The sequence below is a fragment of the Nonomuraea sp. NPDC003727 genome (assembly GCF_053586935.1).
Genome location: NZ_JBSFNE010000003.1, coordinates 399,419 through 512,699 on the forward strand (window position 1 = coordinate 399,419; position 113,281 = coordinate 512,699).

Sequence of the window (113,281 nt, forward strand, 5' to 3'; positions counted from 1 at the left end):
ACTCTCGTCCATGAACGGGTCGGCGCCCGTGGACGCGTACAGGATCACGCCGCCCCACGCGAAGACGTCCGCCGGTGTACCGGCCCGCTGCCCCGTGAACACCTCAGGAGGCATGTACGTCGGAGTCCCAGCGACGAACCCCGTCGACGTCAGCGACATCTCCTCCGTCCGCGCCACACCGAAGTCGATCACGCGGGGCCCGTCGGGGCCGAGGAGCACGTTGTCCGGCTTGAGGTCGCGATGGATCACCCCCGCCTCGTGGATCGCGACCAGCGCGGTCGCCACGGCCGTCGCCAGGCGGTGCAGCGGATCCCCCGCGAAAGGCCCGGACTGCTCGACGGCCGTGCGCAGGCTCGGGCCGGGGACGTACTCGCTGACGATGTACGGCTCGGGCGCGTCGACGTCCACGGCGAGGATCCTGGCCGTGCAGAAGGAAGCGACACGGCGGGCGGCCGTGACCTCCTTGACGAAGCGAGCCCGGTCGGAGGTGTGCAACACCTTGATCGCCACTCTGGCACCGGCGGCGTCGTAAGCCTCGTAGACGACTCCCTGCCCGCCCGCGCCGAGCCGTCCCGCGAGCCAGTAGTCGCCCAACCGCTGGGGGTCGCTGGGAAGGAGCGCCTCCAGGTTCATCGACGGCCTCCGAAGGGTCATGGGGTGCGGAGGATTTGACGAGCTCAGCCGCCGATTGGTTCTACCCGCCCCACCCACACCTGCAGCTCATCGCCGGGCTTCTACCCCACCGCCGCTGCCACCCCTCCGCCTCCGCAGCCCCTCGGCCACGCCATGCACAGCGACCACCTCCGCCCGCGCCACTCAAGACCACCTCTCTGCCCACAGTTATGGGCAGCACCTCACCGCTTGCCCAGCCACCCCCGCCCAGCCACTGCTGCCCGTCCGCCCGGGACCACTCACGACCACCACCTACGCCCCGCATCAGCGGCACCACCCCTCCGCCAGCCCTGCCGCTGTTGCCCTCCGTCCGGACCACTCACGATCGCCACCATTCCGCCCACGTCACTCACGCTCCGCTGGCGCCACATCGTCTGGGGCACCACCCCTCCGCCTGCACCGTCCACAGCCGCACCTCCGCCAGCCCAGCCACTGCCGCCCCTGCGCCCGTGGCGCTCACCACCTCCGCCCGCGGCGCTCAGGGGCACTACCCCTCCACCTGCACCGCCCACGGCCGCACCTCGCGTTGCGCTCCCCAACCCGTCCGTGAGACAGACCAGGCCCGGACTGGTTATCCACACCCCACCCAGCCGTTATCCACAGAACCCGATTCCGCCCGTCCCCCCACCCACCCACTCCCGCTACTCTCTCGCCCATGGTCACTCGCGCAGACATCGGCGTCATCGGCGGATCAGGCTTCTACTCCCTCCTCGACGACGCACAGGAAGTCGAGGTCACGACCCCCTACGGCCCGCCCAGCGACGTGGTCACGGTCGGGCGCATCGGCACGCGCTCGGTGGCCTTCATCCCCCGTCACGGTCGCGACCACCGTTACCCGCCCCATCGCATCCCCTACCGCGCCAACCTGTGGGCGCTCCGCTCGCTAGGCGTCCGCCAGGTCCTCGCGCCCAACGCCGTCGGCTCCCTCCAGGCCGAACACGGCCCGGGCACCATCGTGGTCCCCGACCAGCTCGTCGACCGCACGTCGGGCCGCGTGCAGACCTACTACGACGCCGGCGGCGCCGTCCACGTCTCCTTCTCCGACCCCTACTGCCCCGACGGCCGCGCAGTCGCCGTCAACGCAGCCCGAACTGGCGGCTGGAACACCGTCGACGGCGGCACACTCGTCATCATCGAGGGTCCCCGCTTCTCCACCCGCGCCGAGTCGAAATGGTTCGCCGGCAACGGCTGGACGATCATCGGCATGACCGGCCACCCCGAGGCCGTCCTGGCAAGGGAGCTCGCCCTCTGCTACACCTCGCTGTCCCTCGTCACCGACCATGACGCCGGCGTGGAGGCCGGCGAAGGGGTGACCCACGACGAGGTGCTCCGCTTCTTCGCCACGAACGTCGCCAAGATGCGCACCCTCGTCTCCGACGCCGTCCAGGCCCTTCCCGAGGAGCGCACCTGTTCCTGCGGCTCGGCCCTCGACGGCATCAAGCTGCCCTTCGACCTGCCCTAACGAGCACCGCCCAAGGCATCACCGGTACGCCACGGCGCTCCGTGCCGCCCACACGGAGCCCACCCTTCCTCCACGAAAACGACCCAGCCGAAGACATCCCCAGCACCCCTCCAGACATCCCCGGCGCCCTCCCACGCCCCTGTCCGAACCTCGCGACCCTCACGGCGGTAGCCGTCCAGACCTCTCGAACTCCCGGCGGCCGCGGTAGGCCTCCCGATCTTCCCGCGGTCAGCGCCTCTCCGTCAGCACCAACGCAGCGCCGGCCCCACAGCGCCACAACGCTCTTCATGCGCCGCGACGCGCCCTCGCATCATGCCCATCGCCGCCTTAGACCCCCCATCACGCCATCCGACCGCATCGCGCCATCCTGACGACACCACGCCATCTCGACCGCATCGCGGCGCTGGCCCACATCGCGCCACTCCAACCGCCTCGGAGCAGCCTCGCTCGCCGCCGCTTCCCTGGCCAACTGCACCATCACGATGCCTGACCAGCCATCGAACGGACTTCCCAGACCCGCTATCGGGCCAGCGTCGGTCGCCGCCGCTTTCTCAGCTCATGCCGCCACCACACCACGACGCCGCTTGCCCCGACCACCGCCTCATGTCCTCCCTCGAACCTGCCCTCGCGCCATGCACTGTCCGCCATACCCTTCCCCGTCCACCGCCAGAGCCCATGTCAAACGCCCGCCCCCACCAGGCACCGCCCAAAGGCACGCCGCCTCCACAAGGCAGCGTCCAAAGGGCACGCCGCCTCCGTGAGCCAGCGCCCACAAGACACACCGCTCCACAAGCAGCCGCCCGAACCGCCGTGTCGCCACGCGAACGGCCTCATCTCGATGACACCAGCCGCTCATCCCGCGCCGCCGCACGCCCGCCCGCGACCCCACCAGAACCCGAACCGCCCCCTGAACCCTGAACCTGAACGAACACCACCACCGACCCGGCATCCGCCCCAGCAACACCCCCTTGGAGTCGCCCATGCGCGCCTGGACCCGCGTCTTCGAACGCCGACGCCGGCTCATCGCGGCCGCACTGGCCGCCCTCTCCCTCGCATGCGCGCTCACCGTCCTCCGCCCAGGCCCCGGCCCGACCACCACCGTCCTCGTCGCCGCCAAAGACCTCAAACCCGGCACCCTCCACCAGGGCGACCTCCAGCCGGCCCACCTCCCCGCGGCAGCCGTACCCGACGGCGCCCTCAGCACCGGCGCCGTCGGCCGCACGCTCGCGGCCCCGATGCGCCGCGGCGAGCCCCTCACCGACGTACGGCTCGTCAACCCCGCGCTCCTGGCCACGCTCCCTCCGGGTACGGTCGCCATGCCGGTGCGCATCGCCGACCCCGACGCCGTACGCCTGCTCTCCCCCGGCGACGCCATCGGCGTGCTCGCGGCCTGGGACTCCGGCCAGGTCGCCCAGACCGTGGCCGAACGGGTTCCGGTCATCACCATCCCCGCGGCGGAGTCTGACAGCGGCGCGCTCGTCGTGCTGGCCGCCACTCCCGACCAGGCGAGAATGCTCGCCGCCGCCCAAGCCGGTGGACGCCTCTCCGTGACCATCAACCCGCACTTACCGTAAGCGATTCGCTACTATTTGTAGCTATGAGCGGTTTCAAGAAGTTCCTCATGCAGGGCAACGTCATCGACCTGGCCGTCGCGGTCGTCATCGGCGCGGCGTTCGGCGCCATCGTCACGTCCTTCGTCGCGGATCTGCTGACCCCGCTGATCTCGGCGTTCGGTGGCCTGCCCGACTTCAGTTCGCTGACGCTCACGGTGGGCCAGGCCCAGTTCAAGTACGGCAACTTCATCAACGCGCTGCTGTCGTTCCTACTGATCGCCCTGGTCGTGTACTTCCTGGTCGTCAGGCCGTACACCCGCTACAAGGAACGCGCCGCCGGACGCCAGGAGACCACGCACCGCGAATGCCCGGAATGCCTGTCCGAGATCCCCAAGGCAGCCGCCCGCTGCGCGCACTGCTGCGCCGAGGTCAGCCCGGTCTGACCAGATCGGCGCCAAGCCCTGCCCGACATCCACTCCACGCCCAAACAGTCACCCAGAACCCTGAGCCGGAGCGTGCGGTCAGCGCTGGGAATCGATCTGCGGGTCGTACTCCCAGTGCCACGGCTCATAAGGGCTGCTGTAGGCCCAGTCTGGATGGAACCACCCGTACCTCTTCGAGTTGGCCTCCATCCACCTGAACTGTGGCGTTCCCGCGCTCTGCACCCCTCCGCACAGGTCAACCGCCATGCCCAGCCCGTGGTTGCTCCGCCCAGGAACGGCGGCGAAACCCGGCCGGCGGTAGTAGACCGACTGCTGCTCGGCCAGCGTCCGGTAGGCGTCTGTGACGCATATCTGCTGCCCGAAGTGCCGCTTGTACGCCTCGTTGAGCGAGACGAAGGCGATGGCCGCGTCCGCCCGCAACAGGTGCCCGCGCTGTTGGAGCGGGCAGAGGATGTTCTCAGGAATGAGCCCGTTGGGATACTCGGTCGTCGCGTTGATCCGCAGGGGATTGCACGCGAAGGCCGCGCGCCCCACCTTGTCGATCTTGATGCCCATCTTGACGAGGGCCTTCGTGAGCGACTGCACGACCTTGTCCGAACGCTTCGTCAGCATGGAGACCTCCGCCTCCACCTGCGCGGCGGCGAGCAGGTTCGTGGCGCGCAACTCCTGCGCCTCGGCGGCCAGCCGCTGCTTGTCCGCGTACGCCTTCGCGACCTGCTCCATCTGCAACTGCTGGGCCTGCGCCAGCACGCTCGCGTCGCTCTGCGAGCGCAGCATCGCCGTGTTCGCGTCCGCGTCCCCGGCGAGGAACGGCGCGATGCCATCGCCCATGGGCTGCTGGTACACCAGCTCGACCAGGTCCGCGATCGGCCGCCGCATCTGCGTCAGCGCCGCCTCCGCCTTCGCCAGGTCCTCGAGCTTCTTGTCGAGCTGGGCGTTGGCCGCCTTGAGATCACTGGTCCGCTTGTCGAGCACCTTCTGCGCCGCGGCCAGCTCGTTCGCCGACTTCTCGGCCTCCTTACGCAGCGCCGTAAGATCCCCAGGCCCCTGCGCCACCGCCGCACTGTCCCCGGCAGACCCCTCCACCACCCCGCCACCGACGACGGCCTCGAGAACGGAGTCCGGCAGCGGATCGACAGCGTGCGCAGGTACGGCCGGAATGCCCAGAAGCACCGAAGAGATCGCCGTGACGACCGCGATCAGACCCACTGATCGAGGGGCTGACACGTTCGATTCCTCCGTTTGCGAACTCGTTACCTGGGTCAGGCACGCACGTTACTACAGCCGTCTCGGTGCCCGGACCGAACTCCCGGCAGCCGTTATGTTCCGAACACGCCATTAGCGCCGCTCCACCGCCAGATCCCTACGCCTGCTTCCGCTGGTACTCCTGACACAACTCCCACAGCCAGGTGTCCACCCACTCGTCAGGACAGCCGCCCGACCGCGCCGGCTGCTGCCGTACGGGCCGCTCCGGCACCGCCTGCCGCGCCTCCGCCGGCTCCTCACCCCGCTCCTGACGCCTCGGTACGGCAAGCGCCACCGTCTCCGGCGCCTCCACCCCCAGCGGCGCCGGCAACAGCCTCTCGAACGCCCGCTCAGCATGCGGCGGCGCGGGCGCCGGCACCGGCGCGAAGGCCATGCGCCCGACCTCTCGACCAGCCACCACCGGCCGCTCCCCCGGCGCCGCACCCACCGCCCGGCGACCGCCCCCTTGCTCACCCGCCACCCGGCCACCGGCCTGCCGATCGTCCACAGTGCGGCGACTCGCCCGCCCCTCACCCGAGCCCTCCATCGCCGCGGCCGTGACGGCCGCGTCGTACCCGACGAGCTCCCCCGCCAGCAGCCCCCCAGCGAGAATCGCGGGCGCGAGCAACGCCGCGAACAGCACCACCGGCCGCCCCGCGCCCCGCCTACCACGTCGACTACTGGTCACGAGCGCGACGTTAGCCACGCACCGGATCTGATCACGGGACCGCTTGCCATGCCTTTACCGCCGACCAGAGCACCCGTGACCGATCCCGCGAAAGTTCCCTCGGGTCGATGTCACACGCAGTGCTCTGCTTTCGCTAGGCTAGGTGCGTCCGCCTCCGTAGCTCAGGGGATAGAGCACCGCTCTCCTAAAGCGGGTGTCGCATGTTCGAATCATGCCGGGGGCACACAGTTGATCAGCCATTTCGGCACCTGACCTGCGACCTCTCAGTCGCAGGTCTTTTGCTTGCTAGGCAGCCGTATGCCACCGTAGGCAGCCGTAGGACAGTGATCGCGGGATATATGCGGGATGATCTTGAGGGTGTTTCGGCAGCTCGCGCCCCTGATTGTGAGGCGCCTGTGCAGCGCCTAGCCCTCTTCGATCTCGACAACATGCTCATTGATCTCGACGCGGCGTTCGCGCGGTGGGCTACGGAGTTCGTCGCAGAACGCGGCCTCGACGCGGAAGCTGTCGACTGGCTGATAGCTCTGGACCAGGATGGCTTGCCGCATCGAGAGGCCTTCTTCGCGCGGACACGGGAACGCTTTGGGCTGCCCGATCCCGTCGAGGAGCTCTGGGCCGCCTACCGCGCTCGTATGCCGTTCCTCGTCCACTGCCGCCCTGAAGTACTGACCGGGCTGACGGAGCTACGTGAGGCTGGTTGGCGGGTGGCCATCGTCACCAACGGAACGGCCGACAACCAGCTCGGGAAGATTGAGCGCACCGGGTTGGCCGATGTAGTAGACGGCTATGCGCTGTCCGGCGCCGAGGGTGTTCGTAAGCCGGAGACGGCATTGTTCGATGTCGCGGCGCGGCGTTGCGGGCTGACACTCGTCGCCGGCGGATGGATGGTCGGCGACCGCCTTGGGGCGGACATCGCGGGCGGGCGTGCAGCAGGCTTGCGAACCATCTGGGTCAACCGCGACGGACATCCGGGACCAGACCACGGAGCGGATCACGTCGTCTCCGACGTCGTCGAGGCCATGGGCGTTCTTCGCACACAGGAAGGGCCCCGGTGAGACACCGAGGCCCTGTGTCCGCTGACGCTGATCACTCTTCCAGAGCGTTGTCGATCTTTCCGTTGATGGTCTCCCGCTGGCCGTCCAGGCACTTGGCGTAGACCCTGTTGAGGATCTCAACGCTGTTGCCCGCGCGAAGGGCGACCTCCGCGGCTGGCACGCCCGCATTGAGCCATAGGGACAGGGCAGCGTGCCGAAGGTCGTACGGCCGGGCGGCCAACGGGGAGCTCACCTGCGCTTCGGTAAATACGAGGGCACGAGCTTCCTGCCAGACGTAGGAGTATGCCGAGCTGGAGTAGGAGCCTCCCTTGGATGTGCGGAACAGGCGGCCGTCCTCCGCTGTGCCGTACGCCTTGATGTGGTCGCAGAGGATGGCGACCAACGCCGGTGGGATCGGGATCTCTCGCGTTTCCTTCTTGGCCCGGTGCTTGAGGCTGCGGGACTCGTGTGTCTGACCCGAGTTCGTCCATCGCTTGGTGCCCTGCGGTCTCGCCTTCTCCAGCACGATCAGTCCCCACCCCGACTCCGGCAGGGTGCAGTTCTTCAACCGCAGATCCGCCGCCTCCTCAGGTCGGAGACCCGCGTAGTAGATGCAGGCGAACATTGCCTTGAGCCGGACACCGCGAGTGCGACCGACCCGAGGCACAGCGTTTAGCAGTTCCTTCGCTTGCGTGGGATTGACGACGGTCCGAGGGTCGACGGCAGTAACCGCCTTCGGCGGCTTCCACTTGATCGTGTCCAGAGGGTTCGACGCGAAGGCCTTCTGTTCCACGGCTCGTTCCAGTAAGTGATGAAAGATCGCTCGCTTGCGCCGTACCGTGTTGGCCGCCGCCTCCTCCCCCGCGAACGTGACCGAGATGGCATCGAGGGCGCGGCGGAGTACGGACGGGTCTTGAAGCTCCTCCAACGGGAGAGACGCCTTCTGGAGCCAACCGAGAGCGAGTGTGCCCGCACGGTTCAACTCGTTGCGCCTGCCCTCGGGCAGGAGTGCATGGGACCGCAGAACCTTGCGAAGCTCGTCATCCTCCGGAAGACTGACACATCGTCGACGAGGGCGGGAACGAGCGACAGCAGCGCGTAGACCTCCGTCTCCCTTGTCCGCGGCGCCGTCCCTTGCCATCTACTGATCACATACTTTTGCGCGAACTCTAGAAAAGAGGGCCCTGCGGGTTCTGGCTCAGCGTTGAGCATCGAGACCGGCAGACCTGTCGCGATGTCGAAGAGCTCGCCGGCCTTTGCCGCCTGCCTGAGGTCGGACAGGAAGCTGTCAGCCAATCCCTTTGTGCGGAAGCTCTTCGACTTGGACTTTCGGGCCACGGTCCAGCGCACTACGAAGGAGATCGCCTTACCTTGGGTCTTGCGCTGGGTCTCCCAGAACTTCACGTCATAGCTGGTCGTCATGACGCCTCCCGAAGTCCGTCGAGCCAGGCGTCCAGGTCGCTTCTCCAGACACGCAGTTCCTCGTTGGGGTACTGGACGCAGACAGGCGCCTTGCCCAGCTCTCTCCACCGGTAGAAGGTCCGGCGCGAGACGCCGTTCAGCTCCTCCAAGACTTCGGGGAGGGTCAGAAGCTTGTCCCTATCACGCATCCGGACTCACCTCCAGCCGGAGGGAGGCCAGGAGCGCGTCCTCCGGCGAGAGACCCTTGCCGACGTACTCCCAATGGGAGATGACAAGGACGGTGTCTTCATCGAAGAGGGGCAGGCGGCCGGTGGTGACCGCCTCGGCTCGGGCGTGCTCGGTGCGGTAAGCGCGGATGTCGCCCATGGTGGTGGAGTAGTGGCGGGACTTGGTGGAGAAGTGGCCGCGGAAGCCGAGCATGTGGGCCCACTGGATCAACCGCAGGTCGGCCAGCTCGTCGAGGGCTCCCAGGCGCAGGCAGGCGGCGATGAGGCGGCGGGCGTGGTCGCGGATCGGGAGGGTGTCGAGGTCGGTCAGTGGGTTGATGCGCTGGTCGAGGGCGCCGACGCATTCAGCGGCCTTGGTGGCGTACTTGGCGACGTAGGAGGCGACCGCCTGCTCGGTGAGGTCGCCGTCCATGGCGATGCGCCGGATGTCGAGCTGGGTGCCCCATCGCAGGACCCTCGCCGGCTCGCCGCCCGCGGCCGGGATGGGGACGGTCACGGCGGAGGCCGCGTGCCGTACGGCGTCCGCCAGGGCCTCGGCGCTCGCCCAGGGCGGTGGTGGGGATTCGGGGCCGTCCGGGCCGTCGAGGCGGATGACGGCGTGGAGGTGGACGACGCCGCGTCGCTGGTATTCGGCCACCTTGGCGAAGGAGATCGTCACCTTCTCCTTCAGCGCCTTGAGGGTCAGGCCGGACAGTTTGGCGAAGCGCCGGCGCAGGGCTTCGGTGAAGCGACGCCACAGCTCGGGGGCTATGGCGTTGAACAGGACCGAGCCGGAGTGGTCGTAGCAGTCGGGGCACAAGGGTTCGCCGAGGCGGGGGTCGTCGGCGCTGTGCGTGGCCGTACAGGACAGGACGCGCCCGTGCGGGCAGGTGCGGGTGTTGCGGCGCGGGTGGCACGGCAGGGGCTTGGCGCCGCGCTGGCGGCGGGTGTGGACGAGGCCGAAGGAGGGGGCGGTGAGGGTGACGAACAGGCACGGGTGCGTGGCCACCGTGGGAGGCACCCCTTTGCCGCCGACGAGTCCGGCGCGGATCAGATGGTAGGTGTCGGTGCGGTAGGTCTCGGCACAGGACGGGCAGCGGGAGGCGCGGCGGGTCTTGCAGGGGACGCGCAGGATGCCGCCGGGTTCGGTGGCGGTGGTGTAGGTGTGCAGGCGGCGTCCGGTGGCGGGGTCGATGTGCAGGACGTGGCCGCGCAGGTGGATGGGCTGTCGGCAGCCGCCGGTACGGCGGATCTGGGCGGCCCAGCGCTCGTGGTCGGGATCGTCGAGCCGGGCGATGAGCTCGGCAAGGGTGTGGGGGCTTGCCATGATGGGGCTGTCCCTTCCGGGCTTGGTGGTTCGGTTCGGGATGGCCCCCGACGTGACGGACGTCTTGGCGGATGTGTGGTCACGCCGGGGGCGCCGAAGGCGTCAGCAGTAGCCGTGGCCTTCGCAGTGCGGGCAGTTGTCGCCGTAGCTGTCGATGCCGGTCCCGCCGCAGGTGCAGCACTGGTGTCGGGGCGGGGCTGCGGGCGGGATGGGCTCTTCGCTCATGTGATCCACCTCCTTTCCGCCGAGCGGTCGGGGGCGGTGTTGATGAACACGCGCCAGGTGTACGGCCGGCCGGTCGTCAGCAGGCGCGAGACGGAGCCGACCGGCAGGACTGCGCGGATCTGGCGGACGGCGTGGGCGAGTTCGGCGTGGGTGCCGTCGATGCGGATGCGCATGGAATCTCCTTGGGGGTGTCAGGCGGCGGGGCGGGTGCGGGCGGAGGCGAGGATGGCCACTGCGCGGTAGGCCGCGGGGCCGAAGGCCCGGACCGCCCGGTAGTGGCCGCTGTGCTCCGAGGGGACGGTCTCGAGGACGATCGCGGCCCGGTTGACGAAGTGGCGCATCTCCTCGTCGGTGCCGTCGTCGTCGGGGAAGGCGTAGGCGTCGACGGAGTCGGGGACGGGCAGGCTGGGGTTGGCTTCCAGGAAGGCTGCGAGGTCGATCAGGCCGTTGATGAGGTCGTCGCGGGTGGTCATCGTCTTCTCCTTCAAGTCAGGCAGGGCTGTCGCGCAGGGTGCGCAGCAGGTCTGAGGCGAGTTGGCTGGAGACGCCCAGCCGGGCGCGCAGGGTGTCGCGGGTGATGGGCTTGCCGTGGCGTGCCTGGTGTTCGTGAGCGACGCGGCGGGCGTAGTCGAGCAGTTCGGACACCGGCCCGTTCTCGTGCGGTACGGCAGGCGGGGTCGGCTCCGGTACTGCGGACGGAACGAGAACGAGGTCCGAGGACGGTTCGGGACGGCGTTCGGAGGCGCGGCGCTCCAGCATCGAGACCGCGACCAGAAAGGCGCCGGCCGGTGTGGCGGCGGTGATCCACCCCCACGGGGAGGGTTCGGCTTGGGCGAGGTTGGCGGCCAACGAGAGGACGATCCCGCTCGTCAGGACGAGGGTCGGCCAGGAGACCCAGCCGGTCCGTTCCCGTCCGGTCTTGCGGTCCCGCTGCCGTTCCCGCGCGGCCATGACGCAGGTGAGATCGACGCAAACCGCGACCGCCCAAGCCATCCAGCCCGTCTGGCCGTGCTCGGTGGCGGTGTCGCGGATGTGGGTGAAGCTGCCCGCTCCGGCGATCACGGCGAGGATCAGCACGGGGGCGGTGTCTGCCAGGCGAGCGGCGTTGAGGGTCATCGGTTCCTCCTTTCAGGCGGCCAGTTCTGGGTTGCCGCTGCCGGGCAGCTCGTGGCCGAGGCCGCTTGCGGCGACCTGGGCCCAGGACGGGGTGAGGTCGGCGAAGGTGTGGGCGGCTTGTTCGGCGGCTTCGGTGGAGACGTAGCCGGACCGGGCCCGGTACCAGCGGCCGTCCGAGCCGGTGATCACGGCGACGCCGGGCATCTCGGGAGCGATGGACCGGGCGGCGACCAGAGCGTCGGGGTCGAGATCGCCGAGGGTCATCACCGCGGTTTCGGGGTCGTTGACGCGGTGGCAGACACGTCCGCCGATCTGAGCCCGCAGCGCGGTCACTCCAGGGCCGAGGTCGGAGCCGATGCGCTGACCGGACAGGAGAAGGTGAATGCCGAAGGCGCGGCCGAGCTGAGCGATGCGCAGCAGGGCGGTTGCCGTACGGGTGACCTGGTCCTTTTCGGCCTTGTCAGCGGTCAGGAACAGTTCGGCCAGCTCGTCGACCAGGACCACGACCGGGATGGGGCGCAGCGCGTCGGGGAGCTGCCAGATGTCGCGCACTCCGTGCCGGCGGCAGGCCAGCATTCGCGAGCCCATGACGGTGATGAGGTCGGCCAGCAGGTCGAGGCACTGTTCGCGGGTGGTGGCCAGCGCGGACAGCCGAGGGCCGTAGACCGACAGTTCGACGCCGCCTTTGAGGTCGAAGCCGACCATGGCGACCGGTTGCGGGGACAGCCCGACGATGAGGGCGTTGAGCAGGTTCGACTTGCCTGATTGGGTGGCGCCCGCGTTGATCCAGTGCGGGATGAGCCGGAAGTCCATCCGCCAGGCGGCGCCGGTCTCCAGCACACCGACGATCGGCCGCAGCAGGTCATCAGCGCACCAGCCACCTGACGGCTCGGTCGGGGGTACGGCCGGAGCGACGTGGGTCAGCGGATCCTGGGTGATGCCTTGCAGGGTGACGCGGCCAGGCCGGGAGCCGACGACGCGGACCGCCTCGATGCGCCAGGCGTGGGCGAGCCGTTCGCAGACCTTCGCGTAGTCGTCGGGGACCTGGCCGTCGAGGAGGTGGAAGGTGATGCGGAAGCCGTTCCGTGTTGGCTTGGGCAGGCCCATCCATGGCTTGGTGTCGACGGCGACCCGCTGGAAGCGGCGCTTGACGCGGACGACGCCGGTGGAGGCGACCAGGCCGGGGATGGTGGTGAACCACCAGCGCTGCCGCTTCTTGGTCAGCCCGCATCCGGAGGCGACGTGCCGCCAGGACCAGCGCAGCCACACGGCCTTGCGGGGGAAGACGAACAGGTACCAGTAGGAGACCGGCGCCCAGCGCCGCCACAGGATCAGGACAAGCAGCGCGGCGTGGGCCTTGACGGCGGGATGGTGAATGTCGATGTCGATCACTGGCCCACCGCCGTTCTTCCGGCACCGGCCGGGATGAACGTCTGCGCTCGGTAGGAGATGCCCCATCGGCCGCCGGCCTCCCAGACGTAGCCGAGCAGGCCCACGGGGACGACTTCGTCACCGACGTTGATCTGTGGTTCGGGAGTCGTGCTGACCTTGACGAGCTCCATGCGGCTGGACTCGTCCTCGAACAGCAGCGTCAGTTCGTACATGACGTTGCCGTCCTTGTCGCGCTTGATCTCGCCGGTGTCCTTGCTGACCAGGCGCGGCTTGGGGGCCTTGACGCAGGTGATCTGGAGCTTGGTGACGTCGACGGGGATGGGGATGGCTCGCATGATCTTCCCTTTAATCGGGGGGATGCTTAGAAGACATGGAACACTTGGAATTCTAAGTTGTCAAGGCGTTCTTTGACCGCTTGGTTGCGGTGTGCTCAACTTGGGAGGAACAGAGGAGGGCGCAGATGGTGGAGAAGTCCGGCCGACCGGCCTACTTGCAGATCGTCGACGACCTGAGCGAGCAGATCCGCCGCGGGACGTTGGCGCCTGGCGCGGCGCTGCCCTCCATCGCCCAGCTCGGCGAGCGCTACGACGTGTCGGCCAGCGTGATCAAGTCGGCCATCAGCGTGCTCCGCACTCAAGGTCTGGTCGTCGGCCAGCAGGGCAAGGGCGTATTCGTCAGCGAAGCCCAACCCGCGGCCGGCCCCGCCGAAGACCTCGACGGCGAAGTCCTGGCCCAGTTGGCCGAGATGCGCCGCACCCTCAAGGAATTGGGGGATCGGCTTGCGGCTCTTGAGTCGGCCGTGTTCCCAAAGCCGAAGCGATCTCGCTGACTCGGCAGGTCAACTCCTCCAGCTCCACCCTGATCTCAGCCAGTTCCCCGATGATGCGGTACCGGTGCGACTCCATCGCCATCTCCTTGTGTTTCGCTCTTTCGGAGTGGCTTAAGTTCACCGTGACCAGCGGATTTCCGGTATCACGCGGATCTAGTTAAGCTTCTTCAGTTCGGCTCAACGGCATTTACACGTCTGTTTTCACATGCACGACCCGCACACCGCGCACCGCCCCCAGTGTGAAGGCGAAGGTATGCAATGAAGACGACCCAGCGAACCGGCTGGACCCCTTCTCGCCTGCGCGAACACCGCGAGGCGCACGGCCTCACCCTCGAAGCCGCAGGCGAGCGGCTACGCCAGGCCGCCGCTCGGCACGGCTTGACCGTCCCGGCGGCCAACTTCCAAACCTTGTGGGGACACGAGCAGGGAACGGTGTTTCCCGGCCCGCACTACCGACGCGCTTACTGCCTGCTTTACCAGGCCAGCGAACCTGAACTGGGTTTTCGTCCAGCTTTGCCCGGTGAATCACAGAAAGCGGAAATTGTGATTTCTGAATTGCCTCCACCGGCAGACCCCGCCGCGGACAATGCCGCCGCCCAGGTCATCGAGGAAGCGTTCACCAAGGTCTCCATCGGCGGCATCGAACCGGGCGACTCACCACAGGCCCTCCTGCGCAACCGCGTGGTCGACGCCTGGCGCCGTCGACACGGCGGAGGCAGTCCCAAGCCGATCCTCGTCCTGGTCGGCGGATACGCCGGATCAGGCAAGACCGAGTTCTCCCGCTTCCTGTCGGACATCACCGGATGGGCGTTCCTGGACAAGGACTCCCTCACGCGGCGCATCGTCGAGCGGCTCCTGATCTCGCTCGGCGGCGATCCCAACGACCGGCATACGGACCTGTACCTCAAGGAAGTCCGGCCGCTGGAGTACCGGTGCCTGATGGAGACCGCCTGGGACAACCTCAACATCGGCACCTCCACCATCCTGTCGGCGCCGTTCATCGCGGAACTAAAGGACGAAGCCTGGTTCACCCGCCTGGAGAACCGGTGCGCGGCCAAGGGCATCGACGTCGCGGCGATCTGGGTGCGGTGCGATCCCGAGTCCATGCGCGAGTACATCGAGTTCCGCGGCGCCGCGCGCGACGCCTGGAAGCTGGACAACTGGGACCAGTACGCCGAAGGGCTGGCCGTCGACAGCAGCCCGCCCACCGCGCACGTCACCGTCGACAACCGGCTCGGCGCCGCCATCAGCCTCGCCGACCAGACCCGCGAAGCGCTCAAGCGGATCCTCGCGTGAGCCTGCAAGGGATCGTCCTGTACGGGCCGCCCGCCAGCGGCAAGGACACCGTCACCGCCGCCCTGCGTCGCCTCGACCCGCGGTTCGTCCTGCTGCCCAAGCTCAAGGTCGGCACCCGGACGAGCCGCAGGGTACGAGGGCGGTGTTCGGTGCCCCGGCTGTGGGAGAAGCCGCTTTTGCGCTGCGGCTGGCCGATCGGCTGCGCCCTGACATGCTGGTGCTGGCCGACCGGGCGTTCGACGCCGATGCGTTCCTGCAGCAGGTCGCCGTGACCGGCGCCGCCCTGCTGGTGCGTATCCGCACCTGCCGCAGGCCGCCGGTGCTGGCCCAACTGCCCGACGGGTCATTCCTGTCGATGCTGGCCGGTCTCCAGGTCCGCATCATCGACGCGGAAGTGATCGTGACGTTAGCCGACGGCCGCCGTGTCCAGGGCCGCTACCGACTTATCACCACCCTGACCGACCACCGCGTTGACCCCGCCGAGCGGCTGATCCGGCTCTACCACGAGCGCTGGGAGATCGAATCGGCGTACCTGGCACTGCGGCACACCCTGCTCACCGGCACCGTCCTGCGCTCGGGCGACCCGGCCGGCGTCGAACAGGAGATGTGGGCCACCCTCACCCTCTACCAGGTGCTGCGCCGCGCCATGACCGACGCCGTGGAGACCAGCCCGGGGACCGACCCCGACCGGGCCTGCTTCACCACCGCCCTGGACACCGCCCGCGAGCAGGTCATCACCGCCCACGCCATCGTGCCCGGCACCGATGACATCGACCTCCTGGGAACAATCGGCCGGGCCGTCCTGGCGGGCCTGCTGCCAGCACGCCGCCCGCGGCTGGGCATCCGCAAGGTCAAATCCCGATCTCCCGCTACCACACTCACCGCAGCGACGACCGGCCACCAGGCAGCATCGCCATCACCGACCTGCAGTTCCTCATCCACCAAGGCCGCACTGCACCACCACCCTCGGTCCCCACCCCGCCAAGATCATGGGCCCTGGACCGCCACCTGGCCGACGCCACCCGTCCTGCACCTCGCACCGCGAAGACCACCACACCCTTGCGCGCGGGCCGCAAAGAACGTGTCCTGGCCCTGTTCAAGGCTGAACCGGACCGCTCTTGGCACTCAAGAGAAGTCGGACAGCTCATTGACGCCCCCGATCTGCATAGCTTCGGCGTTCAGATGAGCCAATGGGCACGTGAAGGCATCATCCGCAAGGTCGGCCGCGGCACTTACACGCTGCCTTGACACGACAGCACCACCGCTAACTACGCGGCCTTGCCTCAAGGGCTCCTCAAGGGCGGACCGCTGCGCGGTCCGCCGGGCGCGCTGGCCTGTCTGCGTGCCCGGCTGCGGCTCTTCGGCCGGTCCGGGCACGCACCGCCCAGCGCGCCCACAGATGTCAGACGTCACCAGTTAACGCCGTGACGATCGCTCACTTCGGCGATCTCCGAACCGGCGGGGCGATCGGCTGCCGCGCGGCTTCCGGTGCTCGGGCCTGGCGGCCCTGCGCTCCGGGTCCGCTTGCCACCGGATAACGGGGTTCTCCGACTGTCGACGGACGGCCCCACGTGCCGGGCTAGGTACAAGCAGCGGGGCCCTAGCTAGGCAGGACCATTGGAAACTTGCACCTCATACTTCTTGAAGTGCACACTAGATGAAATGCTATAAGCGACAGAGCGTAGGGCCAGGACATATTTCACATATTCTTCCCCACCCAGACTCTGCCCTTCCTTGCCTGAAATAGCAGATCTAGCATCTGACGCCTCATGCACTAGAATGTTTCTTCGTTCCTTAATGTCGATAAGCGTGCTGTAGGTTGCTTCATGACGCTTACCTTTATAAACATACCAAGCCTTGTAGGGATCGCGCTTGAAGCGGAAAGCACTCTTGAGAAAGTTGATCATTCCATGGATTGAGCGACCATTTGAGCGGAGCCTCTCGATCTCCATGTCGATCAGTTCTTGGCGTAGACTCTCTATCGAAGAGAGCTTGTGAGACATCGAAAATAGCTGCTCATAGGACAGGCTCTCCTTCTTTCCTGCCGACTCGAGTATTACCTGAGGATGTCTTGCCAAGAGTTCCTCAATCGTCTCTCGAAGAAACACTTCGAAGCTGGTCCACTGAAGCAGGAAGGCTGCGCGAAATAGGAGAAATTCGGCCCGTTTTACTACTTCGCCGACCTTCCCTAGCGAACTGGCCAACTTTAGGAAATGCTTTTGAGCCGCCTTGGCCTGCACCGGGTCGGATGGATCAAATGTTAAATCGGCCGCAACCTTGGCCCTAACCATAGCATTCAACTTGATACGGCGAAAACCGATCTCGGGCGCCTTAAAATCTGCTTCTCTCTCGCTTTCAGGCGGCCAAAGAATGACCGGGGCGCCATCGGAAAGGCGGATCCGAACCGGACCAAGCAGGCCAGCCTCCGCCTGATTGGCTACATCCTGAAGATTTCGACCCGTTTTCTGCGCGTATTCTTCATATAAAAGCCAGCCGGCCGACATTTCAAGAATGTCTCCAATGGCGACATCGGCCATTGAAAACGACCGACGCCCAGACGTCGAATTGTCAAACGTAGTACCGGCGAGCTGTTCTGGCGGAGTGGAAAGAAGGAGTTGCTGGGAAAGCGCGTATGATATCGAGGTGAGTGAGATAAGTTCCTCGATTTCCTCAGTCCTGGCGACATAGGCAGCGTAAGGTGAGAACCCTTCCAGGTTGCGAGGAGGAGCCGAGGAATCATCATTGGTTATCTCGATATTGTTGATGTTCGCGCCTTCCGGCAACCCAGACATGTCCATAGGAGCATCTTAGCCTGGTTCCACGGCGTGAAGCCTGAAGTTCGAGCCTGAAAGTCACATGAGGTGCCATTTGAGCTGGGAGAATGAGTGCTCTTTATGCTGCCGTCGGCCCACTGCGAAGGACACCTCGTAAGTTAGAAGCCTTTTCGGGGGTGTGAGCTGGGGTGACATGGTGGTGGCTGCAAGCCCCCATGAACACGAGGGAGGAACTGTGAGGGGATACCTCAAGATCCCGAGCAAGGCGGATCTGCCCCATTGTCGATCGCGGCCTCGTAGAACGCGTCGGCGAGCGCCACGATGATTCCCTTGATCGTAGGCCCGTCGGGTTCAAGCGGATCGATCCATCGCAGATCAGAGGGGCCTGGAAGCCGGGCAAGTACGGGAGCGCTGACGACGTCTGGATTCCGAACCCCCACTACGTGCCGAGGTGAGCATGCACGACCTCGAGTTGGTCAACTTGGCGGACGAATCCCTTCTGCCATGCCAGGTGACAACGCAGACCGATGACGAGACGTACGAGCTCCGGCTGAACTGCGCTGGCGCTTCACCGATCAAGGTTCGCTCGTCGATCGACTTCGAAGACGCCTTGCGCCAGCTGAGAGCGGAGCTGGAACAGCAGAACCTGCTGTTGCTCTGTAACCGGTTCCGCCGCGATGCGTTCGTCTCCTCGATGTCGCGTCAGATGAGTGAGGGCCTGTCGTGCTACCTGGTCGTCACGGGGGAGCCCGTATCACCGGAATTGCTCGTCGAGAGCCTCGGCCCCGCGCCCAGGAGCGATGTCGTCACCGCTGACGAGGCGTCGAAGTTCATCAACGAATGGATCGCCAGCTTCGACGACTAACGAGTCTCCCCGAGCAGGCCATCGGTCCTCGGTCAGTCCCATGCCGCGCCGGCAAGAGGTCGCTAGCCACGATGATCTTGCTAACGCCGATGCTAACAACGTCCCTGGACAGCGGTAGACGCCCGTGGACGATCTCGAACTGGCTACGGATCAGAAGGCGGCACGGTGGCTGAGGCCGTGACGATCGCAGACTTCGGTGCCCGCCATACGGGCTGGGGTGATCGCCGGCAAGGCCCTCCTACATCGGGCCCTGCCACCGGGGTAACCATGGCTGAGGTGACAGCAGCGCTGACAGCAACGTCCCCACACGCCCACGCACTCGCGCCACCGTCCACATGCGCCTGACCACGGTCTCGATCAGCTGAGCAAGGCGATTGGTCCGCCTGAAAAGCGGACGGTCAGACTGCCTCGCCGCTTCCGATGCTTGGGCCTCGAGCCAGATGGCAAAAGCGCGTGGCCAACCCCCGCTCCTGCCTTTTCACCCAGGTTGAACGCTTCCAGGAGCCCCTCTAATGTGAATTTGTTGAAGGTGCTGTTCTGGTTGGCGAACATCCGCGTGTCCATCTGGCTCGCTCACAGGGAACATCCTGAATCCAGATACTCGGACAGAGTTTTGTTCTGGTCGTCGCCCTCGTTCCGGTAGGTCGCCTTCAGATCCAGGTCCGCAAACCGTCGGGCTTCCCTCTGACAGGTAATGAACCCTGACCTTTCAACCTCTATACGCAAACTAGTACTCCAGCCGCAGATTGGGATCTTGCTGGGTGGGCCGCTCAGCGGGTGAGGCCAAGGTGCGTACGTAGGTACGTCACAGAGGAACGACCACCGCTGTGATCATTCAGGTGTGTTGGAACTGAAGATCATGCGGTGGCCGCGATGGCCAGATTAGAACACCTGGACCCCGCTCGTCTGCATGCTGGGCTGGACGACGCATTCGCGCTGGTAGCAGGCCGGTTCAAACGGCGCGAGCCGCGACTGCGAGCGCGTCGATGCATCGAGGGACTTCTGTCCGGGCTGGAGCGCAAGACCAGTTGGTCACTGGCCGAATACGCCGGTGAAGCCACACCGGATGGCATGCAACGCTTGTTCACCACGGCTCGGTGGGACGTCGACGGCGTGCGCGACGATATACGCAACTACGTGGTCAACCACCTCAGCCAAGCCGATGGGGTGCTGGTCGGCGATGACACCGGTTTCGAGAAGAAGGGCGCATGCTCAGCCGGGGTGCAACGACAGTACACCGGCACCGCAGGAAAGATCACCAACTGTCAGATCGGCGTCTTCCTCGGCTACGCCACCCTTCGTGGCCGGGCCATCGTTGACCGCGAACTCTACCTCCCGCGCGACTCCTGGATCGCCGATCCAAGGCGATGTGCGGCGGCTAAGGTACCTGATGAGGTCACCTTCGCGACCAAGCCGCAACTCCTGCAAACCATGATCGAGCGAGCCATCACCCACGGCGTGCCGTTCGGCTGGATCACCGCCGACGAGGCCTACGGCGACAACGGGCCGCTACGCCGCTTCCTTGAACAACGCCACCTTAACTACGTCCTAGCCGTCGCTCGCGTCCATCACATCACCACCCGGGTGGGCACCATCCGCGCCGACGTCATGGCCGCGAAGATCCCCAGATCAGGATGGCAGCGTCTGTCCTGCGGCCCGGGCGTCAAGGGTGAGCGACGCTATGACTGGGCCCTGATCGCCACCACCAGCCCGATCCATCACCTGTTGATCCGGCGCTCCATCAGCAAGCCATCCGAGCTGGCCTTCTACCTATGCCACACCCCTGCCCCAGCGCCTCTACACCGACTGGTGACGGTGGCCGGCACCCGCTGGAGCATCGAAGAATGCTTCCAAACCGGCAAGAACGAGACCGGCCTCGACCACTACCAAGTCCGGCTCTATTCCGCCTGGTACAGGCACATCACCCTGGTCATGTTCGCCTTGGCTTTCCTGGCCGTCACCCGCGCGTCCCTATGCGACCAGCCCACCAGCGCGCCCACCGACCCCGCCCACGACCTGATCACGATCTCCGCCAACGAAATCCGACGCATGTTCGCCTTGTTGACCCGACCGACGCCGAACCAGGACCGTGCCTGGCACTGGTCGCGATGGCGGCGACGCCATCAGACCCAAGCTCGCCGGTCCCACTACCAGCGACAACGCATCAAAGAGCCCAATCTGCGGCTGGAGTACTAGGTCATGCACCAACCCGAGTCGCAGGTGCCGTCCGGTTCATCCGCCGAGTCGGACATCGTGTTCGCGGGGATAGCGGCAGCGAGAGGGCGCCCATAGCGCGTGAGGTACACCGCGTCGCGTCCGAGAACCTTCCTGCGCTGGTTAATTATGTCTTCCAAGTGAGCGGCTTCTGAGAACAGTGCGGGCTCCTCCTGTCGTAGCTGACGCCAGCCTTGCGCAGTCTTGAAAGGGCAGAAGAAGCAGGCGCTCTTGGGCGGGACGGGCAAGCCCGCCTCTCTGATGATCGCCTCGCAGTCTGCTCTGTGCAATCCGAGGTCCAGCAGGGGGTATGCGACGTTCTCATGCCGTTCCGCTCGGCGCCGGTTTGCGCGATGGATCTCATCCACCGAGATTCCGATTCCGACCGTGGCAGGGGCGTCTGCAGTGGCGCCGTGGTCTCGTAGCCACCGCCCAATGACTTTGATCTTGAAGTCGGCGGTGCAGGAGCGACGTCCAGGTGCTCCATTGGCCATCCGCACCGGAATAGGAATCGATCGGCTCTCGGGGCGCTTCAACTGTTGCATGAGCGTCTCGGTGGAACCGTCACGTCGTTTGCGGTCGAGCTGTTTGAGTTCGAGCCCGTGCCGCGTTGCGTAGGGGGTGGCGACCTCGCGTAGGTAGGCGAGAGTGGCGGGATGTTCGCTGTCATCGCCGACGTTGGCGAACAGAAACATGCGGTAGGGGAGGCGGTCTTGAGCGGCAAGGACTAACAGGGCAGTCGACTGGACTCCGCCTCCGTACGAAACGACTTTCAGGCAAGGCTCTTCGGCGTGCTCCGACAGAGCTGTCGGATAGCTCTCGATGCTGGACATGCCTTGGCTCCCTCTGCGGTGATACGGCTGCAGCATGAGATGCTATATTGACACGTGACCCTCATCAACTGTTTATCTCAGCCGGAAGGTCGGCGCCCAGAGAGTCGCTGTCAGAGAGTGGCAGAACTCGCGCCGGTCAGACGCCTCTGCGCTGCGGTCGGATGACGACGGTGAAGCCCTCGGACAGGAGCTCGTGGAGAAACGCCGCAGCTTCGACCTGTTGCTCGGAGGTGAATGCCCTGCCTGCGACAAGCGGGTTGGAAGCCATGCGAGTTGTCTGCGTCCTCGGAGGACGACCGCGAGGTTGTTGTTCCGGTCGCCGGCCTGCGAGAAGGAGCTGGAGTCGCTGGTCATCGATGTCCCGACCCCGCGTGCGCGCGTCGGCGAGGAGGCTGTCCAGCAGCCAGAGAGGGGAGCGCGACAAGACCAGATCAGCTGGAGCGATTTGCCCCCTATCGCGCCACCGAGCGATGGTCTGGGCGTTCCGACCGAGGATAAGGCCAGCTTCCTTGATGCCGACAATAGGGGGCAGTTCGTCGCCCGCCTGGAGTTCGTAACCGTGAGGGAGACTGCGACGATACGCCTCCAGGCGGTCCGCGGTTATCCTCCGACCGCCTGTGCCTTCGAGCCGCAGGACCGTGGGCAGCCGCCAGTACGGGTTACCGGAGGCGACGAGATCCGGCTCGGGGAGTGTGCCGTCAGTCCGCCACTTGCGAGAGGTCTGCCGTTCAACTCCCAAGAGGCTGGCGATCTCGGCGTGGCCGAGCAGATACGGCACGCGCGCCGCTGCCATACCGTCTACCTATTCTCGTCGCCGGGCTGCTGGAAGGCCTACCGCTTTGTATGGACTGCTTCAAGATATCGTGCGCGTAGGTGGCCACGGGAACCGCCCAGGTTGCGGGCTCGGCGTACAGATCCCTGCGGAGGATGCCGCTCCTCCCACTGTCAGGTGATCTGCTTTCCCTGCCTTATTTCCCATGGCCCGGTCGGCACAAATTGGACCTCGTCGAAGTACCGCAACCACTCGCCGAGGGTCTCAAGGGCACGCTGGGCCTGCTCTTCTGTCCAGGAGCCGCTTGCTACCCGCTTCTCCTTCGCTTCGCCCAAGCTCAGGCGGCCTATCTCGCTGAGTCTGCGGACTTCCGGCAGCTCACGAAGACGCGCGCGGACAGTGGCCCCGAATTGCTCCTCGACAAGCCCAGGAGGGATGTCAAGCTCGGCGAGATCGCGGAGCACACCGGCGAGCACCTCGCGCCCGACGTCGCGGTAGCGCCCGCGGTACACCCGGTACAGACGCTCCGGACGCCGTGTCTCCGGCAGCCAACTCGTAGCTCGGGTCTGCTGTCCTGGGATCGCTATTCGCGGTGCCTCTTCGTCAGCTCGCAAGAGCTCGGCTTGCTCACGTAGGAGCCTGCCCAGCTCTGGCGTTGCCGGGACGGCGCTATTGTCGATGGCGCTGAGTACCCGTTGCACCTCTGGGTGTCTCGTGTCCCCCTCGAGGAGTAGTTCGAGGTTGGCTCCGGGGACGCGCCCGGTCGCCTTGCCCGTCAGGTTGGCTGATCCGACTAAGCAGCGCGTGTCGGCGACGTACAACTTGGCATGCAGGTTGTGGCACAGACGGACAAGGACTCGACCGTCAGCAGCAGCGAGCTCGGCGATCTCGGGATCAGAGACGCCGGCAGCGATCTCGGCAACGGACCACCGCGTCACGCAGTTGATGTCGGTGACACTGCTGGGGATAGTGTCGAGCACCGCTTGGAAGAGGTCCTTCTTGATGAAGGGAGCGACGAGGACGACGCGGCGGCTCGCGCCCAGTAACAGTTGCTTGAGCTGTTGCCAGACGTGATCGTCCGTCACTCGTCGTCCTCATCGTCATCGCCAGGAGCGAGGAACTCACGGGCGATGCGCCCCCAGTCCTGCCGCATCTGCTTGGCCCGTGCTCGGGGCTTCTCGGGCTGCTCATCCTCGTAGCGGGCCCACGACAGCAGGATCAGCTTGAAGGCGTTGGCAGCGACGACCAGGCGGTCAGCCAGCTCCTCCTTGCTCGCATCTTCGATGTCCTGGTCGAGCACCGCGATGAGGTCGCTGTAGGCCGGGTGGTCCATGTTAAGCGAAACCTGCAGCACGCCCGGGATGAACTCGACGTTGAAGAACGCCGGCGAGTCCGGGTTCCGGCTCGTGAGGAGCTGGACGTGGCGGTTGTTCGCCTTCGTCTCCGCGATGATGCGCTCCGCATCGGCGGGGCTGTACTTGTGGATCTTGACCAGGCTTTCGAGCTGTTGCTTCTGGCTCTCCTCCTCGGTCACCTGCTCCGCGAGCTGGTCGGTGAGACTTGGCTGAGTCTCCTCCTTGCGGCGGCGCAGGGCGTGCTCCGCTTTCGCCTCGACATCTTCGTGCCGCTTCCGGTTGGACCGGCTCCCCCGGGTCTGATCGTGCAGATGGCTACGCAGGTTACCAAGAAGCTTCTCGCGGATGTAGTAGACGATCTCGATCAGAGGCAGGCGGCGGTCCCCCTCTTGGCGGAGCTGTTCGCGGAACTCCTCGAACGACAGACCCGCCGCTTCTTGCCGCCACTTGAAGCTGGACAGGCCGGAGAAGATGGTGGCGGCTTGCTTGTTGTTGGTTACGCCGAACACCTCGTCAAGCTGCGGAGGGAAGTCGATCTCGATCCCCCAGAACCGCTCGACGGGGTCGTAGGAGTTGGTCCAGCCCGTGTCAAGATCGAGCTCGCGGTCGGCTCGGATCAGAGAAATTCCCAGGTTCTTGTCAGCGTGCTTGCCCCAGGGGGTATCCCCCGGGTGCATGGTGGGAGAGATTTCCTTGGGCCACTCTTCACCTGGGATGTCAGGGCGTCGGGCAGCGTCCACGGCGACGGAGGCCCGTACCAGGACCGGGTACTCCATGTCGTCCATGCCCTTGACCATGAACCGCTCGACGCCGATTTCACCGGTGTTGCCGCCTCCATAGGGGCGGAACATAGGCTTGCTATCGAAGGGGGCTGGCGTGGCACTAGGCGCCGTCAAGTGCAGCGGGTCGTTGGGGAGCGCATCGCGTGCGCTGCCGAGTTCGAACAACCCGCGGACAGGGACGAGTCGGATACGCGTGCCCTTAGTGATCAGGCGTCGGTAGACCCGACCGATCAGCTTCTCCGTGTTGGCGAGCGTGGTCTCCGCTCCACGCCACTGCACGCGTTCGAGCCGAGTCCACCGCACCAGCGTGCCCGTCTGGCCGAGAGCCTGGGACAGGCGTTGCCACTCCTCGGGGACTGGGTCGAGCTTGGGCTCGGGTACCTCTTCCAGGCCGTCGCGCAGCTCATCGAGGTCGAGGTAGGTGCGTAGGGCGTTCTCCGGACCGTTCGTCCAGGACCACACATCGACCCGATCGCATTGAGAGATGCTGGAGTTGGGCAGGCCGACGCCGAAGCGCCCGATGCCCTTGCGATGCTGCCGAGTTCCGGCGCCGAAGCGCAGGGACTGCCTGAGCGTTTCCCCGTCCATCCCGTGGCCGTTGTCAAGGACGGCGATCGTTTCGACACGGCGCCGAGCACGCCCTGCTGGCGTATGCGTTCCTTCGACGACGAAGAGCTCGACCATATCTGCGTTGGCTTCGATGCCGTTGTCGATCAGCTCAGCAATCGCATACGCGGTCGACTTGTACCCGCTGTCCTGCAGAGCCTTAACCGTCAGGTCGGAGGTGACGATCGAGTACTTGGATGTCATCGAGTGCTCCATACGTCTTCCCAGTTGGTGAACGCGTCCGCGACGTCTCCGAAGCCAGGCAGCTCCGGATCGACGACAGTGATGATCTCGCACGTGGACGTACCGCCGGCCTTCGGTCCGCGGATGACGCGGCCGACCATCTGGCTGTAGAGAACCAAGGAGCGGGTTGGTCGGGCGATGACCGCGGCGCTCGCTCTCGGCGCATCGAAACCGGTCGTCAGGACCCCAAAGTTGGACAAGACCATGGGCCGCGTGCCCGGGCCTTTGAACCTGCTGATCACCCTGTCGCGGTGACGGGCAGACGACTCGGCAGTGACCTGGTCAGCATCTATCCCCAGCATGGGCAATATCGCCGTGATCAGCCGACTGTGCTCCACAGATGCGGCGAACAGAAGGATGCGCCGGTGGCGGTTACTCAAGTCAAGGACTGTGCGCACAACCTGCAGATTCCATTGGACGCTCTCAGCTAGCCGGTCAACGATCGCGTCAGGGATGTCGAAGGATGCCGCCAAACCGCGCAGGTCGTGCGTGCTAAGTTTCATACCGGACTTGGCCGCCACGGTACGAAACGTGGGCCTAGCTAGGTACCCCTGCTCAATGAGAGCCGTGACCGGATTGTCGTACCCCTCGATCTCCAGCATGACTTTTTGCCGGGCGAAGAGCTCCGCGAGCCTCTCATCCTCTGCGACATCCGCCCAAGTACGCCCCGGCGTAGCGGTGAGGCCAAGCAAACTGGAATCGCTGCGCAGCGTCAGTGCGTCCAGAACTCTCCGGTAAGTAGGAGCGATCGCCTGATGCGTCTCGTCGAAGACAGTCAGGGTTGTCCGCAGCGCCAGGCGGTCCAGAAACGTCTGGTCAGACTTGGCCGCTGCACTGGCCTTGTCGAGGCCAAGGACCACGACGCCGTCGTTGATGTGGTCGAGGCCGGCCGGGTGGTCACCCCACATCCGCACGACCGAGAGCTCCCGGTTGCCCAAAGCAATCCAGGCACGCTCGAACTCAAGCGCGGCCTGCTCAAGAAGCTCCTTGCCTCTGGCCAGCCAGACCACCACCGTTGGCTCGTTTTGCCGCAAATGATCGCAGACCAGATTCATGCTCGTACGGGTCTTGCCGCCGCCGGTAGGTAGATGGAGCACGGTACGGCGCTCCCCGGAGTACAGGAAACGGCGTACTTTGTTCGCCGCAGTTCGCTGGTACGGAAACAAACCGTACGTTGGCGCTACTGAGCGGAGCTCGGAGACGGGGACCTCAGGCGCGCGGTCGACTACCAGTCCCAGGAAACCGAGAAGGATGCGGCGCTGCTCAGGCGACCAGTTCAGATCAGCCAGTAATGTGGTTCCCGAAGTGGCGCTGGTGTGCCCTAGGCGCCCCGCTAGTTCCTCCTGCTTGTTCGGAGGCAGCAGCTGCAGCAACTGTGCGCGTTCGTCCGGATCGGCTACAAGCCGCTCAGCGGAGACTGCTGAGGCTGCCAATGTGCGGAGAGCGTCATCGTCCGCATTGCTACCTCGGAGTAGCTTTAGCAGCTCACATACGTGCTCGCCCAGCAGCCGCCGCACGTAGGGGGCTGGAGCAGAGGCAAGGACGGCTTGGAACGCGAGGCCTGGGGAATCGATCACACTTCTCCCTCGCGTGCGACCCGACGGGGTAGGCGCTTCCCCTGCGCGAAGTGCAACCGTCCCCCTTTCTATGCGTGCCGCCCCACTTCAAGATCTTCACCTGCAGGCGGCGAGCTCACCCTAGAACTTCGCGCCGAAAGCAGAGGTCGTTACGGGCGATTATCTCGACCGGCGAAGGATTGCCTGCTCTCATAGCGTTCTGGCGCGGCAGAACTAGCCCTTCATATCGAACATGTGTTCATATAGCGGTTGAGGTGGCTCACCTAAGGAAGTGCAGCGGCTTAACTTTGGCTCTTTTGTCGTTGGGTGCAGCTAGGATCTCACTGCACTCCTGGCGGAACGCCAAGCTCCAACGAGGGAGGGCACCAGGAATGAACGCAGGTCCGTTGCATGAAGGGGCGAGTATGGCGGAGGAGCCCACGGGAGGTGGCACGGTCTACCTCGACTACAACGCCACTGCACCGCTGCGTCCGGAGGCGCTCGAAGCTACTTTTACGGCACTCCGGACTGTCGGCAACGCCTCAAGCATGCACCACGCTGGGCGGGAGGCCTCCACTCGGGTGGATCTAGCACGCCGTCAACTTGCCGCCCTGCTTAACTGCTCCGCGAATGAGATCATCTTTACCTCCGGGGCAACGGAGGCGAACAACCTCGCCCTACGCACGGCGTACGAGCGGGGCGGGGCTCTTGTGACCACGGCGGTGGAGCACCCGGCTGTGCTGGAGACCGCCCGTGCGATCACACAAGACACCCCCGATGCGCTCATGCTCCTTCCGGTGGATGCGGAGGGCGTCGTCGACCTGGCGAAGCTGGATGAGGCACTAGAGGATCCCGCTGGACGAGGCGTGGCTCTGATCTCGGTGATGCTCGCGAACAACGAGACAGGAGTACTCACCGACCTACAGCCCATTGTGAAAGTCGCACACGCGGCGGGTGCTTTGGTGCACACCGACGCCACGCAGTATGTCGGCCGCCTACCTCTCGACCTGCAGGCGCTGGAGGTCGACCTACTGTCGCTGTCCGCGCACAAATTCGGCGGCCCGCAGGGCGTGGGCGCCCTCTTCCTGCGCCGCGGCATCTCGCTGCCATATCACCCCTTCCTCATCGGCGGGGGTCAGGAACGCGGCTGGCGCGCCGGCACACTCAACGTCGCCGGCATCGTCGGACTTGGCGCAGCCGCCGAAGCCGCCCGCCTCAAGATGCAGGAGGAAGCTGCCAGGATTGCCGCGCTCCGCGACGATCTCGAAGCCCGCTTGCTGGCGCGCGTGCCGGATTGCCAGATCAACGGAGCTACGGTTCCGCGCCTTCCCGGCGTGACAAGTGTTACCTTTCCTGGGCTGCCTGCCGATGCCGTATTGGCAGCCATGCCTCAAGTAGCGGCCTCTGATGGCAGCGCTTGTTCCTCGGGGGCGCCGAGCCCGAGTCATGTCCTGCTCGCGATGGGACGCAGTCGGGACGACGCGGACTCCACGGTCCGGTTCTCACTTGGCTTCGCCACCACGCCTCGCGACATCGAATGCGGCATAGAGGCCATTACGGCAGCAGTGGCGCATGTCCGCTCGGTGACCGCTACCGACAGCGAACCGTGACCACACGCACGGACCGCCCTCGCCCTCTTCGCTCTCGCTCTCGCTCTCGAAAGGCCTACGCATGTCAGGTAGCCAGCTAGCCGACGCCGTCGAACTTCAATTCAGCCGGCATGAGACCTTCGCCCCTCGGTTCGGCTGGTTGCACAAGGCGTACATGCAGGTCAAAGAGGTACCCGAAATCTTCTACCAGGAAGATGCGCCTGTCCGACTCGGGGTCGGCAAGAACATGGTGAACGCCATGCGCTATTGGTCGCGGGCTTTCAAGCTGACCAAGGAGTACTCCCACAGCGATCCTTCCGCACGCGCACTGCTGGCTGCGCCGACCTGGCGAGCGCGATGGTTGCTCGACGAAGACGGCGCCGACCCCTACCTTGAGGACACCGGCAGTCTGTGGCTGCTGCACTGGTGGCTGCTGTCATCCGAGCCCGAGGCCAAGTGCCTGGCGCCGAGCTGGTACATCATGTTCAACCTCGCGCCGCGTTCTCGTACCAGCGCCGAGGAGATGGAGAGCGTCATCACGCGCTTCGTCCACGAGAACTTCGCCGAGAAGGACTGCCCGGCTGCCGAGTCCATCAGGCGCGACGTGGACTGCATGATCAAGATGTACGCACAAGACCAGGAGTTCAACCCTTTGTCTCCAGGTAGCTTCGAAGACCTGCTGATGTCTCCCTTCCGAGAACTCGGCCTAATCGAGGGACAGGGCAAGGGCCGGGAACGCACCTGGCGCTTCACCAGCGGCGCACGATCGAACCTCCCGGCTGCTGTCCTCATGTACGCCTGCCTGGACTACGCCTCGCGTCTGTCGTCGCATGCGGGTTCCATCTCCCTTGCACGGCTCGCAAGCGAATCGGGCTCCCCCGGCCGTACCTTCCGCATGAGGGAGCCTGAGCTGACCAAGGCCATCGAAGATCTGGTCGGCGCGCACCCGAGTCTGCAGATCGTCGAAGCCCTCGGCCAACGCAGCCTCGCCTACTCCGAACAACCCGAGAAGTTGGCCTGGGACCTCTTGGACGATTACTACGGGCGCATCCAAGAACGGGACGGCTTCCCCACCCCACAGGACTGGCTCCGGAAATACCCAGGATTGACTGGTGCCGCATCCAAGAAGCGGCGCAAGACATCTCCTCGCCAGGCCGAGGAGATTGAACTGAGCGAGGAGAACGTCGGATCATGACCGCAAAGAATGCCCAGTTCCCCGAAGGCATTACACTGGTCGGTTCCGAACTCCGGTCCACCAACCTCGAGCGTGACGTCCACGAGCGCCACCTCAACTCCCCCTACGTCGGGGCACGTGCCGGTGATGTTCTTGAGCGACTCACCAACGCCCTGAACGACCTCGGGCGCACCCGCGCCTGGTCGTTCACCGGACCCTACGGTTCGGGCAAATCCACCCTGTCGAACCTCATTGATGCGCTCCTCGGACACGACAACGCCCGCCGGGCCGAGGCCGAGAAGGCAGTCGCTGCCACTAACCCACACATCGCGGCCCGACTAAGCCGAGCCCGGGACCAGCTTGCAGCGGGTGGATTCCTCGGCGCGGTCGCCACCGCCAACCGCGAGCCTCTCGTCGAAACGGTTCACCGAGCGCTTCGCACCGCTGCTGAACGACGGTGGAAGACACGCCTTCCCAAGGCGGTCGCCCAAGCTTTCGCGGTGTGCGCTGAGCGCGAGACGCCACGAGCAGACGATCTTGTGGCGGTGGTCACCACCCTGTGTGAGACTGCCCCGCTGCTGCTCATTATCGACGAGTTCGGCAAGACCCTCGAATACGCCGCCGGCTCCGCCAATTCGGGCGACGAGGCCAGCGATGTGTACCTGCTCCAAAGGCTAGCGGAGAAAGGCGCTGGCCCGTCGGGCCTGCCTCTGTTCATGTTCACCCTTCAGCACCTGGCCTTCACGGACTACGCCGCCCGCTCCAGCAGCGTCCAGACCCAGGAATGGGCCAAGATCCAAGGCCGGTTCGAAGACGTCACCTTCACCCCGAACCTCGGTGACGCCGTTCACCTGATGCGGCGCCGCCTCGACCTCACAGGCGTCGCCGAGCCCGGGCGCACCCTCATTCAAGCCCAGGCACAGGCCGGCGCAATGATATGGCGGGAACGTGGTCTCAACGCCGTCGTCGAGATCTCCGAGGAGATATTCGCCGGCCTGTATCCGCTTCACCCCCTCACCGCCATCGCGGCCCCACTCCTTGCCTCCCAGATTGGGCAGCACGACCGCAGCCTCACTGGCTTCCTCGCCAGCGATGAACCAAACACGGTGCGCCGTTCCCTGGAAAGCCTCGCTTCCAAGAAGCCGGACCAGGTAGCCACCATCCGGCTGCCGCAGCTGTACGACTATTTCTTCGCCTCCGGCCGCACCACCATCCTCGCCTCCTCCAACGCGAGCCGATGGCTGGAAGTCGACATGCGTATCAGCGAGGCCCACGGACTCGCCGCTGAGGACCAAGAGGTCCTGAAGGTGATCGGCATCCTCAATCTCATTGACGTCGACGGCCTGCTCCGCGCGACGCCCTCAATGATCCACTTCGCGCTGCAAGACCCACTCGATATCGCCGCCCCCGAGCGCTTCACCGCCCTGCAAGCACGGCTCGGCAAGCTGGTGGAGGACGGGTTCGTCGTCCATCGGGCCTACAGCAACGAATACCGCGTCTGGCACGGAACGAACGTCGACGTCGATGCCCGGGTAAAGGAGGTCGCCGCCCGCATCCAGACGGCCGACGTCGTCGATTATTTCAGCAAGCACCTCGGCACCGTCCTTCCCGCTGCCGTAGTCGCAGGCAAGCACAGCCAGCAGACTGGCATGCTCCGATATTTCGTCACCGCCGTTAGTCGTGGCGGCGAGAAGATCGATGGTCCCGAGGTCGTCAAAGACGCGGCAGACGGTCTCATCGTCTACCATCTCGGCTCCCTCGACTCCCGTCCTATGGTCAATTCCCCGCTGCCTGTGCTGATCGGCACCACCGATGAGCCTAGTCGGGTGCTGCAAGCTGGCATTGACCTTGTTGCGCTTGAAGAGCTGCTCGACGATGACACCATCGATCGCGTTGCCGCACGCGAGATCGCCGAACGCGCCGCGGAGATCTCGCACAGCATCGGCGCCCTTCTGGACGGGGCATTCAACCCGCGAAGCCCGCGCTCCACATGGCATCTGTGGAACGCAGGAAGCGATACCAGCAACCCGCCCGCCGCAATCATCGAGACACGCAGCTATGCCAGCCTCGCCTCTCAGGCATGCGACCGCGTCTACTCCTTCACACCGTATGTCCGCAACGAGATGGCCGGCCGTCACCAGCTCACCAGCAACGGCGCCCGCGCCCGCCGAGAGCTCCTCACCGCGATGATCCAGCGCTCTGGCGTCCACCTCCTCGGATTCGACGAGAAGGGCTACTCAGCCGAACGCGCCATGTACCACGGCGTCACTGAATATCTCGGACTGCACCGCATCGCCGGAGAAGCGAGCAGCGCCACAGACGCCGACAGCATCCTCACTCATGGGATCTCGCGACCCAGCCCTGAGAAGAACCCCAGCGCCGTCCCCGTCTGGGATGCCCTCGAACAGGCGCTCACTAGCGCCAAGCGACCCACGCCCATCGTCGACATCTATCACCAGCTCATGGCACCCCCCTACGGCGTCAAAGCCGGAGTCGTGCCTATCCTCGTCGTCGCCGCCCTCATCCTGCGCGCCGAGGACACAGCTTTGTTCGAAGAGGGCAACTACTGCCCGAGACTGACCCCGGAGCTCGTCGAGCGCCTCAACGTCTCCTACCCGGACCGATTCACCGTCAAGGCCACGCCCGTCGGGCGTGGACAACGCCGAGTCATCGTCGATGGCCTCGCTAAAGTTCTCAACGTTGACGTTCCACGCTCCCGCTCGGCGCGCAACCCACTGCTCCTGGCCGTCACACGCACGATCCTGGAGCGGATGATGGTCCTTACTCCCTACGCCCGCCAGACCAGGCGCCTCAGTTCTGAGGCCCTGGCGATCCGGAGCACCCTTTCAGCAGCCACTGACCCAGATGAGCTGATCTTCGCCTCGCTCCCCAAAGCGCTCGGGTTCCCCTCAGTCAACTCCGAAACACCCATAGACGACCATGCCGCCCAGGCTTTCGTCTCCGCGCTTACCAAGGCGCTTGACGAGTTGTCCGGTGCCAGCACGGCTTTGCGCCAGGAGGTAGTGGCGACTCTCGGCAAGGAGTTCCACCTTCCGGCAAACATCCAGCAGCTCCGGGCTGGCCTGACCCAGCGGCTACGGGGCTTCGCCGATGCCCAGCTCGAAGTCAACTTGCAAGGCTTCGTCTCTCGGGCACTCAACGAAACCTTGCCCGATGAGGACTGGCTTGATCCGATCATCATCCGCCTGACCAACAAGGCCCTCGGAGACTGGACGGATGCTGACGCGGAGACCTTCCCCCGCAAGGGCCGAGAAGTAGCACGCTCTCTCGACCGCGTCGGTCACCTCTACGAGCTGCACCAAAGCTCGGAAAACGACTCCAACCTGGCGTCTGCAGCTCAGCAGATCGAGACCCGTCTACTAACGGTCACCACCCCCAAGGGGACTGAGGAACGCGCCCTCATCCACGTATCCAAACAGTCCCGCCAGGCAGCTGACGATCTCGTTGTCAGTGTCATCAGGCAAGCTGAAAAAGCACTAGGGCCTGACGGAGCCCGCATCCTGCTCGCCGCCCTGGCCGAACGCCTGGCTGCGGGGGATGGCGACACGTTCGCCAAGAAGGAAGGAATGCTGTGACCACCACCGGCAGCAAGACACGCCATGTCCTCGGCCTGTCCGGCGGCAAAGACTCCTCCGCTCTCGCGATCCACATGCGGGACCGCGTCCTGGACATGGAGTACTTCTTCTGCGACACCGGCGCCGAGCTACCCGAGACCTACGAGTACCTCAACCGGCTCGAAGCCGCCGTCGGCAAGCCGATCGTACGCCTCAACGCCAGCCGAGACTTTGACCACTGGCTCGAGGTCTACCAAGGCACACTCCCCAGCCCCCAGATGCGCTGGTGCACCAAGAACCTCAAGATCAAGCCGCTGGAGGAATGGGTCGGTGACGACGAGGTGATCTCCTACGTCGCCATCCGCGCCGACGAGAACCGCCTTGGCTACGTCAGCACCAAACCCAACATCAAGGCTGTCTTCCCCTTCCGCGAAGACGGCATCGACCGAGCTGGCGTCGACCGCATCCTGGATGAAGCCGGCATCGGGCTGCCCGCCTACTACGAGTGGCGCACCCGCTCCGGCTGCTACTTCTGCTTCTTCCAGCGTAAGCACGAATGGGTCGGCCTCCGCGACCGCCACCCGGACCTTTTCGAGAAGGCCATAGCGTACGAAGAGAAGGTCAACTACCGGCACACCGCCATGCAGGGCCGGCAGTTCACCTGGTCCCAAGGAGAGTCCCTCGAGGAGCTCATAGCACGCCGCAACGACATCGAAGCCAAGCACCAAGCTGCGCTCGAACGCGCGGCGAAGCGCACCAAGCCGAACCGCCCCCTGCTTGAGATCCTAGCCGACGCCCACGACGAGGACGACGATCAACTGGGGTGCGCAGTCTGCCACCTGTAGCACCAGGAGCAAATCGTGAAGGCGCTTGGGCGTGACATATCGTCACGAACCGGGCGCCTTCCTCATCTCAGGCCTCATGCGTCATAAGCACATGTAAAGATGCGCCTATGATCCTGACACGCAGCGGGAGCAGCTCGCGGCATGACGACACCTGAGCCCCTCTTACGCTCCGTCATCCGCCACAGCATCGAGAGCAGCCCGGCTCTAGAGATCCAGTTAGGGATCGCGCCGATGCTGGACGTCCCTGCGCACAGGGTGCTGCAGGACGACTTGAGGGTGGAAGCGTCACCGTGGGAAGTCCATGTTGCTGTCCCTAGCCTCACGGACATCCTGCCGGAGCAGCCCGGGCTGTACATGTTCGTGTGGCGCCCCTCCATTCGGCTGGCCATGGCGGACTGCTCCCAAGCCAGCTTCCACCAGGTCCTCTATATCGGGCAGGCTGGCGGGTCGGGCCAGGGCGGTAACACAATCAGGAACCGGTTCAAGGACTACTGCAAGCACCTACGCGGAGACCCTGAAGTCTTGTGGACCCAGGAACCGCCCACGACCAGGTCTGCGCGGCTTACCCACTACCTCGCCCTGCGTCCGCTGGAGTTCTGGTTCGCCACGGTAGAAGACCGACCCAAGATCAAGAACTTGGAAAGTCGCTTGATCAATCTGTACAACCCACCGCTCAACAGCCAGAACGGCCCGCGGCTGCGGGCTCGGGTCAGCACTACCCCCCGCCCTGCCCTTCGTCCCTGACCGGGACCGTTCCAATCGATCGAGGATTCCATGCCCTCTAAAACCTTCGTGCCGGCCTTCGAAGCCAAGGTAGGCAACTGGACCTACTACTCATGTCTCATGAGCTACGCCCAAGTAGCGCGAGAGATCAACTTTGCCCACGAGCTCGGTGGCAACCGCGACCTCGGCACAATGATCCAGCGCGGCGTCGGGGACCGCACCGCGCAGATCACTGACTATCTGCTCACTAACGAAAACCGCTTCCTCGGCGCCATCATCGTCGCTGTGTGGGGAGGCAACGCCAACTACATTCAGCTCGAGATGGATGCCGACGCCGAAAACCAGGCCATCCTCTCCGGCATCGACCGCAACTTCGGCGTTCTCACGTTCGACGGCACCCAAAGTTTCTTCGCGCTTGACGGCCAGCACCGTCTCAAGGCCATCAAGGACGCCGTGAAGCGGAACCCCGACCTCGGCTCCGAGGACATCAACGTGATCGTCGTTCCCCATTTCAACACGCCTGAAGGTCGCCAGCGCACCCGCCGCCTATTCACCAACATCAACCGCAACGCAAAGGCCACAAGTACTCAAGAGAACATCGCTCTCGATGAGGACGACAGCTTCGCCATCCTCACCCGCCGCCTGCTGGACGAGCACCCCTTCCTGAACAGAGACAAGGTTGTGCTCGTGTTCAGCAAGGTCGGCGACGAGGGAAAGATCGTTCTCGCACAGCGCTCCATTAGCCCAAGCAGCCCCGCCTGGAGCACCATCGGCGTGCTCTACGACATCGTCAAGGAGATCGGGTACGACCTCCCCTGCGCAGCCGACCAGTCCAAGCAACGCGTCGCCGACGAGATCCTTGACCAGAGCTATGAGATTCTGGCGCCTAGGATCGACAATCTCCTCGACGCTTGTGGAAACCTCCGCCAACGCTACTCCGCAGCGCAATCGCCGAAGGATGTGCGCTCCCCCAAGGGCCGCGAGGGATCAGGGCATCCGCTTATGCGCCCTGCCGTTCAGGCGACCGTCGCCAAAGCGATCCGGCACGTGCTCGAGCAGGAATCGCTCGGGTGGGACGACATCATAAAGCGGCTCGCCAGCCTGGACTGGCGGATGGTGGCGGCGCCCTTCTCCGCAATGTGGATCGATACTCCAGACGGCCGCGCCAAGGGCAAGATGGCCAGTGGCAAGGACCACCTTCAACTCTTGTATAACCTTCTCATCGCCCACATCGCCCCTCGCACCAAGGCCCAGGTGACCAGGGCCCTTCGGGCATACTACGACCTCAAGAAGGAAAGGTATCCGGTCGCGCAAGAGGACCTATTCGCCCTCATTCCTGCCGACACCGACGTGGCTGAGAGCTGAAGCACCACCTCGCCTGGACGAAGCAAGGCACGAGGGACGGACCACGGCCTCGCAGCATTGTTGGACCGTTCGCCGCCTCGGCAGCGGTCCAAACGGGTGCAGCCGCCCTCCGTTCGGCATAGGCTTTCCCATCGTTGCACCGCCAGGGGGTACTTAATGATTCGTTCGGGAGAGCATGTCGCCGGTTTGCCATCGGGCGCGTTGGCTCTCTTCAGCGAGGCACTGGTTACAGTGCTGGGGCACTACGCGAGCGACGCGCCCGCGGTAGTCACAGTAGGCAGCGGAGATTCTCTCAGCCTGCCTCTGTCGACTCCTGCTAACTGGCCCGTCCACGACCACGACACGTGGGAGACTCTCCCGAGTCGAATCAACGGACTTCTGCATTTAGCGCCGGTCCTTGTCTTTCCATCCTTCGCAGACTTGTGCGACCCTGTCCAAAATGTCCAGGACTCGGGCACCAGTTCGGCCACTGTCCGGTTCGAAACCGCAGTCGCAGGTTTAGACCCTCCCGGAGATCCAGCACTGCTAGCGATGCTGCTGCCGGCAAAGTACCTGACTTCCAAAACCAAGAGGTGGACGCACTTTCGCCGCCTGCTCGAGCGGCGATGGCGGCCCATGTTCATCCTCTACTCAACTGGAGCGCTTCCAGAGATACACCGAGCAAGTGAAGCAGCCATCGTCGTCTTGCGCCCGACAACCACCGAGGCGGTAAAGAGCTGCTTCTTCCGAGTACCCAGAAGCTGCGACAGCGAATCAGTCAAGGTGGACCTGGAGAAGCTTCTGCAGCTGCCCAAGGGCCGAACCGCCTACGGTTATGTCACGAAAATGGAAGCGTCGCCAGACGAGGGGTGGCCCTACGCTAGCGAAGACTCGCAATCGCCCGACGATCTCACCGTGGCATCGGTCTTCGACATCGAGCGCGGCTTCGTTCATCGGCCGACAGATCTCTGTGAAGCCCACGCGCTAGACGGCGCGCGCCTTCTGCGCGGACGGGACATCCAAGAGGACGGAACGCTTGCCGAATCGGACCCCGACAGCGACCTTTGGTACTCCGACATCGACGAGCGCTACCACCTGCAAGCCGGGGACGTGCTTATGCGGTCCGACTTCCTACCGGGCCGAGCCGGAGCAGCTTTGGTTAGAGAGCAGGACCTGCCCGCGGCGGCGGGAAATCACACCATAGTTCTGCGCCCGATCAGCTCCATCACGACGGAGCACATGCGCCTCATCCTAGCTCTCTTACGCTCATCCGCAGTCGAGCGACATGCGACGCGTCACAGCGCAGCTGGCCTCGTGCATATACGCAAGCAGGATTTGGAGTCGCTTGCATTGCCGAGCCCAGATGAGGCACTGGCGACCGCCCTGCATGACTTGGACACGGCAGGGCAGCAGCTCGGTGACTGGAGCGCACAGGCCGCGGCGCTGGCTCGGGCCGTCTTCACCAACGCCCGGGACACTGGTCAGGCTCGCCAACGCATCATCGAGGCAGGGCAGATCTTGCGCCTCCGGGCCGAGACCGCCGCCCAACTCGACGACTTCGGACACATCGTCCGGACCCGCTTCCCTTACCCCATTGCGTTGCGTTGGCGAGAGACCGAGGCAAAGAAGAGCGCTGGCGACCCGGGCCCCGCCTACGATGCAGTACTCGACGCGACCGAGATTCTCTTGTGCTACACCGCCCTCCTCACTGCCGCCTTCACCCGTGCCGCCGGCATCGACCTCTCGTCTGTGACCGCGCTGCGCGACAAACTCACCAGCAACCAGGGCGGCCCCGGACTCGGTGACTGGACTGCGGTGCTCCAGGAGATCTCCGGCAGGAGAAAGCGCCGTAGCCTCGGCGCAGACCACCCTCTACACGAGCTCGGCGCGGTGCTCGCTGACGAACAGCTCAGGGCCGCGCGCCAGCGGCATTCCGCTCGCCGAAACAACCAGGCGCACCTCCGCCGCGCTGATTCGGTCGAGCTTCCCCAAGCTTTGGAGGAGTCCTTTGTAGATCTCTCCTTGCTGCTCAGCCGCACCCGCTTCCTGGCCGACTGGCCACTGATCGAGATCACTGCCGTAACCTGGGATGCCTTCCGCAGCCAAGCCACTGTGGGCTTCAGGCGCCTCATGGGCGACCACCCCGTCGTACCCACCGAAACAATGAAGCACCCGAGTAGCGCGCTGGAGACCGGCAGTCTCTACGTGATCGATCGCAGTCATCAGCTCCACCTTTTGCGCCCCTTCCTCACCGGCCGGATCTGCCCCACCTGCCGCAACTGGTCCACTTTCCACGTCGACAAGGTGAACAACGAACTCGTCCTAAAGAGCCTGGAACACGGCCACTGCTTCGCCGATCCCACAACCACGGAGCCGCTACGCCACGTCGGCTTGCTGTAGGACTCGGCACCGGGTACGGCCGTCGGCCCCGACGTTCCCTGTCCACCGAAGACGAGGCCCGTAGATGCTCTTGTCAAGGGCACATTAACTGCCCTCTTCGAGGGTTTGCAGGACCTACATAATCAGGGATTGACCGCTCGCGGGCGACGGAACAGTGGTGTCGGTGCCGGTGGCGCTTGAACGGGGCGCGGAGGCTGTACCCGCGCCCTGATAGCCATGTCGACGAAGGCCTTGACGTCGGCTGAGGCCGTCATCAGGCCGTCGGTGCGCGCGCTCCGGTGTTGTGGGGGCGGCTGAGCAGGGCGGGAGAGGCCCACCCCAGCCGGTTGGCCGGGTCGGCCAGTCGATTGACGAATATCAGCGTGCCGTCCACGATAATCGATCGTACGACATCACAAATAGGGCCCACTACTGGAAGGGCACCATCTGCGATGGACAAAGAGTGGCTGGTCACATATTCCCAAGCACCTCGAGGGCCACAAGCGATGCAGGATACGCCAGTCCATCTTCAAGGATTCTAAATTCGTGAGAGGGAGGAGTAGCATCTCTATAGACTTTATCGCCTACCCTCACTTCTATCAGTCCAAGTCGCTGAAGCATTACATGCGCTTCATATGCATCCCGCCCGAGCCGGAATCCCCATACGCGCAAGGTGCTATCCAGCCTCATCCATTCGCTTGATGAAGACTGCACTGTCCGCACGAGATATACCATCATCGCCGCGAGCTGCGCGGCGGCCGTCAGCACATTTCTGATCAACTGCCTAGCGGATACACTCAGTCGCACATCGGCTCACCTTCGTTGACCGCTCAAGCTCCGCCGCGACAACCCACGTCTTGCATGGCTCTGCTGCGAGGGAAGCGCGGTAGGCGCGGTGAGGCACGCATCCCCTCTGAGGTAGTCAAAAGAGCTGTATCCCAAGAAATAGAACCATAAGCTGTCGCCGTGGGACTGTCAGATCTTCGTCGTGAAATGATCTTCGCTGCTATCGCAGAGTTCGACAGGATGGGCCGAGACGTCTTCCTTGACACGTACGGATACAGGCCGGCTCGGGGCTACTTCATCGTCCATCAAGGCCGGCGCTACGAATCGAAGGCCATCGCGGGAGTAGCCGGCCAACCACTCCTTGCGAACGCCTTCTCCGGCGGTTGGGACACCGTGGCACGCCAACTCATTCGCCTTGGGTTCGAAGTCACCGCCCCCGGCCTGATGATTGGCCAGCGCACGATTGAGCAGCTACTCCTAAAGATCACTTCGCTCCGCACAGACAGGTCAAGGCTGACTGCCCAGCCCCGCCGACACCAGCCGCTAACGCTGTTGTGGGCACTCGGACGAGCCGGGCAGGCCGAGCCGCGCCTTGAGAACTGGCCACGGACAAGCGCAGAGATCTCCTCACTCATCGACAAGTTCGGCCATGCCGACGACCGACCGAATCCTGAGTTTCCTATCCTCAGGCTGTTTCACGACGGCCTTTGGGATCTAGACAAACCCGACGTCCCATCGGCCAGCACCAGTTCCGCTCAGCGATGGATGCGTAACCACTCACCTACAGGCGGCCTTCGACCTTGGGTCCACACGATCGTGGCCGAGCACGCGGACGTGCGCGCGCAGATCGTGTTACAACTCCTCCAGAAGTACTTCCAGGGCGCGGATCACAACGCACTGCTCACCGCAGTAGGCCTGTCGAGCACCTCTCATGCCGAAGCGCCCTTGACCGACAGCTCTCCCACCCTGCTGCGCCGTCAGTTCACCACCATGCGAGTGATACGCGATTCCGCCCTGGCGCAGCAGATCAAGGACGTGCACGGACATCACTGCCAGATTTGCGGCCTACGACTACAACTTCCCAACGGCTCGTACGCCGAAGGCGCCCACATCCGGCCCGTGGGCAAGCCGCATAACGGCCCCGACGAGCCAGGAAACATCCTCTGCCTCTGCCCCAACGATCACGTGCTCTTCGACCGCGGCAGTCTCACCCTCACGAACGATCTCCGCGTCTTCGACGAAGTCGCCGGATGCACCAGAGGCAGTCTCCGCCTCGCCCCGCAACACACGATCAAGATCGCACATGTCGCCTACCACCGCGAGGCGGCCCGCCGCTGCTAGGCCGCTCCGCACGATACGTGTCAGGTGCGTGGCAGGCGGTGATCCCACTGCTGAAGAGCGTCCAATAGCCGCAGTGTGAACTGCTGCCTTCCGGGGAAGAGCGGGCCGACCAGCAGCGCCGGGCACAGGACGATGATCAGCAGCAGCAGCGGTAGCGTCTCGACGACAACGGCGATCGCCATCTGCCATGACGGGAAGTTGCGTCGGTTGTGCGGAACGAGGAGAAACATAGAGGTAGCTCCGTTTCGAATCAGGCCGCTTCTCAGTTCGCGACGCCAGGCATCAAGTGGAGCACCAGCCGCTTCCCACGTTCCCGTCGAGCTCGGGGGGTTCAATATTTACTCTGGCGACATGCCACGCACTCCGCCATCCCCTGCCGACCGTGAGCTCGTCAACTACGCCGCTGCTCAGGGGGTCACCTCCTCAACCCGCCAACTCGAACGCTGGCGGGCCCAAGGCCTCCTACAGCCGAATGAGCGGCAGACGCTCGGCCGGCCTCGTGGAAGAACTTCCACCCCCTCACCGGGGGCGCATGAGATGGTGCTGTGGCTCGGCCGCCATGCGGGCCCGGGCAAACGGCCCGGTGATCTGGCGCTCATGGCCTTCGGTGAGGGATTGCCGGTGCCAGAGGCAACTGTCCGGAAGGCGTTCGCTGAAGCCGTCGAGCTTCCGTCGCGAGATGAAATCCCGCCTGGAGGGTCCGCGGTGGACGTCGCGGATGCCAATGCCGCTAAGCATGGGCGTAGCGATCCTGTGCAAGCACGAATACGGCGCATCGATGCCGCTTTTGCCGACTTACTGGAGACTTCAGGAACCAGCATCGCCGACGTGACACAGGCGGTTTTCGCCGAGTTCGAGCGCGAGACCCTGCCCGCACAGGTGGAGCCCGCGACCCGGCGGGATTGGGTCCACGGCGGCACGATGGTGGCGATTGATGGAGCCGCCACCCTGGACGTGGGCCACATGGGGATGTTGGCTCGGGGCCTAGCCCCCCTGGGGGTGCCAGCACCGGCAGCAGAAGACTTGGAGCTTCGCTGGTTGGGCAGCGAGCAGGAAGTGGAACGGCTGTTGACCCCTGAGGATGGTCTCTCCTTCGTACCTGACGGCAGCTTGACCGACATCCTCCTCGAACTCGCACAGGCGACGTCTCTTCCTGATCTTCGCCAAGCATGGCGGATCGCCGCTCATCTGCCCGTATGGGCGGTCAATTTGTGCGACCGCGTCGAGGCTGCTCTGGCCGGACGCGACTCCGCGGAGGCGCTGAGCGAGTGGGCACAGACCATGTGTGGACCGATCCGAGGTTTGCTAGTCACATCGGTCGACAGCGCGGGACAGAGCCTCCGAAAAACTGCGATCGACGCCCTGATATTGCTGTTCCAGCGGGAAGCATTGCGGCGGGTCTTGGCAGAGATCCCCGACGCTGCGGTGGAGAACCTGGAGCAGCCATGGGCTTTCCCCGCGTTCATGACCGCCTTCATGACGGCCCGCATCCCAGAGTAGGAGCGTCATCCGCAAGTACAGCGCAAGTGCGGTCATGGTCCACGATCAGAAGTTCGCCGCCAATCGGCCGATAGGCGAGCTCTTTTTCTTGATAGTCGCTGGGAAGACCACATCCATGTCGAGGATCGATTGGCCGCCGTCCATGAAGACGTTGGCCAGGACACCACCGACCGGGCGCCGTTGAGGGCCAGAAACGTCTCCTCGACGGCCTACGAGTTCCGGGCAGAAGCGCTCCGCGTCGTGGTTGAGCTGGAGCCTCGCAAGGGCGCTGCCGGATGCTCGCCCCAACACCTCACGGCCTGGGCGACATGCACGAGCAGATCGAGGCGTACGCGGCCTGGGTTACGACCATGAGCACGAGGAAGACAGATTCAGTGGTTGATCTACGCGAGGCTGGATCTTGATGAGCTGCCTCTGAGAAAGACGGATCAGCTAACGTCGCTGCCTAACGTTGAACCGTCAAGAACAATGTCGATCAGCCGGACTCTATCCCGAAGCCAGACTAGTGGCGCGGGACATACGCGGGATGATCAAGCCTCGAACACTTACCGCATAAAGCGTTTATGCAGTTAGGCCTCCCGCGTCAAGGTCAGAACGACCGCTCTCCTAAAGAGGGTGTCGCATGTTCGATTCATGCCGGGGCACCCAGCCGATCAGGCGATTCGCCATCTGACCTGCTACTTCTCGGTCGCAAGTCTTTTGTTTTCTGGGCAGCCGTATGCCGCTCGACGCCGCCGCATGTCGGTTCTCGCACGCTATTCACGGGATGGTCTTGCCAACGTTTTCTCAGGTGAGCGTTGGTTTGGGGCCATCCCGGGTGCGGCCGATGCCTCAGCCGCGGACGGGCGTGCGGAAGACTTGGCGGCCGTGCCAGTCGATGTGGTCCGGATCGACCGCGTCCAGGCCCGGCTGGGGCTGGCGGGCCGGGCGTCCGGCCAGGGAGAGGACCATGTCGCGGGAAGCCTCCGACCGGCCTACGAACTTGGCTGAGACGGCGATTGTCCGCTCCGCGGTCAGTCCGAGGACGCCCTTGTCGAACAGTTTGTGGTGGATCGAGCACAAGCACAGCCCGTTGGCCAAGTCATCGGGGCCGGCAAAGGCCCACCAGCGCACGTGCGCCGCGTCGAGGCCGACCGCCGTGCCGTCCAGCCAGCCGTCGTAGGAGCAGAACGCGCAGCAGTATTCGTATGCCATGAGTACCCGGTCGTGAAAGCCAGGGTCACGACGTACGGCCAGCGGTTTTCTGAGCTCCCCGCCGGTTTCCAGCGTTTCCAGGTCCAGGCCGGCCAGCATGCACAGGTCCGTATGCAGGGAGGAGGCGAAGTTCGCGTCGAGGAGGTAGCGGGCGATTCGGCCCAGCAGGCCGGGCTCCTCCGACAGCGCGCGGGCCAGGTCGGGGTGGAGGCGGCCGCTGGCTTGGCTGTCGCGCAACCGGCCCAACTCCGGGCCTGGGCTGCCCGGGCCGTGGCGAGTGTCGACAAGCCATAGCCCGTCGCTCGTCAAGTGGTGGAACGGGTAGCCCGGGCTGGTGTCGCGGGGCGGGCCGTACTCCTTGAGCAGTTTCTTGAGCTCGGCCTCGGCGGCGCTGAACGGGATGGGCCGGTTACCGTGCCGCTGGAAGTGGCCCAGGACGTACAGGAGGAGGAGCGGCTTATGCGGTGCCCGCTCGCCGCCTCTGGTCCAGCGCCGGATCTCCGCCACCCGCTCAATCCAGTCCACGGTCGGCCAGTGTAGGACGATCTTCCCGCCGCGTCAGGGCAGACAGTCGTTGTCTTTCGCATATCGCCGTAGCCGGCCGCAGCCTATAGTCGCCGGGGTGAGCGATCTTCGGCCGGGCGTCTATCAACACCTGATCACCCGTGAGCTCGACGCCCTCCTACAAGCGGTATCTGATCCCGGGCTGATCGATCGGCGGTCGTTGGACCTTGCCGACTCACACGAGATCTTGGCCAGGCATCTTGCCGCGCTCACTCGTCGTGCGCTGCGTTCCGTACGGGGTGACAGCGATGCGGTGCGGCTGGCCCGGCAGGTAGAGGTCGTCAACCGGATCGCTGACCTCATCGGTGACCTGGTGCCCGAGGCTGCCTCCCCCGAGGAACTCGTGGAGAGCGCTGAGGAGCTACTGGGCCTGGCCAGCAGCCGGGACGCGGCCGGCCAGGTACGGTTTCCCGCGCGTCCGGTGATCCCTCTCACTGGTAGTGCGTTGTTGGTCAACGGCAGGGGGCAGCCGGAGATCGGCCATGAGCTCAAGCGCGAGCTGGCCACCGCCGATCACGTGGACCTGCTTTGCGCGTTTGTGAAGTGGAACGGCGTACGGGTACTGGCGGAGGCGATCGAAGAATTTCTGACGCGTGGCGGCCGGCTGAGGGTGGTGACCACCACGTACATCGGCGCTACCGACCGCCTCGCGCTGGATCGGCTGGCGGATCTGGGCGCCGAGATCCGCGTCTCCTTCGACACGCGGATGACCAGACTGCATGCGAAGGCATGGCTGTTCTATCGGGGCCACGGCTTGTCCACCGCCTATGTGGGCTCCTCCAACCTGTCGCAAACCGCCCTCAGCCATGGACTCGAGTGGAACGTACGGCTCGCTCAAGCCGAACAGCCCCACTTGATCGACACGTTCACCGCGACGTTCGACGACTATTGGGGCGATCCGTCTTTCGAGCCCTATGATCCGGCGCAGGATGCCGAGCGGCTCGACCGTGCCCTGTCCGCCGAGCGAGCCGGCGGCCGGGCGATCGTGCTCGATTTCGCGCACGTCGACGTTCGGCCCTACTCCTACCAGCGTGAGATCCTCGACGAGCTCGACGCCGAAAGACAGATTCACGATCAGTGGCGAAACCTGGTCGTCATGGCCACGGGCACCGGCAAGACCGTGGTCGCCGCGCTGGACTACCGGCGACTGCGTGCTGCAGGGCAGGCCGATTCGCTGCTGTTCGTCGCCCATCGCGCGGAGATCCTGCGGCAGAGCATGCTCACCTTCCGGCAGGTGATGCGGGATGAGACTTTCGGCGAGCTGTACGTCGATGGCGCTCGGCCTGAGCGATGGCGGCATGTGTTCGCCTCTATCCAGTCGTTGCACGCCAACCCGCTGCCGGAGCCCGACAGGTTCGACATGGTGATCGTGGACGAGTTCCACCATGCCGAGGCCGCGACGTACCGGCGTCTGCTGTCGGCGGTGCAGCCGAAGGTGCTCCTGGGTCTGACCGCGACGCCGGAGCGAGCCGACGGCCAGGACATCAAGCACTGGTTCGGCGGCCGGATTGCTGCCGAGCTGCGTTTGTGGGAGGCGCTGGAGCGTGGACTCCTGGCGCCGTTCCAGTATTTCGGCGTCCACGATGGCACTGATCTGCGCCACGTTGGCTGGCGCCGAGGCCAGGGGTATGACGTTGGCCAGCTCTCGAATGTCTACACCGGCAATGATCGCCGCGTCGCCGTAGTGTTGGAGACGCTGCAGCGCCAGATCGGCGACGTGGGGCGGATGCGGGCCATCGGTTTCTGCGTGAGCATCGATCACGCCCGGTTCATGGCCGACCAGTTCACCCGGGTCGGACTTCCCGCGGTAGCTGTTACCGCGCAGAGTCCGGCGGGCGAACGTTCCCAAGCGCTACGAGATCTCAAAGAGCGGCGGATCAATGCCGTCTTCACCGTTGACCTCTTCAATGAGGGCGTCGACGTTCCGGAGATCGACACTGTGCTCTTTCTACGCCCCACCGACAGCGCCACCATCTTCCTCCAGCAACTCGGGCGAGGCCTGCGGCTGGCCCCCGACAAACCGTGCTTGACCGTGCTCGACTTCGTCGGCCATCAACACAAGCAATTCCGCTTCGACCGTCGTTATCGGGCACTCACCGGCGCCAGCCGTACCGGAATCGCACGAGAGATCGAACAGGGATTCCCGACCCTGCCCGCCGGCTGCGTGATCGACCTGGATCGTGATGTGCACCGGCTGGTCCTTGAGAACGTCCGGCAAGCGCTCAGCCTGAATTGGCGTGATCTGGCGCGCGAGCTCCGCGACCTCGGGGATGTCAGTATGTCCACGTTCCTGCAGGAGACGGGGCTGGACGTGGAGGATCTCTACCGGCGCCGGCAGGGCTGGGCCTCCCTGCGGCATACCGCGGGTCTCGATGCTGTATCCCCTGACGAAGGGCTCGGACGAGCTTTCAGCAGAATGCTGCATATCGACGATGTCGAGCGTCTCGCTTTCCTGACCGAGATGCTGGCCGGCCGGACTCCGCAGTCCCCGCGCGAGCTCCGCCTCATGGCCATGCTGGATGCGATGTTGTGGGGTGGCACCGCGCCCATCTCCGGGATGGAAGCCCGGCTCGCGCGGCTCACGGGTGCTCGCGCCGCAGAGCTCAAAGAGTTGGTGGACGTCCTACGCTCGGGAATCCGTCACGTGGCTCCGCCACTGGACCCTGTCGTGCCGTTGCACGTCCATGCGCGATACAGCAAGAACGAAGTGCTGGCCGCCTTCGGCATCGACAAGCCCGCGCATATGCGAGAAGGGGTCAAGTACGTCCAGGAGCACCGGGCGGACCTGTTCTTCGTCACCATCGACAAGTCCGAGGACCACTACTCTCCCACCACGCTCTACCATGACCGGGCGATCAGCGAAGAGCTGTTCCAGTGGGAGTCGCAGAGCACGCTGCGGTCCTCTACCGCCACTGCTCGCCGTTACCTGACAGGTGCGTCCACGGTTCATCTCCTGGTCCGGCAGTCCAAGCGCGACGAAGGGCTGGGGGCGCCGCCGTACACCTACGCAGGTCCTATGCGCTACGTGAGCCACGATGGTGAACGGCCCATCAGGTTCGTTTGGCGCTTGGACCACCCACTTCCGCCCGAGGTATTCCACTACGCCAAGGTCACCGCGGGCTGAGCCGACAGCAAGGTTCACCGCGCCGCCGTCGGCGGTCATCCAGAGGAAGCCACAAGTTCGACGATTCGCATCGAGGATGCCCACTACGCAGGAGCCATTCCCTACCGCCAATTACTCCTTACAGCGCTCGCCTAATTGAACGATCGTGCCGACTCTATGGGAGGTCTCCCGGAGGCGCGTTTCCGCTCCTGGCCGAACTTGAGGCGGTCCTCGTCCTGACGGGCGCCGTGGGTCTTGAGGGCCTTGACATGCTCTGGTCGAGGGAGAGGACCCGGGAGCGTCCGCTCACCTCTGACCGACTCGCGAGGACCGGCGCCGGAGGTCAGCCCGATCCTCCGGGGCACCGGTCTCGGCGCCACTCTCGGCGTTTTGCCCGGCGGTGCCACGTGCTGGCCTCGTTCCCCACGTACGCCGTCGAAGCGGCAGCAGGAGTTGTGGCGCGGCGCGATCGGGGGCGCCGCGGGCCCGCCCGCAACGCCGCCGCACAGACGTCGTTCATCCCGCTGCTCACCCGCGATCTGCCCACCCACCCGGTCATGGCACTGATGGTCAGCGCATTCATCGTCCACGGCATAGCCCCCGGCTCGAACGTCATCACCGACGAAACGGCGCTGTTCTGGGGGCCTGATCGCGTCGATGTGGATCGGCAACATGCTGCTCGTGCTGCTAAACCTGCCGCGGATCGGCATGTGGGTACGCATTTCAGTAATTCGGATCTCGCGCGCTCCTGCACCCGCTCACACAAGTTGAACGGCCAGCTCTGGCGGCACGCCGCCACTGTCGTGACGCTTATCTGAGCGCATCCATGGCCTTACCAGCATTTATACGGAATCGGATATCGGTTTTCTCCTGATACCGCTATTGGACATCAACTGGGCTAGTCTGCTTTGCTCCTGCCCTCCGGCGGGGCGACAGACAAGGACAATGACATGCGAAATATCAGCGTCCGCCGTCTCGGGGCTGGGCATGCGCGCCACTGCGCCGACAAGCTGCCTCCTGGTGGGCGGCACCCTTGCCTCGGGTACGGCGGCGGCGCCTGCCGACGCCGTTCCGGCCCGTGAACGCGGCCCGTTTCGAGCGCTGTTTGCAAGAGTGCAGTCCCGCACCGACGTTCGCCGCTCTGCTCGGCACGCCACTGGGGTTGTACGGCACACGAGGCGAGGCCCAGCATCGTGCAGATTCGACCAGCGCCTCGATCTGTACCAAGAAGTGGCGGCTGCGGCTTTCGTAGGCACAGCCAGGTGCTCTTCCTGCACCCATCTGTCAGGTCAGTACGTCGTCGACCGGATATCAAGACAGTCGAAAGTGAGAACATCAATGCGGATGACCCTCCCTGCCGTGGTGACGGCGGCGCTCCTTGTCGCGGCGAGCGGCGGGTGCAGCGACGGCGGCGAGCAGGCGAGGGGACGCCAGACGTCTCCGACCGGCAGCCCCTCGCCTTCGGCGTCGCCGGCCCCGGCCATCGCCGCCTCGGCAGCCGCGAATGTGCTCAAGCGGTACATGTCGGCGATCAACAGCGCCAACGGCCGGTTGGACAGCGAGCTGGCCGGCAAGGTCAAGACGGGATCCGCGCTGCAGATCCACACCGCGCAATACGCGGTGTACAAGCGGAATGGCCTGAAGTTCGGACGGGTGAAGTACACCGCCGGGCTGGCGGCCGCGCCCAGGTTCTCGGGTTACCCCAGATGGTTCTTCGCCGCGGCCACCGACCGCGGGACGCAGCCGGCCTCGCGGGACATCCCGGTGTTCGTGCAGGAGCGGGAGGGCGGGCCGTGGCGGGTGGCGTACACGCCGTTCTCGGCCACGACCAAGGGGCCCCTCGCGCCGGGGGTCGACGTCGAAGACTTCCCTGAGGTGGTGGCCGGCGACGATGCCAGCCTGGCCCTGCCGCCCGGCGAGATCGCCGCCGCACTCGCCGACGTCATCTCTCGCGGCACCCGAAGCCCGTCGGCCAAGCCGTTCGCCTTCGGCCGGCTGATCAGGTCCCCGTATCGCTCGCTGATCGACAACAGGAACGCCTACCAGGGCAACGGCTGGGCGGGCCAGAGCCGGGCCAAGGACGCGGGCACGGCCGTGTACGCCGTACGCACGAAATCCGGTGGGGCTCTGGTCTGGTTCGGTGTCGACATCGAGCACTCCTACCGCAGTAAGACCCGCAACGAGATCTGGGAGAGCTCCAACTTCGGAGACTGGCACAAGGGCTTCGGCATGCCGTCCACGGTGCGATCCTCGATGAGGCGCACGGAGCGCAACGAGCTGCTCGCCTACATCCCGGCCAAGGGCAAGGGGAAGGTCCAGATCATCGCGAACCGATGGTTCCCGGTGTCGGTCCGCGGCCGCTGACCACCATGACCCAGCGTCCATCGTGAGCCCTGCGGGCCGCACCGACGTTATGGCCAGCGCCACGGGTCCCGTCCGCTCTGCCGCCGGCGCATCGGACACCTCAACCGAGACCGTGCCAACGAAGGGTCACGCCTGGTGTCAGCAACGCGGGAGGTCATACCTTCTTGACGACGATCGAGTCCGGGACCAGCTTCTCAAGGTCGTCCACGTCTGATGTGAAGACGGTGACGTGCCCCTTCTGCTGTCGTGCGATGACAGCGAGGACGGCGTCGATCGCGTACTTGTGCCCGTGCAGCTTGGCATCAGCCAGGAGCCGGCGGGCCTGGCGGGTCTGATCCTTCCCGATGTCGGCGATGTTGAGCCGGGAGAGCACCCAGTCCCAGCGTTGCTCGGTGATCCTGCCGTCGTACGCCTCGACCACCGTCATCGGAGACGTCACCACCTCCGCCTCGGCCCCGGGCGGCGAGGTCGAGCCATGCGATCATCTTCCGGTCGCCCCGTACAGCCAGGGACATGCCCACGTTCACTGCTCCGCTTGCTCACGCAGCCTCTCCTGCGTTGCGCTTTCCGCGGGTGCGGCGGTGCTCGTGCTCGGCGTCGAGGTCTTCCAGTTCCTCCATTGCCGCTGCGCGCTCGTCATCGGTGACCGGCCCATATTCTTCCTCCAGCCAGTTCACCAGCTCCAGCAGCCGGTCTCGGTCACGCTTGAAGCGCAACGCCTCGGCGACGTACGCCGACAGGCCCCGTTCAGCCGCATCCGCGCGGATCTCCTCAAGAAGTTCCTCGGGGATCGTCACCGTCACTTTTTGGGTCGCCAAACCAGTGACCATACTCCTGGTATTCGCCTCCTTACTAGCACGTCAGCGCGCTTCACAGTCGCCCACGTGGTTGCCGAAAGCCGACCCGCCCGGACTCGATCTGGTGCCGCACCGGATAGGCGCTCGGGTGATTCGTTGGTCGTTCGATGTTCGCTACAAGGAAGGGGATCCGCTCGCTCTCCCATGAGCGGGGTTCGACTACGGGCACCGAGACAGGGGCTGCACGTCGCTCTGTCCAGCGTCTTGGCGTGCGAACTCCGTGCGATCAGTTGGGGGCTGACAGCGCTTCAGTCGATCGTCTTTTAGAGACATGCGCACCACTGGCGAATCGGTGGGGCCCGAACAAGGACTCTCGGCCGAATTGTCCGACCTTCGGGCTTGGCTTTGTCGAGGCTCGGGCAGCGTCAGCAGTATGAGTGACAGAAAACGGGCAACCAGCATTATTCGCTCCGTCTTCGCCGGCTCGGCCCTGCTCGCGGTCGCAGCCTGTGGGAGCGCTGCCACCCAGTCCAGGGCCGTCGAGGCTGCGCCCGCGGGCGGTGCCATCGCCGGCCTCGCGTCACCATCGGAGATTCCGGGCGACCCCAGCCAGGAACCCGGCGGCATGGCGGGCCTCGAGAAGGCGGGCGCCGCGGCCGTCGCCGCCGTCCAGGGCTCCACGATCCTCTCGGTCCAGGCGGAGAACGACGGTCAGCTCTGGGAGATCCAGCTGGCGGGGCCCGACGGCACGGAACGCGTGATGGAGGTGGACGCGTCAGGAAAGGTGGTCTCGGAACCTCGGGTCAAGGACACCGGCGAGGCAGAGAAGGGCAGGGTCATGAGCATCGCCAAGGACGCCAAGGTCACCTTCAAGGAGGCGGTGGAGAAGGTGTCCTCGGCAGTGCCAGAGGGCAAGATCACCCACCTGAGCCTGGACAGGTACAACGAGAACACTCTCGTCTGGGACGCCGATGTCGTCACCCCGGACGGCACCTGGCACGGGGTCAAGGTCGACGCCACGACCGGCGACGTGACCAAGGAGGGTGGCTGAACCCTCGCTCGCTGCCGCAGACCTGTCGTTGTACGAACACGCTCACGATCATCCCGCCTGTGCATCGCGGCTTGGGGCGAGTCGTGCGATACGTGTCAGCCTCCGCCAAGGGCTGGTGACCGCATGAGGTTCTGCAGGAGTTCGGCCTGTTCGATGGCATCGTCCAGAGCGTTGTGCGTGTGAGGTCTGGCGGACAGCAGGTGGGGCGGCATGGTGCGCTTCGTCGAACGCACGATGGGCGTGGACGCCTTGGCCGCGTAGAGGGTCTTCATGTCCAGGCATCGGGAGTGGCCGAAGGGTGAGCCCTCGTCCGCGAACGTCATGAAGTACCAGTACATCCACATCCAGTCGTAGCCCAGCGGGTAGGCGGCGAACACCGGCGACGCCTGGGCCTCGTCGGCGCAGCGGGCGATCCAGGCGGCGGCCGCGTTCATCGCGTCGCGCGGCGCCTGCCCGTCGACGATCAACCGGGTTCTGTCCAGCCCGCTTACGGCGAGCGCCTCCGGGTTGTAGGTCTCGCTGATCGGCTGGAGTTCTGCGTAGAAGGTGTCCTTGGCCGGGTCCATCGCCTGGAAGGAGGCGCCGTCGAACGCTCCGGCGACGGCCAGTCCGAAGCTCAGCATGGAGTACGGCCCCGGGATCGGCCCGTCGGCCTCCACGTCGACGGAGAAGTACAGGTCAGGCTTGGCCATGGTCGCCTACGCGCTCGCGGCTCGAGTCTGCGCCGTCACGGTGACTCCGACAGCCGCTGCGGCGTCGAGGATCTGGCGCCGCGATTCCTCGACCTCGTCGGCGGGAAGGGCTCCCGCTCGCAGGCGAGGCGGATGCACCGTTTGTCGTTCGCTGCTCAGCTGCACATGCGCTCCCGTGCCCAGTGGTGATCCGGTCCGTCTCGCGGAAGTGGGTGGAGATGCCGTTGCCTTCCGCCCTCTTGTCGGGCGGACCGGCCGAGGTGAAGAGCCCGAATCGACCTTTCGCCAGAGAGCAGCCTCCCAGCATTTCGGGAAGGTGTCACGGGCTACGCGGTCCTGCTGGCGGAGGTGGCGGCCGGGCAGGGGGTGCGGGTCACGCCTGCCGATTGCAACCCGGCGATCGTCACGTTGCCACGGGTCAGCACCGAGCCGCTGCCTGTCATTACTTAGGGTGATTTTTCGGGATCTTCACATCTCGTTCACGTAGATACATAACATGTATGCATTCAGGCGATCGACCCCATCGCAGTGGAGGCACCCCCATGCCACCAGACCCTCCAGGTCCGTCGAAGCCGTGGTACGCGTGGAGCGAGGATCCCGAGCTGTCAGCCGACTGGCCGGCTCCCCGGGCGGACGTCGAGGTGGACCACACCCGGCTCAAGACGATCGGCACCGCGATGTGGACCGACCTCGGCGCCGGACGGAACCCCGACCCCGGAGCGGACACGTGGGAGGGGCTCCCTTCCCGCTTCAGCGGGCTCCTGCTGGACGACTTCACCGACTGGGCCTGGTGGGGTTCGATGCAGGCCGTCAGAACGGTCCTCATCACCGTCGACGACGCGCTCAAGCGGGGTGCCGTGGCCGTTCACCGCAGCTACGCCGACCTCGGCGGCCTGCTGTACGCCTCCGGCGACAACTACGACCGGGCCGTGGAGCAGCGCCCGCTGCTGGACAACTCGATCAACGGTATGGGGCTCCGGCACGACGTGGTCGACACCAAGCAGCCTTGGGAGGACGAGGACGTCTCGCCGTACAACGCGTCCAGCGTCAAGGAGTGTCTTGATTCCGTCGATCCGCTACGGCTGGCCGCGCAGGGCACGCTCTGCTCGGACCTGGCGATGTGGTTCGCCGAGCTCCAGGGCGACCTCGAGGGGCGGGCCCGCGAGCTGGCCAACGCGTGGCGCGGTCACACCTCCGAGCTCGCGCTCGAAGGGATGCGCAAGGTGCACGCGACCTGCCGGGCGCTGGCCCATGTGAGCGGGCAGACCGGCGAGACGATGAGCTGGCTGGCCGGGGTGCTCCTGCAGTACCAGTTGAACTTCGAGAGCGTCCTCGATCCCGACGGGCAGGAGGACGGCGACGAGCAGGGGGACCAGGGGGACGGCGACGGCTGGGCTCGGTCGCTAGGAGCCGGGGCGCACGAGCGGGCGCGTGACTACCTGCGGGATCTGAACGTCCAGCTGGCCGTCGCGCACGGCATGCTGCCCGACCAGGTCGAGACCCTGCTGCCAGGGGTCGTCGTCTCCGCCGGTGCGAGGGCACCGCGCAGGCAGCGGGAGCGCGGGGGCGAGCACGTCCTGGGGAGCGGGGGTGGCGGGCGGGAGGCGGGCGGCTTCCCCGGCTACCCCGGCTACCTGGTGCCGCCGATCGCGCCCATGGCGGGTGGCGGTGGTGGAAGCGCGGGCACGGGAGGATCCCCGTCGCGTGGCCAGAGGCGGCTGCCGCCGAGCTCGTTCGCCGGCGAGACGAGGGTGCACGCGTATGAGCCGGAGCGGGACCGGGTGCGGCGGGCGCGGCCCCTGCCGGAGCCGCGCGAACAACGGCAGGCGGAAGATCGTCGGCCCGGCGCGGATCGGTCCGGCACGACCCGGCCCGGCGTGGACCGGCCCGGCACGACCCGGCCCGGCGTGGACCGGCCCGGCGCGGATCGGCCCGACGGGGATCGGTCCGGCGGCGCCGACCAGGCGGGGAAGGGCGACCGTGAGGGTGCCGACCGCCTCAAGAGGGCGTCCAGCCAACCGGAGGGCGACTCGGCCGAGCAGTTCGTCGACACCGCGGAGGAGCCGCGCCCAGACCAGGTCGTCGACGTGAGGGAGGAGCCCTGGCCGGGCCGGAGTCTCGACGCGATGGAGGAGCCCTGGCCGGGCCGGAGTCTCGACACGATGGAAGAGCCCTGGCCGGGCCGGAGTCTCGGCGCGACGGAAGAGCCCCGTCCAGGCCGGAGTCTGGACACGACGCAAGAATCCGGCCCGGGCCAGAGTCTCGACATGATGCACGAGTCCCGGCCAGGCCAGGGTCTGGACACGACGCAAGAGTCCCGTCCAGGCCAGGAGAGCATGGCGAACGGGCCGCACGACACCCGACCGGGCCAGGAAACCGACGTGGCCCACTCGCCGGACGGCCGCGGGCCGGGTCAGGGGGATGACAGGGGAAACTCGCCGTGGGACCCCCGCCCAGGCGGCCGGGAGGACGATCCGGCGGACGCACCAGGTGGGAGGTCCTACCCGGCCCCGGAGGCTCGCGTGGGCGGGGACGGGGCTGCCGGTCCGCGCCCGGATCTGAACGACGAGGACCGGCCAGACGACGTGATCAGGGGTGGGCGGTGAAGCGGCCGAAGCTGCCCTGGTGGTACAGGAGCGGACGGCCCCGGTGGTGGATGTCCGCCTCCGCCACCAGGCCGACGACCAGGATGTGGTCGCCCACGTCCACCCTCTCGTACGGCAGGCAGATCAGGTGCGCGGACACGTCCGCGAGCAAGGGCGCGCCGAGTTCGCCCGGCCGCCATCGGGTGGGTTCGGCGAACCGGTCGATGCCTTTGCGGGCGAACCGGGTGGCCAGTTCGGCCTGGTCGCTGGTGAGCACGTTGACCGCGAAGTGGTCGGCGGTGGCCAGCCACGGCCAGGTGGCGGAGGCTCGGTCGACGTAGAAGGAGACCAGGGGCGGGTCGAGGCTCACCGACGTGAAGGAGGTGGCCGTCAGCCCGACCGGCACTCCCCCGTTCTGCGCGGTGATCACGACGACACCGGAGGCGTGGACGGCCAGGGCCCTCCTGAACCGGTCGGCGTCCACGGCGCGCTCGGGCATCGTGTCGGTCATGAGCCCACCACCCCATCGAGCTCGTGGTCGGGCACCGCGCGGGCCACGAAACCGTCGCCGTGGTCGAACAGGGTCTCGGTCATGAGGTCACCACCACGTCCAGTTCGCGTTCGGGTGCTGCCGCGTACCGGGACGGCGGTCTGGCAAGCCCGTAGTTCTCCCGCAGTGTCCGCCCCTCGTACTCGGTCCTGAACAGCCCGCGGTCCCTGAGCTCGGGCACCACGTGGTCGACGAAGTCCTCGAGTCCTCCGGGCAGGATCGGCGGCATGATGTTGAAGCCGTCCGCGGCGCCGTACTCGAACCATTCCTGCAGTTCGTCGGCGATCTGCTCGGGTGTGCCCGCGATCACGCGGTGGCCGCGCCCGCCGGCGAGGCGGGACAGCAGCGCGCGTACGGTGAGCTGCTCGCGCCTGGCCAGGTCGACGACGAGTTTGCGGCGACTCTGCGCTCCTTCGGTGTCGACGCCGACGTCGGGGAGCGGCTTGTCGAGGGCGTCCTCGTCGAGGTCGACGCCGATGAGGGTGGACAGCTGGACGAGCCCGTAGGCGGGGATGAGCAGGTCGTCGAGTTCTTTCTCCAGGCGCCGCGCCTCCTCCTCGGTGGAGCCGATGATCGGGGAGATGCCGGGCAGGATCAGCAGTTCCTCCTGGCGTCTGCCGTGGGCACGCAGGCGGTTCCTGAGGTCGATGGAGAACGCGCGCGCCTCGCCCAGGGTCTGCTGGGCGGTGAAGACGGCTTCGGCGTGGCAGGCGGCGAAGTCCTTGCCGTCCTCGGACGAGCCTGCCTGGACCAGCAGCGGCCGGCCCTGGGGGGCGCGGGAGGTGTTGAGCGGTCCGCGGACGTTGAAGTGGGGGCCGGCGTGCTCGATCGGGTGGATCTTCCCGAGGTCGGCGTAGGTGCCGCCGGCGCGGTCGCCGAGGACGGCGTCGTCCTCCCAGCTGTCCCAGAGCTTGCCGACGACCTCGAGGAACTCGGTGGCCCTGGCGTAGCGTTCGGCGTGCGGCGGCCGTTCGACGCCGAAGTTGTGCGCTTCTGCCTCGCCGGCGGAGGTGACGATGTTCCAGCCGGCCCGGCCGCCGCTGATGTGGTCGAGTGAGGCGAACTTGCGGGCCACGTGGAAGGGTTCGTTGTACGTCGTGGACACGGTGGCGATCAGCCCGATGTGCTCGGTGACGACGGCCAGCGCCGACAGCAGCGTCAGCGGTTCGAGGCCGCCGAGCGCGTTGTGCTTCACGTTGCCCCACAGAGCCAGGCCGTCGGCGAGGAAGACCGAGTCGAGGGTGCCGCGCTCGGCGGTCCTGGCCAGGTTCTGGTAGTGGCGGACGTCGGTCAGCCTGGACGGCTCGGCGCTCGGGTGCCGCCATGCGGCCTCGTGATGGCCGACGCCCATGAGGAAGGCGTTGAGGTGCAGCTTTCTCGTCGTGTGGGTTCTCGTCATGTGGTCCTCCAGGTCGAGAAGCGGCGCTCCACGCTGACCAGGAGCTGGTTGAACAGCAGGCCGATGGCGGAGATCGTGATGATGCCGGCGTACATGTCGTGGATGCGGAAGCTGGATTGGGAGGCCTGGATGAGGTAGCCGAGCCCGGCCTTGGCGCCGACCATCTCGGCGAAGAGCAGGACGAGGATGGAGTACGCGCCCGCCAGCCGTACGCCGGTGAAGACGGTGGGGACGGCGGCGGGCAGGATCACCTTCTGGAACAGCCGGAACGGGCCGAGGCCCATGGATCGCGCGGACTTGACGAGCAGGGGTTCGACGGTCTTCACGCCGCTGATCGTGTTGAGCAGGATGGGCCAGGAGCAGGCGTAGAGGACGAATGTGATCTTGGTGGTCTCGCCGATGCCGAGGATCAGCGTGAACACCGGCAGCAGGGCGACGGCCGAGGTGTTGCGGAACAGTTCGAGCAGGGGGCTGAGGAAGGCCGCCACGGGCCGGTACCAGCCGATGGCCAGGCCGAGCGGGATGGCCAGGGCGATGGCGAGGGCGAATCCGGCGAAGGAGCGCAGCAGCGAGGCGCCGAGGTGCTCGCCGAGCTGGCCGGAGAGCAGCAGCTCGTACCAGGCCACCAGGTTCTCCGACAGCGGTGGCACGAACACCCGGTCGACGACGCCTGTCCTCGGCAGCGCCTCCCAGAGGGCCAGCAGCAGGACGATCGCGGCCGAGCGCTCGACGGCCGTCGACAGCCGCCCGGTCCTGGGCTTCCTCTGGACGCCGGCGTCGGAAGGGCCGTGCCACCGCGCCTGGGCGGGCCGGCCGGACAGGGCGACCGGCGAGGTCAGCTCAGCCAACGGAGCCCACCTCCTCGCGGCGTGCGGCGGCGACCTCGTCGCGCAGCAGGGCCCAGATGTGGTGGCGGTAGTCGCCGAAGCGCGCCTCGGCGCGCAGGTCGCCCTCGCGGGAGCCGAACTCGACGGCGAGCGTCTCCTTGATGCGGCCGGGCCGGGAAGTCATCACGGCCACGCGCTGGCCGAGGTAGACGGCCTCGTCGATCCCGTGCGTGATGAAGACGATCGTCTTACCGGTCTTCTGCCAGATGTGCAGCAGCTCCTCCTGGAGCGACTCGCGGGTCTGGGCGTCGAGCGCGGCGAACGGCTCGTCCATCAGCAGGACGTCGGGGTCGAAGGCGAGGCTGCGGGCGATGGCGACGCGCTGGCGCATGCCGCCGGACAGTTCGTGCGGGTAGCGGTCCTCGAACCCGGCCAGCCCGACCAGGTCCAGGTAGTGCCTGGCCCGCTCGGCGCGCTCCTTCTTCGGCACGGCCTTGGCCTCCAGGCCGAACTCGACGTTGCCGGTGGCCGTGCACCAGGGGAAGAGCGCGTACTGCTGGAAGACGATGCCCCTGTCGAGCCCGGGGCCGGTGACGGGGACGCCGTCGATGAGGATCTGTCCCGAGGTCGGCGGGGTCAGGCCGGCGATGAGGTCGAGCAGCGTGGACTTGCCGCAGCCGCTCGGCCCCACGAGCGTGAGGAACTCGCCGGCGCGGATGTCGAGGTCGATGCTCTCCAGCGCGGTGAACGGCCGGTCGGCGCCTCTGACGTCGAACACCTTGCCCACGTCGCGGATGACGATCTTCATGAGGCGCTCCCGCCGGCGTAGGGGTTGTAGGCGTTGGTGAACAGCTCGGACAGCTTGACCTGGCCGGGCTGGATCTCGCCCTCGCGCTCCAGCCAGTCGATCCAGGTCTGGAACTCCTTGTCGGCGATCACGCCGCCGGCGCCCGCGATGCCGGCGCTCTTCCAGAACGTCACGGCGGTGGCGTCCTCGCTGCGCCCGCGCCTGGCGATGATCTTCTGGAAGGTGGCGACCACCTCCTGACGGGGGTGGGTCTGCGTCCAGCGCACGGCCTTGGCGAACGCCTCGACGAAGGTCCTGGTGGTGCGGGGGTTGGCGGCGATGAAGTCCTCGCGCAGGACGACGGCGCCTGCGGTGAACGGGCCGAACAGGCCGACGTCGGTGAACAGCGGGCGCAGCCCGCCGCGCTGCAGCGCCTTGTCCTTGAGGATCCCGCCGAGGGTGCCGACGTCGAGCTGACCCTGGCGGATGGCCTGCTCGGTGTTGACGGGCGGGATGACGACGAGCTCGACCTGCTTGATCTCCTCGAAGGTCAGCCCCTCGCGCTTGAGGTACTCCTTGATGACCGCTTCGTGGTGCGCCCCGAGGGTGTTGACGCCGATCTTCCTGCCGATCAGGTCGCGGGCGGTCCTGATGGGGCTGTCGTCCTTCACGTAGTAGCCGTTGAAGCTCCGCTCGTCGGAGCCGTAGTAGCCGATGACCGCCTTGATCGGCGCCTTGGCCGCCTTGAGCTTGATGATCGCGCCGTTGAAGGCGCCGCCGATGTCGGTCTGGCCGGTCGCGACCGACTGGATGTCCTGGGGTCCGCTGGTGGTGTTGCCGACCCAGGTGAGCTTGATGTCGCCGAGGTAGCCGAGTTCCTGGGCGAGTTCGGGGAAGGTGACGGCGCCGGCGCTGCCCTGGTAGCGCAGTTCGGTCGTCTCGGCGCCGCTGCCGGTGGCCGAGCCTTCGGCCGTCGCGCAGGCGGCCAGCGTCGCCAGGGCCAGCGCGTACGGCAGGGCGTGTCTGATCTTGATCAAGGGAGTGTCCTCACGAGAGCACGGCGGCCCGCGGCGGGGCGGGCACGCCAGGGGAGTGTTCGTCGGTGGGTCGCGCGGGCGCCTTCGGCCACGCGGGAGGGAACGGCGCGCGATCAGCACGCGTGATGAGCTCCGTGATCAGCGACACTGCGCGCTGGCGACGTGGCCGTGGTCCACGTGCGGGCGCGTGGTCAGGTAGGGACCCTGCCTCATACCGGCGAACCTACGCGCTCGCGGCCGCAAAGTAAATATTTCCTACTGGTTTTACATAGATAATTACCTATTGACCTTGTAGGGATATCGGAGATGCTGGGACCATGGCACTCTGGACCCCCGACCCCACCTTCTACCCCTCGCCCCGAGACGCCGCCGCCGCGCCGGCCGAACGCCTGGCCTACGTCGCCGCCTTCGACCGCAGCGCCGAACGGCCCGACGCGATCGCCGTGCTCGACACCGACCCCTCCTCCTCGCGCTACGGGCGCGTGGTGGGCTGGACCGACCTGCCGTACACGGGTGACGAACTGCACCACTTCGGGTGGAACGCCTGCAGCAGCGCGCTGTGCCCCTACGCGCCGCACCCGCACGTGGAGCGGCGCTACCTGGTCGTGCCGGGGCTGCGTTCCTCACGCATCTACATCCTGGACACCAAGGACCGGATCAGCCCCGAGATCGTCAAGGTCATCGAGCCGGAGGAACTGGCCGCACGGGCGGGCTACTCCCGCCCGCACACCGTGCACTGCGGGCCCGAGGGCCTCTACGTCTCCGCGCTCGGCGGGGCGAACGGCGAGGAGGGCCCCGGCGGCATCGCCATCCTCGACCACCAGTCCTTCGAGGTACTCGGCCGCTGGGAGGTCGACAGGGGGCCGCAGTACCTCGCCTACGACTTCTGGTGGCACATCAACCACGACGTGCTGGTCACCTCGGAGTGGGGCACGCCGTCGATGATCGAGGGCGGGGTCGTCGGCGAGCTGCTGCTCGGCCGGAAGTACGGTCACCGGCTGCACTTCTGGGACCTGCGCAGACGCCGGCACGTACAGGAGGTCGACCTCGGCGACCAGTACCAGATGCCGCTGGAGCTGCGGCCCGCCCACGACCCGACCAGGACCTACGGCTTCGTCGGCGTCGTCACCAGCGTCGAGGACCTGTCGGCCTCGGTCTGGACGTGGTTCCACGAGGACGGCCGCTGGCAGGTGCGCAAGGTCATCGACATCCCCGCCGAGCCGGCCGACCCCGCCCTGCTGCCCGACGTGCTCAAGCCGTTCGGGGCGGTGCCGCCGCTGGTCACCGACATCGACCTGGCGGTCGACGACCAGCGGCTCTACGTCTCCTGCTGGGGGACGGGCGAGATCAAGCAGTACGACGTCGCCGATCCGTTCAAGCCGGTCGAGCTGGGCTCGCTGCGCATCGGCGGGATCGTCGGCAACCGCGCCCACCCGGCCGCGCCCGGCGAGCCGCTGCGCGGCGGCCCGCAGATGGTGGAGGTCAGCAGGGACGGCAGCCGCCTCTACGTGACCAACTCCCTGTACGGCGCGTGGGACGACCAGTTCTACCCCGAGGGCGTGGGCGCCTGGCTGGCGAAGATCGACACGGGGTCCTTCACCTTCGACGAGCGCTTCTTCCCGCACGGCGACGACTTCCGCGGCCTGCGCCCGCACCAGGTCAGGCTGCAGGGCGGCGACGCCTCCTCCGACTCCTACTGCTATCCGTGACGGTCACGGCGGCGCTCCTGCTGGGCGCCTTCCACGGTCTGAACCCCGCGATGGGCTGGCTGTTCGCCGTCGCCCGCGGGCTGCAGGAGCGCAGCAGGAGCCGGCTGCTGGCCGCGCTTCCCGCGATCGCGGCGGGCCACCTGGCCGCGGTGGCGCTGGTCGGCCTGGTCGTCGCGGTCACGGGTTCGCTGGTCACCGGAACGGTGCTGTCGGTGGCGGGTGGCGTGGTGCTCGTCGGCTACGGCCTGTGGCTGCTGCTGTCCAGGCGGCACTTCCGCTGGGTGGGGATGCGCCTGTCGCTCCTCCAGCTGGCGGGCTGGTCGTTCCTGATGTCCTCGGCCCACGGCGCCGGGCTGATGCTGATCCCGGTCTTCACCGGCCTCCAGGGCGAGCACGCGGGACACGGCTCTCACGCGCTCGCCGGGGGCCTGGGCGTGGCCGCGCTCCACACGCTGGCGATGTTCGCCGTCGCGGGAGCGGTCGCGCTGCTCGTCTTCGAGGTGGTCGGGCTGACCGTGCTGCGCAGGGCCTGGTTCAACGTCGACAAGGTGTGGGCCGTCGCCCTGGTGGGCGCCGGGGTGCTCACCCTGGCGCAGGCGTAGGGAGGATCCGTCGTGAGCCTGCCGGACTTCCTCGTCGTCGGCGGCCCCGAGGTGGGGCCGCGTCGCCGTCCCGCACGCCAGGCTCATCGTGGGCCTGCGCGACCCCGTCGAGCGGGCCCGCTCAGCGCAGCTCGGTGAGCAGTTCGTGGGAGCCGTCGGGCCTGGTGAACTCGTAGTACACGCGGGTGCGCCCGTCCGGCAGGTCGACCAGGTCGAGGTAACGCAGGCCGCCGCCCGCGTGCGGGGAGGCGGCGACCGGCAGGGTGCCGACGGGGCGCAGGTCGGCCGGGTCGCCGCCCTCGGCGATGCCCGTCCGCTCCTCGTGGTTCTCCGCCGCGCTCGCCCGCCCGTCGTAGAAGGCCTGGACGAGGCCGCCGGTGAAGCGCACGGCGCTGAAGCCCGTCACCGGCCGCCGCGCTGGGCGCGCCCGCCCAGTGCCCCTCCCCTGCGACGGGGGGCGTCGCCACGACCACCGCGCGGTCGGGAGCGGGAACCAGCGCCCCGATACGGCGCGCGTCCTCATTGATCGACATGTGCTCGACGGTAGGCCCCGACACGGGGTTCGGCATGGCCTTTCACCTTCTCTTGGCTGGTGAGCAAGGTTTCATGTATTCCCTATTGACTTCATGGGGAATATCGCCGAGTGTCAAGGGTGTGATCCACCGCGAGCCTCTCGTCGCTCGCCTCACGAGAAGGGTCCTCCACGGGCGGGGCGTTGGGAGGCGCCCCGCCCCCTTCCCCCCGGCGTACCCCGCCCCCCCCTGGCACCCGCCTTCCCGGCGCGCGCCTGCCCTCCCCGGCACACCCCCACAGAAAGGCGCATCCCATGAGCGAGCACGAGACGCGGACCGACGGCGACAGCCGTGCCGCCCTCAACGAGGACTGGGCCGCCACGATCGTCGGCCTCGCCCTCCTCCTGCTGGTCATCACCGGAGTGATCCCGGCAGGGCTGATCCCGTGATGAGCACCACCCGCCTCCCCTCCCCGGCCACCGCCACCTGGGTGTGGCCCGCCGCGGGCGTGCTGACCGTGCTGGTCCTCGCCGCCGCGACCAGGTTCCTGGAGCGGAACGTCCCCGTGTGGTGGTCGGGCTCCGACCTGGCCAAGGCCGTCGAGTACCCCGTCTACGCCATCGCCCTCGGCCTGCTCGGCAACGTGGTCCTGACCGCCACCGGGCTCAGGGACCGTCTGGCGGGCGGCTTCCGCACCGAGTTCTTCATCAAGACGGGCCTCGTCCTGCTCGGCGCCTCGATCAACCTGAAGGTGGTCGTCACCGCCGCCGGGCCCGCCGTCGTCCAGGGGATCGTGCTCATCGGCACGGTGTTCCTGTTCACCTGGTGGCTGGGCGGCAGGCTGGGCCTGGACGACAAGCTGCGCGCCCTGCTGTCGGCCGCCGTGTCGATCTGCGGTGTCAGCGCCGCCATCGCCGCGGCGGGAGCCGTCCAGGCCAGGCGGGAGCAGCTGGCCTACAGCGCGAGCCTGGTGATCGCCTTCGCGCTGCCGTCGATCTTCATCCTGCCCGGACTGGCCACGGCGCTCGGGCTGAGCCCCGCGGTGGCGGGGGCCTGGATCGGCGGCAACATCGACACCACCGCGGCGGTGACGGCCGCGGGCGCCCTCGTCGGCGAGGACGCCCTGGCGGTCGCCACCATCGTGAAGGTCACGCAGAACGCCCTCATCGGCGTGGTGGTCGTGGCCCTGACCGCGTGGTTCGCCTTCCGCGTCGAACGCCGGCCCGACGCCGAGCGCCCCGGCGCCATCGAGTTGTGGCGCCGCTTCCCCAAGTTCGTGCTGGGGTTCGTGGCCGCCTCCGTCATCGCCACCTGGTACCTCGCCGCCGTCCCCGCCGCCGCGGGCAAGGAGGTCGTCGGGGTGGCCAACGACCTGCGGGTGTGGTTCCTCATCCTCGCCTTCGTGAGCATCGGGCTGGAGTTCCGCGTGGCCTCGCTGCGGGAGGCGGGCTGGCGTCCGGTCGGCGTGTTCGCCGCGGCCACCGTGGTGAACGTACTGGTCGCACTGGGACTCGCGGTCCTGCTGTTCAGCGGCTTCCACGCCGGCGCGTAGGAGGGCGGACCCCGGGGCGCGTAGGAGGGCATCGCCGGAGGCGCGTTGACAAATACGAGCGAAGACTTGTATTAATCCAAACACGAGTAATTCGTCGTGTTTGGAGTGAGTCGTGGGTGCATTCCTCGTCCGCCGGCGCCGCCTCGTCATGCTGCTGTCCCTGCTGGCCACGCTGGCCATGGGCGCGCTGGGGGCGGGGACGGTGAACGCGCTGTCGCTCGCCAGGTTCGAGGCGCCGGGATCGGAGTCCGACCGGGCGGCGGCCGAGCTGGCCGAGCGGTTCGGCACCGGCAGCGTCGACCTGATCCTGCTCGTCACGGCCGCGACCGGCACCGTGGACGACCCGGCCGTGGCGGCGGCGGGACGGGAGCTGACCAGGCGGGTGGACGCCTTCGACGGGGTGGCGGAGGCGGCCTCCTACTGGACCAGAGGCAACCCCGCCACACTGCGCAGCGAGGACGGCACGCGGGCGCTGGTCGTGGCGCGCATCCCCGGCGACGCGGACGTGGTCCGCTCGCGGATCCTGCCCGCGCTGGTGCCCGAGGTCACCAAGGGCGACGCGGTCGTCTCGGTGCGCGCGGGCGGCGGCGAGGAGGTGTTCAGGCAGACGGTCCCGCAGGCCAGGCAGGACTTCCTGCGCGCCGAGATGATCATTTTTCCGCTGGTCTTCGCGCTGCTCTGGCTCTACTCCCGCAGGGTGCTCGGGGCGGTGCTGCCGATCATGGTCGGCGTCTTCGCGATGGTGACGACGCTGGCGCTGCTGCGCGTCGTGCTGCTCTTCGCCGACGTCTCGACGTTCGCGCTGAACATCACGCTGGCCATGGGCCTGGCGCTGGGCATCGACTACTCGCTGTTCGTCATGGCCCGCTTCCGCGAGGAGGTACGGCAGGGCCGCGCCCCGCACGACGCCGTCGTGGCCGCCGTCGCCCGTGCGGGCCGTACGGTGGTCTTCAGCGGGACGACGGTCGCCGCCTCGCTGGCGGTGCTGCTGGCGCTGCCGTTCGGCTTCCTGCGCTCCTTCGCCTACGCGGGGATCGCCGTGGTGATCGGCGGCGTCGTGGGCGCCGTGGTGGTGCTGCCGGCCGTCCTGGCGGCCGTGGGACCGCGGGTGATCCCGCGGCGCGACCGGGGCGAGCGGGCCGTGGGCTTCTGGCACGCGGTCGCGACGCGGGTGATGCGCAGGCCCCTCCGGTACGGCGGCGCCGCCACGCTGGCGCTGCTCGTGCTCGGCACGCCGTTCCTGGGGCTGGACTTCGGCGTGGCCGACGACCGGATCCTGCCGCCGAGCGCGCCCGCCCGGCAGACGCAGGAGATCATCAGGGCCGAGTTCCCCGCCGAGGAGACCGACGCGCTCCAGGTGGTGTCCACCGGCCCGGCCACGGGCGTCGCGGCGTACGCCGCCGCGCTGTCGCGCCTCGACGGCGTCGCGCAGGTCGACTCCGCGGCCGGCTCCTACGTCAGGGGCGCGCGGGCCGGCGACGGCGACCCTGCCAGGTTCCGCGGCGGAGAGGGGACCTGGCTGTCGGTCGTGCCCACCGCCGGCCAGATGGAGGGCGATCCGATCGAGCTGGTCTCGCGGGTACGCGCGGCGCCCGCGCCGTTCGAGGTGCTGGTCGGCGGCTACACGGCCGAACTCGCCGACTACCGGGCCTCGGTGGTGGACCGGCTGCCGCCGCTGATCGGGCTGATGTTCGCGGTCACCTTCGTGATCCTGTTCCTCATGACGGGCAGCGTGCTGATCCCGCTGAAGGCGACCGTGCTGAACCTGCTGAGCATGGCGGTGATGTTCGGCGCGCTCGTCTGGGTCTACCAGGACGGCCACCTGTCGGGGCTGCTCGGGTTCACCCCGACGGGAAGCATCGACCCGAGCATCCCGATCCTGATGTTCTGCATCGCCTACGGGCTGTCCATGGACTACGAGGTCTTCCTGATCGAGCGGATCAGGGAGGAGTACGCCAGGACCGGCGACACCGTCACCGCGGTCGCCCATGGCCTGCAGCGCGGCGCGCCCCTCATCACCGCCGCCGGGGCCATCCTCGCACTGTCGTTCGCCGCCTACGCGACGGCCAGGGTGGTGTTCGTGCAGATGCTGGGGGTCGGCATGGCGGTGGCGATCCTCGTGGACGCCACCGTCATCAGGGCCGTCATGGTGCCCGCGTTCATGCGGCTGGCCGGGGCGGCCAACTGGTGGGCGCCCCGGCCGTTGCGCCGCCTGCACGCTCGGGTCACGCGGCCTCGAGCCAGATCGGACGCCAGTCGGGCAGCTCGTGGTAGCGGCGCAGCTCCGCCAGACCCGACAGCCAGCCGCCCCACGCCGCGTGCGGCGGACGGGCCGCGTCGAAGCCCGACTGGACGAACGTGAGCCTGGTCCTGCCGTCCGACTCCGCCAGCTCCCAGCTGGAGATGCCGGCCGATCCCCAGTCGACCGACATCGCGCGGCCCTCGACCAGGTCGACGACCTTGGCGGGGTCGGGGTTGTCGAAGCCGCCCATGGCCCAGCGGCCGCCGACGAACGGCTCGATCTCGATGGGGTAGCCGAACCAGCGGGTCGCCTCCGCGCCGTCGGTCAGCGAGCGGTAGACGTCGGACATGGGCGCGTCGATGACGACCTCCTCCCGCATGACGGCCGAGGTGTAGTCGACCTTGGGGGTGAGCTCGCGGCCCTCCACGTGGTCGACGAGGTTGGCCAGCGACAGCGCCCAGTACGTCTGCAGGGCGCCCCTGATGCTGGCTCCCGTGATCACGTCCTGGAAGTCGAAGTGGCTCTGCCTGAGAGTGACGATCGTCGTGTCGTCACCCTCCTCCTCGAGGGAGATCTCGGTGGTGGTGGCCTCGCCGTCGAGCGTCCACTCCAGGGTCAGGGAGCGGTCGTCGGCGCGCAGCACCCGCTGGTGCGGCGCGTCGCCCTCGGGGGTGTGGCGGCCCCAGAACTCGAAGCGGTGGGGCAGGTCGGCCTCGGCGTGCTCGGCCAGCCACGTGCGCAGCGACGCGGGGTCGGTCAGCGCGTGCCACACCTGCTTGGCCGGGGCGGCGACGCGGACGCGGAGGGTCATCGGCTCAGTCATGTGTCTCTCCCTTGGGGTAGCAGGCCACGGCCAGCTTGAAGGCGTCGCCCTCGGCGCCGCCGTATCGGGTGAAGAGGTCCTGCAGGGCGTCGCGCAGGTCGTTCATGAACTCCTGGCGCCGCTCGGGCGGCACCCTGATCTCCCCCGAGACGCCGATGGACGGCAGCTCGGAGGCCGTGCGATCCAGGGCCGCGATGTCGGCTTGGACCTCCTCCATCAGGTCGAGGAGGTAGCCGAGCGACAGCTCGTCCTGCGCCTTCCTCAGGCCGCCGATGCGCCCGACGAGACGGGGCGAGAGCCAGTAGGAGCGGGCGGTGGCCTGGTAGATGCCTTCGCTGATGCCGCGCACCTTGCGCTCGGACACCTGCTCGACCAGCCCGGCCTCCACCAGCCGTTTGACGTGGTAGTAGACGCGTTGCGGGGTCTGGGAGAGCCGGGCGCCGACCTCGGTGCAGGTGCGCGGCTCGGCCAGCTGCCGCAGCACCTCGATGCGCTGCGGCTTGAGCAGGGCCTCGGCCTGCTCGATCTGTTCCAGGTACAGGACGTCTCTCATCGCAAAAACAATGTTGTACGTAAAAACTTTGTTTGTCAATGAGCGTGACAGACTCCGGCGCATGGCTATGGACACCGTGGTACTGACAGGAGCCGCCGGGCTGGTGGGGACCGCGATCCGCAGGGCGCTGCGCGAGGTGGCCACCCGGCTGGTGCTCGTCGACCGCAGGCCGCTGACCCCCGAGGCCCCCGGCGAGGAGGTACGGCAGGCCGTCCTCGACAGCCCCGAGACGGTGGCCGGCATCGTCGCGGGCGCCGACGCGATCGTGCACCTGGCGGGTGTGCCCGACGAGGCCCCGCTGCCCGAGCTGCTGGAAGGCAACGTGCTGGGCACCCACCACGTCCTCGAAGCGGCAAGGCGCGCGGGCGTGCCCCGGGTCGTGCTCGCCAGCAGCAACCGGCTGACCGGGTGCTACCCCTCCGCCGTGACCGTCTCCCCCGACATGCCGCCCCGCCCCGACGGCCTGTACGGCGTGAGCAAGGTGGCCGTCGAAGCCCTCGGCAGGCTGTACGCCGACAAGTTCGGCCTGGAGGTCGTGTGCCTGCGCATCGGCAGCCTCGAACCCGAACCCGCCGACGCGCGCCAGCTGTCGACCTGGCTGAGCCCCGGGGACTGCGCCGGCTTCTTCGTCGACGCGCTCACGCGGAAGGACGCGGGCTTCCGCACGCTCTACGCGGTCTCGGCCAACACGCGGCGCTTCTGGGAGCTGAGCAAGGGCTACCAGCCGCAGGACGACGCCGAGGCGTACGCCGGCACGCTCGGCGGCACGGAAGGTCCGGCACTCCAGGGCGGCGCCTACGCCGACCCGGCGTACACCCTGCGGCACCTGACCTGAGGCCGCGCGGAATCACCCCGGGGCGGCCCGACCCCCCGCCCCGGAGCCGCGGCTCGACTCCCACCCCCGAGCTACCGAAACGACCGACCCGTCCCCTGTGCCCGGATCCACGGGAAGACCGCGGCATCCGCCTCCCGCTGACTCGCTGCAACGCCCGCTTCCCAGGACTCCCTCCTCTCGCGAGGACCCAGAGGCCGGGCTTCAGGGACCTGGCGCCCGGGCGTGGAGCGGCGGGCGGGTCACGGCAGGAGGGGCAGGATCTGGTTGACCGTGCTCGCGTCCGCGAGGGAGAAGCGGGTCTTCGTCAGCGCGAACGCCAGCCCGGCCGCGGTGTCGCCGAAGGCCGCGCTCCCGTTGATGCCGACCATGCCGAACGAGGTCTCGGGGCGCGAGCCGCCGGGACGGCCCGCCGCGTAGCCCAGCGCCCACGTGACCGGGTTGCCCATGAGCTGGTCGGTGCCGGTGAAGGCGGGCGCGGTCACCTCGCGCAGGTGCTCGGGCGACAGCAGGCGCACGCCGTCCACCTCGCCGAGCAGGGCGGCGTACATCCGGGCGATCGCGCGGGCGGAGAAGGTGCCGCCCGCGGGGATGTCGGCGGTGAGCACGTCGGCCCTGTTGGCGTAGTCCGCGCCGGGCATGAGGGCGCGGGGCGTGCCGGGGAAGTCGCCCATGGCGGCGAGCATCGCGGCGTTGCCAGGCGCGTCGTCGAGGCGGGCCACCCTGCCCAGCGCGGCGGCCGGGACTCCAAGGAACAGCTCGTCGGCGATGCCGAGCGGCTCGGCGATCTCCTCGCGGAGCACCTGCGAGACGGGCCTGCCCGTCGCCCTGCGGACGACCTCGCCGAGGATCCAGCCGAACGTGTGAGCGTGGTAGCCGGTCTTCGTGCCGGGCTCCCACCACGGCACCGAGCCGGCGATGCCGCGGCACATCGTGTCCCAGTCACTCAGGTCCTCGACCGTGGTGCCCTCCGGTACGGCGGGCACGCCGACGGTGTGAGTGAGCGCGTGCCGTACGGTGGCCGCCGCCTTGCCGTGCGCGCCGAACTCGGGCCACAGCGCGGCGATCGGCGTGTCGTAGGACAGCACTCCGCGCGCCACGAGCACGTGGACGACGGTGGCGGTGACGGCCTTGCCGGTGGAGGCGCTGTAGACGAGAGCGGACGGCGCGAGGCCGCCGGCCGTGGCGTCGACGACGAGCTCGCCGTGCCGGTAGACGGCGACCTGGACCCCGCTCTCGGCACCCGAGGCGACCAGTTCGTCGATGGTCTTCTGGATGGTGTTCACGCCGGGCACACCTCCTGCCCCGCCTGACCGGTCAGCTCGACGAGCATGTCGCGCTGCTCGTCGGACAGCGTGCCCGCGGCTTCCGGGTTCATGGAGATCGTCAGTAGGTAGTTCATGCCCCTTGGTCGGACACCGCCGGGCGTTCTCGACACGCCGCGGAGAAAATCTTTGCGTGTTCGCGACGTGACACACCGTAGTCACTAGAGTCTGGGTCATGCTTGCCCTGATTGCCGCCGTGGCGGCCGCCGTCGCCGTGGTCGCGCTCACCGCCTTCCTGTTCAGGAAGCTTGGCACCGAGGACCGCGACCCGGGTGGCCCGTCCACCGGCCACGCGGGCGCGATGCTGTCGGCGCTCTTCCTCCTGGTGTTCGCGATCGCCATCATCGTGCCGTGGACCACGGCCGACGCCGCCCGCCAGAACACCTTCGCCGAAGGCCAGGCGGCGGTGGAGACCTACTGGGCCGCCGGCGACCTGCCCGAGGCCGACAAGATGTGGATACGGCAGAGCCTGAACGACTACGTCAGGTTCGTCGTGCGCGACGAATGGCCGCTGATGGCGGAGGGCCGGATGTCGCCCGAGGGCGGAGCGCGCCTCGACGCGCTGCGCAACAGGATCGACGCGGCCGAGCTCGACGCGAACGCCAAGGCGCAGGTGCTCGACAAGGTCGAGGAGCTGTCGGCGTCGCGCAGCCGCAGGGCCGCCGACGCGGGCACCACGCCGCCCGCGGGACTGCTGTGGCTGACCGTGCTGACCGGGATCGTGGTGATCGTCTTCCCGTTCCTCGCGGGGGCGCGGCCGCGCGGACTCACCCTGGTGCCGCTGATGGCGATGGCAGGGATGCTGGGCGTCGGCATCTACCTGACCTGGGACATCTCGCACGCGTTCGCGGGGGCGCTGGCGGTGGGGCCTGAGGCGTTGCAGGCCGCGCTGCAGGAGTTCCAGCGGATCGCGGGGAGCGCGTGAGGGCGGCGGCACTGGTGGCGGGCGCGCTCTGCCTGGGCCCCGCCCTGCCCACCATGCCCCAGCCGTCCGCCACCCCCGACCCCGCCCTCCCGACCTCCGCCGCCCTCTCCCTTCGCACGTCCGCCGCCCCCGGCTCCGCCCTTCCCACCTCCACCGCCGTCTCCCCTCGCACGCCCGCCGCCCCCGGCTCCGCCCTTCCCACCTCCACCGCCGTCTCCCCTCGCACGCCCGCCACCACCGGCTCCGCCCTTCCCACCTCCACCGCCGTCTCCCCTCGCACGCCCGCCACCACCGGCTCCGCCCTCCTCAACCCGCGGAAGAGCACCACCACGTCCCACCCCGTGACCGCAGCCCGAGAGATCGCCCCCTCCCACCCCGTGACCGCTTCCCGCAAGACCGCTACCTCCCCCGCCGCGGTCGGCACCCGCGGTACCGCCGCCTCCGCCCCAGCGGTGGCGGCGCGGAAGAACCTCACCCCCGACGCGACAGGCACGACCCCGAAGAACATCACCCCCGGCCCGGCGACCACCGCCCAGAGGAACGTCACCACCGACGCGACAGGCACGACCCCGAAGAACGTCACCCCTGAGCTGGCAGCGACGGCGCAGAAGAACATCACGCCCGGCCGGGCAACCACGGCCCAAAGGGACGTCACCACCGACGTGACAGGCGCGGCCTCGAAGAACGTCACCGCATACCCGGCGAGCATGGCGCACGACAGCGCCGTCTCCGGCCCGGCGGTCGCGGCGCGGAAGAAGGTCACCGCCTACCCGGCGATCGGGGCCCGCGGAGGCGCCGCAGGGAGCGGCTACGGTCCGCGCCTCGCGCGCCGGGCGGGCGCCCGCCCGGTGGCGGTGCACCAGAAGGACGTCACGCCCGAGGACGAGGCGGACGAGCAGGGGTGGGTGAGCGTGACGGCACCGGGCCCCGGTGACAACGCGGTCGAGGTGAGCGTCGGCGTCGCGGTGTGCATCAGCGTGGCGAACGTGGTGGTCCAGGTCGGGCCGGACGCCTGCCAGCCCCCTCCGCCGCCCCCCGCGCCCCCCACGCCGCCCTCCCCCACCCCCCAGCCCCCGGAGCCCGAGCCCGAGCCGAAGCCGCAGCCGCCGCCGCCGCCCGAGCCGACCCCCGCCCCCACCCGGCCGAGAAGCAAGCCGCCCAGGCCCACGCCCCGTCCTGAGCCGGTCCTGCCCGTGCGCGCCCGTCCACCGGTCAAGACGCCGGAGGCCACGCCGACACCCTCGAAGCCGCCCGTGCCGCAACATGTCCACGCCAAGCCGGAGGAACCGAAGCCTCAGCGGCGCAATCCGATGCGTTCGGTGCTGTTCCTGGTCGTGCTGACCACGGTGATCGCCTCGACCACCGCGGTCGCGTTCGGCGCGATCAGATAGGGGGACCCGCGACCGCCCGGCGTGACCGAGGAGGGGACCGGCGACCGCCCGGCGTGACCGGTTCGGCGCGATCGGGGAGGGAAACCCCGGCCGCCGGGCGGGATCACATAGGGAAGCCGGGCGGGATCACATAGGGAAACCGTGCCGCCCGGCGCGGCCGGCGAGAGGAACCCCGGCGGGTCGGGTGTGCCGGGGTCAGATGACCAGCAGGGTCTTGCCCGTGGTCTGGCGGGTCTCGATCGCGCGGTGTGCCGCGGCCGCCTCCTCCAGCGGGTAGGTCTGCCCGATCGTCGGCACCAGCTGCCCCTCGGCGGCCAGTTCCAGCGCCCTGGCGACCAGCCGGCGAAGTTCGTCCTGGCTGGGCGGTCCGCCGCGCTCGATGACGGTGATCGGCAGGCCGTCCGTCCTCGACCACGATCCGCTCGCCATGCCGTACAGGCTGGCTCGGCCGCCGGGGCGGAGGGCGGTCAGCGCCTCGGTGCCCACGTTGCCGCCGACCCCGTCGAAGACCACGTCGACCTCGAGGGAGCGGGCCCATCCTTCGGCCGAGTAGTCGACGTAGGAGCCGAAGCGCTCCACGAGTTCGCGCTTGCCGCGCGCGGCCCCGGTCACGACGGCCCCGGCGGCCTTGGCCAGTTGCAGGAGCAGGCCGCCGACGCCGCCGCCGGCGGCCAGCACCAGGACGCGCTCGCCGGGCTTGATCTCCGCCTGCTCGTGGAGCATCACCGCGGTACGCCCGTCGGCGAGCAACGCCACCGCGTCGCGCAGCGGCACGCCGTCCGGCACGGGTACGGCATCGGCGGCGGCGGCCACGGCCAGCGAGGCGTAACCGCCCGCGCCGCCGGTGGTCGTCACCACTGTCGTTCCGACCAGCCCCTGGTCGACGCCTGGACCGACGGCGACGATCCTGCCGCCGACGCCGTTGCCGGGCGTGCGGGGCAGCGCGGGCGGCGCGAAGGGCCCGGTTCCCGCCCTCACCTGGGTCTCGACGAAGGTGATGCTCGCGAACGCCACCTCCACCAGCACCTGGCCCTCGCCGGGGGCAGGGTCGTCAACCGTGCGTGGCCGCAACACCTCGGGCCCGCCGAACTCGTCCATCACGATCGCTCTCATGCACCCACTCTATCGGAGCGATTCGCTCCGCATGAATAGCGGAACGAATCGTGCCGCAATGGCTCCTACGCTGAGACCATGAACTGGAACGCCCGTCGTCTCGCGCGCCACTTCCCCCAGCAGGGCGGCCCCGCCGACGTCGTCGCCGCGATGTGCGGGGCGCACGCGCAGATCCTGTCCGCCGCCGAGCTGTCGGTCAGCCTCCGGCTGCCCGGCACCACCAGGGTGGACGTCCGCGAGGCGCTGTGGACCGAGCGCAGCCTGACCAAGACGTACGGCCCGCGCGGCACCGTGCACCTGCTCCCCACCGCCGACCTGGCCATGTGGACGGGCGCCCTCTCGTCCATCCCCGCGGGGCGCGTCGACCTGCTCACCCCCGACCAGATCGAGAAGGTCGTCGAGGCGATCGGCAGCGCGCTCAAGGACCGGGCACTCACGATCGACGAGCTGGACGAGGCGGTCGTCGACATCGCGGGCCCCTGGGCGGGCGACCGCGTCATGGACGCCTTCCAGACGAAGTGGTCGCGCTGGCGCCAGGCGACCCACCTGGCGGCGCACCGGGGCGTGCTCGCGTTCGGGCCCAACCAGGGCCGCAAGGTGACCTACACCAGCCCGGACGTACGGCCCGCCGACCCCGGGACCGCGCAGGCCGAGCTGCTCAGGGCCTACCTCCACTCCTACGGCCCGGCCACGCCCCAGCACTTCGCCCGATGGCTGGCGGCGCCCGTCACCTGGGCGGCCAGGGTGTTCGAGCGGGCGGCGCTCGACGAGGTCGAAGGCGGCTGGGTGAACGCGGGCGACACCGAGGCGGCCAGCGAGCCGGCGAGAGGCGTGCGGCTGCTGCCGTACTTCGACGCCTTCGTGGTCGGCTCGCATCCGCGCGAGCAGCTGTTCCCCGGCAGGGCGTGGGACCGCGCGCTGGGCGGCGGACAGGCGGGCAACTATCCGGTGCTGCTGGTCGACGGGATCGTGGCGGGGGTGTGGCACCAGCGCCGGTCCGGCAGGCGCCTGGACGTCACCGTGGAACCGCTCGACGAGCTGAGCGCCGCGCAGCTGAAGGAGCTGGACGAGCAGGTCGGCAGGGTGGGCGAGATCCTGGAGGCCACCCCTCGGCTGACGATCGGCACGATCACCGTGGGGCCGCACGCGTAGCCGATCGGCGCGCTCCGTCCGGTGGCGGTGTTCAGAGGTGGGCACCAGGTCAGGTGACGTGGTTCGCGGGTGGACAGCGGGTCAGGTGACGAGGCCGGCGGCAGGGTGTGCGGGTGGGCAGCGGGTCAGGTGACGGGGTCGGTGACGGTGTCCGGAAGGGGCACGCTTGGATGTGGGCATGCGCATCGGGATACTCGGCCCCCTCCACGTGCCAGGCGCGACGGTTCGCGGCGCCCTGCCGCGCGCGCTGCTGGTCAGGCTGGCGCTCGACCCCGGCAGGGTGGTGGCGGCCGAACGCCTCGTCGACGACCTCTGGCAGGACGACCCGCCCGCGCACCCGGCCGCCGCGCTCCAGTCGCTCGTCTCGCGCGCACGCAGGGAGGTTCCTGGCCTGATCGTCACGCATCCGTCCGGCTACCTGCTCGACGTGCGGGCCGACGACGTCGACGCGTGGCGGTTCGAGCGGCTGGCGCGCGAGGGCGCGGCCGAGGAGGCGCTGTCTCTGTGGCGCGGTACGGCTCTCGCGGACGCCTCCGGCCTGCTCTTCGCCGTCGCGCCCGCCGCCCACCTCGAGGAGCTGCGCCTGGCGACGCTCGCGACGCGGATCGGGGCCGACCTGGCGCGGGGTGTCGACGCGACGGCCGAGCTCGAGGGGCTGGTCGCCGCGCATCCGCTGCGGGAGCCGTACCACGCGCTGCTGGTGCGGGCGCTGCTGTCGGCAGGGCGGCGGGCGGAGGCGCTGGAGGTGTTCGAGCGGATCAGGCGGCGGCTGGCCGACGAGCTCGGCACCGACCCCGGTCGCGAGCTGCTCGACGCCTACGAGGCGGCGCTGCGGGAGGATCCGGGCTCGACGCTGCCCGCCCAGCTGACCAGCTTCGTCGGGCGTGCCGCCGACGTGGCCAGGGTGCGCGAGCTGCTCGGCGTCGCCAGGCTGGTCACGCTGACCGGTCCGGGCGGCGCGGGCAAGACGCGGCTGGCGATCGAGACCGCCGCCACTCTCAGGGTTCCCGACGGTGTGTGGCTGATCCCGCTCGCGCCCGCGTCGGACGTGCTGACCGCGCTGTCCAGCGCGGTGAAGGCCGCCGATCCCGTGGCGGCGCTGCGCGGCACCTCCCCGGTGATCGTGCTGGACAACTGCGAGCACGTGATCGACCAGGCGGCCGACGTGGCGGCGCGGCTGCTGGCCGAGATCCCGGGGCTGCGCGTCATCGCCACCAGCAGGGAGCCGCTGGACATCACCGGCGAGCACCTGCACGCCGTGCCGCCGCTGGACGAGGTGGCGGCCGTCGAGCTGTTCCGCGACCGCGCGGCCGCCGCCAGGTCGGGGCTCGACCTGTCCGGTGTGGCGGACATCTGCCGCGAGCTCGACGGCATCCCGCTGGCGATCGAGCTGGCCGCCGCGCGGCTACGGACCCTGTCGCCCGCGCAGCTGGCCGCCCAGCTCGGTGACCGGTTGTCGTTGCGCGGCAGCCGTACGGCCGAGCCCCGGCACCGCACGCTGCGCGCCGTGATCGACTGGAGCTGGGAGCTGCTGTCGCCCGGCGAGCGGCGGCTGCTGGCCAGGATGTCGGTGTTCTCCGGCGGTGCCACCTACGAGGCGGTGCGCGAGGTGTGCGGGCCCGGCATCGAGTCGCTGGTGGACAAGTCGCTGGTGACGTTCACGGGCGAGCGCTACACCGTGCTGGAGACCGTGCGCCGTTACGCCGCGGAGAAGCTCGACGACCCGTCGGTCGTGGCCGCCCACGACCGCTACTACACCGCGCTGGCCGAGCGGGCCGACGCCACCCTCAGGACGGAACGGCAGCTCGAAGGGCTGGCGGTGTTCGAGGCCGAGCAGGCCAACCTCGACGCCGCCCTCGGCCGTACCGGCGATCCGCTCAGGCTCTTCCTGGCCAGGACCTGGCTGTGGATCATGCGGGGCCGGCGGCGGGAGGCCCGGGCGTGGGCGTCCAGGATGCCCGCGGGGGACGGGTTCGCGGCCGAGCTGTGCGCGGCGATCATCGGCGGCGAGCCGGGTCCGGCGCTGCTGGCCTCCGACCATCCCGCGGCGCTGGCCTGGTGGGGGCTGACCGGCGCGGCCGCCGCGCCCGGCGACGTCATGGCGCGGGTGCGAGGGTCGCTGGCCAGGCTCGGCGACCACCCCGACCCGTGGATCAGGTCGACGGTGCGGCTGATCGCGGGCATCGTCGAGTTCGAGTACGGCACGCCCGGCGCGGCCGACGCCCTGCTGGCGACCGCCCTCGACGGCTACAGCGCGACCGGCGACCGCTGGGGCAAGGCCATGACCCTCACCTGGCTGTCCCTCGCCGCGGAGAACCGCGGCGAGACGGCCCGAGCGCTGTCCTTCGCCACGGAGTCCGTACGGCACGCCACGGCCATCGGCGGCCTGGAGGCGATCCCCGGCCCCGTGATGCTCAGGGTGCGCTTGGCCCAGCTGCATGCCAGGCTCGGCGACTTCGCCGCCGCCGGGGCGGCGCTCGACCAGGCGTGGGAGGCGGCCGAGTCCGACCCGGTGGCCCGCGCCCGCGTCCTGCACGGTCGGGGCGAGCTGGCGCGGCGCGGCGGCGATCCCGTGACGGCCGCGAAGCTGTTGCGCGAGGCGCTGACGCTCGTCGAGAGAGCGCCCGCGCAGCTGGTGGCGCTCATCCATCTGGAGCTGGCCACGGCGTCGGGCTCGCGCGACCACGCGGACATGGCGCTGGAGCTGACGGCGGGGTGCGACGACAAGACCGTGCGGGCGACCGTGCTGGAGGGCGCGGCGGCGTGGCGGCCCGCCCCCGAGGCGGCCGCCATGGTGGCCGAGGCCCGTCGGCTACGCGGTCTCGACACCGAGCCGTGAACCGGTGGGCGCCCCCAACGCAGTGCCGGTGGGCGCACGCAACGCCGTGCCGGTGGGCGCACGCTCGCTACGCGGTCTCCACGCCGAGCCGTGACAGGTAGGCGCGCACGCCCGCCTCGTCGCCGTCGTAGCCGACGTAGCCGTCGGGCCGGACGAGCAGCACGCCCTCCTGGCCCGGCAGCGGGGGCAGCACCCGCACCGCGTCGCCGTATCGCTCGGTGGTGTCGGCGAGCAGCGTGAACCGGCCGCCGCCGTACACGCCCGGCACCCGCTCACCGCCGCGTGGCCCCTCCGACAGCGGGCCGTACCAGTAGCCGAGGGTCAGCTGCTGCGTCTCCTCGTCCCGTGTGTGGTCGCCCTCCCTCAGCAGGCGGGTGCTCAGCCCGAGCACGTGCTCGGCGACCGGCATCCGCTCCTGCTCGTAGCTGTCGAGCAGCGGCTCGGAGCCGACGGCCAGCTTCCAGCCGAGGTTGTAGGCGTCCTGCACGCCGGTGTTCAGCCCCTGGCCGCCGGCGGGCGAGTGGACGTGCGCCGCGTCGCCGGCCAGGAAGACCCTGCCCACCCTGAACCGCTCGGCCATCCTGATGTTGACCCGGTACTCCGACCGCCAGACCACCTCCGTCGGCTTCACGCCCGCGTGCTCGTCCAGGATCCGCGTCACGTCGTCCTCCCCGGTGTAGGGGGCGGTGAGCTGGAACAGGTCCGTTCCCGGCAGCGGGCACAGGCTCACGTCGAGCTTGCGGCTCGCCATGTCGCCCCACAGGTGCCAGTGCTCCCTGTCGACGTCGGGGACCTTCACGTCGGCCAGCAGCATCCGCTCGCTCTCGAACGTCTCCCCCACGAACCCGACGCCCAGCGCCTTGCGCACGGTGCTGCGCCCGCCGTCCGCGCCCACCAGGTAGGCGCACCTGATCCGCTCGCCGTCGGCGAGCGTGGCCGTCACCCCCTCGGCGTCCTGCTCGAACGCCGTGACCTCCACGCCCAGTTCCACCTCGTGGCCGAGCCGCGCCAGCCGCTCCCTGAGGATCCGCTCGGTGCGCCACTGCGGCTGCATGATCACCATCGGGTACGGCACGCTCGCGCTGGGCTCCTTCGGCTCGTGCATGCGGCCCTCCCACACCGTCTGCCCGTCCTTGTAGGCGCGCAGCGGGGGATAGACCGCGCCCGTCGCCAGGATCTCGTCGATGACCCCCATGTCGTGGAAGATCTCGAGCGTGCGCGGCTGCAGCCCCTTGCCCCGCACACCCTCGGGGTGCACGGGAGACTTCTCCACGATGCGCAGGTCGACGCCGCGGCGGGCCAGCTCGATGGCGAGGGTCAGTCCGGTCGGCCCGGAGCCGACGATGAGAACGTGTGTCATGCCGCTCACCCTGCACGGCGCCGCTGTCATATCGCTGTCATGGACTGGCGGCGGCTGTCATGGCGCCGCGCGCAGTGATTCGATACGGTGTTCGGGTGCTTCTGCTCATCGACGTCCAGCGGAACATGCTGGAGCCCCCCACCCCCGTCCCGGCCTGGGAGAGCGTGTCAACGGCGATCGGCGCCCTGCTCGACCGGGCGCGTGCCGCCGGCGAGCCGGTGGTCTGGGTCCGCAACAACGGCGGGCCCCGCGATCCCGACGTGCCGGGTTCGCCGGGGTGGGAGCTGGTCCACCGGCCGCTCGAGGGTGAGCCCGTCATCGACAAGGAGGTCCCCGACTCCTTCGCCAACACCGACCTGATCGACCTGCTGCCGCCGGCCGGCCACGTGGTGGTGGCGGGCATGCAGAGCGAGTACTGCGTCCGCGAGACCTCGCTCACGGCGCTGGCCCTCGGCCACGAGGTGACGCTGGTCAGTGATGCCCACGCCACCTACGACGCCGACCGGCCGGCCGGCGAGATCGCCGCCGAGGTGGAGAGGGAGCTGGCCGCCTCGGGCGCCAGGATCGCGCGGGTCGACGAGATCACCTTCTGAGGGCGTGGGCCGTGCGCGGCCCGCCAAGGCGTGTCAGGGGGTCGCGGGGGGCTCGGGCGCCGGGCCGGGTGCGGCGTCGGCGCGGACGGCGTCGAGGTAGTCGGCGATCGCGTCCCTGTTGCGGGTCAGGCAGGAGATGCGCCGGGTCATGCGATCGCGCTCCTGTTCCAGAGTGGAGAGCATCTCCGGTGTCGCGTCGGTGAAGTGGATGATTCTGGGCTTGTCGAGGCAGGGCAGGATCTGTTTGATGATCCTGGTCGGCAGGCCCGCGTCGAGCAGCCCTCTGATCTGCAGGACCCGGTCGACGAGACGCTCGTCGTAGGTGCGGTAGCCGTTCGCGCAGCGGTCGGGGGCGATCAGCCCCTGCTCCTCGTAGTAGCGCAACAGCCGGCGGTGCGTGCCGGTCCGCTCGGACAGCTCTCCGATGCGCATGTGCTCCACCTCACACCTCGTCACATTGACCTTCACATCTATGTGATGGTTTGAGCATACGAGCCATGAGAGATCACGACACCATTGTCGGTCCCCGCGCCGCCACCGATGACCGGAAACTCCCGCTCGCCGCGCTTCTGGCGTTGACCACGGCCGCCTTCATCACCGTTCTGACCGAGGCGCTGCCCGCCGGCGTGCTTCCCGCGATGAGCGCCGACCTCGGCGTCAGCGTGTCAGCGATGGGGCAGTCCGTGACGATCTACGCGATCGGCACGGCGGTCGCGGCGATCCCGCTCTCCGCCGCCACAGCGGGGTGGTCGCGCAGGCGGTTGCTGCTGGCCGGGGTGGCGGGGTTCGCCGTCGCCAACACGGTGACGGCGGTCTCGGCGTCCTTCCCGTTGACCATGGCGGCCAGGTTCGTCGCCGGGGTGGCCGCGGGGCTGGTGTGGGCCCTGCTGGCCGGGTACGCCCGCCGGCTGGCCCCCGACCACCTGCAGGGCAAGGCGATCGCGGTCGTCATGGCGGGCATCCCGCTCGCGCTGTCGCTGGGCGTGCCCGCGGGGACCTTCCTCGGCGGGGTGCTCGGCTGGCAGGTGACGTTCTCGGTCATGACCGGGCTGGCCGTCGTCCTGGTCGCGTGGATCCTGCTGGCGGTCCCCGACCAGCCCGGACAGCGGCGTGCCGGCCGGCCGCCGATCCTGCGTACCCTCACCGTCCCCGGCGTGGCTCCCATCCTGGTCGTCACGCTGGTGTTCGTTCTGGCGCACACCATCCTCTACACCTACATCGCCACCTTCCTCGACCGGTTCGGCATGGGCGACTCGGTCGACCTCGTCCTGCTGCTGTTCGGCGCCGCCTCCCTGGTGAGCATCTGGATCGTCGGCGCGCACATCGACCGGCGGCTGCGCGCGCTCACCGTCGCGGGCACCGTCCTGGTCGCCGTGGCGGCCGCCGCCCTGGCGGTGCCGGCCGGCAGCCCCGCCCTGGTCTACGTCGCGGTGACGCTGTGGGGGCTCGGCTGGGGCGGCGTCCCCACCCTGTTGCAGACCGCCGTCGGCCAGGCGGGTGGCGAGGCGGCCGACACGGCCCAGGCGATGCTCGTCACCTTGTGGAACGCGGCCATGGCGGGCGGCGGCGTGGCCGGCGGCGTGCTGCTGAACCTCCTGGGCGCCGCCTCCTTCCCGTGGACCGTCCTGGTGCTCCTGACGCCGGTGCCGGCCGTCGTGATCGCCGCGCGCACCCACGGCTTCCCCGCCCGCCGCGCGAACCCGGCTCCCTCGAGAAGGTAGGAAAGTCTCCGCATGTCGCGCAGGGCCGTCCGGCCGCGTGAACCATTTTCCTCGGCCGGGAGACGCTGACCCACGCGGAGAACCCGGCCTGAATGCCCGGCGGTTTCTCCCTCCGGCGCCGCGAGAAAAGAAGGAATGGCGAAAGGAACGGCCGGAAAGCCGTGCGAAAGAATGGCGCGAGGGGCGGTCATCCGGTCGTGGATCGGCGCCGGGTTCTCAGGACGGTGACGGCCAGCCGGAAAGCGGCGCGGCGGCGGCCGGGGGCGACCAGCAGCGCTCCCCGCCACATCAGCCGCAACCCGCTCAGCAGCTCGGCCCGGCCGTCCTGCGTCAGGGCGATCGCCAGCGGGCGGGCGCACGGGACCTCCCCGCGCAGCACGGGGAACTCCCGTGGCAGGTGCGGGTCGCGGCAGGAACGGACGAGCACGGGCGGGGCCAGCACGCCGGACAACGCCGACGCGATGGCCGAACACCCGCCGCACCCGCTGTCGTGGACGACGACGAGTGCCTTCACCATCCGGCCGCCCAGAGGCCGAGCAGCAGGGAAGCGATGGTCCCGACCGCGGTCGCGACGGCCAGCAGCCGCTGGTTGCCGAGCCAGAGCTCCGTCCACTCCCCGTCGTCACCGTGGGTGATGCTGGCCGCCGCCATGATCCAGCGCGCCGCGGCGAAGCCCACCGCCGCGGCCATCGCGCCGGAGAACGGCACGGCGAGCAGCAGCGACACGAGCACCAGGTGAGGCAGGGCCGACGGGGAGTACGTGCGCATGCCCGTCCCCATCTCGAACCCGAACTGGATGCCGCCCAGCACCCGGCCGCGGCCGAGCACGTGCTCGGGCACGAGCCGCCGGTTCTCCGGGACCGTCAGCGTGATCAGGCCCGCCTCCCGCAGGAAAACCACCACCGCCAGGAGGGCCAGGCCCGCGAGCCGGACGTACGGCGGAAGAAGCGCCTGGAGCACGCCACCGATCGCCCCGGCGACGAGGGCGACGCTCGACGCCCCGAGCAGCAGGCCGACACCGAAGTAGGCCAACGCACCAGAACCGCGCCAGACCGACGCGCTCAGCAGGAATGCCGAGTTGTGGCTTCAAGTGCTGCCGGAGTTGGCGTACCCGGCGTTGAGGCCCGCCCAGAGGAACAGGAGGAAGGCCGGGGCCTTCACCGCCCACGGCACCGCGGCGCCGAGCACGATCGGCGCCGCGAGGACGACGGGGTGAAGGCCCAGCCTGCGAAGTGCGATCACAGGAAGCACATGGCGATCGTCAGGCCGGTGTAGCTGTCGCCGTCGTTCCAGCGGACGAAGGTGCTGGCGTCGGAGCAGCGGTAGGTGGTGCCGCTGGAGGTCCACCGCCAGGCGTTGCGCCTGCTGCAGGTGGTGACGCGCGTGGAGGTGTAGCCCTCGTCGTAGTAGCCGCGCCAGCCTTCGAAGTGGTATCCCCTCGACCCGGACGAGCAGGGGTAGCTGCCCATCCGCCAGCCGCCGAAGCAGACCTTCTTGTTGTCCACCCACCAGTTGTTGGCGCCCTCGCCGTACCCGTAGGGGTAGCCGTCACTGCAGTTGGCGGCGGTCCACTCCGAGGTGGGCCCGGCGGCGTGGGCGGCCCGCTTGGACAGGACCCACTCGAACGGCACCAGCGTGGCGGAGATCGCGCCGACCACCAGGCCGCGCAGCACGGTCCGGCGGGCGACCGGGGCGTCGGGGATGAGGCTGCGGACGAGGCTCGGGGCCGCGCCTTCGGGCGCGGTCTCGGCCGAAGGGATGAGGTCAAGACGCATGGCTGCTCCCGGAGGTCGAGAGGGAGGGGATGAGGTCGTGGAACAGGGTGGGCAGGTCGGTGTCGGCGTAGACGAACCGCCGGTCCGTGATCCGTCCCGTGGCGTCGACCGCGAGCACGCACGGGGTGTATCCCTCGTGGAGGGCGGTCCACAGGTCGGGATCGGCCACCTTCTCGACGGGTCCGTCGAAACCCTGGGCCGAGTCCGCGTGGGAGAACACCGCGACGACGCGCGTCCTGGACCGCGACACGGCCGCCGCGGCGGCCCAGACCTGCCGGCAGATGGAGCAGGAGGCGTCGAGCATGAGGACGAGCGTGCCGTCCTGGTCACGGCCGGGCCTGAGCGCGGGCGGCGCCTCGCGCACCTCGTCGTCGAGCCGGTCGCGCCCCGGTTTCAGCACGGTCTGCTCCATCATCCGCAGCCGGGCGTAGACGGCGCCGACCGCGAGGATCGCGAAGACCGACAGGAGCAGGGACAGCAGGGCGAGAGCCGTGGCGAGGCTCATCCGCCCCACACGGCCTTCACGCCCGCCAGGACGGCGGCGGCCTTGTCGTGCTCCTCGGTGCTTCTGAGCTGCGCGGCCTCGGCCGCCCGCCGGTGGAAGACGAGTTCGGTGATGGAGGTGGCGTTGGCGATGATGTAGCGCCACTCGAACGGCGTGCCGCGCACCGCGTCGGCCTGCTCGGGGTCGAGGCCCAGCGGCTCCTTCCACACCTCCGCGTCGCCCTGCGTCGCGCCCCTCCAGGTGGGCAGTTCCTCCCGCGCGCCCCGGGCGTCCTTGACCATCATGACCATCCGCTCGCTGTTGCCGATGAGCACGGTGGTGGACTGCTGGAGGTTCGCCACCGCGTCGGCCGGCACCAGCCGCGCGCCCTCCGGCGAGTCGGCGAAGGTCAGGTTCGCCACCAGGCGGTTCAGGACGGCGCGGCGGGGGGCGGGGCCGCCGAACCAGGTGGTCGCCTCGTTGTGCGGCCCCGCCCACACCAGGCAGCTGTTGGTACGGTCGGCCGCCTCGTACAGCACCAGGTCGAAGCCCGAGCGGCGGAACGTCTCGACCTTGCCGCCGGGGAAGATCTTCCTCGGGATCACCTGCCGCTGGCCGGCGGGGGCCAGGTCGAAGCTCTGGACCAGCGGGGGACCGGCGAACCGGGTGTGCGCGTGCCAGGCCAGTTGGTCGGCCTCGGGCGGAAGGGTGATGGTGACGCGGGCCCCGTCGGGAGCTAACCGCACGATTTCGGAAAGAGTCGCGACCACGCGTCCCCCTTTTTTTCCAGGTGGTGAGTCACAAGAACTTCCATAGTGTTGGATCCACGGCCGCGCCCCGTCAAGGAATTTCGGAAATCCAGAAGTAGCGCAACTATCAATGACATTCGCCGCGGTTTCAGCGTGTAATGGAGTCATGACCCGCACGGGATTCTTTCTCGCCTTTCTTTTCTCCTTTCTTCTCGCCTTTCTCGGGACAGCGACGCCCGCCCTGGCGAAAGGTGTGGACAGCGGGGTCCTCACCGGCCCGGGGCTTTCCGTCCCCCTCCGCATCAGCCCGGACGACGAGCGGACGGCGGCGAGCCTGGACCTGGTCCGGGAGGGCTCGGCGGTCACCGTCGCGCTGGTCGCCGAGCTGCCGGGCGAGTTCCGTCCCGCTCCCCCGCCCGGCGACCTGGGGCCGCGCTACCGCCTCGCCTGGCACCTGCCGGAGGACGACTCCGAAGTCGTCCAGGATCTGTATCCGTACGCCGTGGGTGCCCCCCTCGTCCACACCCCGGCGCAGCGGCACGTCGTCCGGACGGGCTGGCACCGGGCCCCGGCCTTCCTCAAGGACGCGCTGGTGGGTGTCGGCCTGCCGGCCGAGCCTCCCCGGCCGTGGCGGGCCGCCTGGTGGTGGGCGGCGGCCGCCGGGCTCGTCGTGATCGTCACGATCGCGCTGTCCTGGCGCCGCCTCGCGCGCGCGGTGGGCACGAGCCGCCGGCCGACCGGCCAGACCGGGTAGCGCACCGCGCGGGCGGGGAGCGACCCGGGAACGGCTCGCGTCAGGGGGCCAGGCTGTGGAAGAGGGCGACGCGCTCGCGGTGGTAGTCGAGGTCCTCCTCGTCGTGGACCACCCCTGCGGCGACGGCCTTGTGGAAGTAGGCGTACTCGCGGCGCAGCTTGTGCCTGATCAGCTGGGCCAGCTCCTCCTCCGTCAGCGGGGCCGCGGTGCCGCCGGCGGCGAGGTAGGCGTCGACGAACTCCTTGCCGGCGCCCAGCTCGTCGTCGCCCCACTCCAGCGCGGCGGCGGCCAGCTCGACCTCGGGGGCGCCGACGAACGTCTCGTCCCAGTCGAGGACGGCGACGACGGCGCCGTTCCTGGCGAGGGTGTTGCCGGTGTAGTAGTCGCCGTGGAGCGGGTGCCTGACCGGGTGCGTGCGGTGGAACTCGGCCAGCCACCGGTCCAACGCGGGGTCGTCGAGGCCGGCGGCGTCGCGGGGCGGCTCGCCGTACAGGCCTGACTCCTGGAAGGCGGGTGACGGGCGCGGGCCGGGACGGCAGTCGGCCAGGGCGGCGTGCAGGCGGGCCAGCAGCCGCGCGCCCTGGGCGCGCTGCTCGGGCTCGTCGGAGTCGGGCCAGCTCCCCTCGACGTACGGCCAGAGCGAGACGAGGCGGCCGTCGACCCTGATGACGGTGTCCCCGGTGGGGGTGGGCAGCGGGGCCACGGCCTCGGGCATCCGGTCGGCGGCGCGGCGGGCGACGGCGTGGCACCATTCGGCGTCGGCGGCGGCGCGTGACACGGGGCCCACCCGGACCACGTACTCGCCGAGCAGGTAGGCGGCCGACTCCTCGCCCCCGTGCAGGCGCTCACCGTCGCCGGCGGGGATGCCCCAGACGGAGGTGACGGCGCGGCGGACAGCATCGGTGAGCGGGGTGCCGGCGTAGATCATCTCTCCAGTCTGGCCGACGCGACCCCGACACGAGACCACCGAACTGACGATCGATTGCCCTGGTACGGGAGTGCACGCAAGGGTGGGGCCATTGTCCGACGCTCATGAGGAGCCCCGTGACCGACGTCCCCGTCACCGTCGAAGCCCGCGGCAGCGACTTCGCACGACTGGCACGCAAGATCAACGAAGCCGGCCTGCTGGACAGGCGGCCTCTCTACTACACGCTTCGCCTCAGCCTGGTGGGCCTTTTCTTCGCCTGCGGCTGGGTGGCGTTCGTCCTGGTGGGCGACTCCTGGTGGCAGCTGCTCGTGGCCTTCGCGCTGGCCTTGGCGTTCGCGCAGGTGGCGCTGGCCGCACACGACCTGGCGCACCGGCAGGTGTTCCGGACCCGCCGGCCGAGCGAGTTCGCCGGCCGCCTCGTGGGCAACCTGCTGATCGGCATGGGCTACGGCTGGTGGACCGACAAGCACACCCGCCACCACGCCAATCCCAACCACGAGGACCATGACCCCGACGTCTCACCCGCGGTGATCGTCTGGTCGACCGACCAGGTGGAGCGCGCCCGCGGCCTGCCCAGGTTCGTGGCGCGCTGGCAGGCGTTCCTGTTCTTCCCGCTGCTCACGCTGGAGAGCTGGCACCTGCACGTGGCCAGTTTCAAGGCGCTGCGCACCAAGGCGATGCGGCGGCGCGGCCTCGAGGGGACGCTGCTGGTGCTGCACTTCGTGTGGTACTTCGGACTGATCTTCAGCGTGCTGCCGTTCGGCATGGCCGTGGTGTTCACGCTGGTGCACCAGGCGGTCTTCGGTGTCTATCTCGGCTGCACGTTCGCGCCCAACCACAAGGGCATGCCGGTGCTCACCGCCGCCGACGAGCTGGACTTCCTTCGCAAGCAGGTGCTGACCTCGCGCAACGTCCGCGGCGGCTGGCTGGCCGACGTGGTGTTCGGCGGGCTCAACCACCAGATCGAGCACCACCTGTTCCCGAACATGCCCACGCCCAACCTGCGCAGGGCCCGGCCGATCGTGCGGGCGTACTGCGAGGACCTCGGGGTGGAGTACGTCGAGTCGGGCGTGTTCAGCTCCTACGGCCAGGCGCTCCGCCACCTTCACGAGGTCGGCCGCACGCTAAGAGGAGCCGAGGCGGGCGCGTAGCCGCTCCCGTCTCACCTCGAGCTCGGAGATCAGGACGTCCTGCTCGTCGGCCATGCTCAGCATCGCCGCCCGCTCGATCGCATCCGTCGCGCCCATGTCCCTGACCTGGGCGCGAATCTCGGCGGTCGACCCTTTCAGCTTCGCGATGTCCTCGTCGAGCCGGCGAAGCTCGTCTTCGGGCCGGCGGCGCTCATCCTGTGTGCTCATTCCGATCCCTTACCCGGCCGAAATGCCTTCAATGTGTAGAGGAGAGCGGCAAGGGCCGTGAGCGTAGGCGCCGGTGACGGTGTAGACGGCCCCCATGACCAGGGGCGGGAAGTAGCCAGGACGCGTACCGGGCCGACCCTGTCGGACAGGGCGCCGCCGAGCGGCCTGGCGATCACCGCGGCCAGGGAGAAGCCGGCCGCGCAGGCCCGCCTCGGTCTGGGACAGGTGGAAGCATTTCGCTACGTTCTGCGATGAAGGCGGGGTATGGCCCAGGCGGTGGATCGGGAGGCCGTCCGGCGCCGGTCGGCGCGACAGAATGGACGCATGAGAGTGACGATCGCGGCGGTGACGGTCATCCTGCTCGGGTCCGCGATCACCGCGCTGATGAAGTCAGGCGTCACCCTCACCGTGCTCGACGTCGTCCTGCCGCTGGTGGCGGCCGGCGCGCTGTTCTTCAGGCACCGCCATCCCGTCGCCGTCCTGCTCGTCGTGATGATCGCCACCGCGGTCTACTACCCCCTCTCCGCCCAGGACGGGCCCGTCCTGGTGGCGCCCATGCTCGCCCTCTACACCGCCGCCGACCTCGGGCACCTGGTGGCCGCGGCCACGGTCGCGGGCATGGCGCTGCTGGGCATGGGGCTGGGCGAGACCGGCGGCGTCCGGCACGTCGACGACAGCCTGTTCCTCATGATCGCCGGCTGGATGGTGGCCGTGGTGGCGAGCGGCGGCGTGACCCGCAACCGGCGCGCCTACCTCCAGGAGGCCGAACGGCGGGCCGCCGAGGCCGAGCACAGCAAGGAGGAGGAGGCCAAGCGCAGGGAGACCGAGGAGCGGCTGCGCATCGCGCGTGAGCTGCACGACGTGCTCGGCCACAACATCTCGTCGATCAACGTGCAGGCCGGGGCGGCGCTCCACGGCATCAGGAAGCGGCCGGAGGACGCCGAGGCGGCGCTTCGGGCGATCAAGGAGACCAGCAAGGAGACGCTGCGGGAGCTGCGCGCCACCCTGGGCGTCCTGCGGCAGGTGGACGAGAGGGCGCCGACCGCTCCCACGGCTGGGCTGCGGCAGCTCGACGAGCTGGTCCGGCGCACCGGCCTCGACGTCACCAGGCGGGTCTCGCACGGCGACCTTCCCGTCGAGGTGGACCTCGCCGCCGCGCGGATCGTCTCCGAGGCGCTGACGAACGTCTCCCGCCATTCGGCGGCCGGAAGCGCCCGGCTCACCATCACCGAAGAATCCGGAAAGATAGCGATAACAGTGGAAGACGACGGGCCCTCCGCCGTCTTCACGGGAGGAAGCGGGTACGGCGTGCAGGGCATGAAGGAGCGGGCGGCCGCGCTGGGCGGCACGCTGGAGGCGGGGCCGCGCCCCGAGGGCGGCTACCGCGTCGTCGCCGAGCTGCCGCTGTGATCCGCGTCCTGCTGGCCGACGACCAGACGCTGGTGCGGGCCGGGTTCCGGTCCATCCTGTCCGACGAGGACGACATCGAGGTGGTCGCCGAGGCCGCCAACGGCGTCGAGGCCGTGGCCAGGACCCGCGAGCTGCGCCCCGACGTGGTGCTCATGGACATCAGGATGCCCGAGCTCGACGGACTGGAGGCCGGGCGCCAGATCGTCACCGACCCCCGCATGGCCGGCACGAAGGTGATCATCCTCACCACCTTCGACCTCGACGACTACGTGTACGGCGCGCTCAAGGCGGGCGCCAGCGGCTTCCTGGTCAAGGACACCGAGCCCGCCGAGCTCATCCACGCCGTCAGGGTGGTGGCCCGCGGAGACGCGCTCATCGCCCCCTCGATCACCCGCAGGCTCATCGCCGAGTTCGCCGGCCGGGTCAAGCGCCCCGCCCCCGGCCCGGAGCTCAACTCGCTGACCGACCGCGAGCGCGAGGTGCTCGAACTGGTCGCGCACGGCCTGTCGAACGACGAGATCGCCACGCGGCTCGTGCTCAGCCCCGCGACCGCGAAGACCCACGTCAGCCGCATCATGACCAAGCTGAACGTGCGCGACAGGGCCCAGCTGGTCGTCCTGTCCTACGAGGCCGGTCTCGTCACGCCCGGATGGCTTACGCCCTGAGGAGTACCCGCCACGCAACCGTGGGCCGATGCGGCGGCGCATGCCGTACCGGGAGGGTCGGGGCATGGAAACGGTGGACCTGGCCCGCTTGCAGTTCGCGCTGACCGCGGGGGCGCACTTCCTCTTCGTCGCGTTGACGCTCGGACTCGCGACGCTGGTCGCGGTGCTGCAGACGGTGGCGACGCTGACCGGCAGCCCGCTGCACCAGCGCATGGTGCGGTTCTGGGGCCAGCTCTACATCATCAACTACGCCATGGGCATCGTGACGGGGCTGGTGATGGAGTTCCAGTTCGGGATGTCGTGGAGCGGGCTGACGCACTTCGCGGGCAACGTCTTCGGCGCGGCCCTGGCGATCGAGACGCTGGTCGCCTTCTTCGTCGAGTCCACCTTCCTCGGCCTGTGGATCTTCGGCTGGAACCGGCTCAACAAGTGGGCGCACCTGGCGCTGATCTGGATCGTGACGCTGACCGCCTACGCCAGCGCCTTCTGGATCCTGATCGCCAACGGCTTCCTGCAGCACCCCGTCGGCCACCAGGTCGTGGACGGCGTGCTGCGCCTCACCGACTTCGGCGCGCTGACCGCCAACCCCGCCTCGCTCGTCGCCTTCGGGCACGTCCTGAGCGGCGCGATGGTCGTCGCCGGGTTCTTCATGGCCGGGGTGAGCGCCTACCACCTGCGCAGGCGCACCACCGAGCAGGACTTCTTCCGCAAGTCGCTCCGGATCGGCGCCGGCCTGGCCCTGCCCGCCACGATGGTCACCGCGGCCTTCGGCGGCATGGGCTTCCAGACCCTCCAGCCGGGCAAGGCGGCGGCCTGGTCCGGCGGGGCCGACGACCTCGCCCGGGTCCAGGCCGACATGGTGGCCCGCTTCGGCCCCGGCGACCACCTGCCGCCCGTCGGCCTGGTGCAGGCCGCGGGCATCACGATGATGCTGCTGTTCGCCGTCATGCTCTTCTTCTCGGCGGCCGGCTTCCTGCTGATGCTGTTCCGGCCCGCCGTCCGCGGGTTGCGGATCTGGCACTGGCTGCTGACCGCGATGATCCCCGTCCCGTTCGTCACGATGCTGGCGGGATGGGTCTTCCGGGAGGTGGGCCGCCAGCCATGGGCGGTGTACGGCCTGCTGACCACGGCCGACGCGATGTCCCCGCTCAGCGCCACGGAGGTGCGCGTCTCCCTGATCGCCTTCAGCGCGGTGTTCGGGGTGCTGATCCTGGTCAACTACTGGCTGCTGGCCAGGACCGCCAGGCGCGGCCCCGACGCCGTCGCCCTGGGCGCCGAACGCCCGATCGAGACCCCCGTTCCCGCCCTGACCTTCTGAGGACGCCACCATGGAGATCTTCGTCCTGGCCTTCTTCGCGCTCGGCTACTTCCTGCTGGCCAGCGCGGACATCGGGGTGGGCATGCTGCTGCCGTACCTCGGGAAGACCGCCACCGAGCGCAGGACCGTCATCGCCGCGATCGCCCCGTTCTTCCTCGGCAACGAGGTGTGGCTGGTGGCGCTGGCCGGCGTGCTCGCCGGGCTGTTCCCCGAACTGGAAGGTGAGCTGCTGGGCGGCAACTACCTGGCCCTCGTGGCGTTGCTCGTCAGCTGGATCGTGCGCGACATGGGGCTGTGGCTGCGCGGCCGGGTGCCGGCGGCGTGGTGGCAGGCCGGCTGTGACGGGGCGATCGTGGCCGGCTCGTGGGGGCTGGCGCTGGCCTGGGGAGTGATCTTCACGCGGATCCTGCCGGTGCCGGTCGCGGCGGCGCTCGTGGTCGCGGTGCTGTTCGCCATGCACGGGCTGGCGTTCGCGGGGCTGCGGCTGACGGGCCGGCTGCGGGAGCGTGCCGTACGGCTGACCGGAGGGTCCGGCGAGAGGCCCACCTACGCGCTGACGGCGGCCGCGCTGACCGGCATCGTGGTGCTGGCGGGGGCGGACCTCGACCTGGCGGCGTCGGCGGCCGACGGGGCCACGCTGGCGCTGCTGGTGCCGGTGATGCTGGTCCTGATGCCGCTGCTGGTCCTGGCGCAGGCGTGGGTGTGGTGGACCTTCCGCCACCGCGTCACGGGACCCTCCTACCTCTGACCCGGCCCCACCCACCCGCCCTCGCCACCTTCTACGCCTCCGTCATCCAGGGCATGTCGGCCCGGGCCCGCGACGGCGCCACGCGCGAGGAACTGGAGCGGGTGGCACGGCCGGCGATGCCGGCCTACCCGGTCACCGAGCGATGATCGAGGCGTCCTCCGGCGGCATGTCCTCGCGCGGGGCGGCGCGCAGCCAGCGGCAGCCGTGCGGCGCCATCGGCAGCGTCACCCTGCCGTCCTCGACGTCCATGCTTTCGTCGGAGAGCAGGTCGGTGAGCACGCAGTCGCCCCGGTCCTTCAGCAGCAGTTCGACCTCCGTCGCGGTGTCGCCCAGGTTGTGGACGGCCACCACGGTCGCGCCCGCGGCGTCGCAGCGGTGCGCGAAGATGCCCGGGTTGCCGGTCTCCAGCACCGTGTTCTCGCCCCATGCGAGCTCCGGGCACTCCCGGTAGCGCTCGATCAGCAGCTGGAACCAGCGCAGCAGCGAGTCGGGGTCCCGTTTCTGGTCGGCGACGTTGACCCGCTCGGGGGCGAAGCTGCCGCCGGGGATCCCCCGCACGGGCTCGGCCTCGCTGAAACCGCCGCCGCGTGACCACTGCATCGGGGTCCTGACCGCCATCCTGCCCTCTTCGTCGAGGTTGTCACCCATGCCGATCTCCTCGCCGTAGAAGATCACCGGGGTGCCAGGCATGGAGAACAGCAGGCTGTAGGCCATTTTGACCCGGCGCAGGTCACCGCCGAGCATCGAGGGCAGCCGGCGGCGCAGGCCCCTGCCGTAGATCTGCATGCTCTTGTCGGGGCCGAAGGCCTCGAACACCTCCTGCCGTTCCTCCTCGCTGAGCTTGTCCAGGGTCAGCTCGTCGTGGTTGCGGAGGAAGGTCGCCCACTGGCAGTCCTTGGGCGGCATGATGCGCTCGCGCAGCGCCTGGTAGATCGGCTCGGCCTCGTCCCTGGCCAGCGCCAGCCAGATCCGCTGCATGAGGATGAAGTCGAAGCACATCGTGAGCTGGTCGCCGTTGCCGTCGCCGAAGTAGCCGACGAGGTCCTTGTAGGGCATGTTGACCTCGCCCAGCAGGATCGATCCGCCCTCGCGCCGGCACATGAAGGCGCGCAGGTCGGCCAGGAAGGCGTGCGGGTCGGGCAGCTTGTCGCCCACGTTCTCGATGAGGAACGGCACCGCGTCCACCCTGAACCCCGACAGGCCCAGCTCCATCCAGAAGCCGAGGATGCGGGCGATCTCGTCGCGCACCTCCGGGTTGGCGACGTTGAGATCGGGCTGGTGGCGGTAGAAGCTGTGCAGGTAGTACTGCCCGGTCCGCTCGTCGAACTGCCAGATCGAGTCCTCCTTGTCGGGGAAGACGATCTGGCTGGGGTCGTCGGGTTCGGGCGTGTCGCTCCAGACGTACCAGTCGCGCAACCGCGACTGCTTGCTCGATCGCGAGTCCTTGAACCACGGGTGCTGGTCGGAGGTGTGGTTGACCACCAGGTCGGCGATCACCCTGATCCCCCTGTCGGTCGCGGTGCGCATGAACTCCACGAAGTCGCCGAGCGTGCCGAGCCGGGGGTCGACGCTGTAGAAGTCGGTGATGTCGTAGCCGTCGTCCCTGTTGGGGGTGGGGAAGAAGGGCATGAGCCACAGGCAGGTGATGCCCAGGCTGTGCAGATAGTCGATCTGCTGGGTGAGGCCGCGGAAGTCGCCGACCCCGTCGCCGTTGCCGTCCTTGTAGGTCTCGACGTCGAGACAGTAGATCACCGCGTTCTTCCACCAGAGATCGCTGGTATAGGTCAGGCGCATCCGCCTCCGCTACCCGATCAGGCGTATGGTGAACGCGTGCGGACCAGGTTGCCTGCTGCGCTGCTGCTCCTGCTGTCCACACTGTTCCTGGCCGGCGGGACGCCCCCGCCTGCCCCCGTCGTGGCCGCCGTCCACGCGCAGATCGCCGGAGCGGCCGATCACCAGCAGGTCCTGCCCGACCCCACCAGGCCGCACGCCCACGCGAGCAAGGGCGTGCACGCCACGGGCGGCGGCCTCGCCGTCCTCACCGCCGCCCTTCCGTACGGCCGGCGCGCCGCGCTGACCGCTGTCGCCGGCGCCCGCCCGAGGGCGCTCGGCGGCGAGCACCACGCGAGCGCGCCGGCCCGCGCGCCGCCCACCTCCACACCGCTCTCCTGACCCCATCAAGAGCCTTGTGGAGGCCCCATGTCCCGTGCGCCGTTGTGGCGTGCGGTGGCGGCGCTTGCCGTCATCGCGACTTCGTTGTTCCTAGCCCTGACCATGCCGCCGCGCCTCGGTCTCGACCTGCGCGGCGGCACCCAGCTCGTCTTCGAGACCAGAGACTCGCCCACCGCCAAGGCCGACGCCGAGGCCACCGACCGGGCGCTGGACGTGCTCCAGCGCAGGACGGACGCGCTGGGCGTGGTCGACCCGACCCTCGTCCGCTCGGGCGAGAAGCGCATCATCGTCGAACTGCCGGGCGTGCTCGACCCGCGCAAGGCCGCCGAGGTGATCGGCAGGACCGCGCAGCTGTCCTTCCACCCCGTCCTCGGCGACGACGGCCAGACCCGCGACGAGGACGGCCGGCCGCTCCGTCTCGGGCCGGCCGCGATCAGCGGCGACGGCGTCACCGACGCGGGGGCGGGCACCGACCCGCAGCGCGGCGGCGCCTGGTTCGTCACCGTCGACTTCCGCGAGAGCGCGCCGTGGCAGAAGCTGACCGGCGCGGCCGCCTGCGAGCCCGTCGGCGACCCCAAGCGCAGGGTCGCCATCGTGCTCGACGACAAGGTCATCTCCTCGCCGCAGGTGAACGAGGGGACGCCGTGCCGTACCGGCATCCCCGGGGGTTCCACCGAGATCACCGGCTCCTTCACCCCCGAGGAGGCGAAGAACCTCGCCGTGCTGATCAAGGGCGGTTCGCTCCCGGTGCCGCTGGAGATCGTCGAGCAGCGGACGGTCGGCCCCACCCTCGGCGCCGACGCCATCGCCGCCAGCGCGCAGGCCGCCGTGGTCGGCGTGATCCTGACCGGCGCCTTCATCATCCTGGTCTACCGGGTCGTCGGGCTGCTGGCGGCGATCGCGCTGGTGAGCTACGGCCTCATCTCCTACGCCGCCCTGGTCGCCCTCGGCGCCACGCTCACCCTGCCGGGCCTGGCCGGATTCGTGCTGGCGATCGGCATGGCCGTCGACGCCAACGTGCTGGTCTTCGAGAGAGCCAGGGAGGAGTACGGCCGAGCGGGCCTCAAGACCGCGCTCGACCAGGGGTTCGCGAAGGCCTGGAGCGCCATCGCCGACTCCAACGTGACCACGCTGCTGGCCGCCGGGCTGCTGTTCTGGCTGGCCTCGGGCCCGGTCAAGGGGTTCGGCGTGACGCTGTCGATCGGTGTGGTCGCCTCGCTGATCTCAGCCATGATCATCACCAGGGCGCTCACCCAGTGGATCATCGGCAGGACGCCGCCGCGAGCCTCGGGTCTCGCCTCGATCGGCAGGGTGCGCGCCTGGCTGACCGCCCGCAGCCCCTTCGTGATGCGGCACGCCCGCCGGTGGCTGGTGGGCGCGGCCGTCCTGGTGCTGGTCGCGGTCGCGGGGCTCGTCTCGCGCGGGCTGAACTTCGGGGTCGAGTTCACCGGAGGGCGGCTCGTCGAGTTCACCACGTCCACGCCGATGACCACGGACACGGCCAGGGCGGCCGTCGCGGGCGCCGGACACCCCTCGGCCGTCGTGCAGAGCTCCGACCAGGGGATCTCGGTGCGGACCGGTCAGATCACCGGCGACGACGTCGAACGCATCCAGCGGGCGCTCGGCGACCGGGTCACCAAGGTGCGCGACGAGCTCATCGGGCCCTCCCTCGGCGCCGAGCTGCGGCGCAACGCGCTGATCGCGCTGGGCGTGGCGCTGGCGGCCCAGCTGGCCTACCTGGCGGTGCGGTTCCGATGGACGTTCGGCGCGGCGGCCGTGCTGGCGCTGCTCGTCGACACGGCGGCGGTCGTGGGCACGTTCGCCTGGCTCGGCAAGCCGATCGACGGGGTGTTCCTGGCGGCGATGCTGACGATCGTCGGGTACTCGGTGAACGACAAGGTGGTGGTCTTCGACCGGGTGCGCGAGCTGTGGGCGCGGCAGCGGACCAGGCCGTTCCCCCAGGTGGTCAACGAGGCGATCCTGCAGACCGTGCCGCGCACCGTGAACACCGGGCTGGGGGCGCTGTTCATCCTGGCGGCGCTGGCGGTGTTCGGGGGTGACTCGCTGCGGGACTTCGCGATCGCGCTGCTGATCGGGATCGTGGTGGGGACGCTGTCGTCGTCGCTGGTGGCCGGGCCGTTGGCGATCGAGTTCGAGCGGTACAGCAAGCAGCCGCCGCCGTCGCCGCCCGCCCGCCGTACCTCCCGGCCCCGCGAGGGCTCCGGCGCGGTCCTCTGACCACCGGCCGGACGGCTCCCTGACGCCCCGGCCCCGCTCCCACCCGCACGGCACGCAGGGTGATGGCGGGGCCGGGGCCCCTACCGGGAGGCGCCGTCGCCCGGCACCGGCGGCCGTACCAGGCGAGGGCCTACCGGCGGACGGATCACTCGCTCCCTCCGTACGGCAGCGCCGGCACCCAGAACTCCACCGTCGCTCCCCCGCCCGGCTCGCTCCTGATGGCCCACCAGCCTCCGGCCGCCTCCGCGCGTTCGCGCATCTCCAGCAGCCCGAAGTGGTCGCGCCCGGACAGCGTCTCCACGGGCTTGGCGAGGCCGACGCCGTCGTCGGTCACCCTGACGAGCACGCCGTGGTCGGCGGAGACCAGCGACACCTTCACGCTCTTCGCCCGCGCGTGCTTGTGGACGTTGGTGAGCGCCTCCTGCAGGATCCGGAAGATCGTGATGCGCGTTTCGGGCGGCGGCTCGCGGACGAGGTCGTGGCTGACGCTGACGGTGAGGCCGGTGCCCGCCACCGTCTCGTCGAGATAGCCCTGGACGGCGTCGATCAGGTCGTCGTCCAGTCCCGGCGGTCGCAGCCTGAAGGTGAGGCCGCGCAGCCGCTGGACGGCCGCGCTGACGGCCTCGCCGAGCCGTTCGACGGCGTCGGCGTGCTCCGGCGGCACCCGGTCGGCCAGGAGCTGCAGCCGCATCCCGACGGCGACCATCGACTGGATGGTGTCGTCGTGGACGTCCCAGGCGATGCGCCGCCGCTCGCGCTCCTGCGCCTGGACCAGGTGGGCGAGCAGGCGTCCGCGCTCGTCGAAGGCCCGCTCTGCGGTACGGCGCTCGGTCATGTCGCGGGTGACCTTGCCGAAGCCGCGCAGCCGTCCGGACTCGTCGAACAGCGCGGTGATGATGACGTTCGCCCAGAACCTCGTGCCGTCCTTGCGGACCCGCCACCCCTCGTCCTCCAGCCGTCCCTCCGCGATCGCGGTCTCCAGCTCGCGCTCCGGCTTTTTCGCGGCGACGTCCTCGGGCGGGTAGAAGACCGAGAAATGGCGGCCGATGATCTCCTTGGCCGTGTAGCCCTTGACCCGCTCGGCGCCCGCGTTCCAGCTGATGATGTGACCCCGGGGATCCAGCATGAAGATCGCGTAGTCGACGATGCTCTGCACCATCAGGTGGAGGTCTGTGTCGGCGTCGGCCATACCGCAGCATGCCACGCCCACCCCCGCGAGCGGTACGGCACGCATGTCAGCCGACGGCCGCGCCCGCCCTGGCGCCGTCGGAGTCCGTCGCGGCCACCAGCTCGCACCAGACCACCTTGCCGCCGTCCAGCGGGGCGGCACCCCACCGGGCCGACACCTGCTCGACCACGTGCAGGCCCCAGCCGTCACGCGGTCCAGGCTCGCGGGGCGCGGGCAGTTCGGCGGCGGCATCACCCACCTCGATGCGGATCCGCGACTCGTCTCCCGCCAGGCGCAGCAGCGGCGGCCCGTCGCCGTGCAGCAGCGCGTTGGTCACCAGCTCCGAGACGACGAGCAGCACGTCCTCGCGCGCACCACGGTAGGCGGTCTCGACCACGAACCGTCCGGCGATCTCGCGGGCGGCCGTGATGCCGGACAGCTCGGCTTCCAGCCGCTCCTCGATCTCGTATGCCATGCCCCTCACTTTCCCCACCAGGGCGTGGCCTCACGAGACGCAATTTCCCCAGCGGCCAGTAGTGCAGATGCATCAGTCAAGCAGGCCGTCCCTGCGTGCGATGACGACGGCTTCCAGCTTGGAGCGCGCGCCCAGCTTCTCCAGCACCCGCTGGACATGGTTTCGCGCGGTGTTGCGGGCCACGCCGAGCCGGCGGCTGATCTCGACGGTGCTGGCCCCCTCGCCCAGGAGCGCCAGCGTCTGGCGCTCCCGCGCGGTCAGCCCGCCGCCCGGGTGCGCCGCCCTTCCCGTCAGCCGGTCGAGCACGTCGGCCAGCAGGTCGGGCGTGAAGACCATGCCGCCGGCGGCCACCTCGCGGACGGCCGCCTCCAGCTCCTTCAGCCCCGACGACTTGGCGATCAGGCCGGCGCCACCGGCCGCCACGGCCCTGGTGGCCATGGCGGCGCTCACCTCGCCGGCGACCACCAGCACGCGCACCCCGTCGGCGGCCGACGCGAGGCTGCCGATCGCCTCGATCCCGTCGCCGTCGGGCAGCCGCCGATCGAGGAGCACCACGTCGGGCCGCAGGCGTCCGGTCTCGGTGCCCGCCTCCGCGATCGAGACCGCCCTGCCCACCACCTCGATGCCGTCGGCCCGGTCGAGCGCCATGCCGAGCGCCTCGGCGACCATGTCGTGGTCCTCCACGAGCAGCACCCGGATCGACGGCATGGGCTCATTCTCCTTCAGCCCTGGGCTCGTCTGGCGGCCAGGGCGGCGCCGACGCGCTGCACGTCGCCGTCGTCGGCGGGATCGAGGCCGGTCAACGCGGGGTCGCGGGCCTGATGGGCGTCGCGGAGGGGGTGCTCAGGTGGTTCCTGCCGTTCAGGGGCGGCGACGGGCTTCGCCGGTTTCGAGATCTTCTGGGACGGCAGGCGGTACGCCGACAACCTGGTGAGCGGCGCGGCGAGCGAGCACACCGCCGCCGCGGCCGTCTGCGCCGGGATCGTGCCCGCCGGGCGGCTGCCGCTGATCAGGGAGTTCCTGCTGGACCGGGCGGCGCCCTGCTGGGCGCCGCCGACCACGTCGCCGGGCTGTGCAAGGACTGGGCCGCGCTGGGGCAGGGCACCTTCCGCGAGTGCTGGGACGGCGGGTCGTACTGTCACGGCTGGTCGGCCACGCCCAGCAGGGACCTGCTCGTCCACACCCTGGGGATCACGCCCGCCGAGCCCGGCTACGAGAGGGTCAGGATCGCGCCCCGGCTGGGTCACCTGCGCTGGGCGCGCGGTGCCGTACCGTCGCCGCACGGGCTGATCGCGGTCGAGGTACGGGATGACACGATCACGGTGGACTCGCCGGTCCCGTACGAGATCGTGCATCCCGACGGGCGGGTCAGCAGGGGTCAGGGCTCGGGGACCACGGACCTTCACGTCTTGGTCGAGTGAGGGGCGATCGGCGACAAATGAGGCTAACCTCTCGCCCATGAGTGACTACGCGATCACATTCGACCTCGTCGACGCCAACAATGACGGGCTGATCTCCGCCGCGGAACTGGTCCGCCTGATGGAGGTGCTCGGCCAGCCGATCACGATCGAGGCCGCGCAGGCCGGTGTCGCCAGGCTGGACCGCGACGGTGACGGCCTCATCTCGCTGGAGGAGTTCGGCCGCTTCATCCAATAGTTATAAAAACAAGCACTTGCTTCCCAGCTCCTCTGTCAGTTAAGTAACAAGTGGCGACGGGAGGGGTTAAGGGCATGAAGGGTGACTGGAGCGACGGACGCCGCCTCTGGGAGTCCGCTCCCCCCGGCATCGTCCACGGGTTGCGACCCGGCATCGGCAGGCTCTCCGACGAGGTGATCGAGGAGATCCAGGCCCGCATCCCCGAGTATGCGAGGCCGTCGGACGAGATCTACATCAAGGTCGTGCGGAGGGCGGTCGAGGAGGCCATCGGCCGCTTCCTCGACCGCATCGAGAACCCCGACGCCCCCTGGGATCCCGAACCGTTCCGCATGATCGGCAGGGGAGAGGCCGCCGAGGGCCGCAACCTCGAACCGCTGCAGACCGCCATGCGCCTGGGCGCCAGGGTCGGCTGGCGGCGGCTGACCGAGCTGGCCGAGCCGCTCGGCCTGACGCCCCAGTCCCTCTACGACCTCGGCGAGGCGATCTTCGTCTATCTCGACCAGCTCGCCGACGCCGCCGCCGAGGGCTTCGACGAGGCCAGGGCCCACGCGGCAGGCGAGATGGAGCGGCGCCGCCACCGCCTGCTCGACCTGCTGCTCTCCCAGCCGCCCGCCGCCGCCGAGGCGATCGCCGACCTGGCGAAGGCCGCCGGCTGGCGGCTGCCGAGGACCGTGGCGGGCGTCGCGCTCGACGACCAGAACGGCACCCCCTCACTGCCTCCGGACGTCCTCGTCGGCCTCGACCGTCCCCAGCCGTGCCTGCTCGTCCCCGACCCCAACGGTCCCGGCCGGCCGCAGATGCTGGAGAAGAGCCTGCGCGGATGGCGGGCGGCGGTCGGCCCCGCCGTCCCGCTGGAACGGGCGGCCGTCTCGCTGCGCTGGGCCACCGAGGCGCTCGACCTGGCCCGCCGCGGGGTGCTGCCGCGCGCCAGGGGCCCGCTGCGCTGCGCCGACCACATGTCGACCCTCATTGTCTTCAAGGACGAGGACCTGGTCGGCGCGCTGGCGCAGACCCGGCTGGCCCCGCTCGCGCACCTGCGCAAGTCGCAGCAGGACCGGCTGGCCGAGACACTGCTGGCCTGGCTGCGCTACGGCAGAGGCGCCGGCGAGGTGGCCGCCAGGCTGCACGTCCACCCGCAGACCGTCCGCTACCGGCTGCGGCAGCTCGAAGAGCTCTACGGCGACCAGCTCGGCGACCCCGACGTCCGCTTCGAGCTGGAGATCGTCCTCAGGGCGAGGCAGGCCAGGACCGGAACAGCCTGAGGCTGTCCTCGCCGACCCGCTCGCGCAGCGCGTGGTCCTCGACTCCCAGGTCCTCCTCCGGCGCCAGGCACAGCACGCCCACCTTGCCCACGTGCTCGTTGGTCTGGACGGCCCGCGCCGCGTCGCCCGCCCGCTCCAGCGGGTAGACCCGGGAGAGCGTCGGATGGATCATCCCGAGCGAGATCAGCCGGTTGATCTCAGCGCATTCCTGGTAGTTCGCGCCATGTGAGCCGATGATCCGCTTGAGCTTCATCCACAGGTGCCTGTTGTCGTAGGCGTGCTCGAAACCGCTGGAGGAGCCGCAGGTGACCACCGAGCCGCCCTTCCTCGCGACGTAGACGGACGCGCCGAAGGTCTCCCTGCCCGTGTGCTCGAAGACGATCGCCGGATCCTCGCCGACCTGCCTGCGCACCTCCGCCCCGAGCCTGCGCCACGCCTTCTCGTCGTCGAGGTGCTCGAACTGGGTGCGGTCCACGACGTGCTCGCAGCCCATCCGGTGCAGCAGCTCGGCCTTCTCCGGCGAGCTGACCACCCCGACCGGGATGCCGCCGCCGTTCCTGACGAGCTGCACGCCGTACGCGCCGAGGCCGCCCGTCGCGCCCCACAGCAGCACCACGTCGCCCTGCTTCATCCGCGAGCCGTGCTCGCCCACCAGCATGCGGTAGGCGGTGGACGCGCACAGCATGTTGCACGCGGCCTCCTCCCAGCTCAGGTGGGGCGGCTTGGGCAGTAACTGGGTCGCCTTCACCACGGCGAACTCCGCCAGGCCGCCGAAGTTCGTCTCGAACCCCCACGCCCGCAGGTCGCCGCCCAGCATCCCGTCGTGGTGGGTGATCGGGTCCTCGCCGTCCACGTACGCCGGGCTGGTCACCACCCGGTCACCGATCCGCCAGCGCCGTACGGCCGCGCCCGTCCTGACGACCACCCCTGCCGCGTCGGACCCGAGCACGTGCGTGTCCAGGTCGTGCCGTGGATCGGTCCTGCCGAACCGCTCGAGGAAGGCGAATGTCGGGATCGGCTCGAACATCGCCGACCAGACGGTGTTGAAGTTGATCGCGCTGGCCATGACCGCGACCAGCACCTCGTCGGGGGCCAGCGGCGGCATCGGCACCTCGCCCACGTGCAGCGACCTGCGCACGTCCTTGTCCACCCCCTTCGCCCCGTGCGGCGTCCTGCCGAACATGCCGACCTCGTCCTTGCGGATGTAGGTGGCCTTGTAGGTCGAGGGGACCCGCGCGTGCTCGAGCTCTTCGGGATCCGCGCCCTCGATCACTGCCTGTACCAGCGTCATGGAAGACCTCTCAGGTGTGCGGCGACGATCTCTACGTACGGGGGGTCGAGCAGGTTGAGATGGTGCGAGCCGGGGACGGGGACGATCTCCAGATCCTCGGCGTAGGGGGCGAACCCCCTGGCGGGGTCGTCCCGGTGCGCGTAGCGGGCGTCCTCGACGGCCCACGGGGTCGGCTCGGTGGAGCGGTAGAGGACGACCCTCCCCCGGTACGGCCCGCAGCGGTAGCGCTCGATGGCCAGGGTGTCCTCGTGGGAGGTGCGCTGGTGGCGCAGGATGGCGGGGCTCAGGGCGGCCAGGACCCCCGACTCCTCGACCCGCGCCTCGGTGAGCGCGAGCTGGCCGGGCTCGTCGAGGTCCTTCAGGTCGTCGTAGGAGAGGGCGACCGCGGCGCCGTAGGTGTCCCGGAGGTACCGCGCGAAGTCGGCGTACCGCCGGGCGCGCACCTGGGTGAGCGTGGCGGGATCGAGCCGGTCGGGAAGCCCCGAGTCGATCATCGCGACCAGCTCGACGGCGTCGTCACCTAGTTGCCTGGCGATCTCGAAGGCCACGATCCCGCCGAACGACCAGCCGCCGAGGCGGTAGGGGCCGGGGCAGGTGCGGGTGATGGCCTCGGCGTAGGCGGCGGCGCGCTCGGGGATGCCGGCCGTGCCGTCCAGCCGTTCCAGGCCGAGCACGGGGGTGTCGAGGAGGGAGGCGAGCCGCCGGTAGACGCCCGTCGTGCCGCCCGCCGGGTGCGCCAGGAACAGCGGCGCCGCCCGGCCGGTGGCGCGGCCCGGCCGGGTGAGCGGCCGGACGACGCCCTGCCCGGCCTCCCGCTCGTCCGCCGCGCGCACCGCGTCGGCCAGCTCGGCGACCGTCATCCCATCCGCCCGGAGACCCGGCTCGGCGGGCGTCACCCCAACCGCCCGGAGATCCAACTCGGCGGGCATCACCCCAACCGCCCGGAGACCCAGTTCGGCGGGCGCCGCGCCGCCCGCCCGGAGACCCGCCCCGGCATCCGTCGCCCCGCCCGCCCGGAAGCCCGCCTCGCTTGCCACGGTGGTCGCCACCTCGGCGGGGAGGACCTCGTCGAGGCGCGGCGCGCGCCCCAGGACCTGCTCGGCCACCCTCACGACCAGCCGCTCGGCCGCGTCCCTCGGCGCCGTCTCCACGGCGGTCGCCCGGCCTTCCCGTCCGCCCTGCTCGGGGCCCAGCGCGCCGCCCTGCTCGGGGCCGAGCGCGCCGCCCGGCTCGGGGCCCGCCTCGATGCCCAGCTCGGCCGCCACCGCCCGCGCGACCTCGCCCAGCGTGGCGCCTCTGAGGAGCAGCCCGGCCGGCACCGCCACCCCGAAGTCGTGCTCGAACGTCCCGCGCAGCCGCGTCGCCGCCAGCGAGTCCAGCCCCAGGTCCGTCAGCACCGCGTGCTCCCCCGGCCACCCGCCCCGGTCGCCCGACCGGCCGGCGTCGAGCCCCAGCACGCCCGCCACCCGCTCACGCACCCGCGCGTGGATCACCCGCATCGCCTCGCCCGGCGCCAGCTCGCCCAGGTCACGCCGCCGCTCCGCCACCCCCTCGACCACCATCGAGAAGTACGGCATGCGTCCCACCCGGGGGAACACCGCCATCGCCGCCGCCGGATCGAGCCTGACCACCCCCGCCGACAGTTCCCGCCGCAGCAGCGCCTCCAGCGCCTCGATCCCCTCCTCGGGGGTGAGCGGCGTGACGGCCGGCAACGGGTCGGCCCCGGCCCACGTCCCCCAGCTGATCGACACGGCCGGCAGCCCCTCCGCCCTGCGCAGGTCGCACAGCGCGTCCAGGTAGGCGTTCGCCATGCCGTACGCGGCCTGCCCCGGCGAGCCGAGCAGGGCCGCCGCCGAGGAGAAGGCCACCCACCAGTCGAGGGCACGGTCGCGCGTCGCCTGGTGCAGCCGCCACCCGCCGGTCGCCTTGGCCGCCCACACCCGTTCGACCGACGCCGCGGTCAGCGCGGTGACCAGCCGGTCGTCCAGCACGCCCGCCGCGTGGACGACCCCGCACAGCGGGACTCCCCCTTCCGTCACGGCCGCCACCAGCCGCTCCGCCGTGCCCTCCGCGGCGAGGTCGCCCGTGACCACCTCGACCGCGGGCAGCGCGGCGAGCCGGGCGGCGGCCTCGGCGGACGGTCCGGCCCGGCCGTTCAGCACGACCCTGGCCGCGCCCCTGTCCACCAGCCAGCGCGCCACGAGCAGGCCGAGCGCGCCGTACCCGCCGCTGATCAGGTAGCCGCCGCCCTCCCGCACCACCGGGGGACGTCCGGGACGGTCGGCGACGAGCTCGGCGCGGCGCAGGCGGGCGGCGTAGCGGACGCCGTCGCGCCAGGCCACCTCGTCGTCGTCGCCGTCGTGCGCGAGCTCGCGCGCCAGCGCGGAGAGGTCGTCGACGTCGATCAGCGTCGCCCTCAGCTCGGGATGCTCCAGCGCCAGCACCCTGACCGCGCCGCGCAGGGAGGCGGCCGCCGGGTCGCCGCGTTCCCCCTCCAGGACGGCCTGCGCCCGCTCGGTGACGACCCTGAGCCGCCTGCCGTCCCCGGCCAGCCGCGCCAGCCGCAGCAGCACGCCCGGCGGGTCGGCGTCCGCCCCCACCAGCACGAGCGGGTCGCCGTCTGGCCCCGCGGGCAGGAACGAGGCCAGGCGGGCGGCTCGCGGATCCCCCTCATCGGCCAGGATGAGCCATGCGCGAGCCGGCGCCGCCTGGTCGTCCGCCAGCGGGGCCGGGGCCCAGATCCGTTCGACGAGCTTGTCGGCCAGCCGTACCGGCACGCCGGTCTCCGGGATCTCAGCCGTCTCGATTCCCTCAATTGTCCCGTCTACACGGAACCGCCCGATTCTTTCCTTCGCATCGGCCGACGGGCCCGCGCCCGCCGAGCCGTACAGCTTCCACACCCCGGCCGCGTCCTTGGCGTGCACCTCGACGCGTCCCCCTGCCCGCGTGACGGTGATCCGCGCCGGCAACGGCAGCAGCCCGTACAACGCGACGTTCTCCACGGCCGTGCCGCCCGTCGCCGCCAGCGCCAGCCGGGCCACCGCCTCCACCGGCAGCACCGCGTGCCCGTCGCGGTGCCAGGTCGCGAGATCCAGCTGCCAGGGCGGCTCGGACAGGTCGTCCAGCTCGGTGGACCAGCCGTGCCCGGCGGGCGTCTCCACGTGCGCGCCCAGCACCGGATGCCCGCCGGCGGCCCGCCGGCGTTCCGGCACCCAGTGCCGCTCCCGCCGCCAGCGCGGGCGCGGCACGTCCACCACCCGCCCGTCCACATCCGGCGGTACGGCGGCCGCCACCCTGGCCACCTGCTCCTCGAACCCCCGCGCCGCCCCGTCCCGCACGCCCGCGGCGGAGGAGCGCGGCCGGGCGAGCGAATGGGTCACCAGCGCGCCAGGAAGGCTGTCCCGTAGCGCGGCGGCCAGCACCGGATGCGGCCCGATCTCGGTGAACACGGTGTGCCCGTCCTCCGCCGCGGCGCCGACCGCCTGCGCCAGCCGGACCGGCCGCCTGATGCCCGCCGCCCAGTAGGCGGGCTCGAACGTCGGCGTCTCCCGCGGGTCGTCGAGCACCGTCGAGTAGAACGGCACCTCCGGCTTCCCCGGCACGATCGCCGCCAGCTCCGCCCTCAGCCGCGGCTGCAACGGTTTGACCTGCGGCGAATGCCCCGCCCCTTCCGCCGTCAGCACTCTCGCGTACCGCCCGTCCGCCTCCACCCGCGCCGCGAACCGCGCCACGGCCTGCTGGTCGCCCGTGACCACGGTCTGCGTCGGCGAGGAGTAGACGGCGACGTGCAGGTCGGACGGCACCTCCTCGGCGGCGGCCTCCAGCACGGCCATCGCGCCGCCCCCGCCCAGAGAGCCCAGCAACCCCGCCCGCCGGCAGATCACCCGGACCCCGTCGTGGAGGCCGAGCCCGCCCGCGACGACGGCCGCCGCGACCTCGCCCATGGAGTGTCCGATGACGGCGGCGGGCCGCACCCCGTACGCCGTCCACAGCCGGCTGAGCGCGATCTGCACGGCGAAGATCATGGGCTGCAGGTGGGCGACGCCGTCCGCCTCCCAGGTGTGCAGGTCGATGCCCGCCTCGGCGCGCAGGAGCGGCGCCAGCTCGTCGACGGCGTCCCGGAAGGCGGGCTCGGCGGCGTAGAGGTCGCGTCCCATGCCCGGCCACTGCGCGCCGTACCCGCTGAAGACCCACACCGGCCCCCGCCCCCCGGTGGGCACGGGCTCGACGGTCGCGAGCGCGGCGGCCAGCTCGCCGGCGGTCCTGGCCACGGCGGCGGCGCCCACCCGGCCCCGGCCAGCCCGGCGGGCCAGCGTGTGGGCGACGTCCCGCAGCCAGGCGCCGGACGGCTCCGGACGGGCGGTGAGCCAGGCGGCGAGATCGGCGGCCTGCGCCCGGACCCGGTCGGCGGTGACGTCGCTCAGGACGAACACCCGCGCCGCAGCCGTCCCGTCCTTCGGCGGGGCCGGCACCGGCGAGTGGACCGGGCGGAAGGCGTCCAGGACCACGTGGGCGTTCGTGCCGCCGAAGCCGAACGACGACACCCCCGCCCGCGCGTCGGCGCGCGGCCAGGCCGTCGGCTCGGTGACGACAGACAGCGTGTCCCATGGCACGTGCGGGTTCGGCGTGTGGAAGTGCAGGCTGGGCGGGATGAGCCCGTGGTGCAGCGCCAGCACCGTCTTGATGAAGCCGGTCACCCCCGCCGCCGCCTCCAGGTGGCCGAGGTTGGTCTTCACCGAGCCGAGCAGGACCGGCCCGGGGACGGCGGCGGCGATGGCGCCGGCCTCGATGGGGTCGCCGAGGAAGGTGCCGGTGCCGTGCGCCTCGATGTAGTCGGGCCCCCTGTCGAGCCCCGCGTAGACGGTGCGGAGGAGGTCCTGCTGGGCGTCGGGGTTCGGGGCGACCAGGCCGTTGGAGCGGCCGTCCTGGTTCACGGCCGACGCGGTGACCACCGCGAGGACCCTGTCGTCGTCGCGGAGAGCGTCGGACAGGCGTTTGAGCACGACGACGCAGCAGCCCTCGGCCCGCACCATCCCGTCGGCCGACGCGTCGAACGCCTTGCACCTGCCGTCCGGTGCCGTGCCGCCGGCCCGGTCGAAGGCCATGGTGACGACCGGGGAGAGCAGCAGGTTCACGCCCGCGGCCAGGGCCAGGTCGCTCTCCCCCGCGCGCAGGCTGGTCACGGCCAGGTGGACGGCCACGAGTGAGGACGAGCAGGCGGTGTCGACCGCCATGGACGGCCCGCGCAGGTCGAGCAGGTACGACAGCCGGTTGGCCGCGATGCTGAAGGCGGCGCCGGTGGCCGTCCACGCGTCCACGGCGGCGGGGTCGGCGGTGGTGAGGTGGGCGTACTCGTTGCCCGAGATGCCGACGAACGCCGCGGTACGGCTGCCGCGCAACGAGCGCGGCGCGATGCCGCCGTGTTCCAGCGCCTCCCACGCCGTCTCCAGCAGCAGCCGCTGCTGGGGGTCCATCGTGGCGGCCTCGCCCGGCGGGATGCCGAAGAACTCGGCGTCGAACCCCTCGATGCCGTCGAGGAAGCCGCCGTGCCTGGTGGTGCGGTCGAGGGCGGCGGCGGTGCGGGCCGTACCGTCGTCGAACCGTTCCCAGCGCCCTTCGGGGACCGTCCGTACGGCGTCGCGGCCCTGGAGGAGAAGGTCCCAGAACGCCTCGGGCCCGTCGGCGCCCGGCAGGCGGCACCCCACCCCCACCACGGCGATCGGCTCGGGCCCGCCGGACAGGCGCTCGTCCGGGCCGGGTACCGCCTCGGGCGCGCGTCCGCCGGTGGGGCGGAGGGGGTGGGCCGGTGAGCGTCCCGCGGCCGGATCGGCGAGCGCGCCCGTGGCCAGCGCCGCGGCGAGCCGGTTGATCGTCGGGTGTTCCCACACCAGGGTCGGCGCCAGCTCGCGCCCGACGAGCTCGGCCAGTTCTCCCGCGATCCCCGTCGCGTCCCGCGACGACAGCCCGAACTCCTCCAGCGGCCGGTCGGGGTCCACCTCGGTCAGGGCACACCGGGAGGAGATCCGCTCCGTCAGGAAGCGTCGGATGTCGCCTTCACCGAGTTCGTCCACGGGCGCTCCCATGCTGCCGGGGGTGATCGGTCAACTTACCGAGACGAACCATCCAGGAGCAGGCCGTAGCGGAACATTCCTCCAGTTCGTTTTTGTCACGCGGGTGATAATTGTCCGCGGAGCGCAAGCCGTAGCGCCTTTTCGTTGCCTGCGGTGATAGCTGCCGCCCGCGGGCACCGCCTAGCCTCGCCTCCACGCTGAGGAGGGCCGATGAGGGCCGATGAGGGCTGAGGACGGTGATGGGCATCATGCGATCCAGGGGCTTGCTGGCCGTGGCGCTGGCGTCGGTGCTGGTCATGGGCTCGTCGGCCGGTCCCGCGCTGGCCGATCCCGACTGGTCGCTGGTCCCGGACGGGCAGACCGGGCAGGAGCGGCCGGCCGCCGACCGCCGCGGCGAGCCGGCGAGACCGGCCACGGCCGAGGGGCGGAGCGAGCCCGAGGAGCCGGGCGGCCGGCCACCCGGCAGCGGCCAGGCCGAGCAGCCGGGAGAGGTGCCCCCGCAGGACGGCACCGCCGGCGACCCCTTCCCCGGCGACCCGAACGGCAGGCCGCCGTCCAAGGCCCCGCAGCCGCGACGCACGCAGGAGCCGGCGCGACAGCAGGCTCCGCCGGGCGACGCCGGAGACCCCCGCTACGCCCCCTGGCAGAAGGCGCTGAAAGGTCCGGCGAGGGTGGTGAGGGAACGCCGGCTCGGCCCGCGGATGCTGGACATCCTCATCTCCTCGCCGTCGATCGGCCGGATGATGCCCGTCCGCCTGCTCCTCCCCAGAGGCTGGTCGAAGTCCGCCAAGCGCACCTGGCCTGTCCTGTACCTCCTGCACGGCGGCGCCGACAACTACACCGCGTGGACCAGGATGACCGACGTCGTCTCCTTCACCGAGAACGTCGACGCGATCATCGTGATGCCCGAGGCGGGCCGCGCCGGCAACTACTCCGACTGGTTCAACGGCGGCCGTGGCGGCAGCCCCGCCTGGGCGACCTTCCACACCCAGGAGGTGCGGCGGCTGCTGGAGATCGGCTACCGCGCCGGCACCCGCAGGGCGATCGCGGGGCTGTCGATGGGCGCCTACGGGGCGGTGAAGTACGCGGCGCAGAACCCCGGCATGTTCGGGTTCGTCGGCGCCTTCAGCGGCATCATGGCCACCCAGCTGCCCGGCATCCCGCAGATCATCCAGAACGCCCAGCTCAGCGAGGGTCACGACCCGAACGCGCTGTGGGGCGACCCGGCCGGGAACAAGGACGTCTGGGCCGCCAACGACCCCCTGGTGCTCGCGCCGAACCTCAGGGGGACCGCGATCTACATGTCCAGCGGCACCAACAGCTTCCTGGGCCCGCTGGACCCGCCCGGCTCGCCGTGGCATCCCGCCCACCTGGGCGAGCCCATCTCCGCCTACACCGCGAAGGCGCTGAGCAAGCGGCTGGACCGGCTCGGCATCAAGCACACCATGAACATGTACGGCAACGGCACCCACACCTGGCCGTACTGGAACAGGGAGTTCAAGAACTCCTTCCCGATGGCCCTGCGCGCCCTCGGTCTGAGGGGCGGCGGGGATCCCTCGGCGGCGACGATGCGGGACGAGCGCGAGTGGGAGTACGACGACCCGCTGCCGCCGATCACGCCGCCCGACGCCGTCCAGCCGGGCCCGCTTCCTCTCGGTGTCATGAACTGGACGCTGCAGCGGTGACACTTGATCCATGAACCTGCGTGACCGCAAGAAGGAGCGAACGCGGCAGCTGCTGTCCGACACCGCGATCGCGATGTTCCTGGCCGAGGGTTTCGACCAGGTGGCGGTCGCGGACATCGCGGCGGCGGCGGAGGTGTCGAAGCCGACGCTGTTCAGGTACTTCCCCGTCAAGGAGGACCTGGTCCTGCACCGCATCGCCGACCACCAGGGCGAGCAGGCGAGGGTGGTGGCCGCCCGCGACCCGCGGGAGTCGCCGCTGCGGGCCCTGCGCCGGCACTTCCGCCAGGGCCTGGAGGCGCGCGACCCCGTCACGGGGCTGTGCGACCTGCCCGAGGTGCTGGCCTTCTACCGCCTGGTGTACGGCACGCCGAGCGTGGCCGCCCGCCTGGTCGAGTACGGCACCGCCGACGCCGCCCTGCTGGCCGGCGCGCTGGGCGGGCCCGCGCCGCGCCTGGTGGCCGTCCAGGTGATCGCCGTCACCCAGGTGCTCGCGCACGACAACGTGGCGGCCGTGTCGGCCGGCCGTACGGCCGATGAGGTCTTCCCCGAGGCGGCCGCGGCCGCCGATCTCGCCTTCGACCTGCTCAGCCACGGCGCCGCAGGGCGCGGCTACTGATCTCCGTCATGTTCGTGACGCCGATGGTCTCCTTCTTGAAGGGGTAGGCGAGGGCGTCGAGCGCGGCGAGCTGGGCCTCGGTGTCGTCCTCGGCCTCGGTCTGGAAACGGAAGGTGAACCAGCTGATGGACCGGTCGTAGGCGAGCGAGCCGCCCTCGCGGAAGCCGATCTCGCAGGCGTCGGCCTGCTCGCGCAGCGTCTCCCGCTGGGCGTCGGTGAGGCCGTCGAACCTGGCGCGGATGATCACTCGGTAGGTGTCCATGTCGTGTCCCTCGTCGCGTAGGTGAGGACCCGGTCGCCGAGCAGGCTCTCGATGGTGTCGAGCCGTTCCAGCAGCGCGTCGGCGATGGCCGCGGGGGGCTGCCCGTCGGCCGTCCGCCTGCCGATCTCGCGCAGGACGTGCTCGTGCACCCAGCCGAGCTGCTCGGCCACGAGCGCCGGCGTCGGATCGCCGGGTGCGGCGCCGGTCTCCTCCGCCAGGGCGGCGGCGAGCTCGGCGACCATCTGCTCGGCCAGCTCGACCAGCCTCGCGGTGAGGGTCGGGGCGGCTCGCGCCATCTCCAGGAAGCGGCCGAAGCCCTCGGTCAGCCCGATGCTCCCGTCACGGCGGCGCAGCTCGTCGCGCAGCGTGGCCAGCACGGCGTCGGCGGCCGACTGCCCCGCCGCCCGCCCGCGCACGATCACGGCGAGCCGGTCCCGCGACGCGGGCGGGATGACCAGGTCCTCTTTGACCTTGAAGTAGTTGTAGACCGTGTTGGCCGCCACGTCGGCGGCCCTGGCCACCTCGGTGACGGTGACACGGTCGAACCCGCGCTCGACGAAGAGCCGCAGCGCCACTTCGGAGATGTGGCGCTTGGTCTCTTGCTTCTTGCGTTCGCGCAGGCTCACGCTGATGGAGTCTACTCCAAACTTGGAGTCGACTCCATGATTTATCCGACGGCCAGGTAGACCTGGCCGAACACCTCGGCGTACTTCTTCAGGTCCGTCGCCACGTCCACCTCGGGCGTCGCCGGGTTGTACAGGGTGGCCAGGCGCGGCTTGACCTCGCTCAGCCTCCGCAGCTGCTCCCAGGTCGGGTTGGCGGCGAGCTTGTCGCCGAGCACCCGGTTCACCGCGCCCTTCGGGTCCTGCCAGCGCGTCCAGAGCGTCACCGTCTCGGCCGCGTCGGACTGCAGCGGCGTCGCCACCCGCTCGGTGATCGTCTTGAGCGCCTGCTCGGCGGTCAGCTTCGAGGAGCCGGGAGCGGTGAAGACCGCGTCCTCGGCGCCGATCGTGCCGTAGGCGTCCCAGGCGCGGGCCCTGACCTGGATCCACTGGTTGCGCTGGGCGGTGGGGCCGTCGATCTTCCAGGTGGCGTACTCGGTGGCCAGGTGGCCGTTGTCGAGGGAGAGCTGGTCGACCAGGCCCTTGGACAGCCAGGCGCCGACGCGGTCGGGGTCGAGCAGCGGGTACTTCTTGCCCAGCTCCGTCTTGCACTCCTCGTTGGCCCCGCAGCCCAGCACCGGCACGACCGTGTGCAGGGCGAGCTTCCTGCCGGGCACGGCGTCACGCAGCGCCGCAGCGGCCTCGGTGACGAACCTGTCGATCTCGTCGGCCGCGGCGAACGTCTGGTTGTAGCCGAGCTGCGAGGAGAACCTGATGCCCACGGCGCCCTGCTGCATCGCCAGCGCACCGACCCGCTTCACGGCCTCGGCGAGCTTGCCGGCCTTCCAGTCGTCGGCCAGGTCGGTGTCGATCCAGACCCGCAGCCCCGCCTCGGCGGCGGTCTTGACCGCCTGCCCCTCGGCGGTCTCGGCGGCGGTCTTCACCTCGGCCGCCGACAGCTCGGCGGGATCGACGTAGCAGTCCTTGGCACCGCCCTGGCACTCGGGCGTTCCGCCGCCGTCGTTCTCGCCGGCGGGGTCGGGGTCGCCCACGTCACCGGAGGTGCTGTCGCCCGGCGGCTCGACGCAGGTGTTGCCCTCCTCGGTGCAGTCGATGATCGGGGTGTCGATCGGCCCGGCGTTCCTCATGTTCTCGCCGTCGTTGTCCAGCCAGAACCGGGCGATGTCGGCGGCCTCCTCCGGCGTCGCCATCCACCTGCAGACGACGTACGCGGGGGTGTCGCTCGACATCAGGTCGTTGCAGCTCCTGGGGTCGTTGTCCGACCAGGCGGGGACGCCGATGCCCAGCAGCGAGAGCGCCAGGCCGATGACGAAGATCTTCCGGAAACGCATGTCGCCTACTTCGGGGGTGATCAAAGGTGGGCAAGTAGCACACTATCTGGACACTTCTAAGAGATCTACCGCTTGCCGCACCCCGTCTTCCACACGCAGTCGAGCGGCCAGTCGAGGATTCGGTACGGCACGCAGCACCCTGGCCGCCAGCGCCTCTGCCGTGAGGCGCCGGACCGGCAGCGGCGCGGGACCCGCCCGGAGCGCGGCGACGCGCGCCCCCCAGAAGTGCTGGTCGGCGAAGAACGGGCAGACGACCGTGGGCACGCCCGCCGTGAGGCTCGCCGCCGTCGTGCCCGCCCCGCCGTGGTGGACGACCGCGGCCATGCGCGGGAAGAGCGCGGCGTGATCCACCTCGTCGACCGGCAGGACCGTGGCCGAACGCGCCACGCCCAGGCCCTGGACCACCGCCCTGACGCCTGCCAGCCTGAGCGCCCGCAGCACCAGCGGGGCGAGCCCCTTGGGCGGCCTCATGCTGCCGAACCCGACGAACACCGGCCTCGGCCCCTCCTCGACGAAGGCCGCGACATGCTCGGGAAGGGGTCCGGGCGGGAGCCGCCAGTAGCCGGTGAGGTGGACCCTGGCGGGCCAGTCGCGCGGCCGGGGCACCACCAGCGGGCTCACCGCGCACAGCACGGGCACCTCCCGCTCCCGTCCCGCCGGCCCGAGCCCGAACACCGTGCGCCGCAGCCGGTTGACCATGCGGCCGAGGACCAGCGAGGTCAGCCTGTCGATCAGGGCGTAGCTGGCCCGGTTGCCCCAGCCGCCCAGGGTGCGCGCCGGGAAGAGCGGGTTGGGGAAGGCGGCCGTGGGATGGCTGGGCTGGAAGTGCAGGAGCCGGTACGGCATGCCGTACCGGTCGGACAGGTGGGCACCCATGCCGCCGAGCGCCGGGGACAGGACCAGGTCGGCGGCGCGGGCGGCGGCGTCCACCTCGACGACGAGCTTCTCGGCGAGCGGCTCGACGACCCGTTTGAAGCCGGAGACGAAGCCGAGCGGGCCGCTGCGCAGCCATGCCTGGCCCTCGTCCGAGTCGAGCACCGCCGCGGGGTCCACGCTGAGCGGCGCGAGCGTGAGGCCGTCCATCAGCGGCGCGTAACGCGGGGCGGCGACGACGGTGACGTCATGGCCGCGGGCGCGCAGCCCCCGGCCGAGCGCGACGCACGGCTGGGTGTCCCCCCTCGACCCGAACGCGAGGATCGCGACCTTCACGGCGACCCCACCCTCCGTCTCGACGACAGGCCCGCCCCGATGGCGCCTTTCATGGCAGCGTCGCCAGGCCGACCACCGCGCCCGCCAGCACCAGGCCCGCCGCCACCAGCAGCCCCGCGGAGTACCCCGCGGCGAACGTCCCCGCGCTCTGCACGATCACCCCGATCGCCGCGATCCCGAACAGCCCCGAGATCTCCCTGCCCACCGTGAAGACGCCACCGGCGACCCCCGCCTGGCCCTCCGGCACCGCCGCCAGCACCGCCGAACCCAGCGGCATCGTCAACGCCGACCCGATCCCGATCGCGCACACCGCGGGCAGCAGCTCGCCCCACCCGTCGCCCGGCCCGAGGAAGGCGACCCCCGCCATCCCCGCCGCCACCAGCGCCAGCCCCGCGGCCACCGTCCTGCCCGCCCCCAGCCGCCGCTCCACCAGCGGCACCAGCGGCGTCACCGCCACCACCAGCACGGCCAGCGGCACGAACGCCACCCCCGAGGCGGTCGGCGAGAACCCCAGCACCCCCTGCAGGAAGATCGCCGTGTAGAAGAAGACGCCGTTCACGCCGAGACCCCACAGCACCTGCGCCACCACCCCGCCGGTGAAGGACCGGGCGGCGAACAGCGCCGGATCCACCATCGGCTCGGCCGCCCGCCGTTCGACCACGACGAACGCCAC

Annotated in this window: 104 protein-coding genes, 1 tRNA gene and 1 pseudogene (2 of these 106 cut by a window edge); 50 read left to right on the forward strand and 56 right to left on the reverse strand. The window is 69.1% G+C overall.

The features are described 5' to 3' along the window. Positions 1–654, reverse strand: partial view of a protein kinase domain-containing protein gene (locus ACWDLG_RS10605; protein WP_449918224.1) — the start only. Its footprint begins 3,597 nt before the window's first position; only the first 654 of its 4,251 coding nucleotides appear in the window; its start codon is at positions 652–654; its stop codon lies beyond the left edge, outside the window. A 673-nt stretch (positions 655–1,327) separates the two neighbouring features. Between ACWDLG_RS10605 and ACWDLG_RS10610 the strand changes: the two genes are divergently transcribed. From ACWDLG_RS10610 to mscL, 3 genes are all read left to right on the forward strand, one after another. Further along, a complete protein-coding gene (locus tag ACWDLG_RS10610; RefSeq protein WP_449918226.1) occupies positions 1,328–2,134 on the forward strand; it encodes an S-methyl-5'-thioadenosine phosphorylase in 807 nt (268 codons plus the stop codon). 980 nt (positions 2,135–3,114) lie between these two features. Then, positions 3,115–3,708 (forward strand): Flp pilus assembly protein CpaB, encoded by a 594-nt coding sequence (gene cpaB / locus ACWDLG_RS10615; RefSeq protein ID WP_449918229.1) that lies wholly within the window; start codon positions 3,115–3,117, stop codon positions 3,706–3,708. A gap of 23 nt (positions 3,709–3,731) precedes the next feature. After that, complete coding sequence (gene mscL / locus ACWDLG_RS10620; RefSeq protein WP_449918232.1) at positions 3,732–4,130, forward strand: large conductance mechanosensitive channel protein MscL; 399 nt, start codon at positions 3,732–3,734, stop codon at positions 4,128–4,130. 78 nt (positions 4,131–4,208) lie between these two features. Here the strand turns inward: mscL and ACWDLG_RS10625 are convergent, their stop codons facing one another. Both ACWDLG_RS10625 and ACWDLG_RS10630 read right to left on the reverse strand, forming a co-directional pair. Then, positions 4,209–5,186, reverse strand: a complete 978-nt coding sequence (locus tag ACWDLG_RS10625; protein WP_449918234.1) for a D-alanyl-D-alanine carboxypeptidase family protein — start codon at positions 5,184–5,186, stop codon at positions 4,209–4,211. 307 nt (positions 5,187–5,493) lie between these two features. After that, positions 5,494–6,063 (reverse strand): hypothetical protein, encoded by a 570-nt coding sequence (locus ACWDLG_RS10630; protein ID WP_449918236.1) that lies wholly within the window; start codon positions 6,061–6,063, stop codon positions 5,494–5,496. 150 nt (positions 6,064–6,213) lie between these two features. Here ACWDLG_RS10630 and ACWDLG_RS10635 point away from each other — a divergent pair. Both ACWDLG_RS10635 and ACWDLG_RS10640 read left to right on the forward strand, forming a co-directional pair. Next, positions 6,214–6,286 (forward strand) — tRNA-Arg (locus ACWDLG_RS10635). A gap of 172 nt (positions 6,287–6,458) precedes the next feature. Then, positions 6,459–7,118, forward strand: a complete 660-nt coding sequence (locus ACWDLG_RS10640; RefSeq protein WP_449918239.1) for an HAD family hydrolase — start codon at positions 6,459–6,461, stop codon at positions 7,116–7,118. A gap of 31 nt (positions 7,119–7,149) precedes the next feature. Here ACWDLG_RS10640 and ACWDLG_RS10645 read toward each other — a convergent pair whose 3' ends face one another. The 10 genes from ACWDLG_RS10645 to ACWDLG_RS10690 form a co-directional block, all read right to left on the reverse strand. Then, positions 7,150–8,025, reverse strand: coding sequence for a tyrosine-type recombinase/integrase (locus ACWDLG_RS10645; protein ID WP_449918241.1), 876 nt, complete (start codon positions 8,023–8,025; stop codon positions 7,150–7,152). Positions 8,026–8,075: 50 nt separating this feature from the next. Then, on the reverse strand, positions 8,076–8,519 hold the full coding sequence (locus ACWDLG_RS10650; RefSeq protein ID WP_449918242.1) for a hypothetical protein: 444 nt from the start codon (positions 8,517–8,519) through the stop codon (positions 8,076–8,078). Next, positions 8,516–8,707 carry a helix-turn-helix transcriptional regulator gene (locus tag ACWDLG_RS10655; RefSeq protein WP_449918244.1) on the reverse strand — a complete coding sequence of 64 codons (192 nt, stop codon included), beginning with the start codon at positions 8,705–8,707 and terminating at the stop codon, positions 8,516–8,518. The genes ACWDLG_RS10650 and ACWDLG_RS10655 overlap by 4 nt, the downstream gene beginning before the upstream one ends. After that, positions 8,700–10,052, reverse strand: a complete 1,353-nt coding sequence (locus ACWDLG_RS10660; RefSeq protein ID WP_449918246.1) for a replication initiator — start codon at positions 10,050–10,052, stop codon at positions 8,700–8,702. Before ACWDLG_RS10660 ends, ACWDLG_RS10655 begins: the two co-directional genes overlap by 8 nt. Before the next feature lie 102 nt (positions 10,053–10,154). Continuing rightward, on the reverse strand, positions 10,155–10,277 hold the full coding sequence (locus tag ACWDLG_RS10665) for a hypothetical protein (RefSeq protein ID WP_327089209.1): 123 nt from the start codon (positions 10,275–10,277) through the stop codon (positions 10,155–10,157). Beyond that, positions 10,274–10,450 carry a hypothetical protein gene (locus ACWDLG_RS10670; RefSeq protein WP_449918250.1) on the reverse strand — a complete coding sequence of 59 codons (177 nt, stop codon included), beginning with the start codon at positions 10,448–10,450 and terminating at the stop codon, positions 10,274–10,276. The genes ACWDLG_RS10665 and ACWDLG_RS10670 overlap by 4 nt, the downstream gene beginning before the upstream one ends. Before the next feature lie 18 nt (positions 10,451–10,468). Next, the gene (locus ACWDLG_RS10675) at positions 10,469–10,750 is read right to left on the reverse strand and encodes a hypothetical protein (RefSeq protein ID WP_449918253.1); all 282 of its coding nucleotides are present in this window, start codon (positions 10,748–10,750) and stop codon (positions 10,469–10,471) included. 16 nt (positions 10,751–10,766) lie between these two features. After that, positions 10,767–11,393: a DUF2637 domain-containing protein gene (locus ACWDLG_RS10680; RefSeq protein ID WP_449918256.1), complete on the reverse strand. Its 627-nt coding sequence runs from the start codon at positions 11,391–11,393 to the stop codon at positions 10,767–10,769. A 12-nt stretch (positions 11,394–11,405) separates the two neighbouring features. Then, positions 11,406–12,785, reverse strand: coding sequence for an FtsK/SpoIIIE domain-containing protein (locus ACWDLG_RS10685; protein ID WP_449918258.1), 1,380 nt, complete (start codon positions 12,783–12,785; stop codon positions 11,406–11,408). Further along, positions 12,782–13,120 carry an SCO3933 family regulatory protein gene (locus ACWDLG_RS10690; protein WP_449918260.1) on the reverse strand — a complete coding sequence of 113 codons (339 nt, stop codon included), beginning with the start codon at positions 13,118–13,120 and terminating at the stop codon, positions 12,782–12,784. Before ACWDLG_RS10690 ends, ACWDLG_RS10685 begins: the two co-directional genes overlap by 4 nt. Positions 13,121–13,245: 125 nt before the next feature. Between ACWDLG_RS10690 and ACWDLG_RS10695 the strand changes: the two genes are divergently transcribed. The 4 genes from ACWDLG_RS10695 (at position 13,246) to ACWDLG_RS10710 (ending at position 16,096) form a co-directional block, all read left to right on the forward strand. Next, complete coding sequence (locus ACWDLG_RS10695; RefSeq protein WP_358130388.1) at positions 13,246–13,614, forward strand: GntR family transcriptional regulator; 369 nt, start codon at positions 13,246–13,248, stop codon at positions 13,612–13,614. A 258-nt stretch (positions 13,615–13,872) separates the two neighbouring features. After that, a complete protein-coding gene (locus ACWDLG_RS10700) occupies positions 13,873–14,910 on the forward strand; it encodes an AAA family ATPase (protein WP_449918262.1) in 1,038 nt (345 codons plus the stop codon). Then, positions 14,907–15,182 carry a hypothetical protein gene (locus tag ACWDLG_RS10705; RefSeq protein WP_449918265.1) on the forward strand — a complete coding sequence of 92 codons (276 nt, stop codon included), beginning with the start codon at positions 14,907–14,909 and terminating at the stop codon, positions 15,180–15,182. Before ACWDLG_RS10700 ends, ACWDLG_RS10705 begins: the two co-directional genes overlap by 4 nt. Next, a complete protein-coding gene (locus tag ACWDLG_RS10710; RefSeq protein WP_449918268.1) occupies positions 15,122–16,096 on the forward strand; it encodes a transposase in 975 nt (324 codons plus the stop codon). The genes ACWDLG_RS10705 and ACWDLG_RS10710 overlap by 61 nt, the downstream gene beginning before the upstream one ends. Before the next feature lie 418 nt (positions 16,097–16,514). On the opposite strand, the gene ACWDLG_RS10715 is transcribed toward ACWDLG_RS10710, so the two are convergent. Next, positions 16,515–17,708: a hypothetical protein gene (locus tag ACWDLG_RS10715; RefSeq protein ID WP_449918271.1), complete on the reverse strand. Its 1,194-nt coding sequence runs from the start codon at positions 17,706–17,708 to the stop codon at positions 16,515–16,517. 433 nt (positions 17,709–18,141) lie between these two features. Between ACWDLG_RS10715 and ACWDLG_RS10720 the strand changes: the two genes are divergently transcribed. Next, positions 18,142–18,549 carry a hypothetical protein gene (locus tag ACWDLG_RS10720; RefSeq protein WP_449918274.1) on the forward strand — a complete coding sequence of 136 codons (408 nt, stop codon included), beginning with the start codon at positions 18,142–18,144 and terminating at the stop codon, positions 18,547–18,549. Between the two features lie 873 nt (positions 18,550–19,422). Next, a complete protein-coding gene (locus ACWDLG_RS10725; protein WP_449918653.1) occupies positions 19,423–20,745 on the forward strand; it encodes an IS701 family transposase in 1,323 nt (440 codons plus the stop codon). Here ACWDLG_RS10725 and ACWDLG_RS10730 read toward each other — a convergent pair. From ACWDLG_RS10730 to ACWDLG_RS10750, 5 genes are all read right to left on the reverse strand, one after another. Continuing rightward, positions 20,742–21,596 (reverse strand): phosphoadenosine phosphosulfate reductase, encoded by an 855-nt coding sequence (locus ACWDLG_RS10730; protein WP_449918277.1) that lies wholly within the window; start codon positions 21,594–21,596, stop codon positions 20,742–20,744. The genes ACWDLG_RS10725 and ACWDLG_RS10730 overlap by 4 nt on opposite strands. A 136-nt stretch (positions 21,597–21,732) precedes the next feature. After that, positions 21,733–22,389, reverse strand: a complete 657-nt coding sequence (locus ACWDLG_RS10735; RefSeq protein WP_449918278.1) for a hypothetical protein — start codon at positions 22,387–22,389, stop codon at positions 21,733–21,735. Between the two features lie 152 nt (positions 22,390–22,541). Beyond that, entirely contained in the window at positions 22,542–23,453 is a 912-nt protein-coding gene (locus tag ACWDLG_RS10740) for a phospholipase D family protein (RefSeq protein WP_449918280.1), read from the reverse strand. Next, positions 23,450–25,315, reverse strand: coding sequence for an ATP-binding protein (locus ACWDLG_RS10745; RefSeq protein ID WP_449918283.1), 1,866 nt, complete (start codon positions 25,313–25,315; stop codon positions 23,450–23,452). Before ACWDLG_RS10745 ends, ACWDLG_RS10740 begins: the two co-directional genes overlap by 4 nt. Next, positions 25,312–26,727 (reverse strand): DEAD/DEAH box helicase, encoded by a 1,416-nt coding sequence (locus tag ACWDLG_RS10750; RefSeq protein WP_449918286.1) that lies wholly within the window; start codon positions 26,725–26,727, stop codon positions 25,312–25,314. Before ACWDLG_RS10750 ends, ACWDLG_RS10745 begins: the two co-directional genes overlap by 4 nt. 608 nt (positions 26,728–27,335) lie before the next feature. Here ACWDLG_RS10750 and ACWDLG_RS10755 point away from each other — a divergent pair. The 8 genes from ACWDLG_RS10755 (at position 27,336) to ACWDLG_RS10790 (ending at position 40,666) form a co-directional block, all read left to right on the forward strand. After that, a complete protein-coding gene (locus ACWDLG_RS10755) occupies positions 27,336–28,520 on the forward strand; it encodes a cysteine desulfurase family protein (protein WP_449918288.1) in 1,185 nt (394 codons plus the stop codon). A gap of 61 nt (positions 28,521–28,581) precedes the next feature. After that, entirely contained in the window at positions 28,582–29,694 is a 1,113-nt protein-coding gene (locus ACWDLG_RS10760) for a DUF4007 family protein (protein ID WP_449918289.1), read from the forward strand. Next, positions 29,691–33,269, forward strand: coding sequence for an ATP-binding protein (locus ACWDLG_RS10765; protein ID WP_449918292.1), 3,579 nt, complete (start codon positions 29,691–29,693; stop codon positions 33,267–33,269). The genes ACWDLG_RS10760 and ACWDLG_RS10765 overlap by 4 nt, the downstream gene beginning before the upstream one ends. Further along, on the forward strand, positions 33,266–34,093 hold the full coding sequence (locus ACWDLG_RS10770) for a phosphoadenosine phosphosulfate reductase domain-containing protein (protein WP_449918293.1): 828 nt from the start codon (positions 33,266–33,268) through the stop codon (positions 34,091–34,093). Before ACWDLG_RS10765 ends, ACWDLG_RS10770 begins: the two co-directional genes overlap by 4 nt. A 141-nt stretch (positions 34,094–34,234) precedes the next feature. After that, complete coding sequence (locus ACWDLG_RS10775; protein ID WP_449918295.1) at positions 34,235–34,837, forward strand: hypothetical protein; 603 nt, start codon at positions 34,235–34,237, stop codon at positions 34,835–34,837. Positions 34,838–34,867: 30 nt separating this feature from the next. Next, positions 34,868–36,181 (forward strand): DNA sulfur modification protein DndB, encoded by a 1,314-nt coding sequence (locus ACWDLG_RS10780; protein WP_449918297.1) that lies wholly within the window; start codon positions 34,868–34,870, stop codon positions 36,179–36,181. A gap of 762 nt (positions 36,182–36,943) precedes the next feature. Further along, complete coding sequence (locus tag ACWDLG_RS10785; RefSeq protein ID WP_449918299.1) at positions 36,944–38,560, forward strand: hypothetical protein; 1,617 nt, start codon at positions 36,944–36,946, stop codon at positions 38,558–38,560. A gap of 945 nt (positions 38,561–39,505) precedes the next feature. Further along, positions 39,506–40,666 carry an HNH endonuclease gene (locus ACWDLG_RS10790; RefSeq protein WP_449918301.1) on the forward strand — a complete coding sequence of 387 codons (1,161 nt, stop codon included), beginning with the start codon at positions 39,506–39,508 and terminating at the stop codon, positions 40,664–40,666. A 20-nt stretch (positions 40,667–40,686) separates the two neighbouring features. Here the strand turns inward: ACWDLG_RS10790 and ACWDLG_RS10795 are convergent, their stop codons facing one another. Continuing rightward, positions 40,687–40,896 carry a hypothetical protein gene (locus ACWDLG_RS10795; protein ID WP_449918304.1) on the reverse strand — a complete coding sequence of 70 codons (210 nt, stop codon included), beginning with the start codon at positions 40,894–40,896 and terminating at the stop codon, positions 40,687–40,689. Positions 40,897–41,203: 307 nt separating this feature from the next. Between ACWDLG_RS10795 and ACWDLG_RS10800 the strand changes: the two genes are divergently transcribed. Continuing rightward, positions 41,204–42,166: a hypothetical protein gene (locus ACWDLG_RS10800; RefSeq protein ID WP_449918305.1), complete on the forward strand. Its 963-nt coding sequence runs from the start codon at positions 41,204–41,206 to the stop codon at positions 42,164–42,166. A gap of 831 nt (positions 42,167–42,997) precedes the next feature. Here ACWDLG_RS10800 and ACWDLG_RS10805 read toward each other — a convergent pair. Beyond that, positions 42,998–43,885 (reverse strand): phosphorothioated DNA-binding restriction endonuclease, encoded by an 888-nt coding sequence (locus ACWDLG_RS10805; protein WP_449918308.1) that lies wholly within the window; start codon positions 43,883–43,885, stop codon positions 42,998–43,000. Between the two features lie 97 nt (positions 43,886–43,982). Between ACWDLG_RS10805 and ACWDLG_RS10810 the strand changes: the two genes are divergently transcribed. Next, a complete protein-coding gene (locus ACWDLG_RS10810) occupies positions 43,983–47,048 on the forward strand; it encodes a DUF3427 domain-containing protein (protein WP_449918310.1) in 3,066 nt (1,021 codons plus the stop codon). A gap of 386 nt (positions 47,049–47,434) precedes the next feature. Beyond that, a complete protein-coding gene (locus ACWDLG_RS10815) occupies positions 47,435–47,845 on the forward strand; it encodes a tripartite tricarboxylate transporter permease (protein ID WP_449918313.1) in 411 nt (136 codons plus the stop codon). Between the two features lie 471 nt (positions 47,846–48,316). Here ACWDLG_RS10815 and ACWDLG_RS10820 read toward each other — a convergent pair whose 3' ends face one another. Next, entirely contained in the window at positions 48,317–48,571 is a 255-nt protein-coding gene (locus tag ACWDLG_RS10820) for a hypothetical protein (protein WP_449918315.1), read from the reverse strand. Here ACWDLG_RS10820 and ACWDLG_RS10825 point away from each other — a divergent pair. After that, entirely contained in the window at positions 48,549–49,391 is an 843-nt protein-coding gene (locus ACWDLG_RS10825; protein WP_449918317.1) for a hypothetical protein, read from the forward strand. The two genes, ACWDLG_RS10820 and ACWDLG_RS10825, sit on opposite strands and share 23 nt — an antisense overlap. 154 nt (positions 49,392–49,545) lie before the next feature. On the opposite strand, the gene ACWDLG_RS10830 is transcribed toward ACWDLG_RS10825, so the two are convergent. Both ACWDLG_RS10830 and ACWDLG_RS10835 read right to left on the reverse strand, forming a co-directional pair. Continuing rightward, on the reverse strand, positions 49,546–49,830 hold the full coding sequence (locus ACWDLG_RS10830) for a hypothetical protein (RefSeq protein WP_449918320.1): 285 nt from the start codon (positions 49,828–49,830) through the stop codon (positions 49,546–49,548). Between the two features lie 100 nt (positions 49,831–49,930). Further along, positions 49,931–50,209: a CopG family transcriptional regulator gene (locus tag ACWDLG_RS10835; RefSeq protein ID WP_449918323.1), complete on the reverse strand. Its 279-nt coding sequence runs from the start codon at positions 50,207–50,209 to the stop codon at positions 49,931–49,933. Positions 50,210–50,621: 412 nt separating this feature from the next. On the opposite strand from ACWDLG_RS10835, the gene ACWDLG_RS10840 reads away from it, so the two are divergent. Beyond that, positions 50,622–51,239, forward strand: a complete 618-nt coding sequence (locus tag ACWDLG_RS10840) for a PepSY domain-containing protein (protein ID WP_449918324.1) — start codon at positions 50,622–50,624, stop codon at positions 51,237–51,239. Positions 51,240–51,334: 95 nt separating this feature from the next. Here ACWDLG_RS10840 and ACWDLG_RS10845 read toward each other — a convergent pair whose 3' ends face one another. Further along, entirely contained in the window at positions 51,335–51,931 is a 597-nt protein-coding gene (locus tag ACWDLG_RS10845; protein WP_449918325.1) for an exonuclease, read from the reverse strand. A 542-nt stretch (positions 51,932–52,473) separates the two neighbouring features. Between ACWDLG_RS10845 and ACWDLG_RS10850 the strand changes: the two genes are divergently transcribed. Then, positions 52,474–54,537 carry a hypothetical protein gene (locus ACWDLG_RS10850; protein ID WP_449918326.1) on the forward strand — a complete coding sequence of 688 codons (2,064 nt, stop codon included), beginning with the start codon at positions 52,474–52,476 and terminating at the stop codon, positions 54,535–54,537. Here ACWDLG_RS10850 and ACWDLG_RS10855 read toward each other — a convergent pair. From ACWDLG_RS10855 to ACWDLG_RS10875, 5 genes are all read right to left on the reverse strand, one after another. Further along, positions 54,521–55,027 (reverse strand): flavin reductase family protein, encoded by a 507-nt coding sequence (locus ACWDLG_RS10855; protein ID WP_354914476.1) that lies wholly within the window; start codon positions 55,025–55,027, stop codon positions 54,521–54,523. The two genes, ACWDLG_RS10850 and ACWDLG_RS10855, sit on opposite strands and share 17 nt — an antisense overlap. A gap of 79 nt (positions 55,028–55,106) precedes the next feature. Next, positions 55,107–56,465 carry an LLM class flavin-dependent oxidoreductase gene (locus ACWDLG_RS10860; RefSeq protein ID WP_449918330.1) on the reverse strand — a complete coding sequence of 453 codons (1,359 nt, stop codon included), beginning with the start codon at positions 56,463–56,465 and terminating at the stop codon, positions 55,107–55,109. After that, positions 56,462–57,313 (reverse strand): ABC transporter permease, encoded by an 852-nt coding sequence (locus ACWDLG_RS10865; RefSeq protein WP_449918333.1) that lies wholly within the window; start codon positions 57,311–57,313, stop codon positions 56,462–56,464. The genes ACWDLG_RS10860 and ACWDLG_RS10865 overlap by 4 nt, the downstream gene beginning before the upstream one ends. Beyond that, a complete protein-coding gene (locus tag ACWDLG_RS10870; RefSeq protein ID WP_449918336.1) occupies positions 57,306–58,100 on the reverse strand; it encodes an ABC transporter ATP-binding protein in 795 nt (264 codons plus the stop codon). The genes ACWDLG_RS10865 and ACWDLG_RS10870 overlap by 8 nt, the downstream gene beginning before the upstream one ends. Continuing rightward, positions 58,097–59,116, reverse strand: a complete 1,020-nt coding sequence (locus ACWDLG_RS10875) for an ABC transporter substrate-binding protein (RefSeq protein ID WP_449918339.1) — start codon at positions 59,114–59,116, stop codon at positions 58,097–58,099. Before ACWDLG_RS10875 ends, ACWDLG_RS10870 begins: the two co-directional genes overlap by 4 nt. 317 nt (positions 59,117–59,433) lie before the next feature. On the opposite strand from ACWDLG_RS10875, the gene ACWDLG_RS10880 reads away from it, so the two are divergent. Together ACWDLG_RS10880 and ACWDLG_RS10885 are read left to right on the forward strand one after the other, a co-directional pair. Continuing rightward, on the forward strand, positions 59,434–60,825 hold the full coding sequence (locus ACWDLG_RS10880; protein ID WP_449918342.1) for a selenium-binding protein SBP56-related protein: 1,392 nt from the start codon (positions 59,434–59,436) through the stop codon (positions 60,823–60,825). Beyond that, positions 60,822–61,427 carry a hypothetical protein gene (locus tag ACWDLG_RS10885; RefSeq protein WP_449918344.1) on the forward strand — a complete coding sequence of 202 codons (606 nt, stop codon included), beginning with the start codon at positions 60,822–60,824 and terminating at the stop codon, positions 61,425–61,427. The genes ACWDLG_RS10880 and ACWDLG_RS10885 overlap by 4 nt, the downstream gene beginning before the upstream one ends. A 121-nt stretch (positions 61,428–61,548) precedes the next feature. Here ACWDLG_RS10885 and ACWDLG_RS10890 read toward each other — a convergent pair whose 3' ends face one another. Further along, positions 61,549–61,833 (reverse strand): hypothetical protein, encoded by a 285-nt coding sequence (locus tag ACWDLG_RS10890; RefSeq protein ID WP_449918346.1) that lies wholly within the window; start codon positions 61,831–61,833, stop codon positions 61,549–61,551. Between the two features lie 420 nt (positions 61,834–62,253). Between ACWDLG_RS10890 and ACWDLG_RS10895 the strand changes: the two genes are divergently transcribed. The 3 genes from ACWDLG_RS10895 to ACWDLG_RS10905 all read left to right on the forward strand — a co-directional run bounded on the left by ACWDLG_RS10895 (position 62,254) and on the right by ACWDLG_RS10905 (position 65,853). After that, positions 62,254–62,388, forward strand: a complete 135-nt coding sequence (locus ACWDLG_RS10895) for a hypothetical protein (RefSeq protein WP_354914462.1) — start codon at positions 62,254–62,256, stop codon at positions 62,386–62,388. Beyond that, positions 62,388–63,491 carry a YeiH family protein gene (locus ACWDLG_RS10900; RefSeq protein WP_449918349.1) on the forward strand — a complete coding sequence of 368 codons (1,104 nt, stop codon included), beginning with the start codon at positions 62,388–62,390 and terminating at the stop codon, positions 63,489–63,491. The genes ACWDLG_RS10895 and ACWDLG_RS10900 overlap by 1 nt, the downstream gene beginning before the upstream one ends. 148 nt (positions 63,492–63,639) lie before the next feature. Further along, positions 63,640–65,853: an MMPL family transporter gene (locus tag ACWDLG_RS10905; protein ID WP_449918656.1), complete on the forward strand. Its 2,214-nt coding sequence runs from the start codon at positions 63,640–63,642 to the stop codon at positions 65,851–65,853. Here the strand turns inward: ACWDLG_RS10905 and ACWDLG_RS10910 are convergent. Further along, positions 65,819–66,556 (reverse strand): annotated as a pseudogene (locus tag ACWDLG_RS10910) (SRPBCC family protein); the annotation flags it as partial. The gene ACWDLG_RS10905 and the pseudogene ACWDLG_RS10910 overlap by 35 nt on opposite strands. Further along, complete coding sequence (locus ACWDLG_RS10915; RefSeq protein ID WP_354914456.1) at positions 66,549–67,109, reverse strand: helix-turn-helix domain-containing protein; 561 nt, start codon at positions 67,107–67,109, stop codon at positions 66,549–66,551. The gene ACWDLG_RS10915 and the pseudogene ACWDLG_RS10910, both read right to left, overlap by 8 nt. 61 nt (positions 67,110–67,170) lie before the next feature. On the opposite strand from ACWDLG_RS10915, the gene ACWDLG_RS10920 reads away from it, so the two are divergent. Further along, positions 67,171–67,944, forward strand: a complete 774-nt coding sequence (locus tag ACWDLG_RS10920; protein WP_449918352.1) for an NAD-dependent epimerase/dehydratase family protein — start codon at positions 67,171–67,173, stop codon at positions 67,942–67,944. A 239-nt stretch (positions 67,945–68,183) separates the two neighbouring features. Here the strand turns inward: ACWDLG_RS10920 and ACWDLG_RS10925 are convergent, their stop codons facing one another. Continuing rightward, positions 68,184–69,227, reverse strand: a complete 1,044-nt coding sequence (locus ACWDLG_RS10925; RefSeq protein WP_449918354.1) for a serine hydrolase domain-containing protein — start codon at positions 69,225–69,227, stop codon at positions 68,184–68,186. 214 nt (positions 69,228–69,441) lie between these two features. Between ACWDLG_RS10925 and ACWDLG_RS10930 the strand changes: the two genes are divergently transcribed. Beyond that, positions 69,442–70,191, forward strand: a complete 750-nt coding sequence (locus ACWDLG_RS10930; protein WP_449918355.1) for a bestrophin-like domain — start codon at positions 69,442–69,444, stop codon at positions 70,189–70,191. Further along, complete coding sequence (locus ACWDLG_RS10935; protein ID WP_449918357.1) at positions 70,188–71,582, forward strand: hypothetical protein; 1,395 nt, start codon at positions 70,188–70,190, stop codon at positions 71,580–71,582. Before ACWDLG_RS10930 ends, ACWDLG_RS10935 begins: the two co-directional genes overlap by 4 nt. 195 nt (positions 71,583–71,777) lie before the next feature. On the opposite strand, the gene ACWDLG_RS10940 is transcribed toward ACWDLG_RS10935, so the two are convergent. Further along, complete coding sequence (locus tag ACWDLG_RS10940) at positions 71,778–72,695, reverse strand: zinc-binding dehydrogenase (protein WP_449918359.1); 918 nt, start codon at positions 72,693–72,695, stop codon at positions 71,778–71,780. A 78-nt stretch (positions 72,696–72,773) separates the two neighbouring features. Here ACWDLG_RS10940 and ACWDLG_RS10945 point away from each other — a divergent pair, with 78 nt between their 5' ends. After that, positions 72,774–73,847 carry a winged helix DNA-binding domain-containing protein gene (locus ACWDLG_RS10945; RefSeq protein WP_449918362.1) on the forward strand — a complete coding sequence of 358 codons (1,074 nt, stop codon included), beginning with the start codon at positions 72,774–72,776 and terminating at the stop codon, positions 73,845–73,847. A 178-nt stretch (positions 73,848–74,025) separates the two neighbouring features. Then, complete coding sequence (locus ACWDLG_RS10950; RefSeq protein WP_449918365.1) at positions 74,026–76,686, forward strand: BTAD domain-containing putative transcriptional regulator; 2,661 nt, start codon at positions 74,026–74,028, stop codon at positions 76,684–76,686. A 67-nt stretch (positions 76,687–76,753) separates the two neighbouring features. Here ACWDLG_RS10950 and ACWDLG_RS10955 read toward each other — a convergent pair whose 3' ends face one another. Then, positions 76,754–78,046, reverse strand: a complete 1,293-nt coding sequence (locus tag ACWDLG_RS10955; protein WP_449918367.1) for an FAD-dependent monooxygenase — start codon at positions 78,044–78,046, stop codon at positions 76,754–76,756. A 95-nt stretch (positions 78,047–78,141) separates the two neighbouring features. On the opposite strand from ACWDLG_RS10955, the gene ACWDLG_RS10960 reads away from it, so the two are divergent. Continuing rightward, positions 78,142–78,639, forward strand: coding sequence for a cysteine hydrolase family protein (locus tag ACWDLG_RS10960; RefSeq protein WP_449918369.1), 498 nt, complete (start codon positions 78,142–78,144; stop codon positions 78,637–78,639). Between the two features lie 33 nt (positions 78,640–78,672). Here the strand turns inward: ACWDLG_RS10960 and ACWDLG_RS10965 are convergent, their stop codons facing one another. After that, positions 78,673–79,071, reverse strand: coding sequence for a MerR family transcriptional regulator (locus tag ACWDLG_RS10965; RefSeq protein ID WP_449918372.1), 399 nt, complete (start codon positions 79,069–79,071; stop codon positions 78,673–78,675). Positions 79,072–79,136: 65 nt separating this feature from the next. Here ACWDLG_RS10965 and ACWDLG_RS10970 point away from each other — a divergent pair, with 65 nt between their 5' ends. After that, positions 79,137–80,360, forward strand: a complete 1,224-nt coding sequence (locus ACWDLG_RS10970) for an MFS transporter (RefSeq protein ID WP_449918373.1) — start codon at positions 79,137–79,139, stop codon at positions 80,358–80,360. A gap of 187 nt (positions 80,361–80,547) precedes the next feature. Here the strand turns inward: ACWDLG_RS10970 and ACWDLG_RS10975 are convergent, their stop codons facing one another. Genes ACWDLG_RS10975 through ACWDLG_RS11000 form a run of 6 tightly spaced genes read right to left on the reverse strand, consistent with a single transcriptional unit; the run spans position 80,548 to position 83,365 of the window. Further along, positions 80,548–80,877, reverse strand: a complete 330-nt coding sequence (locus ACWDLG_RS10975; RefSeq protein ID WP_449918374.1) for a hypothetical protein — start codon at positions 80,875–80,877, stop codon at positions 80,548–80,550. Next, complete coding sequence (locus tag ACWDLG_RS10980; protein WP_449918377.1) at positions 80,871–81,392, reverse strand: hypothetical protein; 522 nt, start codon at positions 81,390–81,392, stop codon at positions 80,871–80,873. Before ACWDLG_RS10980 ends, ACWDLG_RS10975 begins: the two co-directional genes overlap by 7 nt. Positions 81,393–81,446: 54 nt before the next feature. Continuing rightward, a complete protein-coding gene (locus tag ACWDLG_RS10985; RefSeq protein WP_449918380.1) occupies positions 81,447–81,611 on the reverse strand; it encodes a hypothetical protein in 165 nt (54 codons plus the stop codon). Continuing rightward, on the reverse strand, positions 81,599–82,135 hold the full coding sequence (locus ACWDLG_RS10990) for a hypothetical protein (protein WP_449918382.1): 537 nt from the start codon (positions 82,133–82,135) through the stop codon (positions 81,599–81,601). The genes ACWDLG_RS10985 and ACWDLG_RS10990 overlap by 13 nt, the downstream gene beginning before the upstream one ends. Further along, positions 82,125–82,640 carry a hypothetical protein gene (locus ACWDLG_RS10995; RefSeq protein WP_449918385.1) on the reverse strand — a complete coding sequence of 172 codons (516 nt, stop codon included), beginning with the start codon at positions 82,638–82,640 and terminating at the stop codon, positions 82,125–82,127. Before ACWDLG_RS10995 ends, ACWDLG_RS10990 begins: the two co-directional genes overlap by 11 nt. After that, positions 82,637–83,365 carry a hypothetical protein gene (locus ACWDLG_RS11000; protein ID WP_449918388.1) on the reverse strand — a complete coding sequence of 243 codons (729 nt, stop codon included), beginning with the start codon at positions 83,363–83,365 and terminating at the stop codon, positions 82,637–82,639. The genes ACWDLG_RS10995 and ACWDLG_RS11000 overlap by 4 nt, the downstream gene beginning before the upstream one ends. 169 nt (positions 83,366–83,534) lie before the next feature. Between ACWDLG_RS11000 and ACWDLG_RS11005 the strand changes: the two genes are divergently transcribed. Then, positions 83,535–84,122: a hypothetical protein gene (locus ACWDLG_RS11005; protein ID WP_449918391.1), complete on the forward strand. Its 588-nt coding sequence runs from the start codon at positions 83,535–83,537 to the stop codon at positions 84,120–84,122. A 40-nt stretch (positions 84,123–84,162) separates the two neighbouring features. Here the strand turns inward: ACWDLG_RS11005 and ACWDLG_RS11010 are convergent, their stop codons facing one another. Next, a complete protein-coding gene (locus ACWDLG_RS11010; RefSeq protein ID WP_449918394.1) occupies positions 84,163–85,050 on the reverse strand; it encodes a phosphotransferase enzyme family protein in 888 nt (295 codons plus the stop codon). Positions 85,051–85,166: 116 nt separating this feature from the next. On the opposite strand from ACWDLG_RS11010, the gene ACWDLG_RS11015 reads away from it, so the two are divergent. After that, positions 85,167–86,201, forward strand: a complete 1,035-nt coding sequence (locus ACWDLG_RS11015; RefSeq protein WP_449918396.1) for a fatty acid desaturase family protein — start codon at positions 85,167–85,169, stop codon at positions 86,199–86,201. On the opposite strand, the gene ACWDLG_RS11020 is transcribed toward ACWDLG_RS11015, so the two are convergent. Beyond that, positions 86,175–86,408, reverse strand: a complete 234-nt coding sequence (locus ACWDLG_RS11020; protein ID WP_354914428.1) for a hypothetical protein — start codon at positions 86,406–86,408, stop codon at positions 86,175–86,177. The genes ACWDLG_RS11015 and ACWDLG_RS11020 overlap by 27 nt on opposite strands. A gap of 324 nt (positions 86,409–86,732) precedes the next feature. On the opposite strand from ACWDLG_RS11020, the gene ACWDLG_RS11025 reads away from it, so the two are divergent. The 4 genes from ACWDLG_RS11025 to ACWDLG_RS11040 all read left to right on the forward strand — a co-directional run bounded on the left by ACWDLG_RS11025 (position 86,733) and on the right by ACWDLG_RS11040 (position 90,549). Next, the gene (locus tag ACWDLG_RS11025; RefSeq protein WP_449918398.1) at positions 86,733–87,818 is read left to right on the forward strand and encodes a sensor histidine kinase; all 1,086 of its coding nucleotides are present in this window, start codon (positions 86,733–86,735) and stop codon (positions 87,816–87,818) included. After that, entirely contained in the window at positions 87,815–88,483 is a 669-nt protein-coding gene (locus ACWDLG_RS11030; protein ID WP_449918401.1) for a response regulator, read from the forward strand. Before ACWDLG_RS11025 ends, ACWDLG_RS11030 begins: the two co-directional genes overlap by 4 nt. A 64-nt stretch (positions 88,484–88,547) precedes the next feature. Continuing rightward, the gene (locus ACWDLG_RS11035) at positions 88,548–89,801 is read left to right on the forward strand and encodes a cytochrome ubiquinol oxidase subunit I (protein WP_449918404.1); all 1,254 of its coding nucleotides are present in this window, start codon (positions 88,548–88,550) and stop codon (positions 89,799–89,801) included. A 10-nt stretch (positions 89,802–89,811) separates the two neighbouring features. Next, complete coding sequence (locus tag ACWDLG_RS11040; protein WP_449918407.1) at positions 89,812–90,549, forward strand: cytochrome d ubiquinol oxidase subunit II; 738 nt, start codon at positions 89,812–89,814, stop codon at positions 90,547–90,549. A 132-nt stretch (positions 90,550–90,681) separates the two neighbouring features. Here the strand turns inward: ACWDLG_RS11040 and ACWDLG_RS11045 are convergent, their stop codons facing one another. Beyond that, entirely contained in the window at positions 90,682–92,343 is a 1,662-nt protein-coding gene (locus ACWDLG_RS11045) for an alpha-amylase family protein (RefSeq protein ID WP_354914416.1), read from the reverse strand. Between the two features lie 36 nt (positions 92,344–92,379). Here ACWDLG_RS11045 and ACWDLG_RS11050 point away from each other — a divergent pair, with 36 nt between their 5' ends. Then, the gene (locus ACWDLG_RS11050; RefSeq protein WP_354914414.1) at positions 92,380–92,721 is read left to right on the forward strand and encodes a hypothetical protein; all 342 of its coding nucleotides are present in this window, start codon (positions 92,380–92,382) and stop codon (positions 92,719–92,721) included. Between the two features lie 27 nt (positions 92,722–92,748). After that, on the forward strand, positions 92,749–94,959 hold the full coding sequence (gene secD, locus ACWDLG_RS11055; protein WP_449918410.1) for a protein translocase subunit SecD: 2,211 nt from the start codon (positions 92,749–92,751) through the stop codon (positions 94,957–94,959). 145 nt (positions 94,960–95,104) lie between these two features. Here the strand turns inward: secD and ACWDLG_RS11060 are convergent, their stop codons facing one another. The 3 genes from ACWDLG_RS11060 to ACWDLG_RS11070 form a co-directional block, all read right to left on the reverse strand. Continuing rightward, positions 95,105–96,148 carry a PAS domain-containing sensor histidine kinase gene (locus ACWDLG_RS11060; protein ID WP_449918413.1) on the reverse strand — a complete coding sequence of 348 codons (1,044 nt, stop codon included), beginning with the start codon at positions 96,146–96,148 and terminating at the stop codon, positions 95,105–95,107. A 46-nt stretch (positions 96,149–96,194) separates the two neighbouring features. Then, positions 96,195–96,602 carry an ATP-binding protein gene (locus ACWDLG_RS11065; RefSeq protein WP_449918415.1) on the reverse strand — a complete coding sequence of 136 codons (408 nt, stop codon included), beginning with the start codon at positions 96,600–96,602 and terminating at the stop codon, positions 96,195–96,197. 72 nt (positions 96,603–96,674) lie between these two features. Further along, positions 96,675–97,310: a response regulator transcription factor gene (locus ACWDLG_RS11070; RefSeq protein WP_449918418.1), complete on the reverse strand. Its 636-nt coding sequence runs from the start codon at positions 97,308–97,310 to the stop codon at positions 96,675–96,677. 113 nt (positions 97,311–97,423) lie between these two features. Here ACWDLG_RS11070 and ACWDLG_RS11075 point away from each other — a divergent pair, with 113 nt between their 5' ends. The 3 genes from ACWDLG_RS11075 (at position 97,424) to ACWDLG_RS11085 (ending at position 99,520) form a co-directional block, all read left to right on the forward strand. Then, positions 97,424–98,023, forward strand: a complete 600-nt coding sequence (locus ACWDLG_RS11075; protein ID WP_449918421.1) for an alpha-L-rhamnosidase C-terminal domain-containing protein — start codon at positions 97,424–97,426, stop codon at positions 98,021–98,023. A 37-nt stretch (positions 98,024–98,060) separates the two neighbouring features. Beyond that, positions 98,061–98,258: an EF-hand domain-containing protein gene (locus ACWDLG_RS11080; RefSeq protein ID WP_354914402.1), complete on the forward strand. Its 198-nt coding sequence runs from the start codon at positions 98,061–98,063 to the stop codon at positions 98,256–98,258. Between the two features lie 74 nt (positions 98,259–98,332). Continuing rightward, entirely contained in the window at positions 98,333–99,520 is a 1,188-nt protein-coding gene (locus ACWDLG_RS11085; RefSeq protein WP_354914400.1) for a helix-turn-helix domain-containing protein, read from the forward strand. On the opposite strand, the gene ccrA is transcribed toward ACWDLG_RS11085, so the two are convergent. Together ccrA and ACWDLG_RS11095 are read right to left on the reverse strand one after the other, a co-directional pair. Continuing rightward, entirely contained in the window at positions 99,486–100,811 is a 1,326-nt protein-coding gene (ccrA, locus tag ACWDLG_RS11090; protein ID WP_449918424.1) for a crotonyl-CoA carboxylase/reductase, read from the reverse strand. The genes ACWDLG_RS11085 and ccrA overlap by 35 nt on opposite strands. Beyond that, the gene (locus ACWDLG_RS11095) at positions 100,808–106,882 is read right to left on the reverse strand and encodes an SDR family oxidoreductase (protein WP_449918426.1); all 6,075 of its coding nucleotides are present in this window, start codon (positions 106,880–106,882) and stop codon (positions 100,808–100,810) included. The genes ccrA and ACWDLG_RS11095 overlap by 4 nt, the downstream gene beginning before the upstream one ends. Before the next feature lie 248 nt (positions 106,883–107,130). Between ACWDLG_RS11095 and ACWDLG_RS11100 the strand changes: the two genes are divergently transcribed. Together ACWDLG_RS11100 and ACWDLG_RS11105 are read left to right on the forward strand one after the other, a co-directional pair. Continuing rightward, a complete protein-coding gene (locus ACWDLG_RS11100; protein WP_449918428.1) occupies positions 107,131–108,567 on the forward strand; it encodes an alpha/beta hydrolase-fold protein in 1,437 nt (478 codons plus the stop codon). A 10-nt stretch (positions 108,568–108,577) separates the two neighbouring features. Then, entirely contained in the window at positions 108,578–109,183 is a 606-nt protein-coding gene (locus ACWDLG_RS11105) for a TetR/AcrR family transcriptional regulator (protein ID WP_449918430.1), read from the forward strand. Here the strand turns inward: ACWDLG_RS11105 and ACWDLG_RS11110 are convergent. The 5 genes in view from ACWDLG_RS11110 to ACWDLG_RS11130 are tightly spaced (at most 49 nt apart) and all read right to left on the reverse strand, a layout consistent with a single transcriptional unit that may run on beyond the window. Further along, entirely contained in the window at positions 109,152–109,445 is a 294-nt protein-coding gene (locus tag ACWDLG_RS11110) for a DUF6204 family protein (protein WP_449918432.1), read from the reverse strand. The genes ACWDLG_RS11105 and ACWDLG_RS11110 overlap by 32 nt on opposite strands. Further along, a complete protein-coding gene (locus ACWDLG_RS11115; protein ID WP_449918434.1) occupies positions 109,427–110,071 on the reverse strand; it encodes a TetR/AcrR family transcriptional regulator in 645 nt (214 codons plus the stop codon). Before ACWDLG_RS11115 ends, ACWDLG_RS11110 begins: the two co-directional genes overlap by 19 nt. Before the next feature lie 41 nt (positions 110,072–110,112). Then, positions 110,113–111,399, reverse strand: a complete 1,287-nt coding sequence (locus ACWDLG_RS11120) for a hypothetical protein (protein ID WP_449918436.1) — start codon at positions 111,397–111,399, stop codon at positions 110,113–110,115. A gap of 42 nt (positions 111,400–111,441) precedes the next feature. Next, positions 111,442–112,608 (reverse strand): glycosyltransferase, encoded by a 1,167-nt coding sequence (locus tag ACWDLG_RS11125; RefSeq protein ID WP_449918438.1) that lies wholly within the window; start codon positions 112,606–112,608, stop codon positions 111,442–111,444. Positions 112,609–112,657: 49 nt separating this feature from the next. Next, positions 112,658–113,281, reverse strand: partial view of an MFS transporter gene (locus ACWDLG_RS11130; RefSeq protein WP_449918440.1) — the 3' end only. It continues 732 nt past the right edge of the window; the window shows 624 of its 1,356 coding nt (coding positions 733–1,356); the start codon falls outside the window, past its right edge — the gene reads right to left on this strand; it ends in the stop codon at positions 112,658–112,660.

Excerpts from the sequence above, each read along its gene's own strand:
- ACWDLG_RS10610 (WP_449918226.1), top strand. The coding sequence starts at position 1,328 with ATGGTCACTCGCGCAGACATCGGCGTCATCGGCGGATCAGGCTTCTAC.
- cpaB (WP_449918229.1), top strand. The coding sequence starts at position 3,115 with ATGCGCGCCTGGACCCGCGTCTTCGAACGCCGACGCCGGCTCATCGCG.
- mscL (WP_449918232.1), top strand. The coding sequence starts at position 3,732 with ATGAGCGGTTTCAAGAAGTTCCTCATGCAGGGCAACGTCATCGACCTG.
- ACWDLG_RS10650 (WP_449918242.1), bottom strand. The coding sequence starts at position 8,519 with ATGACGACCAGCTATGACGTGAAGTTCTGGGAGACCCAGCGCAAGACC.
- ACWDLG_RS10655 (WP_449918244.1), bottom strand. The coding sequence starts at position 8,707 with ATGCGTGATAGGGACAAGCTTCTGACCCTCCCCGAAGTCTTGGAGGAG.
- ACWDLG_RS10660 (WP_449918246.1), bottom strand. The coding sequence starts at position 10,052 with ATGGCAAGCCCCCACACCCTTGCCGAGCTCATCGCCCGGCTCGACGAT.
- ACWDLG_RS10665 (WP_327089209.1), bottom strand. The coding sequence starts at position 10,277 with ATGAGCGAAGAGCCCATCCCGCCCGCAGCCCCGCCCCGACACCAGTGC.
- ACWDLG_RS10670 (WP_449918250.1), bottom strand. The coding sequence starts at position 10,450 with ATGCGCATCCGCATCGACGGCACCCACGCCGAACTCGCCCACGCCGTC.
- ACWDLG_RS10675 (WP_449918253.1), bottom strand. The coding sequence starts at position 10,750 with ATGACCACCCGCGACGACCTCATCAACGGCCTGATCGACCTCGCAGCC.
- ACWDLG_RS10680 (WP_449918256.1), bottom strand. The coding sequence starts at position 11,393 with ATGACCCTCAACGCCGCTCGCCTGGCAGACACCGCCCCCGTGCTGATC.
- ACWDLG_RS10690 (WP_449918260.1), bottom strand. The coding sequence starts at position 13,120 with ATGCGAGCCATCCCCATCCCCGTCGACGTCACCAAGCTCCAGATCACC.
- ACWDLG_RS10695 (WP_358130388.1), top strand. The coding sequence starts at position 13,246 with ATGGTGGAGAAGTCCGGCCGACCGGCCTACTTGCAGATCGTCGACGAC.
- ACWDLG_RS10700 (WP_449918262.1), top strand. The coding sequence starts at position 13,873 with ATGAAGACGACCCAGCGAACCGGCTGGACCCCTTCTCGCCTGCGCGAA.
- ACWDLG_RS10710 (WP_449918268.1), top strand. The coding sequence starts at position 15,122 with ATGCTGGTGCTGGCCGACCGGGCGTTCGACGCCGATGCGTTCCTGCAG.
- ACWDLG_RS10715 (WP_449918271.1), bottom strand. The coding sequence starts at position 17,708 with ATGGACATGTCTGGGTTGCCGGAAGGCGCGAACATCAACAATATCGAG.
- ACWDLG_RS10720 (WP_449918274.1), top strand. The coding sequence starts at position 18,142 with ATGCACGACCTCGAGTTGGTCAACTTGGCGGACGAATCCCTTCTGCCA.
- ACWDLG_RS10725 (WP_449918653.1), top strand. The coding sequence starts at position 19,423 with ATGGCCAGATTAGAACACCTGGACCCCGCTCGTCTGCATGCTGGGCTG.
- ACWDLG_RS10730 (WP_449918277.1), bottom strand. The coding sequence starts at position 21,596 with ATGTCCAGCATCGAGAGCTATCCGACAGCTCTGTCGGAGCACGCCGAA.
- ACWDLG_RS10735 (WP_449918278.1), bottom strand. The coding sequence starts at position 22,389 with ATGGCAGCGGCGCGCGTGCCGTATCTGCTCGGCCACGCCGAGATCGCC.
- ACWDLG_RS10745 (WP_449918283.1), bottom strand. The coding sequence starts at position 25,315 with ATGACATCCAAGTACTCGATCGTCACCTCCGACCTGACGGTTAAGGCT.
- ACWDLG_RS10755 (WP_449918288.1), top strand. The coding sequence starts at position 27,336 with ATGGCGGAGGAGCCCACGGGAGGTGGCACGGTCTACCTCGACTACAAC.
- ACWDLG_RS10760 (WP_449918289.1), top strand. The coding sequence starts at position 28,582 with ATGTCAGGTAGCCAGCTAGCCGACGCCGTCGAACTTCAATTCAGCCGG.
- ACWDLG_RS10765 (WP_449918292.1), top strand. The coding sequence starts at position 29,691 with ATGACCGCAAAGAATGCCCAGTTCCCCGAAGGCATTACACTGGTCGGT.
- ACWDLG_RS10775 (WP_449918295.1), top strand. The coding sequence starts at position 34,235 with ATGACGACACCTGAGCCCCTCTTACGCTCCGTCATCCGCCACAGCATC.
- ACWDLG_RS10780 (WP_449918297.1), top strand. The coding sequence starts at position 34,868 with ATGCCCTCTAAAACCTTCGTGCCGGCCTTCGAAGCCAAGGTAGGCAAC.
- ACWDLG_RS10795 (WP_449918304.1), bottom strand. The coding sequence starts at position 40,896 with ATGTTTCTCCTCGTTCCGCACAACCGACGCAACTTCCCGTCATGGCAG.
- ACWDLG_RS10800 (WP_449918305.1), top strand. The coding sequence starts at position 41,204 with ATGGTGCTGTGGCTCGGCCGCCATGCGGGCCCGGGCAAACGGCCCGGT.
- ACWDLG_RS10825 (WP_449918317.1), top strand. The coding sequence starts at position 48,549 with ATGTCGGCGATCAACAGCGCCAACGGCCGGTTGGACAGCGAGCTGGCC.
- ACWDLG_RS10840 (WP_449918324.1), top strand. The coding sequence starts at position 50,622 with ATGAGTGACAGAAAACGGGCAACCAGCATTATTCGCTCCGTCTTCGCC.
- ACWDLG_RS10845 (WP_449918325.1), bottom strand. The coding sequence starts at position 51,931 with ATGGCCAAGCCTGACCTGTACTTCTCCGTCGACGTGGAGGCCGACGGG.
- ACWDLG_RS10850 (WP_449918326.1), top strand. The coding sequence starts at position 52,474 with ATGCCACCAGACCCTCCAGGTCCGTCGAAGCCGTGGTACGCGTGGAGC.
- ACWDLG_RS10855 (WP_354914476.1), bottom strand. The coding sequence starts at position 55,027 with ATGACCGACACGATGCCCGAGCGCGCCGTGGACGCCGACCGGTTCAGG.
- ACWDLG_RS10860 (WP_449918330.1), bottom strand. The coding sequence starts at position 56,465 with ATGACGAGAACCCACACGACGAGAAAGCTGCACCTCAACGCCTTCCTC.
- ACWDLG_RS10870 (WP_449918336.1), bottom strand. The coding sequence starts at position 58,100 with ATGAAGATCGTCATCCGCGACGTGGGCAAGGTGTTCGACGTCAGAGGC.
- ACWDLG_RS10880 (WP_449918342.1), top strand. The coding sequence starts at position 59,434 with ATGGCACTCTGGACCCCCGACCCCACCTTCTACCCCTCGCCCCGAGAC.
- ACWDLG_RS10895 (WP_354914462.1), top strand. The coding sequence starts at position 62,254 with ATGAGCGAGCACGAGACGCGGACCGACGGCGACAGCCGTGCCGCCCTC.
- ACWDLG_RS10900 (WP_449918349.1), top strand. The coding sequence starts at position 62,388 with ATGAGCACCACCCGCCTCCCCTCCCCGGCCACCGCCACCTGGGTGTGG.
- ACWDLG_RS10905 (WP_449918656.1), top strand. The coding sequence starts at position 63,640 with ATGCTGCTGTCCCTGCTGGCCACGCTGGCCATGGGCGCGCTGGGGGCG.
- ACWDLG_RS10915 (WP_354914456.1), bottom strand. The coding sequence starts at position 67,109 with ATGAGAGACGTCCTGTACCTGGAACAGATCGAGCAGGCCGAGGCCCTG.
- ACWDLG_RS10920 (WP_449918352.1), top strand. The coding sequence starts at position 67,171 with ATGGCTATGGACACCGTGGTACTGACAGGAGCCGCCGGGCTGGTGGGG.
- ACWDLG_RS10930 (WP_449918355.1), top strand. The coding sequence starts at position 69,442 with ATGCTTGCCCTGATTGCCGCCGTGGCGGCCGCCGTCGCCGTGGTCGCG.
- ACWDLG_RS10940 (WP_449918359.1), bottom strand. The coding sequence starts at position 72,695 with ATGAGAGCGATCGTGATGGACGAGTTCGGCGGGCCCGAGGTGTTGCGG.
- ACWDLG_RS10945 (WP_449918362.1), top strand. The coding sequence starts at position 72,774 with ATGAACTGGAACGCCCGTCGTCTCGCGCGCCACTTCCCCCAGCAGGGC.
- ACWDLG_RS10950 (WP_449918365.1), top strand. The coding sequence starts at position 74,026 with ATGCGCATCGGGATACTCGGCCCCCTCCACGTGCCAGGCGCGACGGTT.
- ACWDLG_RS10955 (WP_449918367.1), bottom strand. The coding sequence starts at position 78,046 with ATGACACACGTTCTCATCGTCGGCTCCGGGCCGACCGGACTGACCCTC.
- ACWDLG_RS10965 (WP_449918372.1), bottom strand. The coding sequence starts at position 79,071 with ATGCGCATCGGAGAGCTGTCCGAGCGGACCGGCACGCACCGCCGGCTG.
- ACWDLG_RS10970 (WP_449918373.1), top strand. The coding sequence starts at position 79,137 with ATGAGAGATCACGACACCATTGTCGGTCCCCGCGCCGCCACCGATGAC.
- ACWDLG_RS10975 (WP_449918374.1), bottom strand. The coding sequence starts at position 80,877 with ATGGTGAAGGCACTCGTCGTCGTCCACGACAGCGGGTGCGGCGGGTGT.
- ACWDLG_RS10990 (WP_449918382.1), bottom strand. The coding sequence starts at position 82,135 with ATGCGTCTTGACCTCATCCCTTCGGCCGAGACCGCGCCCGAAGGCGCG.
- ACWDLG_RS10995 (WP_449918385.1), bottom strand. The coding sequence starts at position 82,640 with ATGAGCCTCGCCACGGCTCTCGCCCTGCTGTCCCTGCTCCTGTCGGTC.
- ACWDLG_RS11005 (WP_449918391.1), top strand. The coding sequence starts at position 83,535 with ATGACCCGCACGGGATTCTTTCTCGCCTTTCTTTTCTCCTTTCTTCTC.
- ACWDLG_RS11010 (WP_449918394.1), bottom strand. The coding sequence starts at position 85,050 with ATGATCTACGCCGGCACCCCGCTCACCGATGCTGTCCGCCGCGCCGTC.
- ACWDLG_RS11020 (WP_354914428.1), bottom strand. The coding sequence starts at position 86,408 with ATGAGCACACAGGATGAGCGCCGCCGGCCCGAAGACGAGCTTCGCCGG.
- ACWDLG_RS11025 (WP_449918398.1), top strand. The coding sequence starts at position 86,733 with ATGAGAGTGACGATCGCGGCGGTGACGGTCATCCTGCTCGGGTCCGCG.
- ACWDLG_RS11035 (WP_449918404.1), top strand. The coding sequence starts at position 88,548 with ATGGAAACGGTGGACCTGGCCCGCTTGCAGTTCGCGCTGACCGCGGGG.
- ACWDLG_RS11040 (WP_449918407.1), top strand. The coding sequence starts at position 89,812 with ATGGAGATCTTCGTCCTGGCCTTCTTCGCGCTCGGCTACTTCCTGCTG.
- ACWDLG_RS11045 (WP_354914416.1), bottom strand. The coding sequence starts at position 92,343 with ATGCGCCTGACCTATACCAGCGATCTCTGGTGGAAGAACGCGGTGATC.
- secD (WP_449918410.1), top strand. The coding sequence starts at position 92,749 with ATGTCCCGTGCGCCGTTGTGGCGTGCGGTGGCGGCGCTTGCCGTCATC.
- ACWDLG_RS11060 (WP_449918413.1), bottom strand. The coding sequence starts at position 96,148 with ATGGCCGACGCCGACACAGACCTCCACCTGATGGTGCAGAGCATCGTC.
- ACWDLG_RS11065 (WP_449918415.1), bottom strand. The coding sequence starts at position 96,602 with ATGGCATACGAGATCGAGGAGCGGCTGGAAGCCGAGCTGTCCGGCATC.
- ACWDLG_RS11070 (WP_449918418.1), bottom strand. The coding sequence starts at position 97,310 with ATGCCGTCGATCCGGGTGCTGCTCGTGGAGGACCACGACATGGTCGCC.
- ACWDLG_RS11075 (WP_449918421.1), top strand. The coding sequence starts at position 97,424 with ATGGGCGTCGCGGAGGGGGTGCTCAGGTGGTTCCTGCCGTTCAGGGGC.
- ACWDLG_RS11080 (WP_354914402.1), top strand. The coding sequence starts at position 98,061 with ATGAGTGACTACGCGATCACATTCGACCTCGTCGACGCCAACAATGAC.
- ACWDLG_RS11085 (WP_354914400.1), top strand. The coding sequence starts at position 98,333 with ATGAAGGGTGACTGGAGCGACGGACGCCGCCTCTGGGAGTCCGCTCCC.
- ccrA (WP_449918424.1), bottom strand. The coding sequence starts at position 100,811 with ATGACGCTGGTACAGGCAGTGATCGAGGGCGCGGATCCCGAAGAGCTC.
- ACWDLG_RS11100 (WP_449918428.1), top strand. The coding sequence starts at position 107,131 with ATGCGATCCAGGGGCTTGCTGGCCGTGGCGCTGGCGTCGGTGCTGGTC.
- ACWDLG_RS11105 (WP_449918430.1), top strand. The coding sequence starts at position 108,578 with ATGAACCTGCGTGACCGCAAGAAGGAGCGAACGCGGCAGCTGCTGTCC.
- ACWDLG_RS11110 (WP_449918432.1), bottom strand. The coding sequence starts at position 109,445 with ATGGACACCTACCGAGTGATCATCCGCGCCAGGTTCGACGGCCTCACC.
- ACWDLG_RS11120 (WP_449918436.1), bottom strand. The coding sequence starts at position 111,399 with ATGCGTTTCCGGAAGATCTTCGTCATCGGCCTGGCGCTCTCGCTGCTG.